The organism is Catellatospora sp. NPDC049111 (assembly GCF_040648615.1).
In the GTDB taxonomy this organism is placed as follows: Bacteria; Actinomycetota; Actinomycetes; order Mycobacteriales; family Micromonosporaceae; genus Catellatospora; species Catellatospora aurea.
In genome coordinates, this window is the sequence record NZ_JBEZEB010000001.1 from 226,194 (window position 1) to 339,642 (window position 113,449).

At 71.4% G+C, this 113,449-nt stretch carries 100 protein-coding genes and 1 tRNA gene (2 of these 101 only partly in view); 48 read left to right on the top strand and 53 right to left on the bottom strand.

The annotated features are described in order from the left end of the window. Positions 1 to 1,251 carry the 5' portion of a protein meaA gene (locus AB0B66_RS01035; RefSeq protein ID WP_360520854.1) on the bottom strand. Its footprint begins 741 nt before the window's first position, so 1,251 of the gene's 1,992 nt are visible here — the first part of the coding sequence; its start codon is at positions 1,249 to 1,251; its stop codon lies beyond the left edge, outside the window. A gap of 126 nt (positions 1,252 to 1,377) precedes the next feature. Between AB0B66_RS01035 and AB0B66_RS01040 the strand changes: the two genes are divergently transcribed. From AB0B66_RS01040 to AB0B66_RS01050, 3 genes are read left to right on the top strand one after another with little or no spacing between them, the layout of a single operon-like run. After that, on the top strand, positions 1,378 to 2,241 hold the full coding sequence (locus AB0B66_RS01040; protein WP_360520857.1) for an ABC transporter ATP-binding protein: 864 nt from the start codon (positions 1,378 to 1,380) through the stop codon (positions 2,239 to 2,241). Continuing rightward, positions 2,238 to 3,107 carry an ABC transporter permease gene (locus AB0B66_RS01045; RefSeq protein WP_360520860.1) on the top strand — a complete coding sequence of 290 codons (870 nt, stop codon included), beginning with the start codon at positions 2,238 to 2,240 and terminating at the stop codon, positions 3,105 to 3,107. The genes AB0B66_RS01040 and AB0B66_RS01045 overlap by 4 nt, the downstream gene beginning before the upstream one ends. Beyond that, positions 3,107 to 3,901, top strand: coding sequence for an alpha/beta hydrolase-fold protein (locus AB0B66_RS01050; RefSeq protein ID WP_360520863.1), 795 nt, complete (start codon positions 3,107 to 3,109; stop codon positions 3,899 to 3,901). The genes AB0B66_RS01045 and AB0B66_RS01050 overlap by 1 nt, the downstream gene beginning before the upstream one ends. 134 nt (positions 3,902 to 4,035) lie before the next feature. Here AB0B66_RS01050 and AB0B66_RS01055 read toward each other — a convergent pair whose 3' ends face one another. Then, positions 4,036 to 4,884: a 3-hydroxyacyl-CoA dehydrogenase family protein gene (locus AB0B66_RS01055; protein WP_360520866.1), complete on the bottom strand. Its 849-nt coding sequence runs from the start codon at positions 4,882 to 4,884 to the stop codon at positions 4,036 to 4,038. Between the two features lie 134 nt (positions 4,885 to 5,018). On the opposite strand from AB0B66_RS01055, the gene AB0B66_RS01060 reads away from it, so the two are divergent. Then, positions 5,019 to 5,339, top strand: a complete 321-nt coding sequence (locus AB0B66_RS01060; RefSeq protein ID WP_360520869.1) for a hypothetical protein — start codon at positions 5,019 to 5,021, stop codon at positions 5,337 to 5,339. A gap of 135 nt (positions 5,340 to 5,474) precedes the next feature. Here AB0B66_RS01060 and murA read toward each other — a convergent pair whose 3' ends face one another. Next, the gene (gene murA, locus AB0B66_RS01065; protein WP_360520872.1) at positions 5,475 to 6,764 is read right to left on the bottom strand and encodes a UDP-N-acetylglucosamine 1-carboxyvinyltransferase; all 1,290 of its coding nucleotides are present in this window, start codon (positions 6,762 to 6,764) and stop codon (positions 5,475 to 5,477) included. Between the two features lie 85 nt (positions 6,765 to 6,849). Here murA and AB0B66_RS01070 point away from each other — a divergent pair, with 85 nt between their 5' ends. The 4 genes from AB0B66_RS01070 to AB0B66_RS01085 all read left to right on the top strand — a co-directional run bounded on the left by AB0B66_RS01070 (position 6,850) and on the right by AB0B66_RS01085 (position 9,708). After that, positions 6,850 to 7,428: a cob(I)yrinic acid a,c-diamide adenosyltransferase gene (locus AB0B66_RS01070; RefSeq protein WP_360520875.1), complete on the top strand. Its 579-nt coding sequence runs from the start codon at positions 6,850 to 6,852 to the stop codon at positions 7,426 to 7,428. Next, complete coding sequence (locus AB0B66_RS01075) at positions 7,425 to 7,811, top strand: VOC family protein (RefSeq protein ID WP_360520878.1); 387 nt, start codon at positions 7,425 to 7,427, stop codon at positions 7,809 to 7,811. Before AB0B66_RS01070 ends, AB0B66_RS01075 begins: the two co-directional genes overlap by 4 nt. Before the next feature lie 48 nt (positions 7,812 to 7,859). After that, entirely contained in the window at positions 7,860 to 8,831 is a 972-nt protein-coding gene (locus AB0B66_RS01080; protein ID WP_360520881.1) for an ATP-binding cassette domain-containing protein, read from the top strand. An 82-nt stretch (positions 8,832 to 8,913) separates the two neighbouring features. Further along, entirely contained in the window at positions 8,914 to 9,708 is a 795-nt protein-coding gene (locus tag AB0B66_RS01085; protein ID WP_360520884.1) for an ABC transporter permease, read from the top strand. Between the two features lie 12 nt (positions 9,709 to 9,720). Here AB0B66_RS01085 and AB0B66_RS01090 read toward each other — a convergent pair whose 3' ends face one another. The 11 genes from AB0B66_RS01090 to AB0B66_RS01140 form a co-directional block, all read right to left on the bottom strand. Next, complete coding sequence (locus AB0B66_RS01090) at positions 9,721 to 10,143, bottom strand: DUF2550 domain-containing protein (protein WP_360520887.1); 423 nt, start codon at positions 10,141 to 10,143, stop codon at positions 9,721 to 9,723. A gap of 22 nt (positions 10,144 to 10,165) precedes the next feature. Further along, positions 10,166 to 10,450: a F0F1 ATP synthase subunit epsilon gene (locus tag AB0B66_RS01095; protein WP_360520890.1), complete on the bottom strand. Its 285-nt coding sequence runs from the start codon at positions 10,448 to 10,450 to the stop codon at positions 10,166 to 10,168. A gap of 98 nt (positions 10,451 to 10,548) precedes the next feature. Further along, positions 10,549 to 11,799: an LCP family protein gene (locus AB0B66_RS01100; RefSeq protein ID WP_360520893.1), complete on the bottom strand. Its 1,251-nt coding sequence runs from the start codon at positions 11,797 to 11,799 to the stop codon at positions 10,549 to 10,551. A 106-nt stretch (positions 11,800 to 11,905) separates the two neighbouring features. Beyond that, on the bottom strand, positions 11,906 to 13,339 hold the full coding sequence (atpD, locus tag AB0B66_RS01105) for a F0F1 ATP synthase subunit beta (protein WP_360520897.1): 1,434 nt from the start codon (positions 13,337 to 13,339) through the stop codon (positions 11,906 to 11,908). Then, positions 13,339 to 14,268 carry a F0F1 ATP synthase subunit gamma gene (locus AB0B66_RS01110; RefSeq protein WP_203696943.1) on the bottom strand — a complete coding sequence of 310 codons (930 nt, stop codon included), beginning with the start codon at positions 14,266 to 14,268 and terminating at the stop codon, positions 13,339 to 13,341. The genes atpD and AB0B66_RS01110 overlap by 1 nt, the downstream gene beginning before the upstream one ends. 2 nt (positions 14,269 to 14,270) lie before the next feature. Further along, a complete protein-coding gene (gene atpA / locus AB0B66_RS01115) occupies positions 14,271 to 15,905 on the bottom strand; it encodes a F0F1 ATP synthase subunit alpha (RefSeq protein WP_360520901.1) in 1,635 nt (544 codons plus the stop codon). A 118-nt stretch (positions 15,906 to 16,023) separates the two neighbouring features. Continuing rightward, entirely contained in the window at positions 16,024 to 16,839 is an 816-nt protein-coding gene (locus tag AB0B66_RS01120) for a F0F1 ATP synthase subunit delta (protein ID WP_360520904.1), read from the bottom strand. Next, a complete protein-coding gene (locus AB0B66_RS01125; protein WP_360520907.1) occupies positions 16,839 to 17,390 on the bottom strand; it encodes a F0F1 ATP synthase subunit B in 552 nt (183 codons plus the stop codon). Before AB0B66_RS01125 ends, AB0B66_RS01120 begins: the two co-directional genes overlap by 1 nt. Before the next feature lie 72 nt (positions 17,391 to 17,462). Beyond that, complete coding sequence (atpE, locus tag AB0B66_RS01130) at positions 17,463 to 17,666, bottom strand: ATP synthase F0 subunit C (RefSeq protein WP_203742652.1); 204 nt, start codon at positions 17,664 to 17,666, stop codon at positions 17,463 to 17,465. A gap of 137 nt (positions 17,667 to 17,803) precedes the next feature. Next, positions 17,804 to 18,604 carry a F0F1 ATP synthase subunit A gene (gene atpB, locus AB0B66_RS01135; protein ID WP_360520912.1) on the bottom strand — a complete coding sequence of 267 codons (801 nt, stop codon included), beginning with the start codon at positions 18,602 to 18,604 and terminating at the stop codon, positions 17,804 to 17,806. Between the two features lie 25 nt (positions 18,605 to 18,629). Next, entirely contained in the window at positions 18,630 to 18,845 is a 216-nt protein-coding gene (locus AB0B66_RS01140) for an AtpZ/AtpI family protein (protein ID WP_203696950.1), read from the bottom strand. A gap of 182 nt (positions 18,846 to 19,027) precedes the next feature. Between AB0B66_RS01140 and AB0B66_RS01145 the strand changes: the two genes are divergently transcribed. Next, a complete protein-coding gene (locus AB0B66_RS01145) occupies positions 19,028 to 19,486 on the top strand; it encodes a hypothetical protein (RefSeq protein WP_360520915.1) in 459 nt (152 codons plus the stop codon). A 97-nt stretch (positions 19,487 to 19,583) separates the two neighbouring features. Here the strand turns inward: AB0B66_RS01145 and AB0B66_RS01150 are convergent, their stop codons facing one another. The 4 genes from AB0B66_RS01150 to prmC form a co-directional block, all read right to left on the bottom strand. Further along, positions 19,584 to 19,988 carry a hypothetical protein gene (locus tag AB0B66_RS01150; protein ID WP_360520918.1) on the bottom strand — a complete coding sequence of 135 codons (405 nt, stop codon included), beginning with the start codon at positions 19,986 to 19,988 and terminating at the stop codon, positions 19,584 to 19,586. Between the two features lie 95 nt (positions 19,989 to 20,083). Next, positions 20,084 to 20,686: a phosphotyrosine protein phosphatase gene (locus AB0B66_RS01155; RefSeq protein ID WP_360520921.1), complete on the bottom strand. Its 603-nt coding sequence runs from the start codon at positions 20,684 to 20,686 to the stop codon at positions 20,084 to 20,086. Next, the gene (locus AB0B66_RS01160; protein ID WP_360520924.1) at positions 20,686 to 21,354 is read right to left on the bottom strand and encodes an L-threonylcarbamoyladenylate synthase; all 669 of its coding nucleotides are present in this window, start codon (positions 21,352 to 21,354) and stop codon (positions 20,686 to 20,688) included. The genes AB0B66_RS01155 and AB0B66_RS01160 overlap by 1 nt, the downstream gene beginning before the upstream one ends. A 169-nt stretch (positions 21,355 to 21,523) precedes the next feature. Beyond that, positions 21,524 to 22,336, bottom strand: a complete 813-nt coding sequence (gene prmC, locus AB0B66_RS01165) for a peptide chain release factor N(5)-glutamine methyltransferase (protein ID WP_360520927.1) — start codon at positions 22,334 to 22,336, stop codon at positions 21,524 to 21,526. 118 nt (positions 22,337 to 22,454) lie between these two features. Between prmC and AB0B66_RS01170 the strand changes: the two genes are divergently transcribed. The 3 genes from AB0B66_RS01170 to AB0B66_RS01180 are packed head-to-tail and all read left to right on the top strand — an operon-like array spanning position 22,455 to position 25,079. Beyond that, positions 22,455 to 23,453, top strand: a complete 999-nt coding sequence (locus tag AB0B66_RS01170) for an ATP-binding cassette domain-containing protein (RefSeq protein ID WP_360520931.1) — start codon at positions 22,455 to 22,457, stop codon at positions 23,451 to 23,453. Next, positions 23,450 to 24,289, top strand: a complete 840-nt coding sequence (locus tag AB0B66_RS01175) for an ABC-2 family transporter protein (protein WP_360520934.1) — start codon at positions 23,450 to 23,452, stop codon at positions 24,287 to 24,289. Before AB0B66_RS01170 ends, AB0B66_RS01175 begins: the two co-directional genes overlap by 4 nt. Position 24,290: 1 nt before the next feature. Further along, entirely contained in the window at positions 24,291 to 25,079 is a 789-nt protein-coding gene (locus AB0B66_RS01180) for an ABC-2 family transporter protein (protein ID WP_360520937.1), read from the top strand. A gap of 159 nt (positions 25,080 to 25,238) precedes the next feature. Here AB0B66_RS01180 and prfA read toward each other — a convergent pair whose 3' ends face one another. Both prfA and rpmE read right to left on the bottom strand, forming a co-directional pair. Further along, positions 25,239 to 26,327, bottom strand: a complete 1,089-nt coding sequence (gene prfA / locus AB0B66_RS01185; protein WP_360520941.1) for a peptide chain release factor 1 — start codon at positions 26,325 to 26,327, stop codon at positions 25,239 to 25,241. An 84-nt stretch (positions 26,328 to 26,411) separates the two neighbouring features. Beyond that, entirely contained in the window at positions 26,412 to 26,636 is a 225-nt protein-coding gene (rpmE, locus tag AB0B66_RS01190) for a 50S ribosomal protein L31 (protein ID WP_360520943.1), read from the bottom strand. A gap of 184 nt (positions 26,637 to 26,820) precedes the next feature. Here rpmE and AB0B66_RS01195 point away from each other — a divergent pair, with 184 nt between their 5' ends. The 3 genes from AB0B66_RS01195 (at position 26,821) to AB0B66_RS01205 (ending at position 29,490) form a co-directional block, all read left to right on the top strand. After that, entirely contained in the window at positions 26,821 to 27,912 is a 1,092-nt protein-coding gene (locus AB0B66_RS01195) for a 2'-5' RNA ligase (protein WP_360520946.1), read from the top strand. Further along, positions 27,909 to 28,814, top strand: a complete 906-nt coding sequence (locus AB0B66_RS01200) for an AAA family ATPase (protein WP_360520949.1) — start codon at positions 27,909 to 27,911, stop codon at positions 28,812 to 28,814. Before AB0B66_RS01195 ends, AB0B66_RS01200 begins: the two co-directional genes overlap by 4 nt. An 88-nt stretch (positions 28,815 to 28,902) precedes the next feature. Continuing rightward, a complete protein-coding gene (locus tag AB0B66_RS01205) occupies positions 28,903 to 29,490 on the top strand; it encodes a Uma2 family endonuclease (protein ID WP_360520952.1) in 588 nt (195 codons plus the stop codon). Between the two features lie 99 nt (positions 29,491 to 29,589). Here the strand turns inward: AB0B66_RS01205 and AB0B66_RS01210 are convergent, their stop codons facing one another. Continuing rightward, positions 29,590 to 32,925, bottom strand: coding sequence for a phosphodiester glycosidase family protein (locus AB0B66_RS01210; RefSeq protein ID WP_360520955.1), 3,336 nt, complete (start codon positions 32,923 to 32,925; stop codon positions 29,590 to 29,592). A 196-nt stretch (positions 32,926 to 33,121) separates the two neighbouring features. On the opposite strand from AB0B66_RS01210, the gene AB0B66_RS01215 reads away from it, so the two are divergent. Next, positions 33,122 to 33,412, top strand: a complete 291-nt coding sequence (locus AB0B66_RS01215) for an alpha/beta hydrolase (protein WP_360520958.1) — start codon at positions 33,122 to 33,124, stop codon at positions 33,410 to 33,412. A 62-nt stretch (positions 33,413 to 33,474) separates the two neighbouring features. Here AB0B66_RS01215 and rho read toward each other — a convergent pair whose 3' ends face one another. Continuing rightward, on the bottom strand, positions 33,475 to 35,400 hold the full coding sequence (gene rho, locus AB0B66_RS01220) for a transcription termination factor Rho (RefSeq protein WP_360520961.1): 1,926 nt from the start codon (positions 35,398 to 35,400) through the stop codon (positions 33,475 to 33,477). 384 nt (positions 35,401 to 35,784) lie between these two features. Continuing rightward, on the bottom strand, positions 35,785 to 36,696 hold the full coding sequence (gene thrB, locus AB0B66_RS01225; RefSeq protein WP_360520964.1) for a homoserine kinase: 912 nt from the start codon (positions 36,694 to 36,696) through the stop codon (positions 35,785 to 35,787). A gap of 67 nt (positions 36,697 to 36,763) precedes the next feature. Between thrB and AB0B66_RS01230 the strand changes: the two genes are divergently transcribed. Further along, positions 36,764 to 37,189: a hypothetical protein gene (locus AB0B66_RS01230; RefSeq protein WP_360520967.1), complete on the top strand. Its 426-nt coding sequence runs from the start codon at positions 36,764 to 36,766 to the stop codon at positions 37,187 to 37,189. A gap of 30 nt (positions 37,190 to 37,219) precedes the next feature. On the opposite strand, the gene AB0B66_RS01235 is transcribed toward AB0B66_RS01230, so the two are convergent. The 7 genes from AB0B66_RS01235 to argS form a co-directional block, all read right to left on the bottom strand. After that, the gene (locus AB0B66_RS01235; protein WP_360520970.1) at positions 37,220 to 37,432 is read right to left on the bottom strand and encodes a hypothetical protein; all 213 of its coding nucleotides are present in this window, start codon (positions 37,430 to 37,432) and stop codon (positions 37,220 to 37,222) included. 9 nt (positions 37,433 to 37,441) lie between these two features. After that, positions 37,442 to 38,305 (bottom strand): SPFH domain-containing protein, encoded by an 864-nt coding sequence (locus tag AB0B66_RS01240; protein WP_360520973.1) that lies wholly within the window; start codon positions 38,303 to 38,305, stop codon positions 37,442 to 37,444. Positions 38,306 to 38,471: 166 nt separating this feature from the next. Further along, positions 38,472 to 39,689, bottom strand: a complete 1,218-nt coding sequence (locus tag AB0B66_RS01245; RefSeq protein WP_360520976.1) for an MFS transporter — start codon at positions 39,687 to 39,689, stop codon at positions 38,472 to 38,474. A gap of 222 nt (positions 39,690 to 39,911) precedes the next feature. Continuing rightward, the gene (thrC, locus tag AB0B66_RS01250; RefSeq protein ID WP_360520979.1) at positions 39,912 to 40,961 is read right to left on the bottom strand and encodes a threonine synthase; all 1,050 of its coding nucleotides are present in this window, start codon (positions 40,959 to 40,961) and stop codon (positions 39,912 to 39,914) included. Between the two features lie 228 nt (positions 40,962 to 41,189). Continuing rightward, positions 41,190 to 42,476 (bottom strand): homoserine dehydrogenase, encoded by a 1,287-nt coding sequence (locus tag AB0B66_RS01255; RefSeq protein WP_360520982.1) that lies wholly within the window; start codon positions 42,474 to 42,476, stop codon positions 41,190 to 41,192. Between the two features lie 44 nt (positions 42,477 to 42,520). Beyond that, positions 42,521 to 43,906 (bottom strand): diaminopimelate decarboxylase, encoded by a 1,386-nt coding sequence (gene lysA / locus AB0B66_RS01260; protein ID WP_360520985.1) that lies wholly within the window; start codon positions 43,904 to 43,906, stop codon positions 42,521 to 42,523. Between the two features lie 6 nt (positions 43,907 to 43,912). Then, the gene (argS, locus tag AB0B66_RS01265) at positions 43,913 to 45,556 is read right to left on the bottom strand and encodes an arginine--tRNA ligase (RefSeq protein WP_360520988.1); all 1,644 of its coding nucleotides are present in this window, start codon (positions 45,554 to 45,556) and stop codon (positions 43,913 to 43,915) included. An 86-nt stretch (positions 45,557 to 45,642) separates the two neighbouring features. On the opposite strand from argS, the gene AB0B66_RS01270 reads away from it, so the two are divergent. Together AB0B66_RS01270 and AB0B66_RS01275 are read left to right on the top strand one after the other, a co-directional pair. Continuing rightward, a complete protein-coding gene (locus AB0B66_RS01270; protein ID WP_360520991.1) occupies positions 45,643 to 46,440 on the top strand; it encodes a DUF3105 domain-containing protein in 798 nt (265 codons plus the stop codon). 10 nt (positions 46,441 to 46,450) lie between these two features. Next, on the top strand, positions 46,451 to 47,080 hold the full coding sequence (locus AB0B66_RS01275; protein WP_360520994.1) for a DUF305 domain-containing protein: 630 nt from the start codon (positions 46,451 to 46,453) through the stop codon (positions 47,078 to 47,080). A gap of 66 nt (positions 47,081 to 47,146) precedes the next feature. Here AB0B66_RS01275 and AB0B66_RS01280 read toward each other — a convergent pair whose 3' ends face one another. Then, positions 47,147 to 47,905: an LPXTG cell wall anchor domain-containing protein gene (locus tag AB0B66_RS01280; protein ID WP_360520997.1), complete on the bottom strand. Its 759-nt coding sequence runs from the start codon at positions 47,903 to 47,905 to the stop codon at positions 47,147 to 47,149. A gap of 179 nt (positions 47,906 to 48,084) precedes the next feature. On the opposite strand from AB0B66_RS01280, the gene AB0B66_RS01285 reads away from it, so the two are divergent. The 4 genes from AB0B66_RS01285 to AB0B66_RS01300 all read left to right on the top strand — a co-directional run bounded on the left by AB0B66_RS01285 (position 48,085) and on the right by AB0B66_RS01300 (position 51,028). Continuing rightward, positions 48,085 to 48,159: transfer RNA gene (locus AB0B66_RS01285), tRNA-Arg, on the top strand. Between the two features lie 304 nt (positions 48,160 to 48,463). Then, positions 48,464 to 48,976 (top strand): SigE family RNA polymerase sigma factor, encoded by a 513-nt coding sequence (locus tag AB0B66_RS01290; RefSeq protein WP_360521000.1) that lies wholly within the window; start codon positions 48,464 to 48,466, stop codon positions 48,974 to 48,976. After that, entirely contained in the window at positions 48,973 to 50,319 is a 1,347-nt protein-coding gene (locus tag AB0B66_RS01295; RefSeq protein ID WP_360521003.1) for a hypothetical protein, read from the top strand. The genes AB0B66_RS01290 and AB0B66_RS01295 overlap by 4 nt, the downstream gene beginning before the upstream one ends. Before the next feature lie 286 nt (positions 50,320 to 50,605). Next, on the top strand, positions 50,606 to 51,028 hold the full coding sequence (locus tag AB0B66_RS01300; protein ID WP_360521006.1) for a VOC family protein: 423 nt from the start codon (positions 50,606 to 50,608) through the stop codon (positions 51,026 to 51,028). Between the two features lie 10 nt (positions 51,029 to 51,038). On the opposite strand, the gene AB0B66_RS01305 is transcribed toward AB0B66_RS01300, so the two are convergent. After that, the gene (locus tag AB0B66_RS01305) at positions 51,039 to 51,398 is read right to left on the bottom strand and encodes a hypothetical protein (RefSeq protein ID WP_360521009.1); all 360 of its coding nucleotides are present in this window, start codon (positions 51,396 to 51,398) and stop codon (positions 51,039 to 51,041) included. A gap of 94 nt (positions 51,399 to 51,492) precedes the next feature. Here AB0B66_RS01305 and AB0B66_RS01310 point away from each other — a divergent pair, with 94 nt between their 5' ends. After that, the gene (locus AB0B66_RS01310; RefSeq protein ID WP_360521012.1) at positions 51,493 to 52,503 is read left to right on the top strand and encodes a UDP-N-acetylmuramate dehydrogenase; all 1,011 of its coding nucleotides are present in this window, start codon (positions 51,493 to 51,495) and stop codon (positions 52,501 to 52,503) included. Positions 52,504 to 52,535: 32 nt separating this feature from the next. Here AB0B66_RS01310 and AB0B66_RS01315 read toward each other — a convergent pair whose 3' ends face one another. Together AB0B66_RS01315 and AB0B66_RS01320 are read right to left on the bottom strand one after the other, a co-directional pair. Continuing rightward, complete coding sequence (locus AB0B66_RS01315; protein ID WP_360521015.1) at positions 52,536 to 53,570, bottom strand: serine hydrolase domain-containing protein; 1,035 nt, start codon at positions 53,568 to 53,570, stop codon at positions 52,536 to 52,538. Position 53,571: 1 nt separating this feature from the next. Continuing rightward, positions 53,572 to 54,477, bottom strand: a complete 906-nt coding sequence (locus AB0B66_RS01320) for a fumarylacetoacetate hydrolase family protein (RefSeq protein ID WP_360521018.1) — start codon at positions 54,475 to 54,477, stop codon at positions 53,572 to 53,574. A 101-nt stretch (positions 54,478 to 54,578) separates the two neighbouring features. Between AB0B66_RS01320 and AB0B66_RS01325 the strand changes: the two genes are divergently transcribed. Both AB0B66_RS01325 and AB0B66_RS01330 read left to right on the top strand, forming a co-directional pair. Beyond that, positions 54,579 to 56,318 (top strand): IlvD/Edd family dehydratase, encoded by a 1,740-nt coding sequence (locus AB0B66_RS01325; protein WP_360521021.1) that lies wholly within the window; start codon positions 54,579 to 54,581, stop codon positions 56,316 to 56,318. A 156-nt stretch (positions 56,319 to 56,474) separates the two neighbouring features. Continuing rightward, positions 56,475 to 56,903 carry a DUF3592 domain-containing protein gene (locus AB0B66_RS01330; RefSeq protein WP_360521024.1) on the top strand — a complete coding sequence of 143 codons (429 nt, stop codon included), beginning with the start codon at positions 56,475 to 56,477 and terminating at the stop codon, positions 56,901 to 56,903. 110 nt (positions 56,904 to 57,013) lie between these two features. Here AB0B66_RS01330 and AB0B66_RS01335 read toward each other — a convergent pair whose 3' ends face one another. Beyond that, on the bottom strand, positions 57,014 to 61,207 hold the full coding sequence (locus AB0B66_RS01335) for a S8 family serine peptidase (protein ID WP_360521027.1): 4,194 nt from the start codon (positions 61,205 to 61,207) through the stop codon (positions 57,014 to 57,016). A 92-nt stretch (positions 61,208 to 61,299) separates the two neighbouring features. On the opposite strand from AB0B66_RS01335, the gene AB0B66_RS01340 reads away from it, so the two are divergent. Next, positions 61,300 to 62,247, top strand: coding sequence for a helix-turn-helix domain-containing protein (locus tag AB0B66_RS01340; RefSeq protein WP_360521030.1), 948 nt, complete (start codon positions 61,300 to 61,302; stop codon positions 62,245 to 62,247). 95 nt (positions 62,248 to 62,342) lie between these two features. Here AB0B66_RS01340 and AB0B66_RS01345 read toward each other — a convergent pair whose 3' ends face one another. Beyond that, entirely contained in the window at positions 62,343 to 63,236 is an 894-nt protein-coding gene (locus AB0B66_RS01345) for an NAD-dependent epimerase/dehydratase family protein (RefSeq protein ID WP_360521033.1), read from the bottom strand. Between the two features lie 187 nt (positions 63,237 to 63,423). On the opposite strand from AB0B66_RS01345, the gene AB0B66_RS01350 reads away from it, so the two are divergent. Then, entirely contained in the window at positions 63,424 to 64,614 is a 1,191-nt protein-coding gene (locus AB0B66_RS01350; protein WP_360521036.1) for an MFS transporter, read from the top strand. A gap of 135 nt (positions 64,615 to 64,749) precedes the next feature. Here AB0B66_RS01350 and AB0B66_RS01355 read toward each other — a convergent pair whose 3' ends face one another. Then, entirely contained in the window at positions 64,750 to 65,880 is a 1,131-nt protein-coding gene (locus tag AB0B66_RS01355; RefSeq protein WP_360521732.1) for a hypothetical protein, read from the bottom strand. A gap of 256 nt (positions 65,881 to 66,136) precedes the next feature. Here AB0B66_RS01355 and AB0B66_RS01360 point away from each other — a divergent pair, with 256 nt between their 5' ends. After that, positions 66,137 to 66,595, top strand: a complete 459-nt coding sequence (locus AB0B66_RS01360; protein WP_360521039.1) for a hypothetical protein — start codon at positions 66,137 to 66,139, stop codon at positions 66,593 to 66,595. A gap of 50 nt (positions 66,596 to 66,645) precedes the next feature. Here the strand turns inward: AB0B66_RS01360 and AB0B66_RS01365 are convergent, their stop codons facing one another. The 3 genes from AB0B66_RS01365 to AB0B66_RS01375 all read right to left on the bottom strand — a co-directional run bounded on the left by AB0B66_RS01365 (position 66,646) and on the right by AB0B66_RS01375 (position 70,802). Next, positions 66,646 to 67,917 (bottom strand): amidohydrolase/deacetylase family metallohydrolase, encoded by a 1,272-nt coding sequence (locus AB0B66_RS01365; RefSeq protein WP_360521042.1) that lies wholly within the window; start codon positions 67,915 to 67,917, stop codon positions 66,646 to 66,648. A 102-nt stretch (positions 67,918 to 68,019) separates the two neighbouring features. After that, positions 68,020 to 68,922 carry an HAD family hydrolase gene (locus tag AB0B66_RS01370; protein ID WP_360521045.1) on the bottom strand — a complete coding sequence of 301 codons (903 nt, stop codon included), beginning with the start codon at positions 68,920 to 68,922 and terminating at the stop codon, positions 68,020 to 68,022. Further along, on the bottom strand, positions 68,922 to 70,802 hold the full coding sequence (locus tag AB0B66_RS01375; protein ID WP_360521048.1) for a sulfatase-like hydrolase/transferase: 1,881 nt from the start codon (positions 70,800 to 70,802) through the stop codon (positions 68,922 to 68,924). The genes AB0B66_RS01370 and AB0B66_RS01375 overlap by 1 nt, the downstream gene beginning before the upstream one ends. A 111-nt stretch (positions 70,803 to 70,913) precedes the next feature. Here AB0B66_RS01375 and AB0B66_RS01380 point away from each other — a divergent pair, with 111 nt between their 5' ends. The 6 genes from AB0B66_RS01380 (at position 70,914) to AB0B66_RS01405 (ending at position 77,569) form a co-directional block, all read left to right on the top strand. Continuing rightward, positions 70,914 to 71,621, top strand: a complete 708-nt coding sequence (locus AB0B66_RS01380) for a hypothetical protein (RefSeq protein ID WP_360521051.1) — start codon at positions 70,914 to 70,916, stop codon at positions 71,619 to 71,621. A 163-nt stretch (positions 71,622 to 71,784) separates the two neighbouring features. Continuing rightward, a complete protein-coding gene (locus AB0B66_RS01385) occupies positions 71,785 to 72,549 on the top strand; it encodes a DUF308 domain-containing protein (RefSeq protein WP_360521054.1) in 765 nt (254 codons plus the stop codon). Positions 72,550 to 72,617: 68 nt separating this feature from the next. Further along, positions 72,618 to 73,529, top strand: a complete 912-nt coding sequence (locus tag AB0B66_RS01390) for a formylglycine-generating enzyme family protein (protein ID WP_360521735.1) — start codon at positions 72,618 to 72,620, stop codon at positions 73,527 to 73,529. A 206-nt stretch (positions 73,530 to 73,735) separates the two neighbouring features. After that, the gene (locus AB0B66_RS01395) at positions 73,736 to 74,977 is read left to right on the top strand and encodes a hypothetical protein (protein WP_360521057.1); all 1,242 of its coding nucleotides are present in this window, start codon (positions 73,736 to 73,738) and stop codon (positions 74,975 to 74,977) included. Positions 74,978 to 75,082: 105 nt separating this feature from the next. Next, on the top strand, positions 75,083 to 76,411 hold the full coding sequence (locus AB0B66_RS01400; protein ID WP_360521060.1) for an ATP-dependent 6-phosphofructokinase: 1,329 nt from the start codon (positions 75,083 to 75,085) through the stop codon (positions 76,409 to 76,411). 318 nt (positions 76,412 to 76,729) lie between these two features. Beyond that, positions 76,730 to 77,569 carry an SLATT domain-containing protein gene (locus AB0B66_RS01405; protein WP_360521063.1) on the top strand — a complete coding sequence of 280 codons (840 nt, stop codon included), beginning with the start codon at positions 76,730 to 76,732 and terminating at the stop codon, positions 77,567 to 77,569. A gap of 107 nt (positions 77,570 to 77,676) precedes the next feature. Here AB0B66_RS01405 and AB0B66_RS01410 read toward each other — a convergent pair whose 3' ends face one another. Then, a complete protein-coding gene (locus AB0B66_RS01410; protein WP_360521066.1) occupies positions 77,677 to 80,265 on the bottom strand; it encodes a glucosidase in 2,589 nt (862 codons plus the stop codon). Positions 80,266 to 80,450: 185 nt separating this feature from the next. Between AB0B66_RS01410 and AB0B66_RS01415 the strand changes: the two genes are divergently transcribed. The 10 genes from AB0B66_RS01415 to AB0B66_RS01460 all read left to right on the top strand — a co-directional run bounded on the left by AB0B66_RS01415 (position 80,451) and on the right by AB0B66_RS01460 (position 93,856). After that, entirely contained in the window at positions 80,451 to 82,412 is a 1,962-nt protein-coding gene (locus AB0B66_RS01415) for an amylo-alpha-1,6-glucosidase (RefSeq protein WP_360521068.1), read from the top strand. 146 nt (positions 82,413 to 82,558) lie between these two features. After that, positions 82,559 to 83,893, top strand: a complete 1,335-nt coding sequence (locus tag AB0B66_RS01420) for a glycosyltransferase family 4 protein (RefSeq protein ID WP_360521738.1) — start codon at positions 82,559 to 82,561, stop codon at positions 83,891 to 83,893. 110 nt (positions 83,894 to 84,003) lie between these two features. Then, positions 84,004 to 85,845 carry a 1,4-alpha-glucan branching protein GlgB gene (glgB, locus tag AB0B66_RS01425; protein WP_360521071.1) on the top strand — a complete coding sequence of 614 codons (1,842 nt, stop codon included), beginning with the start codon at positions 84,004 to 84,006 and terminating at the stop codon, positions 85,843 to 85,845. Positions 85,846 to 86,019: 174 nt separating this feature from the next. Then, on the top strand, positions 86,020 to 88,305 hold the full coding sequence (locus AB0B66_RS01430) for a sensor histidine kinase (RefSeq protein ID WP_360521074.1): 2,286 nt from the start codon (positions 86,020 to 86,022) through the stop codon (positions 88,303 to 88,305). Then, positions 88,302 to 88,706: a roadblock/LC7 domain-containing protein gene (locus tag AB0B66_RS01435; protein ID WP_203695464.1), complete on the top strand. Its 405-nt coding sequence runs from the start codon at positions 88,302 to 88,304 to the stop codon at positions 88,704 to 88,706. The genes AB0B66_RS01430 and AB0B66_RS01435 overlap by 4 nt, the downstream gene beginning before the upstream one ends. Continuing rightward, positions 88,696 to 89,088, top strand: a complete 393-nt coding sequence (locus AB0B66_RS01440; RefSeq protein WP_360521078.1) for a DUF742 domain-containing protein — start codon at positions 88,696 to 88,698, stop codon at positions 89,086 to 89,088. Before AB0B66_RS01435 ends, AB0B66_RS01440 begins: the two co-directional genes overlap by 11 nt. After that, positions 89,081 to 89,680, top strand: coding sequence for an ATP/GTP-binding protein (locus AB0B66_RS01445; RefSeq protein ID WP_360521080.1), 600 nt, complete (start codon positions 89,081 to 89,083; stop codon positions 89,678 to 89,680). Before AB0B66_RS01440 ends, AB0B66_RS01445 begins: the two co-directional genes overlap by 8 nt. A gap of 77 nt (positions 89,681 to 89,757) precedes the next feature. After that, complete coding sequence (locus AB0B66_RS01450; RefSeq protein ID WP_360521083.1) at positions 89,758 to 92,148, top strand: hypothetical protein; 2,391 nt, start codon at positions 89,758 to 89,760, stop codon at positions 92,146 to 92,148. Positions 92,149 to 92,157: 9 nt separating this feature from the next. Beyond that, positions 92,158 to 93,357 (top strand): YibE/F family protein, encoded by a 1,200-nt coding sequence (locus AB0B66_RS01455; protein ID WP_360521086.1) that lies wholly within the window; start codon positions 92,158 to 92,160, stop codon positions 93,355 to 93,357. Between the two features lie 85 nt (positions 93,358 to 93,442). Further along, positions 93,443 to 93,856 (top strand): hypothetical protein, encoded by a 414-nt coding sequence (locus AB0B66_RS01460; protein WP_360521089.1) that lies wholly within the window; start codon positions 93,443 to 93,445, stop codon positions 93,854 to 93,856. Between the two features lie 118 nt (positions 93,857 to 93,974). On the opposite strand, the gene AB0B66_RS01465 is transcribed toward AB0B66_RS01460, so the two are convergent. Together AB0B66_RS01465 and AB0B66_RS01470 are read right to left on the bottom strand one after the other, a co-directional pair. Next, complete coding sequence (locus AB0B66_RS01465; RefSeq protein WP_360521091.1) at positions 93,975 to 95,540, bottom strand: CocE/NonD family hydrolase; 1,566 nt, start codon at positions 95,538 to 95,540, stop codon at positions 93,975 to 93,977. 171 nt (positions 95,541 to 95,711) lie between these two features. Beyond that, positions 95,712 to 96,470: an SDR family oxidoreductase gene (locus AB0B66_RS01470; protein WP_360521094.1), complete on the bottom strand. Its 759-nt coding sequence runs from the start codon at positions 96,468 to 96,470 to the stop codon at positions 95,712 to 95,714. Between the two features lie 379 nt (positions 96,471 to 96,849). Here AB0B66_RS01470 and ddaH point away from each other — a divergent pair, with 379 nt between their 5' ends. Together ddaH and rocD are read left to right on the top strand one after the other, a co-directional pair. After that, positions 96,850 to 97,659: a dimethylargininase gene (gene ddaH, locus AB0B66_RS01475; RefSeq protein WP_360521097.1), complete on the top strand. Its 810-nt coding sequence runs from the start codon at positions 96,850 to 96,852 to the stop codon at positions 97,657 to 97,659. Next, on the top strand, positions 97,656 to 98,876 hold the full coding sequence (rocD, locus tag AB0B66_RS01480) for an ornithine--oxo-acid transaminase (protein WP_360521100.1): 1,221 nt from the start codon (positions 97,656 to 97,658) through the stop codon (positions 98,874 to 98,876). Before ddaH ends, rocD begins: the two co-directional genes overlap by 4 nt. A gap of 108 nt (positions 98,877 to 98,984) precedes the next feature. On the opposite strand, the gene AB0B66_RS01485 is transcribed toward rocD, so the two are convergent. From AB0B66_RS01485 to AB0B66_RS01510, 6 genes are all read right to left on the bottom strand, one after another. Then, positions 98,985 to 100,037, bottom strand: coding sequence for an FHA domain-containing protein (locus tag AB0B66_RS01485; RefSeq protein WP_360521103.1), 1,053 nt, complete (start codon positions 100,035 to 100,037; stop codon positions 98,985 to 98,987). Between the two features lie 69 nt (positions 100,038 to 100,106). Beyond that, positions 100,107 to 100,625, bottom strand: a complete 519-nt coding sequence (locus AB0B66_RS01490; RefSeq protein WP_360521106.1) for an SHOCT domain-containing protein — start codon at positions 100,623 to 100,625, stop codon at positions 100,107 to 100,109. 62 nt (positions 100,626 to 100,687) lie between these two features. Further along, the gene (locus tag AB0B66_RS01495) at positions 100,688 to 104,314 is read right to left on the bottom strand and encodes a hypothetical protein (RefSeq protein WP_360521109.1); all 3,627 of its coding nucleotides are present in this window, start codon (positions 104,312 to 104,314) and stop codon (positions 100,688 to 100,690) included. Between the two features lie 28 nt (positions 104,315 to 104,342). Continuing rightward, positions 104,343 to 105,926 (bottom strand): hypothetical protein, encoded by a 1,584-nt coding sequence (locus AB0B66_RS01500; RefSeq protein ID WP_360521112.1) that lies wholly within the window; start codon positions 105,924 to 105,926, stop codon positions 104,343 to 104,345. Continuing rightward, positions 105,926 to 106,297 carry an SHOCT domain-containing protein gene (locus AB0B66_RS01505; protein WP_360521115.1) on the bottom strand — a complete coding sequence of 124 codons (372 nt, stop codon included), beginning with the start codon at positions 106,295 to 106,297 and terminating at the stop codon, positions 105,926 to 105,928. Before AB0B66_RS01505 ends, AB0B66_RS01500 begins: the two co-directional genes overlap by 1 nt. Position 106,298: 1 nt before the next feature. Beyond that, positions 106,299 to 106,739: a DUF6325 family protein gene (locus AB0B66_RS01510; RefSeq protein WP_360521117.1), complete on the bottom strand. Its 441-nt coding sequence runs from the start codon at positions 106,737 to 106,739 to the stop codon at positions 106,299 to 106,301. 79 nt (positions 106,740 to 106,818) lie between these two features. Between AB0B66_RS01510 and AB0B66_RS01515 the strand changes: the two genes are divergently transcribed. Then, on the top strand, positions 106,819 to 107,424 hold the full coding sequence (locus AB0B66_RS01515) for a DUF308 domain-containing protein (protein ID WP_360521120.1): 606 nt from the start codon (positions 106,819 to 106,821) through the stop codon (positions 107,422 to 107,424). Positions 107,425 to 107,591: 167 nt separating this feature from the next. Here the strand turns inward: AB0B66_RS01515 and AB0B66_RS01520 are convergent, their stop codons facing one another. The 4 genes from AB0B66_RS01520 to AB0B66_RS01535 form a co-directional block, all read right to left on the bottom strand. Further along, positions 107,592 to 108,407 (bottom strand): patatin-like phospholipase family protein, encoded by an 816-nt coding sequence (locus tag AB0B66_RS01520; protein WP_360521123.1) that lies wholly within the window; start codon positions 108,405 to 108,407, stop codon positions 107,592 to 107,594. A 134-nt stretch (positions 108,408 to 108,541) separates the two neighbouring features. Beyond that, positions 108,542 to 111,136, bottom strand: coding sequence for a glycosyl hydrolase family 18 protein (locus AB0B66_RS01525; RefSeq protein ID WP_360521126.1), 2,595 nt, complete (start codon positions 111,134 to 111,136; stop codon positions 108,542 to 108,544). Between the two features lie 398 nt (positions 111,137 to 111,534). Next, positions 111,535 to 112,995 carry a HAMP domain-containing sensor histidine kinase gene (locus tag AB0B66_RS01530; RefSeq protein ID WP_360521128.1) on the bottom strand — a complete coding sequence of 487 codons (1,461 nt, stop codon included), beginning with the start codon at positions 112,993 to 112,995 and terminating at the stop codon, positions 111,535 to 111,537. Between the two features lie 8 nt (positions 112,996 to 113,003). After that, positions 113,004 to 113,449: the 3' portion of a response regulator transcription factor gene (locus AB0B66_RS01535; protein WP_360521131.1), read on the bottom strand. The gene runs 268 nt beyond the window's last position; 446 of the gene's 714 nt are visible here — the last part of the coding sequence; the start codon falls outside the window, past its right edge; the stop codon is at positions 113,004 to 113,006.

The following is a 113,449-nucleotide window of genomic DNA, read 5'->3' on the forward strand; positions in this document are numbered from 1 at the left end:
GGCGGCGGTCAGCGGCGACGGCTCGGTCTCGACGAATCGGTTGACGCCGACCACCACGTCCTCGCCCGACTCGACCCGCCCGCGACGGCGGGCCAGCGAGGCGACCAGCGCGCTCTTGAGGTGCCCGCTCTCCACGGCGACCACCGCGCCGCCGAGGTCCAGCACCTCGGCGAGCTGCTTGCGGGCCCCGTCGGCGATCTCGTCGACCAGCCCCTCGACGACGTGCGATCCGGCGAACAGGTCGGGATATTCGAGCAGGTCGGACTCGTACGCCAGGACCTGCTGCAGGCGCAGGGACCACTGCTGGTCCCAGGGGCGGGGCAGGCCGAGGGCCTCGTTCCAGGCGGGCAGCTGCACGGCGCGGGCGCGGGCGTCGCGGGACATGGTGACGCCGAGCATCTCCAGCACGATCCGGGCGACGTTGTTCTCCGGCTGCGACTCGGTCAGCCCCAGCGAGTTGACCTGTACGCCGTAGCGCAGGCGGCGCTGCTTGGGGTCGGTGACGCCGTACCGGTCGCGGGTGATCTCGTCCCAGAGCCGGCCGAACGCGCGCATCTTCGCCATCTCCTCGACGAAGCGCACGCCGGAGTTGACGAAGAACGAGATGCGCTGCACGACGTCGCCCATGCGTTCGGGCGCGACCTGGCCGCCGTCGCGCACCCGGTCGAGCACCGCGACGGCGGTGGCCAGCGCGAAGCCGACCTCCTGCACGGGTGTCGCACCGGCCTCCTGCAGGTGGTACGAGCAGATGTTGACCGGGTTCCAGGCCGGCGCGTTGGCCACGGTCCACGCGACGACGTCGGTGGTCAGGCGCAGCGACGGACCGGGCGGGAAGATGTACGTCCCGCGCGACAGGTACTCCTTGATGATGTCGTTCTGGGTCGTCCCGGCCAGCGCGGCCGGGTCGGCGCCCTGCTCCTGCGCGACCGTGACATACAGCGCGAGCAGCCACATCGCGGTGGCGTTGATCGTCATGCTGGTGTTCGCGGCGGCCAGGTCGATGCCGTCGAACAGGGCACGCGCGTCGCCGAGGTGCGCCACCGGCACGCCGACCCGGCCCACCTCGCCCGCGGCGAGCTCGTGGTCGGGGTCGTAGCCGGTCTGCGTGGGCAGGTCGAACGCTACCGACAGGCCGGTCTGGCCCTTGGCCAGGTTGCGCCGGAACAGCGCGTTGGTGGCCGCCGCGTTCGAGTGGCCGGCGTAGGTGCGCATGACCCAGGGACGGTCACGATCGGCGAGACGTGGCTCCATACGCCGATGCTAAGTGAACGTTCAGTAACTTGTGCCGGTGAAGAATCTCACTGGGGTACGTGGCGTCTCTCGCGCCCGGCCGAGCAGGGGCGGGCGTCGATGACACGCTGACGTATCGTGCCGGGTGTGACTCACGAAGAGCTGGCGATCAGCGTCTCCGGGCTGCGCAAGTCCTATGCGGACAACGTCGCGGTCGCGGGGGTCGACCTGGCCGTGCCGCGCGGCGAGGTGTTCGCGCTGCTGGGCCCCAACGGGGCGGGCAAGACCACCACCGTGGAGATCCTGGAGGGCTTCCGCACCCGGGACTCCGGCACGGTCTGCGTGCTCGGCACGGACCCCGCGAAGGCCGACCGCGACTGGCGTCGCCGGGTCGGCATCGTGCTGCAGGGCACCGGGGAGTTCGACGAGCTCAAGGTGCACGAGGTGGTGCGCCACTTCGCGCGCTTCTACCCGAACCCGGCCGACCCCGACGAGGTCATCGAGCGGGTCGGGCTGAGCGAGAAGGCGAACTCGCGCACGCACACCCTCTCCGGTGGCCAGAAGCGCCGCCTCGACGTGGCCCTGGGCATCGTCAACCAGCCCGAGGTGCTGTTCCTCGACGAGCCGACGACGGGCTTCGACCCGGCCGCGCGCCGCGAGTTCTGGGACCTGATCCGGGCGCTGTCGCACACCGGCACCACGATCCTGCTCACCACGCACTACCTGGACGAGGCCGAGGCGCTCGCCGACCGGGTCGGCGTGATCGCGCGCGGCACGATGATCGCCGTGTCGACCCCCGCCGAGCTGGGCGGGCGGCACCTGGCCACGGCCACCGTGAGCTGGCGCGACGACAACGGCACGCACACGGAGGAGACCGACCGGCCCACCGAGGTGGTGCAGCGGCTGGCCGCCTCGTTCGGCGGCGAGGTGCCGGAGCTGACCGTCACCCGGCCCACGCTGGAGGACGTCTACCTGAAGATGATCGGCGAGAACGGGCAGGAGCGAGCATGAGCGCGCAGAGCGCGGCGCAGGAGACGGCGCGGCCCGCCGCGCGGCAGGCCGGTGGCGGTGGCGGGCTGAGCCTGGCCCTGGCGCAGGGCGGGATCGAGTTCAAGCAGTTCGTGCGTACCCGGGAGTCCCTGGTCTTCACGCTGCTCTTCCCCGTCATGCTGATGCTGATCTTCGGGTCGATCTTCGGCAGCGTGGTCATCACCCCGCCCGGCGAGAACCCGGCGGTGACCCTGTCGCAGTACTTCGTCACCGGCATGATCGCCTCCGGCATCATGGCCACCGGTTTCCAGAACCTGGCGATCACGATCCCGATCGAGCGTGACCGGGGCGTGCTCAAGCGCTACCGCGGCACCCCCATGCCGAAGTGGGTGTTCTTCGCCGGCAAGATCCTGTGCGTGGCGGCGCTCGCCTTCATCAGCGTCGTCATGCTGCTGGCCGTCGCCGTCGCCTTCTACGACCTGCGGCTGCCCGACACCGGGCAGAAGTGGTTCACCTTCGGCTGGGTCAGCGTGCTCGGCCTGATCGCCTGCACGCTGTGCGGCATCGCGTTCTCTGGCGTCGCCAAGACCGGGCGGGCCGGACCGGCCGTGGTCACCCCGATCGCGCTGATCCTGCAGTTCACCTCGGGCGTGTTCTTCGAGTACGACGACCTGCCGCCGTGGATGCAGCAGTTCGCCGCACTGTTCCCGCTGAAGTGGATGTGCCAGGGACTGCGCAGCGTGTTCCTGCCCGATTCCTTCGCGAGCCAGGAGGTCGCCGGCTCGTACGAGCTGGGCAAGGTCGCCCTGGTGCTCGCGGCCTGGTGCGTCGGCGGGCTGGTCCTGTGCCTGGTCGGGTTCCGCTGGACGAGCAAGCGGGAGGGCTGATGCAGCGCCGCCGGGCGTTGCGGATCGCCGCGGGGGTGACCCTCGGCGCGGCGGCGCTCGGCGGCGTCGCGCTCTGGCCGGGCAGCCGTCCCGACGACGCGGAGACCGCCGCCAAACTGGTCCCGGACGTGCCGCTCGGCGACGAGCGCCTGGAGCAGCGCTCCTCGGCGGCGCGCGGCGCGACCGTCGACTTCTACACGGCGGTGCCCACGGGCCACGGCGACGGCCGCGGCCTGCCGGTGTGCCTCGTGCTGCACGGCGCGTCGGCGACGGCCGCGAGCTTCCCCGGCTTCGGCTTCGGGCGTTTCCTCAGCGACGCCGCCGCGCGCGGCGTGCCGCCGTTCGTGCTGGCCGGGGCGACCGGCGGACGACTGCGCTGGGAGCCGTCGGGGGCCGACGACCCGCAGCGGATGGCGTACGAGGAGATCCCGGCGTGGTGCGCCGAACGCGGCTTCGACACCACTCGCCTGGCCCTGTGGGGCTGGTCGATGGGCGGCTACGGCGCGCTGCGACTGGCCGAGTCGCACCCGGGAGCGTACCGCGCGGTGGCGGCGTTCTCCCCCGCCGTCGCGCCCGGGGACCGCGTCTTCGCGGGCGCTTCCGCCCTGGCCGGCACGCCCGTCGCGCTGTGGTGCGGCGAGCAGGACGGCTTCTACGAGGACGTGCGTGCCCTGGCCGCCACGATCCCGGCCGCCACCACGGCGTACGCCCCGGGCGCGCACACCCGCACCTACTGGAACTCCATCACCCCGGCCGCCTTCGACTTCCTCGGCCGCGCCCTGTCCGCAGCGTGACCTGCTCGCCGCCGACCCACCCCGCCTTGCATAGACGTTGGCCTATCACATCGACTCCGAGTGACGAAAAGTCGACGTGATAGGCCAACGTCTATGAGAGGCGGCACCGGCCGGCGGAGCCGAGGCGACGTCGGTCAGTATGTGTAGAAGCCCTTGCCGGACTTGCGGCCCAGTTCACCGGCGGTGACCATGCGCTGGAGCAGCTCCGGCGGGAAGAACTTCGGGTCGGCGGTGTCGGTGTAGATGTTGCGGGCGGCGTGCGCCAGGATGTCCACGCCGGTCAGGTCGGTGGTGGCCAGCGGGCCCATGGCATGGCCGAAGCCCAGCTTGCAGGCCGTGTCCAGGTCCTCGGGGGTGCACACGCCCGACTCGACGAGCTTGACCGCCTCCACGACCAGCGCCGCGATCAGGCGGGTGGTGACGAAGCCCGCGATGTCGCGGTTCACCACGATGCAGGTCTTGCCGATGCCCTCGGCGAACGCCCGCGCGGCGGCCAGCGTCTCGTCGCTGGTGCGGTGGCCCCGGACCAGCTCGCACAGCTTCATCATCGGCACCGGCGAGAAGAAGTGGGTGCCCACGACCATCTCGGGGCGCTGCGTGGCCGCCGCGATCTGGGTGATCGGGATGGCGGAGGTGTTGGTGCCGAGCACCGCGTCCGGCTTGCAGATGCGGTCCAGCGCCCGGAACACCTCCTGCTTGATCTCCAGCTTCTCGAAGACCGCCTCGATCACGATGTCGGCCTCGGCCGCGGCCTCTAGGTCCGTGGTGGTGGTGATACGCCCCAGCGCGTCCTGGGCGTCCTGTTCGGTGATGGTGCCCTTGGCCGCGAACCGCCCCAGCGAGGTGCGGATGCCGTCCAGACCACGCCCGGTGGCCGCGTCGTCGAGGTCGCGCAGCGTGACCTGCCATCCGGCCTGTGCCGCCACCTGGGCGATACCGGCGCCCATGAGTCCCGCCCCGATGACCGCGAGCTTGCCTGCCATTGCACTGCCTCCCACTGGGTGAACCGCTCGTCGTCGGCCGCCGGTGCAGCCGCCGACCGCAGTCGAGCCTAAACGATCGCTCAGGGGACCGGGAACGGCCTCGCGACCCCGCCGCCGGGGTGCAAACTGGGATCATGCCTGCTAGTGCCTACCTTGCCGGCCCGATGATCGCGATGCTGACGATCGCGGTCCTCGCCGTGGTCCTGCACCGCGGACTGCAGCGCGACGCCGAGACACCCGTGCCGCTCGCGCCGAGCCCCGCCCTCGACGACTACGGCCTGCTCGCCAGCGCCGCGGTGGTCCGTACCCTCGCCGACGCGACGCTCATCCGTGAGCACCTGCACAGCGTCGGCATCCGCGCCACACTCGCCACCGCACCCGACGGCCGCATCCGGGTGCTGGTCTTCGCCGACGAGGTGAGCCGCGCCCGCCGCGTGGTCGGCGAAACCCGCTAGACCCCGGTTGCCGTCAACGCCGCCGGCACCCGGTCCCACCACGCCGGGCCCGGACCGGCCGCCCAACTCTTGACGACTTGCGGCCTCAGGACTGTCCTGAGGCCGCAAGTGTTTAAGAGTTGCGGCGCGAAAGGATCAGAAGCCGTATTCGGGGTCGGCGGGGGTTTCGGCGCGTTCGACCTCGACGCCCAGGGCGCGGAGGTCGCGGGCGAAGTCGGGGTAGCCGCGGTCGATGTGGTGGACGGCGCGCACAGTGGTCACGCCGTCGCCGCAAAGGCCGGCGATGACCAGGCCGGCCCCGGCCCGGATGTCGCTGGCGGTGACCTCGGCGCTGGACAGCCGGTCCCGGCCGCGGACCATGGCGTGGTGGCCCTCGATGCGGATGTCCGCGCCGAGCCGCTTGAGCTCCTCGGCGAACATGAAGCGCCCGTCGAAGATGTTCTCCGTGATCAGCGAGACGCCGTCGGCCACCGCGGCCATGCCGATCGCCATCGGCAGCAGGTCGGTGGCGAAACCCGGGAAGGGCAGCGTGCGTACGTCCACCGCGCTGGGCCGGTCGGCGATGCGCACCCGGAACCAGTCGGGACCGTAGTCGACCGCGCCCCCCGCCTGCTGGATCTTGTCGAGGGCGATCTCCAGGCAGCGCGGGTCGATCCCGCGCACGGTGACGTCGCCACGGGTCATCGCGGCCCCGAAGGCCCAGGTGCCCGCCACGATGCGGTCGCCGATGGTGGCGTGCTCGACGGGCTGGAGCGCGCTGACGCCGTGCACGGTCAGCTCCGAGGTGCCCGCGCCCTCGATCCGTGCGCCCATCGCGGTCAGCATCCGGCAGATGTCGACGATCTCCGGCTCGCGCGCCACGTTGTCGATCACCGTGGTGCCGCGCGCCAGCACGGCCGCCATCAGCAGGTTCTCGGTCGCGCCGACGCTGGGGAAGTCCAGGCTGATCTTCGCCCCGTGCAGGCCGGACGGGGCCTCGGCGACGACGAAGCCGTGCTCGCCGCTGATGTCGGCGCCCATCTTCGCCAGGCCGGACACGTGCATGTCCAGCCCGCGCGAGCCGATCGCGTCGCCGCCCGGGTGCGCGACCCGGACCCTGCCGCAGCGCGCGAGCAGCGGCCCGAGCACGCAGATCGACGCGCGCAGCCGGCGCACCAGCTCGTAGTCGGCTTCGGGGTGCAGTTTGGCGGGCACGTCGATGCGCACTTGGTCGTCGGAGAAGACGACACCGGCGCCCAGCCGCCGCAGCACCTCGCCCATCAGCGCGATGTCGGTGATGCGCGGCACGTTGGTTATCACGCTCTCGCCCTCGGCGAGCAGCGCCGCCGCCATCAGCTTGAGCGCGCTGTTCTTCGCGCCGACCACGCCGACCTCGCCGGCCAGCCGTACGCCGCCCTTGACCCGGATCACATCCACGTCGGCCATCGTAGAAGCCAGGCCCCCCGTTCGGACGTCCGCCAGCAACGCGCCGACGGACTCACCACCGTCGGCCACCATTAGGCTCGCTGTCATGGCTGTTCACCTCACCCGCATCTACACCAGGACCGGCGACGCCGGCACCACTGCGCTCGGCAACGGCGAGCGTGTGGACAAGACCGATCCGCGCATCGCCGCGTACGCCGATGTGGACGAGTGCAACGCCGCGCTGGGAGTGGCACTCGCTCTGGGCAACCTAGCCGATGATGTGCGCGATGTGCTCACCCTCATCCAGAACGACCTGTTCGATGTGGGCGCCGACCTGTGCAACCCGATCACCCCCGATCCGAAGTACCCGCCGCTGCGCGTCACGCAGGACTACGTCACCCGCCTGGAGGGCTGGTGCGACGAGTTCAACGCGCGACTGGCCAAGCTGGATTCTTTTATCCTGCCAGGGGGTTCTCCGGGAGCGGCCCTGCTGCACGTCGCGCGGACCACCGCCCGGCGCGCGGAACGTTCCTCGTTCGCGCTGCTGAGCGTGGACGCGGAGCGCACCGGCCCGCTGCCCGCACAGTATCTCAACCGGCTCTCTGATCTGCTGTTCATCCTCGGAAGAGTCGCCAATTCCGACGGCGCGGCGGACGTGAAGTGGGTGCCCGGGGCCAACCGGTGAGCCTGCACCACGTCGAGGTGTGGGTGCCGGACCTGGCGGCGACCGAGCGCTCCTGGGGCTGGCTGCTGACCGAGCTGGGCTGGACCGAGCACCAGCGGTGGGCGGCCGGGGTCTCCTGGCGGCACGGCACGGCGTACGTCGTCTTCGAGTGCTCCCCGGACCTGGCCGGCGGGCGGCACGAGCGGCGCGCCCCCGGCCTGAACCACCTGGCGCTGCACGCGGGCTCCCCAGCCGACGTGGATCGGCTGGTCGCGGCGGCCGGTGAGCACGGCTGGCGGCTGCTGTTCGCCGACCGGCACCCGCACGCGGGCGGTCCGGACACCTACGCGGCGTACCTGGAGGACGAGCAGGGCTACGAGGTCGAACTGGTCGCGACCCGGTAAAAGGGCGGATCCGGCGCGCGGGGTCCACACCGTGACTACCGTGAGCCCATGGCCGCTGCGATCGTCGCGGAAGGTCTGGTCAAGCGGTACGGCTCGGCGACCGCGCTGGCCGGGCTGTCCTTGAGCGTGCCGGAGGGCACTGTGCTGGGCCTGCTCGGACCTGACCGGGCCGGCAAGACGACCGCGGTGCGCATCATGGCGACCCTGCTGCGCCCGGACGCCGGCCGGTGCCTCGTCAACGGCGTCGACGTGCTGACCCATCCGGCCTGGGCACGCCCGGACATCGGCGTGTGCGGGCAGCGGCCGGCCGTCGACGCCTTCCTCACCGGCTTCGAGAACCTGGAACAGCTCGGCAGGCTGCACCGGCTCGGCCGCCGCAGGGCCCGCGCGCGGGCCGAGGAGCTGCTGGAACGCTTCCACCTGAGCGAAGCCGCGCACCGGCGGGTGAGCTGCTATCCCGCCGGGATGCGCCGCCGCCTCGACCTGGCCTGCGCGCTGGTGGCCGCCCCCGCCGTGGTGCTGCTCGACGAGCCCACGGCGGGGCTGGACCAGCGCAGTCGGCTGGGCGTCTGGGACGTGATCAGCGAGCGGGTCCGCGACGGCACGACCCTGCTGCTGGCGACCAGGCAGCTGGAGGAGGCCGACGAACTCGCCGACGAAATCGTGGTGCTCGACCGCGGACACGTGCTCGCGCGGGGCACTCCGGAGCAGCTCACCCGGCAGATCGGCGGGGAACGGCTGCAGGTCGTGCTGGGCGACCGCGCAGAGACCCAGGTCGCCGAGGACATCCTGAACCGGGTCTGCGGTGGCCAGGCCGTGGTCTTCCTCGACCAGCACCTGGTGCAGGCCCCGGTCGTGTCCGGCGCGCAGGCCCTGGTCGAACTGGTGCGCCGGCTCGACGCGGCCGGCATCGAGCCGGTCGACATCGGCATCCACCGGGCCAGCCTCGACGACGTCTTCCGCAAACTCACCGGCCAGGCCGCCACCCCCACCCTGGCCGACGAAGAGGCCAGAACCTGAGCGAAGGAAGGGCACCTTCTACAACACATAGCGATGTGAAGGTGCCCTTCCTTACCAAGACCCGGGGCGGCGAGGAGATGACGTGAGCGAGTTCGCGGCGGTGGCGCAGGACGTGTGGGTGACGGCTCGGCGCGGGCTGGTACGCGGGCGGCGCGAGCCCCGGCTGCTCGTCCTGCCGCTGCTGCAGCCGGTGCTGTTCATGCTGCTGTTCGGGGTGTTGCTGGGCGGCGTGATCAGCGTGCCGGGTGTCGCGGGCTATCCGGATTTCCTGATCCCGGGCCTGATCGTGCAGGCCGTCGCGCTCACTGCCGGGATGGCCGCGGTCGACGTCGCGGGCGACGTGCGCCACGGCATGGTCGACCGGTTCCGGGCGCTGCCGACGCCGGGGGGTGCGGTGCTGTTCGGGCGTACCGTCTCGGACCTGCTCCGGATCGCGATGACGGCGGCGGTCGCCGCGGCGGCTGGGGTGATCGCGGGCTGGCGCGTCCACAGCGGCCCCGCTGCGGCCGCCGCGGGCTTCCTGCTTGTCCTGACCTTCGGGTACGCCGTCGCGTGGCTGTCCGTGCTCGTGGGGCTGTCCGCACGCACACCCCGCGCGGCGCGGGCCGTCATGCCGGCGTGCCTCGTCGCGCTGACGTTCGTGTCGAACGTGCTCGCGCCGCCGGACACCATGCCGCCGTGGCTGCGCCCGCTCGCCGAGGCGAACCCGGTCTCGGCCGTCGTCACGGCGCTGCGCGTGCTCTGGGGCGACGAACCCGCCGGCTCCGGCGCGACCGCGGCTTCGGCGTACCCCCCGGCCCTGGTCTGGATCTTCGCGGTGCTCGTGGCTTCGATCCCGCTCGCGCTGCGCCGCTACCGCCGCACGGCCGCGCCCTGACCCGGCCTTCGCCTACGTGGAGTAGGGGGCGGCGGCCTCGAGCCAGGAGAGGAAGCCGGTGACGGTGTGCAGGGGCATGGCGATCTCCACCTGGGCCCGCGAGTCGGCGCACTGCAGGACGACCCAGTCGGCGGGCACGAGCACCGACTCGTCCGCGCTGGGCGCACGCCGGGCGACGACCTTCAGGTCGCGCCGGGAGAGGGTGCGGCGGGGGCGCGGGGACAGGCTGAACATCCGATACCAGCGCAGGTCGTCGCCGCGGAACTGGGCGAAGCCGGGCGCCCAGCCGCGCCCTCCGGCCGTCTGGCGCAGCCGGAGGTACAGCTCGACGGTGCCGTGGCCGCGGGCGAACACCTCGCGGCGCACGAACAGGCCCGCCAGCAGGGCGAGCAGGACGACGAGGCCGATGGCGACTACTTCGAGCAGCGACCTCATCGTCGTGGGCGGCGCTGGTCGCTCAGTGGCGGGCGGCCGGAGTGACCGGGGCGACGGTCTCTGCCAGCACCGTCACGCCCTCGGTCGTGACGGACAGGAAGCCGCCGAAGACCTCGTAGGCCAGTTCCTCGCCGCCGGGGAGGATGATGCGCACCCCGCCCGGGTTCGCCAGCTGGCCGAGCAGCGGCGCGTGGCTGGGCAGCACGCCCAGCTCGCCCTCGGTGGTGCGGGCGATGACCATCTCGGCCTGCCCGGACCAGACCTTCTCCTCGACGGCGACGAGCTCGACCTGGAGCAGCTTGGCCACGATGACTCCTCAGGTGTGCAAGATTGGTGCAGCGAGTCTAACCGCCGGTGATCAGCGGCCCCCAGCAGGACCGGTCAGTGTGAGCTAACCGGCCACCATCACTTACCCAGCATTTCGGGATGGAAGGCCACGAAGTTCTCGACCGAGCCCGCCGCGACCGAGGCGAGGAACTGCCGGGAGTACATGTCCAGCTGCTCGCCCAGGTACTGGTACTTCATCTTGGGCTTGGACTTCTTCTTCTTGTCGTCCTTCTTGTCGCCGTCGTCGCCGTCGTCGCCGTCATCCCCGCCGTCGTCACCGTCGTCACCGCCCCCGTCGTCGCCCTCGTCGTCGCCCTTGCCCTTGTCGACGACGTAGCGGCCCACCCCGCCACCGGCCAGTTTCACCATGTGCACGGTGCTCGGGCGCAGATCCTGCAGCGCGAACGCCCAGTCGATCACGCCGTGCCCGCGGCCGCTGAAGGTGAGCGACGAACCGGCCGCCCGCAGCACGGTGTCCATCTGCAGCGGATCGCCCAGCACGTCGTCGCTGAACGCCTTGGCGATCATCGCGCGGACCAGCTGCTGCTGGTGCCGCTGGCGGGCGTAGTCGCCGCCGGTCACGTAACGCTGCCGGGCGTAGTCCAGCGCCTGCCAGCCCTTGAAGTGGCGCAAACCCGGCTCGTAGACCATCTGCTCGCCGACGTACCCGGTGCTGCTCGCGCCCCGGTCCCGGGGGTCGCCGTCGGGCTCCAGGTGGATCGAGGCGACCCGCTCGTCGACCATCATGTCGATGCCGCCCAGCGCGTCGATCACGTCCTTGAACCCGCTGAAGTCGATGATCGCCCCCGCGTCGAACCGCGCGATCCCGGTGTACTGGCTGACCGTCGCGGCCAGCAGTTCGAAGCCCTGGGCGTGGTTGGCACGCCGGTCGCCGGGCACCATCGAGCCGAAGTACATCGCGTGCGCGAGCTTGTCCGCGGGGTTGCCGCCGTAGCCGGACTTGGCGAACGGCGGGATGGCCACCAGCAGGTCCCGGGGCAACGAGAACAGGTAGCCCCGGTCGAGGCCGGCGGGGATGTGCATGACCAGGATCGAGTCGGCCCGCGGGATCCAGAACGGGTCGTTGTGCCGCGGGTCGATGCCCGCCAGCAGGATGTTGAGCGGCCCCTTGATGTCCTCGGGGCGCGGGGGCGCCTGCCGGCCCGGCGTCTGGTCGCCGAAGAGGTCCTCGCTGTGGATCGCGCTCTCGTAGCGCGCGAGCACACGGTCCACGGTGACCAGGGACGCACCGCTCAGCATCATCAGCGCCGTGCCCACGAGCACGCTCCAGCGGGCCCAGCGCGCCGCGGCACGCCACCGTTTCGCCACCATGATGTGGCTAACGAGGCAGATGCGGCCTTCGCTCCTACCGACCTGCCGCGACGCGAAGAGGCCCCTCCCCGAAGGGAGGAGCCTCTTTCGCGGAGAACCGACCTTACTTGGTCAGCTCGCGGTAGTTCTTCTCGAGGTCGTCGAGGCCGCCGCACATGAAGAAGGCCTGCTCCGGGACGTGGTCGTAGTCGCCCTGGGAGATCTTCTTGAACGCCTCCACGGTCTCCTTCACCGGCACGGTCGAACCCTCGACACCGGTGAACTGCTTGGCCGCGTAGGTGTTCTGCGACAGGAACCGCTCGATCCGGCGGGCCCGGGCCACGGTGACCTTGTCCTCCTCGGACAGCTCGTCCATACCGAGGATCGCGATGATGTCCTGCAGGTCGTTGTACTTCTGCAGGATCCGCTTCACCTCGGAGGCGACGGCGTAGTGCTCCGCGCCGACGTACTCCGGGGCCAGGATTCGCGAGGACGAGGCCAGCGGGTCCACGGCGGGGTAGATGCCCTTGTCGGACACCTTGCGCTCGAGGTTCGTGGTCGCGTCCAGGTGGGCGAAGGTGGTCGCCGGCGCCGGGTCGGTGTAGTCGTCCGCGGGCACGTAGATGGCCTGCAGCGAGGTGATGGCCTGGCCACGCACCGAGGTGATGCGCTCCTGGAGCTCACCCATCTCGTCGGCGAGGGTCGGCTGGTAACCCACGGCGCTCGGCATACGGCCGAGCAGGGTGGACACCTCGGAACCGGCCTGCGTGAAGCGGAAGATGTTGTCGATGAAGAGCAGCACCTCCTGCTTCTGCACGTCACGGAAGTACTCGGCCATGGTCAGCGCCGACAGCGCGACCCGCAGACGGGTGCCCGGGGGCTCGTCCATCTGACCGAAGACCAGCGCGGTGTCGCCGAGCACGTTGGCGTCGGCCATCTCGTGGATGAGGTCGTTGCCCTCACGGGTGCGCTCACCCACGCCCGCGAACACCGACGTACCACCGAAGTTACGGGCCACGCGGATGATCATCTCCTGGATGAGCACCGTCTTGCCCACGCCCGCGCCGCCGAACAGACCGATCTTGCCGCCCTTGACGTACGGGGCCAGCAGGTCGATCACCTTGACGCCGGTCTCCAGCATCTCGGTCTTCGGCTCCAGCTCGGAGAACGCCGGAGGCTTGCGGTGGATCGGCCAGCGCTCGGTGACCTCGAGCTTCTGCCCCTTCTCGAGGTTGAGGCAGTCACCGAGGACGTTGAACACCTTGCCCTTGGTCTCGTTGCCGACCGGCACGCTGATCGGCGAACCGGTGTCGCGCACCTCCGCACCGCGGACCATGCCGTCGGTGGGCTGCATCGAGATGGCCCGGACCACGTTGTCGCCGAGGTGGTTGGCCACCTCGAGGGTCAGCGTGCGGTCGCCCTCGCTCAGGGTCACCTCGACCTGGAGCGCGTTGAACAGAGCGGGCATCGCGTCGCGCGGGAACTCGACGTCGACGACCGGGCCGATGACCCGGACGACTCGACCGACGCCCGCCTTGGTGTCAGTAGCAGTGGTCATCATTCACTCCCCGCCGCCGCCAGCGCGTCCACGCCGCCGACGATCTCACTGATTTCCTGGGTGATCGCGGCCTGACGCGCGGAGTTCATCTCCCGCGTCAGCGACTTGATCATGGTTTCCGCATTGTCCGTCGCGCTCTTCATCGCCCGACGGCGGGAGGCCGACTCGCTGGCCGCCGAGTCCAGCAACGCCGCGTAGATCCGCGTGTTGATGTACTTCGGCAGCAGCGCGTCGAGCAGCTCCTCGGCGTTCGGCTCGAAGTCGTACGCCGGCAGCAGCTCGCCCTTGTTGCCCGCACGCTCTTCGACCTGCATCGGCGCGAAGATCTTCGTGCTGGCGTTCTGGGTCATGAGCGACTTGAACTCGGTGTAGACGATGTGCAGTTCGTCCACGCCCAGCACACCGTCGTCGCCCGCGCCGTCGAGGCTGTCGTCCGCGCCGTGCACGAACGCCTGGATCAGCGTCTCGCCGACCCGGCGTGCGTCCTCGAAGCGCGGCTGCTCGGAGAAGCCGCTCCAGCTTCCGGCGAGCTCGCGCCCGCGGAAGGTGTAGTAGCTGATCCCCTTGCGGCCGACGACGTACAGCGCGACCTGCTTGCCCTCGCTCTTCAGGCGAGCGATGAGCTGCTCGGCGAGCCGGATCGCGTTGGCGTTGTAACCGCCGCACAGGCCGCGGTCGCTCGTGACGAGCAGCACACCGGCCCGGTGCTCCGGGTCCCGCGGCACCAGCAGCGGGTGCTGGGCGTTGGTGTTGGACGCCAGCGCGGTCAGCACACCGGTGATCGCGTTCGCGTACGGCAAGGACGCGTCGACCCGAGCCTGCGCCTTGGCGATGCGGCTGGTCGCGACCAGCTCCATCGCCTTGGTGATCTTCTTCGTCGAGCGGGTCGCCTTGATCCGCCGACGAAGCACTCGTACCGAACCGGCCATGACTACTTCTTCTCGTCCACGATGCGGGTGACCGTCTCGGTGACCTCGGGACCCTCGAGCGCGGTGGCCTCAGCCTCGTTGATCACGATGTTGTCCTCGGCGGGCAGGAAGCCGGCCTTGAACGACGTGATCGCCTTGTCGAGGTTCGCCACGACGTCGTCGTCCCAGGTGCCCGAGGCGATGGTCTTCAGCACGTCGCTGTGCGAGGCACGCAGGTGCTGCAGGAACTCGCCCTCGAAGCGGCGCACGTCCTTGACCGGGATGTCGTCGAGCTTGCCCTCGGTGCCGGTCCAGACCGAGACGACCTGCTCCTCGATCGGGTACGGCGAGTAGTTCTGCTGCTTGAGCAGCTCGACCAGGCGAGAGCCCTTCTCCAGCTGGGCGCGCGAGGCACGGTCCAGGTCGGAGGCGAAGGCGGCGAACGCCTCCAGCTCACGGAACTGAGCCAGGTCCAGGCGCAGACGGCCGGAGACCTTGCGCATCGGCTTGCCCTGCGCCGAGCCACCGACCCGGGAGACCGAGGTGCCGACGTTGATGGCCGGACGCACACCCGAGTTGAACAGGTTCTCCTCGAGGAAGATCTGCCCGTCGGTGATGGAGATGACGTTGGTCGGGATGAACGCCGAGATGTCGCCGGCCTTCGTCTCGATGATCGGCAGACCGGTCATCGAACCCGCGCCCAGCTCGTCGGACAGCTTCGCGCAGCGCTCCAGCAGGCGGGAGTGCAGGTAGAAGACGTCACCCGGGTAGGCCTCACGGCCCGGCGGGCGGCGCAGCAGCAGCGACACGGCACGGTAGGCCTCGGCCTGCTTGCTCAGGTCGTCGAAGACGATCAGAACGTGCTTGCCGGCGTACATCCAGTGCTGGCCGATGGCCGAACCGGCGTACGGCGCCAGGTACTTGAAGCCGGCCGGGTCCGACGCCGGGGAGGCGACGATGGTGGTGTACTCCATCGCGCCCGCGGCCTCCAGCGTGCCCTTGACGGACGCGATGGTGGACGCCTTCTGGCCGATGGCGACGTAGATGCAGCGGACCTGCTTCTTCGGGTCGCCGGTCTTCCAGTTGGCGCGCTGGTTGATGATCGCGTCCAGCGCGACCGAGGTCTTGCCGGTCTTGCGGTCACCGATGATCAGCTGGCGCTGGCCGCGGCCGATCGGGGTCATCGCGTCGATGGCCTTGATGCCGGTCTCGAGCGACTCGTGCACGCTCTTGCGGACCATCACGTTCGGAGCCTGCAGCTCCAGCTCGCGGAAGCCCTCGTTGTCGATCTCGCCCAGTCCGTCGATGGCGGCACCCAGCGGGTTCACCACGCGGCCCAGGAACTTGTCGCCGACCGGCACGGAGAGCACGCGGCCGGTGCGCTTGACCGGCTGCCCCTCCTCGATGCCCTCGAAGGCACCCAGGACGACGACACCGATCTCGCGGACGTCCAGGTTCAGCGCGACACCCAGGGTGCCGTCTTCGAACTCCAGCAGCTCGTTGGCCATGGTGGAGGGGAGACCCTCGACCTTGGCGATGCCGTCACCGGCCTCGGTGACGACGCCGACCTCCTCGCGGGAGATCTCGGGCGCGTACGAGGAGACGAAACGCTCAAGCGCTCCACGGATCTCCTCGGACGAGATGGTCAGCTCGGCCATCCTCAGCTTCCTATCGGTGTCGTGACTGTCAAGTCAGGTTCGGTATCGGTTCAGGGGAACCCGGCGCCGGCGTGCCGCACCAGCGGCGCACCGGGTCGGACCGGGTTCCGGGCGCTCGCTAGGCGAACGCGTTGCGGACTGCGGCCAGCCGCCGTGCGATGGTGCCGTCGTAGAGGTCGCTGCCGACCTGCACGCTCAGCCCACCCAGCACCGCGGGGTCGACGGTTACCTTCACCGAGACCTGACGGCCGTAGATGGCGGACAGTGACGAGGCCAGCCGGGACTCCTCGGCCTCGGTCAGCGGCTGCGCGACCGTGACGTACGCGACCTGCGCCTCCCGGCGCTCGGCGGCCAGTTCGACCAGCCGGGTGATCGCGCCGCTGAACGTGCGGCCGCCGAAGCCCTGCACGGCCAGCTCGGCCAGGCTCACCGTCACCGGCTTCGCCTTGCCCCGCAGCAGCCCGCCGACCAGCTCGGCCCGTCGCGCCACCGGCACGATGGTCTCCCCGATCGTGGCGGCCAGCTGCTGGTCGCCGTCGACGATCTGCCCGAAGCGGAACAGCTCGTCCTCGACCTCGCTGAGGTCGCCGGCCAGCTCGGCCGAGGCCAGCAGCGCGTCCGCGCCCAGGCGCTCGGTGCCGTCCAGCAGCTCCGACGCGGCCGACCAGCGGCCCGACGCCAGCACCTTGATCAGGTCAACGGTACCCTCGCCGACCTTGCCCGCCAGCAGGGTCGCGGCCAGCTCGGCCCGCTCCTGCCCGGAACGGGACGGGTCCGACAGCGCGCGGCGCAGCCGCGGCTCCCGGCGCAGCAGGTCCGCGAAGCCGAGCAGCTCCTCGGCGATCACCGCGGTGGCGGCGGCACCCGCCGCCCGGGCGCTGGTCTCCAGCGCTGCCCGGGCCGCGGTGTACGACTCACGGCTTGCCGCCTGCATCAACGGGCTCCGGCGGTCTCGAGCTCGGCGAGCGCGCGCTCGACCGTGCCACGGCGACGGGCCTCGTCCTCCAGCGACTCGCCAACGATCTTGCCGGCCAGGCTGACCGCCAGCGTGCCCATCTCGGCACGCAGCTCGCGGACGATGCTCGCCCGCTCGCCGGCCAGCTGCTCGCGACCGGCCGCGATGATGCGGTCGGACTCCTCGCGAGCCTTGGCCAGCACGTCGGTGCGGATGCCCTCGGCGTCGGCACGGGCCTCGTCACGGATGCGCGCGGCCTCCGTGCGAGCCTCGGCCAGCTGCGCCTTGTACTGCGACAGCAGGGCCGCGGCCTCGGCCTGAGCCTTCTCCGCCTTGACGAGCCCGCCCTCGATGGCCTCGACGCGCTGCTGGAACATGCTCTCCATACGCGGGAACACGAACTTGGTCAGCACGAACAGCAGGACGCCGAAAGCGATGAGGCCGACGATCACCTCAGCCAGCGGCACGCCGAGCACGTTGTACTCACCGTGCTCCGCGGGCGCGCCAGGCGCCTCTTGTGCGATGTACATAGGTCACTCCCCTTCGGCGGTGACCGGTCGGCTAGGACCGGTCACCGGATCGTCTCGGCGCTCGGGACCCGACTAAAGGGCGAACGCGAGAACCAGGCCCAGCAGGGCCAGCGCCTCGACGACGGCGAAGCCCATGAACATGTAGGTGCGGGTCAGGCCGGCGCTCTCGGGCTGACGGGCGGTCGCCTGGATGTAGGCGGCGAAGACCAGACCCACGCCGATACCCGGGCCGAGGGCGGCGATGCCGTAGCCGATGACGTTAAGGCTGCCGGTCATGTTGGTTTCCTCCTGAGTTCGACGCGTGTCGGTCACGCGCACGTTTTTGGTTACAGGTATGAGCGATCTTCAGTTGTGGTTCGAAAGCCAGAGTGTGTCGCGCCGGTCCGGCGCGGGTGTCCCGATACGCCGGAGGCTCAGTGCTCTTCGGAGATCGAGCTCTGGAAGTAGGTCGCCGACAGCAGCGTGAAGACGTACGCCTGCAGGCTGAGGATGAACAGCTCGAACAGGGTCATCACGATCGCGAACGCCCAGCTGCCCAGCGCGGCCGGCTTCAGCAGCAGCGGACCCGCGTTCCACAGCGCCACACCGCCGAGGGTGAACACCAGCAGGATCATGTGACCCGCGAACATGTTCGCGAAGAGACGGACGGCCAGCGTGATCGGCCGCAGCACCAGGTTCGAGATGAACTCGATCGGGATCAGGATCGGCTGCACCGCGATCGGCACACCCGGCTGCACGCAGGCGTGCTTCAGGTAGCCGAAGAAGCCGTGCTTCTTGATGCCCAGGCCGATGTAGATGAGCCAGGTCAGCACTGCCAGCACGATCGGGAAGGCCAGGTGCGAGTTCGGGGAGATCTGCGCGAACGGCACGATGCTCCACAGGTTCGTCACGAAGACGAAGCAGAAGACGGTCGCCAGGTACGGCGCGAAGCGCACGCCCTGCGGACCGATGATGTCGGTGGCGATGTTGTTGCGCACGACGCCGTACACCGACTCGGCGAGCCACTGCTTCTTGCTCGGCACCAGCGTGGGGTTGCGGTACGTCACGAGGAAGAAGACGATGACGATGGCGACGGCGATCCAGACCAGCAGCGTCAGCTTCGTGAAGGCGTGCCCCCAGGGGCTGCCCTCGAGCGACGGGATGAGGGTCTTGTAGTCGAATACCTCCGGCCCGGGAGGGAACTCCGAGGCAAGGAAACCCGGCTGCGTAATCAACCTGTCCTCCGTCGATCGGGCACGGTCACCCGTCCAGTCTTTTCACGGTCAGATAGACCCCGGCGGCCGCGCCGCCGATCAAACCGATCAACAGCCCGACGTTGGGGAGTCCCAGCCACTTATCGATGAGCCACCCGACCCCTCCCCAGACCAGCATTCCGCCGAGGAGATACCCGATGGCCGCCCAACCCGCATCGGCGCCCTCTGCATGAGGGCGCTTCGGAGGCTGGTCATCGGCCATGACGGGGCGAACAATATCAGCCACCCCCTGCAGTGGCCGACGCACCCCCCGTACGCGAGCGATGTTCATCACCAGGTCGGCGCTGCGTCATCTTCCATCAGGATGAGATCGATGTTGATTTAACCGCGTCGAACCGCTGAGATGGAGACAACCCTTCCGTTCTCCCCCACGGCGGTGCGGCGATGCGCAAGCTCACGATACCTGTAGTTTTCGTGCTGCTCACAGCATTGAGCAGCGGTTGTGAGCCGCGCGGCAACGACGACACCGAGTCGACCAAGCCGGTGCACTGCACGGTCATCGTCGATGGCCCGAAGGCCGACGAGGATCGCGACAACTTCGCGGGCCGCGTCCGCTATCGATGCGCCACTCCCGGCGCCGAGAAGCTCACCTTGAAGATCAAAATCGAGCGCCGCGACGGTGACGCATGGCGCAGTGTGGCCTCCCGCACACACACCCTCAAGGGCAAGCAGACCTACGCCGCCGAGCTCAAATACCAGTCCAAGGACCTGAGCCTCAGCTGCCGCTCCGGCACCTTCCGCACCGTGGTCGACTGGTCCCGCACCTCCCGCAAGGACACCGAAGGTGACAACCTCACCTCGGGCGCCGTCAAAGACCCCTGCCGCCCACCCATCTTCGGCTAGCGCGCGGGCTCTCTCCGTTGATCATGAACTTAAGGGCGTGGTCGGCGGCGTGTCCCTACCCTGGCGCCGTGATCACAGGCCTGCCGGAGGTGCGCGGCTACCGCTCGGGCTCGTCGATGTACGGGATCTTGGCGTGCCAGAGCCACCAGCCGTGGCCGATGGTCCACGCGATCGCGGCGATGCCGATGCCGATCGCCATCGGCTTGAGGCCGCTCCAGCCCGACTTGGCGATCACGGCGAGCACGAGGAACAGCACGGTGAACTTGACGGCGTACATCAGCAGCCCGACCGACAGCACCATCTTCGGGTTGATCGAGTCCGCCCATGCGATCACGAAACTGGACAGCAGGTAACTGACCGCCACCAGGGCCACTCCCGCCAGCACCCCGACCGCGGCCGCCGCGCCGACGGCGAGGTACGCCACCAGCGGCGCCACCACCGCCACCACCGCGGTCACCCCGAGCATGAATGGCAGGAACTTCAACCGCTTACCGAGCATCACGCCGTCTTCTCTCGCTGATCACGGTGCCAGGGTAGCGACACGCCGCCGACCACGCCCTTAGGTTCATGATCAACCGAGCGAGGGGGTGGGGTGGGTCACGCTGGGGGTGGGAGGAGGACTGCCGTGAGGGGGTGGACGGTGGACTGGATCTCGTCGGCCACGCGGGCGAAGACCTGGTCGCCGCGGCCCCAGGGGTCGTCGAGGTCGTCCTTGGCCTGGGCGGGTTCGCCGTTGCGGGCGGCGGCGACGGCCGCGACCAGGGCGACGCCGCGGGTGTACACCGCGTCGGGCGTGCGGTCGGCGGCGGGCAGTCGGGTCAGGTCGACCGACGGCAGGAGGCGGCCGAACTCGCCGAGCACGAAGGTGCGGTCGGCGGCGTCGGGGCGCAGCGCGACGACGTAGTCGTACTGGTCGGCGGTGGCGGTGAGGATCAGGTCGGCCGACTCGATGTGCTCGGCGCGCAGCTTGCGGGCGCTGAAGTCGTCCGGCGAGCCGCCGCGCGAGCGCACCTGGCGGGCCGCGGGCGGGTTCATCTCCTCGCCTTCGTGCCAGCCGCCGGTGCCCGCCGAGTGGGAGAGCACCAGGTCGGCGCCGACCGGGCCGGCCTGCTCGGTGACCGCCAGCGCCAGCAGGCGCTCGGCCATCGGCGAGCGGCAGATGTTGCCCATGCACACGTGCAGGACCGTGAACGGCGCCATCACGACTCCTCCGGACCCTGGATGTCGGTGGCGACCTCGCGCAGCTGGTCGAGGCTGATCGCCCCGGCGCGCAGCACCCGCGGGCGCTCGCCGGTGACGTCCACGATGGTCGACGGCACCGGGTTGGGGCACTCCCCCGCCTCCAGGTACACGCTGACCTTGTAGCTGAGCTGGTCGCGGGCCTGCTCGGCGGTGAGCGCCGCGGGCTGGCTGCTGAGGTTCGCCGAGGAGACGGCCATCGGGCCGGTCTTTCGCAGCACCTCCAGGGCCACCGGGTGCAGCGGCATGCGTACGGCGACCGTGCCGCCGGTCTCGCCGAGGTCCCACTGCAGGCTCGGCGCCTGCTCGACGACGATCGTCAGCGCGCCCGGCCAGAAGGCCTCGACCAGGTCCCGGGCCACCGACGGCAGCCGCATGACGAGCCCGTCCAGCGTGTGCCGGGAGCCGACCAGCACCGGCGGCGGCATGTGCCGGCCCCGCCCCTTGGCGCTGAGCAGGTTGGTCACCGCCCAGGGCTTGAAGGCGTCGGCACCGATGCCGTACACCGTGTCGGTCGGCAGGACCACAAGGTCGCCACTGGATACGGCGTCGATCGCGGCCTGGATCCCGCGGTCCCGTTCGACGACGTTGCGGCAGTCGTAGAGCCTCACGAGGAGCCAGTCTGTCATGCGCTGTTCGCATCCGGCACACACGGCTCCCACCCACCGGACAGCCGATCCGCCCGCGACCCCAAGATCGGCGGACTTGCCCGGCACATGGGCGAATACAGCCTCAAGATACGCACAGGTGCCGGGCAAATCGGGCGATCTTGAGGGCCGTCGCGCCGGACGGGACGCGTTACCTGCGGGCGGTGGTGAAGCGGGGGCGGCCGGCGAGGTCGGGGTGGGTGGTGACGTCGTGCCAGGTCGTCAGGAGCAAGGCCATGGCGGGGGTATGGGTGTCGTCGTGCTCGATGCCGAGGCGGCCGCCGTCGCGGAGCACGTCCCAGGCCCGAGCGATGATCACCGGGATGAGGTCGAGGCCGTGCTCGCCGGAGAAGACCGCCTCGGCGGGGTCGTGGCCGACCTCCGGGGGCACCGCGACCGTGATCGGCACGTAGGGCGGGTTGCACAGGATCAGGTCGGCGGGCGCGGGCAGCGGCACGTCGCGGACGTCACCGGGCAGCACGCGCACCGACGTGTCCGCGGTGTTGCGGCGCAGCCACGGCAGGGCGTCGTCGCTGCGCTCGACCGCGTACACGGTCGCGTCGGGGCGGGCGTCGGCGACCGCGATCGCCAGCGCGCCCGAGCCGCTGCACAGGTCCAGGACCACCGGGTCGGCCATGCCGCGCAGGGCCTCGATCCCCCACCGGGCCAGCAGCTCGGTCTCGGGGCGCGGGATGAAGACGCCGGGACCGACCAGCAGCTCGCGGTCGAGGAACGGGGCGGTGCCGGTCAGGTGCTGCAGCGGCACACGCTCGGTGCGCCGGTGGACCAGCTCGTCGAGTGCCTCGGCCTGCACATCGGTGACGGAGTCGATCAGCAGCAGGCGTCCGCGGGTCACGCCGAGCACGTGCGCGGCGAGCAGCTCCGCCTCGACCCGGGGTGAGTCGATGCCGGCGGCGGCGAGCCGGACGGCGGCGGCGCGGAGCTGGGCAGAGAGCACTGGCACCCGATCAACCTAGCTGGCGCGGCGGCAGCGCCCGCGCCAGAGGCGGGTGGCTGCGGGGTCCGGACAGCCCGCGAGAAACCGGTTGACCCCTCGCACGGCACGCTGACATGGTCGGCGCATGTCGTTGGTGGAGGCCCGTGGCCTGACGAAGATCTTCCGTCGGCCGGAGAAGGATCCGGGTCTTCGCGGCTCGCTGAAACATCTGGTGCAGCGCAGGTTCAAGGAGTTCCGGGCGGTGGACGGCATCGACCTGTCCATCGAGGCGGGCGAGTCCGTGGCGTACGTCGGGCCCAACGGAGCGGGCAAGTCCACGACGATCAAGCTGCTCACCGGCATCCTGGTGCCGACGGCGGGCACGGTGCGGGTGGCCGAGGCCGAGCCGCACACCGACCGGATGGTCAACGCCCGCAACATCGGCGTGCTGTTCGGCCAGCGCACCCAGCTGTGGTGGGACCTGCCGGTCCGCGAGTCGCTGGCACTGCTGCGCGACATGTACGACCTCAGCCCCGCCTTCTACCGGCAGCGCCTGGAACGCCTCGACGACGTGCTCGGCCTGGCCGACCTGCTGCCCGTGGTGGCCCGCAAGCTGTCGCTGGGCCAGCGCATGCGCGCCGATCTGGCCGCGGCGCTGCTGCACCAGCCGAAGATCGTCTACCTGGACGAGCCGACCATCGGGCTGGACATCTCGGTCAAGGACCGGGTCCGGCAGTTCCTGCGGGAGCTGCGCCAGGACGGCACGACGCTCATGCTGACCACGCACGACCTGGGCGACATCGAGGACGTGTGCGAGCGGATCGTCATCATCGACGAGGGCCGCAAGATCTTCGACGGTCCCCTGGCGGAGATGAAGGACCGCTTCGCGCGGGTACGCCGGATGCACCTCCAGCTGGCCGAGCCGACCCCGGTCGAGAAGCTCGCCGAGCGCCTGCCCGACGTCGAGGTCGTCGCGGGTGACAGTCCCACCGAGGTCACGCTGACCTTCGACCGGTTCACCCATACCGCCGGGCAGCTCATCGCAGCCGTGCTGGAGATCGTCGAGGTCGGCGAGCTGCACCTGGACGAGCCGGCCATCGAGGACGTGGTGCGCAAGGTGTACGCCGGGGAGCTGCTGCGATGAGCGAGCACATCCTGGAACTCGGCGCCCGGCGCGCGCGACGGGGTGCGGGCGTCAAGCCTTATCTCGGGCTGCTGCGCATGTCGACGCGGCGCATCCTCACCTACCGGCTGAACTCGCTGATCCTGTGGATCGGCGGCGCGACGTTCCTGGCCGGCTCACTCGCGGTGTGGCACGCGCTGCTGTCCGAGGGCGCGATCGGCGGCTACGACTGGCACCAGATGAAGGCCTACCTGCTGGTGGGCTGGGCGACCGCGTCCATCGGCTCGGCGTACGGCGACTGGTGGATGGCCTCGCGGATCTTCGAGGGCCACGTGGCCACCGACCTGACCAAACCGCTGGACTACCAGTGGGCCCGGTTCAGCGAACACATGGGCGGCCTGGCCACGGAGTTCATCGCGATCGCCGTCGCGGCGACGGCCATCGTGGCCTTCACTGGCGACCTGATCGTGCCCGGCCCGGCGCAGGCGCTGCTGTTCGCGGTGAGCTTCCTGCTGGTCGCGCCGCTGAAGTTCACCATCGCGTACATCACGACGATGGCCTGCTTCTGGACGCAGAACTTCATGGGCGTCTCCTGGGCCAAGGACGCGATCGTCACCCTGTTCTCGGGCGCGCTGATCCCGCTGGCGCTGCTGCCGGCGTGGCTGGCCGGCCCGGCCTCGGTGCTGCCGTTCGCCAGCATCACCGCCACCCCCGCCGCGCTCTACCTGGGCCAGGCCACCGGCTGGGAGGCCCTGCGGCTGCTGGCCGTGCAGGCCGCCTGGGTGCTGGTGCTGTGGTGGGGAGCCCGGCTCATCTGGCGGCGCGCGCTGCGCGCCCTCACCGTCCACGGAGGCTGACGTGCGTCGCACGCTGCGGATCTACCGGCGCAGCCTCGGCGCGCACCTGCGCGCGGTGCTGGAGTACGAGGCCGACTTCTGGGTGCTCATCGTCGCCGGGCTGCTGTTCCAGGTGCTCAACCTGATCTTCCTGAGCGCCGTCTTCGCCCACGTGCCGGCCCTGAACGGCTGGTCGTACCCGGAGGCGGTGCTGCTCGCCGGAACGTACGGCCTCGTCAACGGCCTCGGCCCGCTCTTCTTCGAGGGCACCTGGCGGCTCGCCGGGAAGATCAACCACGGCGAGCTGGACTATCCCCTGGTCCGCCCCGCCCCGGTGCTCACCCAGGTGGTCAGCGCGGGCATCGGCCTGCACGGCATCGGCGACTTCATCGGCGGCGGCGCGATGATCGCCTGGGGCCTGGCCAACTCCGACATCGACTGGAGCGCCACCCGCGTCGCCGGCGGGCTGGTGCTCTTCGCCTCCAGCGCCGCCATCCTGCTGTCGCTGATCGTCGTGGGCAACGCGGCGTCGTTCTGGGTCGGCGGCAACCACCCCGTCTTCGCGATGACCCTGATCCGCACCGGCGACATGGCCAAGTACCCGCTCAGCATCTACGGCCTGGCGGTCCGCGCGACCTTCACCGTCCTGGTCCCGTACGCCTTCATCAGCTACTTCCCGGCGTCGTGGCTGCTCGGCAAGGAATCCGCCTGGATCGGCCTGCTCACCCCGCTGGTCGCACTGTACTGCGTCTTCCTGGCCCGCCTCGTCTTCCGCCTCGGCCTGCGCCGCTACGACTCCGCCGGCCACTGACCGCCCGTGCCGGCCGCCACCCCGCCCGGCAGTGAGCCGGGCGCGGCACGCACCAAGGTCGTTCGACTTGCCAGGCAACTGGGCGAAAGCGCGTTCAAGATACGCACACCTGCCCGGCGAGTCGGATGATCTCGCTGGCGGCCGGGGGCGCGGCAGGGGTCAGGCGCGGGAGAGTTCGGTTTCGCCGGCCAGGCGGGCGGCGCGGTCGGCGGTGGTGAGGGCCTCGAGGACGCCGTCCATGTCGCCGCCGATGGCGAGGTCCAGGTTGTACGCCGTGTAGCCGATGCGGTGGTCGGTGATGCGGTTCTGCGGGTAGTTGTAGGTGCGGATGCGCTCGGAGCGGTCGACGGTGCGGATCTGGGCCTTGCGGGCGTCGGCCGCGGCGGCGAGGGCCTGTTCCTCGGCGAGCTGGGCGAGTCTGGCGCGCAGCATGCGCATTGCCCGGTCCTTGTTCTGCAGCTGGGAGCGCTCGTTCTGGCAGGTCACGACCGTGCCGGTGGGGAGGTGGGTGATGCGGACGGCCGAGTCGGTGGTGTTGACGGACTGGCCGCCTGCGCCCTGGGAGCGGTAGACGTCGATCTTCAGGTCACTGGCGTCGATCTCGACCTCGGTCTCCTCGGCCTCGGGCATGACCAGGACGCCCGCGGCAGAGGTGTGGATGCGGCCCTGGGACTCGGTCGCGGGCACGCGCTGCACGCGGTGCACGCCGCCCTCCCACTTGAGGCGGGACCAGACGCCGTAGCCGCCGTCGGGCACGCCGCGGGTCTTGATGGCGACCGAGACGTCCTTGACGCCGCCCAGGTCGGAGTCCTGGGAGTCGAGGACCTCGGTGATCCAGCCGCGGCGCTCGGCGTAGCGCAGGTACATGCGCAGCAGGTCGCCCGCGAACAGCGCGGACTCCTCGCCGCCCTCACCGGACTTGATCTCCAAGATCACGTCCTTGGCGTCGTTGGGGTCCCGCGGGGCGAGCAGCTCGGCGAGCTTCTCCTCCAGCTCCGGCAGGCGCTGCTCCAGGCTGACCGCCTCCGCCGCGAAGTCGGGGTCGATCGAGGCCAGCTCGCGGGCGGCCTCCAGATCGGCGCGCAGCGACTCCAGCTCGTGCGCGGTCTTGTGGATCGGGGTCAGTTCGGCGAAGCGCCGCCCCACCTTGCGCGCCGCGGCCTGGTCGGCGTGGATCGACGGGTCCGCCAGCCGCGCCTCCAGCTCCGCGTACTCGGCCAGCAGCGCGGTGAGCCGTTCGTTACTCATGTCCGAATCCTCACTCGACAGCGGTATGACCTGCAACAGCACAACGCCCGCTCCGTGGGTACGGAGCGGGCGTCGTCACGACAGCTACTTGGCGTCCTTCTTCTGAACCTTGGCGTACTTGGCCTGGAACTTGGCCACCCGGCCCGCGGTGTCCAGCACGCGCTGCTTGCCCGTGTAGAACGGGTGGCAGGCGCTGCAGGTCTCAGCGTGGATCGAACCGCCCTTGGCGGTGCTGCGGGTGGTGAAGGTGTTGCCGCAGGAGCACGTGACGGTGGTCTCGTTGTACTGCGGGTGGATACCGGACTTCATAGCCTCGGTCCTTTCGTTTTCATGGGCGCTGGGTCGCTGTCATCACTGCCGGACGCCCGTCCGGACAGCTCGGGCGTGAACCAGTCCCGGTGGCCGACTGACCAGTATGCCATCCGCCCCGATCGCGATCTTCAGCGGCTAACTCGGCTGCGTTTCGCGAGCGATTCTCGTAGCGTCTCCGGCCATGTCCCCCACCACAACAACGACCCTCGCCGCTGTCTTCCCGCCCGACGCCCTGGACCGCGCCATGGCCGAGGGGCTCGTCCGCGCGCAGACCCATCCGGAGCTGCCGCTGACGATCTACAACTACACGGAGAAGTGCACGTACGCGAACGCGTGGGACGAGGTGACACTGGCGTGCCGCGGGTTGATCTGTGATGCCGCCGGGACGGTGCTGGCGCGGCCCCTGGTCAAGTTCTTCAACCACGGGCAGCCGGGCGCTGCCGTGATCGGCCTGGACGAGCCGGTGGTGGTGACCGACAAGGCCGACGGCTCGCTGGGCATCGTCTACCCCACCCCGGACGGCCCGGCCGTGGCCACCCGCGGCTCGTTCGCCTCGGACCAGGCCAGGCACGCCACGGGACTGCTGCGCGAGCGCTACCCGCGCTGGTCGCCGCCGGCGGGCCTGACCGTGCTCGTGGAGATCATCTACCCGGGCAACCGGATCGTGGTCGACTACGGCGGCCTCAACGACCTGGTGCTGCTCGGCGCGGTGGAGATCGCGACGGGGCGCTCGCTGCCGCCCGGCGCGGTGGCCGGCTGGCCGGGCCCGGTGGTGGAGACGTTCGCGTACCCGACGTTCGAGCAGGCGCTGGCCGCCCCGGCGCGGCCGGGCCGCGAGGGTCTGGTCGTGCACGCGCTCGCCACGGACGCCCGCGTGAAGATCAAGTACACGGAGTACGTGCACCTGCACCGCATCGTCACCGGGCTGAGTGCCCGCGGCGTGTGGGCGGCCCTGGGCGAGGGCGCGACGGTCGCCGAGATCGCCGAGCCGCTGCCCGACGAGTTCCACGGCTGGGTCACCGAGCTGGCCACCCGCCTCACCGCCGGCCTCGCCGAGCTGGAGAAGCAGGTCGAGCAGGCGCACGACGAGATCATGGAGGGGCTGCCCGAGGGCTGGGCCCGCAAGGACTACGCCATGGTCGCCGGGCGGCACCCGCTGCGCGGATACCTGTTCGCGCACCTGGACGGCAAGCCGTACCGCCGCCAGCTGTGGGAGGAGCTCAAGCCCGACGGCGACGAGCGACCGCACGGCCGTACCTTCGACGACGAGTGACCACGACAGGAGCCGACGCGATGCCCACCCTCACCATCACCCGCGGCCTGCCCGGCTCGGGCAAGACCACCTGGGCCAAGGAGCAGCCCGGCGTCCGGGTCAACCGCGACGACCTGCGCCGCATGCTGCACGGCGGCAACCTCGGCGAGGGCTGGGCCGAACGGCAGGTGACCGTGGCGCAGCGGGCCCAGGTCGAGGCGCTGCTGAAGGCGGGAGCGGACGTGATCTGCGACGACACGAACCTGCGCGCCAGGGTCGTCCGCGAGCTGGCCGAGCTGGCGATCGACTGCGGCGCGCAGGTGACCGTACGCGACTTCACCGACGTGCCGCTGGCCGTCTGCCTGGAGCGCGACGCGGCCCGGCCCGCGGCCGAGCGGGTCGGCCCCGAGGTCATCGAGGGCATGCACGAGCGTTACCTCACCGGCCGCCGCGAACCGCTGGTGCTGCCGCAGCGCGGCCCGCGCCTGGTCTACGAGCCGAAGCCCGGCCTGCCCCGGGCGGTGCTGGTGGACCTGGACGGCACGGTCGCGCTGATGGGCGACCGCAGCCCGTACGACCACACCCGTGTCCACCTCGACCTCCCGCACCAGCCGGTGATCGATGCCGTCCGCGCCCTGCACGCCGCGGGCCACACGATCGTCTACTGCTCCGGCCGCGTCGACGCCTGCCGTGACTCCACCGCCGCCTGGCTCGACAAGCACGTCGGCGTCCCGTACGCGGCCCTGCACATGCGCGAGACCGGGGACCCGCGCAAGGACTCCGTGGTCAAGCGCGAGATCTTCGACGAGCACATCCGCGACACCTGGTACGTCGTCGCCGTCCTCGACGACCGCAACCAGGTCGTCCGCATGTGGCGCGAACTGGGCCTCACCGTCTTCCAGGTCGCCGAGGGCGACTTCTGACCCGAAGGAAGGGCACCTTGCCATCGCTATTGGTAGTGGAAGGTGCCCTTCCTAACATGGATGGACAGACATAGGTCGAGAGGACGAGATGACCAGGCCGTCGCCGAAGGTCGCCCAGGACGGGGCGCACATCACGCTGCCGAGCGCGGTGACGGTAACCCCTGACGAGTACGACGCCCTGCCCCCGGATCCCCGGATCGAGCTCGTGGACGGAGTGCTGCACGTCATGACGCCTCCCACAGCCCGGCACCAGATCGTCATGATGAGGCTCGTCACCAGCCTGCTCCGCCGGTGCCCGGAGCACCTGACCGCGCTGCACGAGCAGGAGATCCGCATCGCCGACGACCACCGGCGCAATCCCGACGTGCTGGTGGTGCGCCAGGACGCGGTGAACCTCGACTGGTTCAGCTTCCCGCCCAAGGCCGTGCTGCTCGCCGTCGAGATCGTCAGCCCCGGCACGCAGACCGCCGACCGCAAGCACAAGCCCGCCGAGTACGCCGACGCCGGCATCCCCTGCTACTGGCGCATCGAGCCGCTGCCCGAGCTGGTCGTGCACACCTACCAGCTCGACGAGACCGACGTGTACGAGTCCACCGGCGTCTTCCATCCCGGCGACGTCATCACCGTCCCCCGCCTCGACTGGGCCACCATCCCCGTCACCGACCTCATCCCCTGACCGGCGCGGCCCCGCTCCCCTGTCGCAACTCTTGAAGACTTGCGGCCCCAGGAGCTTCCTGAGGCCGCAAGTCTTCAAGAGTTGCTGCTCGAGGGCGGGTCAGGGGACGGTGATCGTGGTGGTGGCGGTGACGGCGTTGACCGTCACGGTGAGGGTGGCGGTGCCCCGGCGCAGGGCGGTGAGCCGGCCGGTCGCCGGGTCGTACGCGGCGACCGCGTCACGCGGAGCCGTCCGCGCCGGGCCGATGTGGACCGTGCCCGCCCAGTCCGCCGAGACCGGGTAGGCCACCGGAACAGCCCGGCCGGCCTGGGTGACCACGGCCGACACCGGCCCGCTCGCGCCGACCGCGAGCGTCGCGGGCGCGGTCAGGTCGAGCGCGTCCACGTGCGGGCGGATCTCGGCGTGGAACCAGTCCGCCACTCCGGCCTGCGGGAACAGCCGAGGCACCAGCCACTCCAGCGGGCTGACCGGGTCGACGCCGACCATGGTCCAACCGGTGAAGCCGCCGTCGGCGGGCGAGGTGGACGGCGCCTTGCCCGAGTTCCCGTTGATCAGGTACGCCACCCCGTCGACCTCGCTGGCCGCGAACGTGCCGACGTGGCTGTTCACCATGGCCGCGCCCTTGCCCGAGGACCACTGGAAGTCGGCCAGCCAGCGTTCCACGGTGGCCACCTCCTTCGCCTCGGCCAGCTCACTGGCCTGGACCGGCGTGGGATCCCGGGGTGGATGGTGGAAGAACACCGCGACCGAGCCGATCGCCGGGTCGTCGGCCGCCTCGTCCAGCGCCTGGCGCAGCATCAGCACCTGGTCGAACCCGCCGCCGCGCAACGTGCCCTTGGCCGAGTCGAGCATGATCAGCCGGGTGCCCCGGTGGTCGACGACGCGGTGGGTCTCGCCGAACACGGCCCGCCAGTTGTCCAGGTTGCCCGGTCCCATGATCTCGTGGTTGCCGGGCACGTAGTAGTACGGCAGCGCGCCGCCGAGTTCCTCGTCGAGGATCTGCTTGGCCAGCGCGATGTCGGCGGGCGCCGCCTCGTCCACGAAGTCGCCGTTGATGACGAGGAAGTCCGGCGCGGCGGCCTTGATCTCGCGCAGCGTGCGGCGGGCGTTGCGGACCAGGTCGCTGTCCGGGTTGCGGGCCACGAACTGGGCGTCGGACATGACCGCGAAGCGCCACGGCTCGTCGGCCGCCGCGCCGTCGCGGATCACGAAATCCCGCTGGTACGCCGGGTCGGCCGGGACGTCGATGGTGGCCGGGAGCTTGACGGCGAGGTCGTCGATGACGATCGCGTTGGTGTAGGAGGCCTCCGGTTTGATCTCCGCGGGGTAGAACCAGCGGAACTTGAGCGGGTGCTGCAGCCCGGCCGGGACCGGAAACTCGATCTTCTGCCAGCCGGTGCCGGTGAGGTACGGCCCGCTGAACGCGGGGACGAGCGCGCCGGTGGCGTCGTACACCTGCAGCCGCGCCCACTCGCCCCGCCCGGCCTCCGGGTTGACCCACATGCTGACCGCGAGCGGCTGCCCCGGCAGTTCGATGAGCGCCGGCGGGGTCGCGTACGAGGTGCGGGTGCCGGTGGACTGGGTGAAGTCGTACGACATGCGCAGGCCCAGCCCGTCGTGGCCCGGCACGGCGGAGACCGCGCAGGTCGCCCGTGCGGTGGTGCACTTCCACGCGGCGGCGTCGTCGAAGTTCGCGACGACCACCTCGCGCGAGCCGACGGTGACGCCGACCCGTGTCGTCTTGCCGTCGACGGTCAGCTCGACCACGGTGCCGCCGTCGGCCTTGCCGGTGACCCGGAAGCCGCCTGCCCCGTCCGGGGCGATGTCCACGACTGACGTGTCGTAGCCGAGCCGGACCTCGTCGGCCTCGATCGGCGCGCTCAGCGCGTCCCGGTCGAAGCCCAGCACGCCGAAGCTCCCGGTGCTGCCCGTCCCGGCCAGCGACAGCCGCCCGGTGGTCGGACTGATCCGCTCCAGCCGGTTCAGCACGGTCATGGTGAGCTGCCCGGACGCCGATCCGCGGTACGCGGTGACGGTCGCCTCGCCCGGCAGCAGCCCGCGGAAGGAGCCGTCGACGACGCGGCCGGACAGCGCGGGGAACACCTTCCAGGACGGGGTGCCCGCCGCGGGGCCGTAGGTCTCGTCGTACCCGGCCGCGGTCAGCCGCCGGGAGTGCCCGGGGAAGACCCGGTCCGGCCGTCCCCCGCGTACGTCGTTGAGCGTCGGCGCGGTCATCGGGGCCGTCGCGGTCTCGACCCAGTAGCCGCTCAACCGTCCGGTGCCGACCGGCGACAGCACCGCGAGGCCGTTGGGCGTGGGCCGCTCGCTGCCGTCCGACGGCGCGTTCTCGATCTGCGGCGCGGCCGTGCCGGGCTCGCGGGCCAGCAGCGTCGACGAGCCGCCGCCGTCCAGGTTCAGGGCGTCGTGCGCGCCCAGGCGCTGCATCATCACCGCTAGGTCGCGCAGGGTCAGGCCGTGGCTGTCGGCCTGCCGGCCGTCCACGGTGAGCAGGTACATCTTCGTGCCGGTGGCGTCGAAGCCGACCGCGCTACGCGGGTTGTCGCTGTCCACGACCGCCCCGTCGGCAAGCTGCCCGCCGCGCACCAGCCACGCGTTGCCGCCGATGGCCGTGGTCAGCTCGCCGCCGTCGGAGCTGCGCGGGCGGTAGGCGACCGCGACCCGGGTGCCCGGGGTCAGCGCCGCCAGCGCGTCCGCGCCCGCCTCGCGACCGAGCAGCACCTGGGTGCCCTCGGCGATCGCCCCGCTGCCCGGTGTCGCCGAGACGGACTCGACCGCCCCGTCTCGCAGCACGACCTCGGTGACCCGGCCCGCCCCGGTCACCGGCCGGGTCCGGCTGAAGTCGCCCCACAGGCCGGTGTACACCCCGATCGCGTTCGCACCAAGGACGTGCGTGTTGAAGCCACTCAGCGCGAGCGCAGCGCCGCCGTCGGGGGTGGCCGTGCCCTCGAAGTACACCTCGACCAGGCGGCCCACGTCACCGGCGGTGAAGCCGACGGCCTTGTGGTGACCGGCGATCGGGGCCTGGATCAGCTCGCCGCCCTGGATGCCGACGCCCTGCGCCGCGCCGGAGTTGTTGATGTCGAAGAAGTCGCCGTTGACCGCGCCGACGACCCGCTTGTCGTCGCGGGCGGCCAGCTGCTGCGACAGCGGCTGGGTTGCCGCGACCGCGCCCGGGAACACGTAGTCGACGGTGGCGCTGCCGGACAGGTCCACGGTGAGCGCGTCGGCGCGCAGGAAACCGCGGGCGTCGTACCGGTCGAACGAGGTCAGGGTGACGCCGGGCGCGACGGGCCGGGTGCTGGTCGGGGTGTCCACGTAGTCGGGTCCGACCACGACGCCGCCGTCCTGCCCCGATCCCGCCGGGGTGGGCAGCGCGGCCGCCGCAGGCTGTGACAGGGCCGTTCCGGCGGTCACGGTGAGCGTGGTCAGGGCTATGAGCAGGGGATGTATCCGCCTTCGCGAAGGCACGGTTCCTCCCGGGGGTGTGGGGTGCTGCCGCCAGTGCAGTCCCCTCCGGAGAGGCGCGCGCGGCAGTGCGGATGCCTGAAGGAAAACTTCAGACAAACAATAGATCCCGAAAGGTAATTGCACATCCCCCGATCTCGGGCCGTTGTCCGATCCGGGCACGAGCGCCGACGAGGGCCTGGTCATGGCGGTGACGCAGAAGGCACCCCTGGCCTCCACGTTCGGCGGCACGGTCACCGCCCCGGCCTGGCGGGCCAAACCCACCTGGTACCCGGTCTCCACCCAGGACCGCATGATCAACCCGGACAACCAGCGCCGCATGGCCGAGCGCATTGGCACCCGGCGCACCATCGAGCTGGACGCGGGCCACGCCTCGCCGGCCTCACAGCCCGGCCCGGTCACCGACCTGATCGTCGAGGCGGCCGAGGCGGGCTGAGCCCGTACACACGAAAGGGCCGGCACCTCGCGGTGCCGGCCCTTGCCGTCTGTTCGCTCAGGTCACTCGCCGGGAGTGGTCTTCGCGATCTGCATCAGGAACTCGATGTTGGTCCGGGTCTGCTTGAGCTTGTCGAGCAGCAGGTCCAGGGCCGCCTGCGAGTCCAGCGAGTGCAGGACCTTGCGGAGCTTGTGCACGATGACCAGCTCCTCCGGCGCCAGCAGGATCTCCTCCTTGCGGGTGCCGGACGGGTCGATGTCGATGGCCGGGAAGATGCGCTTGTCGGCGATCTTCCGGTCGAGCTTGAGCTCGGCGTTACCCGTGCCCTTGAACTCCTCGAAGATGACCGTGTCCATCATGGAGCCCGTCTCCACCAGCGCCGTGGCGAGGATGGTGAGCGAGCCGCCGTTCTCGATGTTGCGGGCGGCGCCGAGGAAGCGCTTGGGCGGGTACAGCGCGGTCGAGTCGATACCACCGGACAGGATGCGGCCGGAGGCCGGCGCGGCCAGGTTGTAGGCCCGGCCCAGACGCGTGATCGAGTCCAGCAGCACCACCACGTCGTGACCCAGCTCGACCAGGCGCTTGGCCCGCTCGATCGCCAGCTCGGCGACGGTGGTGTGGTCCTGCGGCGGCCGGTCGAACGTCGAGGCGATGACCTCGCCCTTGACCGAGCGCTGCATGTCGGTGACCTCTTCAGGCCGCTCGTCGACCAGCACGACCATCAGGTGGCACTCGGGGTTGTTGTTCGTGATCGCGTTCGCCAGCGCCTGCAGGACCATGGTCTTGCCGGCCTTGGGCGGGGACACGATCAGCGCACGCTGGCCCTTGCCGATCGGCATGACCAGGTCGATGACCCGGGTGGTGAGGATGTGCGGCTCGGTCTCCAGGCGCAGGCGCTCCTGCGGGTACAGCGGAGTGAGCTTGTAGAACTCGCCACGGCGGCGGGCCTCCTCGGGCTCCATGCCGTTGACGGTGTCCAGGCGCACCAGCGGGTTGTACTTGTCCCGCCGCTGCTCGCCGTCGCGGCTGGCCTTGACGGCGCCGGTGATGGCGTCGCCGCGGCGCAGGCCGTACTTCTTCACCTGCGACATCGACACGTAGACGTCGTTGGGGCCGGAGAGGTAGCCGGTGGTGCGCACGAAGGCGTAGTTGTCCAGCACGTCCACGATGCCGGCGACCGGCACGAGCACGTCGTCCTCACCCACGTGCGGCTCGCCGCCGCCGCCACCGGCCGCGCCGACGGTCTCGCCGCGCTCGCGGCCACGTCGGCGGTCGCGGAACCGGCTGCGCCGGCCACGACGGCCGTCGCCGTCCTCGTCACCGTCGAAGCCACCCCGGTCCGGACCGCGGTCATTGCCACGGTCGCCACCCCGGTCGGCGGCACGCTCGCCGCGCTCCTGGCGGTCGCCGCGCTCGGCACGCTCCCCGCGCTCGGGCCGGTCACCGCGCTCAGGACGCTCGCCCCGCTCGGCGCGCTCGCCGCGGTCGGCGTTGCGCTCTCCGCGCTCGGCCCGGTCGCCTCGCTCGGCACGGTCGCCCCGGTCGCCTCGCTCAGCGCGCTCGCGGCGGGACTCGCGACGGTTCTCGCGGCCCTCCGCCGGCGCCTCCGCCTCACCACGGGGCTCCGGAGCGTTGCGGCGGCTACGGCGCTCGCCCCGCGGCTCGGTGCCCTCTGCTGCTGTCGGCGCGGACTCGCCCGCCGCCTCGCGGACCTCGGCCCGCACCTCCTCACGAGCCGGTGCGGCGGCCGCGGCGACGTCAGCACGGGGGCGCGGTGCGCCACCGCCCTGGCTGGCCGTGATCGCGGCGATCAGCTCGCCCTTGCGCATGCGTGCGGTGCCCGTGATACCCAACCCCGCTGCCATGGTCTGCAACTCGGGCAGCAGCTTCGCGGAGAGACCGCTGCCGGCGGAGCGGCGGCGCCGGCCGGTGGAGGCGTCGTCAGCGACGTGGGAGACATCCGACGTCATGTCGGTGGTGTCGCTCAATGGATTCCTTCCCTCGATTGGCCGGGGCAGCCCGGGTCTTCTTACGACAGTTGGCGGCCGGGCGGCCTCGGAAACCCGTGGTGCTCGTCCAGAGCGCTACGGGAGTTTTCGCGCAGTCACGACGGCGTTCCGCCGCCGTCCATATTCGACGGCGTGGACACGCCTGGAGCGTGCGATCAGTCTGCGGCAGGCATAGGACTGGGGGTGGACGGCCGTCTGGCTAACGTGTCCGTCTGAACCGAGCTCCGGTAACGCCGCCCCGCAAGATCGGGCGCTTCGCGGCTGTGCTGCCCTAGAGCGTAATCAACGACTGAGACCAGCGGCAACACCGGGCTACTCGGCGTGTCTGAAATGCTGCAAAAGACAGGTGATACGCCCCGGTTTCTAACCAGGGATCCTACCCGCCGATACACGGGCGCCACCAGCGAACACCGCGAGAGTGTGTGCCAACCAACTGCCGCCCGCCTCGAAACCGGACGGCACGGGCGAAAGCGCCAGGACACTCGGCCCGGCCCCGCTGACCACGGCGGCCACACCGGCTTCCCGCAGCTGTGCAACCAGGGCGGCGGTCTCCGGCATTCCCGCGGCCCGGTAGCCCTGGTGGAGGCGGTCCTCGGTGGCCGGGAAGAGCAGGCTCGGGGCGCTGGTCAGGGCGTGGGTCAGCAGGGCCGCCCGGCCCGCGTTGAAGGCGGCGTCGGCGTGCGGCACGGTGGCGGGCAGCGCGGCCCGCGCGTGGGCGGTCAGGCCGCGTACGGCGGGCACGAACACCGTCGGCCGGATCTCCGCGGCCACCGGCAGCGCCACGGCCCGCGCCCCGCCCGCCTCGGTCCAGGCGATGGTGAAGCCGCCGAGCAGGCATGGGGCGATGTTGTCCGGGTGCCCCTCGATCCGGCCCGCGATGCGCACCTCGTCGGCCCGGGTCAGCCTGCTCCCGGCCAGCGCGTTGGCCAGGGTCACCCCGGCCGTGATCGCGGCGCTGGACGAGCCCATGCCGCGCGCCTGCGGAATCCGGTTGTAGCAGCTCAGCCCCAGGCCCACCGGCTGGGCGCCCAGTTCGGCGAACGTCTCCCGCATGGCGCGTACGACCAGGTGGGTCTCGTCGGCCGGTAGCTCGCCCGCGCCCTCGCCGGTGACCTCGACGGTGGTCTTGCCGTCCTCGGCCACCCAGGCGGTGACCTCGTCGCAGAGGTCCAGCGCCAGGCCCAGGGCGTCGAAGCCCGGTCCGAGGTTGGCGCTGGTGGCGGGCGCGTGGACGGTGTACGCCCCGGGCGCGAAGGAGATCGTCACGGTCGTCATGGTAGGGCCGGGCACGGGCCGCCCGGCCGATCCGGTGGCCCGGCCGCCCACTCCTCGGGAGCCGGGCATGGCAGGCGCTCGATACGGTGTCGGGGTCGCCCACCCCTCGGGAGAGTTCGTGGAATCGTTCGACCTGTCGCTGCTCGGCATCATCCTGCCCCAGCTCGTCGGTGTACTGCTGATGATCGCCGGCCTGATCGCGGCGCTGGCCCAACGCGCCCGCCTCGGCTCGCTGGCCACTGCTCTCACCGTCGCGGCCACCGGCCTGGGCGCGGTGACCTTCGTGATCAGCACCTGGTGGCAGGCCTTCGGGATCCGCTCGGTGATCGAGGGCGGCGGCGAAGGCCGCTACACCCTGATCAGCGTGGTCGCCCTCATCCTGTGGCTGATGCACCTGGTCTGGACCGGTCTGCTGATCGGCGCGGTGTTCGCCGGGCGGCGTCGGCCGCCGGCGGTCGAGAACGCCGTCCTGACACCTGGATCGCCGTTGTAGCGACACCGTCCGCCATGGACGGTCAGCGGTTCAGTCGTCAGGTTCCTCGTCGGTGGCTGAACCACCGTCGTCGGACGTGGCCCCGGTGGGGCGGTCGACCGGCCGCCCCACCGATTTCAGCGCGGTCCGCAGGGCGTACTCGATCTGCGCGTTGACGCTGCGCAGATCGTCGGCCGCCCAACGGGCGATCGCGTCGTACACCGCGGGATCAAGCCGCAGCAGCAGTTTCTTGCGTTCAGGCACGCGATGTCCTCAGTAGAGGGTGCCCGCGTTGACGACCGGCTGCGCGTTGCGGTCACCGCAGAGCACCACCAGCAGGTTCGACACCATCTGCGCCTTGCGCTCCTCGTCCAGTTCGACCACCCCCTGCTCGCTCAGCTGCTCGAGCGCGCTGGAGACCATGCCGACCGCGCCCTCCACGATGGTGGACCGCGCCGCGACGATGGCCTGCGCCTGCTGGCGGGCCAGCATCGCCTGCGCGATCTCCGCAGCATAGGCGAGATGGGTGATCCGCGACTCGACCACCTCGACGCCGGCCAGGGTGACCCGCTCGCGCAGTTCGGCGGTGAGCTCGTCGCTGACCGAGGCGCTGTCGCGCAGGCTGGCCCGGCCGCTGGCGTGTGCCTCGTACGGGTAGCTGGTGGCCAGGTGCCGCACCGCGGTCTCCGCCTGCACCTCGACGAAGTGCGCGAAGTCGTCCACCGCGAACTTGGCGGCGTAGGTGTCCACGACCCGCCACACCACGACGGCGGCGATCTCCACCGGGTTGCCGTCGGCGTCGGAGACCTTCAGCCGGTTGGACTCGAAGTTGCGCACCCGCTTCGAGATCTTCGCCTTCTCGGTCAGCGGCCAGGTCCAGTGGAAGCCGGGCTCGCCGATCGTGCCGACGTACTTGCCGAAGAACTGGATGACCCGGGCGTCGTTGGGGCTGATCACGATGAACCCGGTCGCGATCAGCACGAGCAGCAGAGTGCCCACCACGACGGCCACGCCGATGGCTGCGTCGGTGCCCGGCACGCCCACGTTCGCGGCGATGACGGCGACCATGGCGGCTGCCACCAGCAGCGCCACGAGAACCATGATGAACCCGGAGATCCGGAACGCCTTACGCTGCATGGCGACTCCTCATATCGAAGTGATATCACCAAGCTAGCAGGACGTGTCAAGCCACTTCGCTTCCCCTCAAGATCGCCCGATTTGCCTGGCACCCGTGCGTATCTTGACCCCGCTTTCGCCCACTTGCCTGGCAAGTCGAGCGATCAACGGTGAGCGGCGGCAGGCGTCAGTCGGCGAGTGCCGGCACCGGGGCCTGGGTGGGGATGCGGCGGGTGACCAGGAACCAGCCGACCGCGTACGACAGCGTGGTGACGCCGCAGCAGGCGACCAGCACCCGCCAGTCCACCGTGTCCACGAACGCGCCCACGACCAGCTGGGAAGCGGTCACCGCGAGCATGGCGATCATCGTGTCCGTGGCGTTGACCCGGCCGCGCAGCTCGTCGGGCACCTCCTGCGCGATGGCGTAGTTCGACATCACCCAGTTGCCGCCGCCGGCCGCGTGCGCCAGGAAGATGCCGGCCAGCACCAGCGGGAACCAGCCCGCCGCGGCCACGCCGACGTACACCAGGCCGTAGGTGGACATGGACAGCGCCAGCGCCGGGAACAGCCAGTGCGGCCGGGCCAGCGCCGCGCGGAACAGGAACGGGCCGACCACGCTGCCCAGGCCGCGCACCGCGAACATCAGGCCCAGCCCGCGCGCGCCGACCCCGAAGGTCGCCGCGATCAGCGGGAACGTGGCCAGCAGGCCGTTGCCGGTGCCCACCGCCGACTTCACGGTGACCAGCGCCAGCAGCCGCGGCTCGCGGCGCAGGTAACCCAGCGCCTCGCGGATCGCCGCGAACGCCGGGCGGGACACCGTCGGCAGCAGGCCCTGGGTCGGCCGCTTGATCCGCGAGGTCAGCAGCGCCGAGGTCAGCAGGCTGACCGCGACCAGGCCGAAGCAGGCGTACGGGGACAACCACTCGGTGACCAGGCCGCCCAGCGACGAGGCGACCACGGTCATGGTGCCCCAGGCGGTGCCGTTGACGGCCATCGCCGGGCCCATGTCGGCGGGGTCCACCAGGTTCGGCACCGAGGCGTTGGCGGCCGGGGTGTAGAAGGCCTTCGCCGCGGCGAGCGCGCCCAGCGCGACGAGGGCGATCGGGCCCGCCCCGGGGCCGCGCACCAGGAACAGGCCGCCGACGGCGACGAGCGCGGAGAGGTTCGAGGCGATCAGGATGTGCTTGCGGTTGAACCGGTCGGCGATGGTGCCCGCGTACGGCAGCAGCAGCGCGACGGTGCCGGTCTCCACGGCCAGCGCCAGGCCGCCCCAGAGTCCCTGCCCGGTCTCCCGGTTGAGCAGCACCAGCAGCGGCACCATGACGAACCAGTCCGCCCCGAAGACGATGACCTCGGCGAGGAACAGGCGGCGGAAGTCGGCGCTACGCGTAAGGACCCTGAGCACGTAGGCACCGTACACCTGAGAGCGATCTCACGGACGCCGGGCACGCTGTGACGTGCACCCCGATCCGCATGCCGCGAACCCGGCTCAGCCTGGCCGCCGCCCGCCCGGCTTTTCACAGACGTTGGCCTATCTCATCGAAAATGCGGGCTCCGCAGTCGATGTGATAGGCCAACGTCGATGACAGGACGGGGCGCGCCGCGAACACGGGTGCCCCTGGTCAGGTCAGGCCAGGCCGAGTTCGCGGGCGGCGGCGAGCGGGTCGTTGCCGATGGTGGTCGGGGCGGGCGCGGTGGAGATGGCCCACTCCGGGTCCTTGAGCCCGTGCCCGGTCACCGTGCACACGATGCGCGAGCCGTGCGGCACCTTGCCGGCCGCGGACGCCTGCAGCAGGCCCGCGACACTGGCCGCCGAACCCAGCTCGACGAAGACGCCGACCTCGCGGGCGAGCAGCCGGTATGCCGACAGGATCTCCCGGTCGGTGACCGCGTCGATGAGGCCGGCCGACGCGTCGCGCGCGTCCAGGGCCTTGGTCCACGAGGCCGGGTTGCCGATCCGGATCGCGGTGGCGATCGTCGACGGGTTGGCCACGACCGCCCCGTTGACGATCGGGGCGGAGCCGGCCGCCTGGAAGCCGTACATCTTCGGGGCCTTCGTGGCGTTGCCCGCCGCGACGTCCTCGTTGTAGCCCATCCAGTACGCGCTGATGTTGCCGGCGTTGCCGACCGGCAGGCAGTGGATGTCCGGCGCGTCGCCGAGCGCCTCGACGATCTCGAACGCGGCGGTCTTCTGCCCGTGCAGCCGGTCGATGTTCACCGAGTTGACCAGCGCCACCGGGTAGTCCTGGGACAGCTTGCCCGCCATCGCGAGGCAGTCGTCGAAGTTGCCGCTGACCTGCAGCAGCTTCGCACCGTGCACGAGCGCCTGGGCGAGCTTGCCCAGCGCGATCTTGCCCTGCGGCACGAGCACGGCGCAGGTGATGCCGGCGCGGGCGGCGTACGCGGCGGCGCTGGCGGAGGTGTTGCCGGTCGAGGCGCAGATGATCGCCTTCGCACCGTGCTCGACGGCGGTCGAGACGGCGACCGTCATGCCCCGGTCCTTGAAGGAGCCGGTCGGGTTCGCGCCCTCGACCTTCAGGTAGACGTCACACCCGGTGCGGTCGGACAGCACCGGCGCGGGCACCAGCGGCGTGTTGCCCTCGTGCAGCGTGATCACGGGCGTCTTGTCCGTCACCGGCAGCCGGTCCCGGTACTGCTCGATCAACCCACGCCACATGCTGGCCTCCTTACCGAGTGTCATCGAGTACCTTGCCGTCTCTCCGCCGACACCACCACTCAGGTTCCACCCTCCGGGACGTCGGCCCACGGGCACCCCACCCCACCGCGCGGCCTCCGCCACCCGGCCGCGCCAACCTAAAGGTCGATCACGGCCCCAGGGTGGTGACACGCCGTCGAACACGTCCACAAGTTCATGATCGACGGCGCGCGGACTACGGTGGGCGGGTTAGAACTCGACCCGGAGGACGGAGGCTACGGCGCGGACGAAGTCGAGGGTGCGGAGTTCGGCGACCGTCGCAGCCAGCGCGCTGTCGGGGGCGGAGTGGGTGACGATGACCAGGATGGCCTCGTCGCCGCGGCCGGACTGGTTGACCGTGGCGATGGAGACGTCGTGGCGGGCGAAGACGCCGGCCACCGCGGCGAGGACGCCGGCGCGGTCGGCGACGTCGAGGGAGACGTGGTAGCGGGTGCGGACCTCGCCCATCGGGTGGACCGGAAGGTCGGCGTAGGCGGACTCGCTGGCGGCGCGCACCCCGGCCAGGCGGTTGCGGCCCACGGCGACCAGGTCGCCGAGCACGGCGCTCGCGGTCGGGGCGCCGCCCGCGCCGCGGCCGTAGAACATCAGCTGCCCGGCGGCCTCGGCCTCGACGAACACGGCGTTGAACGCCTCGCCGACCCCGGCCAGCGGGTGGGTGCGCGGGATCATCGCCGGGTGCACGCGCACGCTGACGCCGCCGTCGGCGGTGCGGCCCGCGATGCACAGCAGCTTGATCGTGCAGCCCATCGCCTTGGCGCTGGCCACGTCGGCCGCGCTGACCTCGGTGATGCCCTCGCGGTACACGTCGGCGGCCTTCACCCGGGTGTGGAAGGCGAGGCCGGCCAGGATCGCGGCCTTCGCCGCGGCGTCGAAGCCCTCGACGTCGGCGGTCGGGTCGGCCTCGGCGTAGCCCAGCGCGGTCGCCTCTTCGAGGGCCTCGGAGAAGCCCGCGCCGGTGGCGTCCATCGCGGAGAGGATGAAGTTCGTGGTGCCGTTGACGATGCCGGTGACCTGGGTGATGCGGTCGCCGTGCAGGGACTCGCGCAGCGGGCGCAGCAGCGGGATCGCCCCCGCCACCGACGCCTCGTAGTACAGGTCCGCGCCGCCCTCGGCGGCGGCGTCGTGCAGGCTGCCGCCGTCCTCGGCGAGCAGCGCCTTGTTGCCGGTGATCACGGACTTGCCCGCGCGCAGCGCCTCGACCAGCCAGGTGCGGGCGGGCTCGATGCCGCCCACCACCTCGATGACCACGTCCACGTCGTCGCGCTTGACCAGGCCGAGGGCGTCCGTGGTGAACAGGTCGGGGCTGACCGGCAGCTCGCCCCGGTCCCGGCCCGCTCTGCGTACGGCGATGCCGACCAGCTCGACGGGTGCGCCGATACGCGCCGTCAGGTCGTCGGCCTGCTCGTGCAGCAGGCGTACGACCTCCGAGCCGACGGCGCCGCATCCCAGCAACGCCACCTTGACCGAGTCAGCCACTTCGTCTCCCGTAACGCTCAACCTGGCAGGGGCGAGATCGCGCCCTACCCCACGTCCAACGCCAGGAGATCGTCCTCGGTCTCCCTGCGCACGATCACCCGCGCCTGCCCGTCCCGCACCGCCACGACAGGCGGCCGCGGCACGTGGTTGTAATTGCTGGCCATGCTCCGGCAGTAGGCGCCCGTGCCGGGCACCGCGATAAGATCTCCGGGCCGGACGTCGGCAGGCAGGAATTCATCCTTCACCACCACGTCCCCAGCCTCACAATGTTTTCCCACCACGCGGGCAAGAATCGGCTCCGCCTGTGACGCACGTGACGCCAGCGTCGCCGAGTACGACGCGTCGTACAGCGCGGTGCGGATGTTGTCGCTCATGCCGCCGTCCACGCTCACATACGTGCGCAGGCCGTCGAGCGGCTTGACGGTGCCGACCTCGTACAGCGTGAAGGTGGACGGGCCGACGATCGCCCGGCCCGGCTCCACGGACAGGTGCGGCTGGGCCAACTCCAGGCCGCGGCACTCGTCCGCCACGATCTTGAACATCCGCTCGGCCAGGTCGGCGGCCGGCGACGGCGTGTCCTGGCTGGTGTACGCGATGCCGAAGCCGCCGCCCAGGTCCAGCTCGGGCAGCTCCGCGCCGAGTTCGGTGCGGATGCGCTCCTGCAGGGTCAGGATGCGCCGGGCGCTGACCTCGAAACCCGACGTGTCGAAGATCTGCGAGCCGATGTGCGAGTGCAGGCCGCGCAGCTCCAGCGTGTCCTGCTCCAGGATCAGCCGGGCCGCCTCGAACGCCTTGCCGCCCGCCAGCGAGAAGCCGAACTTCTGGTCCTCGTGCGCGGTCGCGATGAACTCGTGGGTGTGCGCCTCCACACCGACGGTCACCCGGATCATGACGCGGGGGCGGACCCCGCGCTCGCGGGCGATCGCCGACAGGCGCTCGATCTCGTCGAACGAGTCGACCACGATGCGGCCCACCCCGTTCTCGACGGCGCGGGTCAGCTCGCGTACCGACTTGTTGTTGCCGTGCAGCGCGATGCGCGCCGGGTCCATGCCCGCGGCCAGCGCGGTGCGCAGCTCGCCGCCGCTGCACACGTCGAGGTTCATCTCCTCCTCGACCAGGATGCGCACGATCGCCCGGCACAGGAACGCCTTGCCCGCGTAGTACACGTCCGCGCCCGCGAAGCCCTGCTTGAAGTCGCGGCAGCGGGCCCGGAAGTCCTCCTCGTCCAGCACGTACGCCGGCGTCCCGAACTCCTGCGCCAGGGAGGTCACGTCCCGGCCGCCGACCCGCAGCACACCCGCGTCGTCCTTGGTCGCGGTCCGCGGCCACAGCGGCGTCATCAGCTCGTTCACATCAGCGGGCGTACGCAGCCAGGAAGGTCCCTGGTGCCCGAAGTCTCCGTGCAGGGCACCGGCCTCATGTGCGCGCAAGGTCGTTCACATCCGTTCAGGGGCGGTCACGCCGAGCAGGCCGAGGCCGTTGGCGATGACGGTGCGAGTGGCGTCGTTGAGCCAGAGCCGGGCGACGTTGACGGGCTCGATCGGTGCGTCCCCCATGGGCAGCACCCGGCAGTTGTCGTAGAAGCGGTGGAAGTCGCCCGCCAGCGACTCCAGGTAGCGGGCCACCCGGTGCGGTTCTCGCAGTTCGGCGGCGCCGGAAATCACGCCCGGGTAATCGCCGAGCGCCTTGAGCAGCTCCAGCTCCTTCGGATGCGACAGCAGCGACGCGTCGAACTCGGCATGGTCGCGGGACAGGCCCAGGTCCGCGGCCATGCGGGCGATGCTGGCCGTGCGCGCGGCGACGTACTGCACGTAGTAGACCGGGTTCTCGTTGCCGGCCCGCGTCCACAGGTCCACGTCGATGTCGATCGGGGAGTCGCTGCTGTAACGGGCCAGGGCGTACCGGGAGGCGTCCACGCCGATCGCCTCGACCAGGTCCTCCATGGTGACCACGGTGCCCGCGCGCTTGCTCATGCGCAGCGGCTGGCCGTCGCGGACCAGGCTCACCAGCTGCCCGATGAGGATCTCCAGGTTGACGTCCGGGTCGTCGCCGAAGCACGCCGCCATGGCGCGCATCCGGCCCACGTAACCGTGGTGGTCCGCGCCCAGCATGATGACGACCTTCTCCGCGCCGCGCTCCCGCTTGTCCAGGTAGTAGGCGCAGTCGGCGGCGAAGTAGGTCCAGTCGCCGTCGCTCTTGCGCAGCACCCGGTCCTTGTCGTCGCCGAAGTCGGTGGTGCGCAGCCAGGTCGCGCCGTCGGCCTCGAACAGGTGCCCCTGCGCCCGCAGCCGCTCCAGGGCCAGGTCCAGCTCACCCTTGGTGTGCAGGTCCTTCTCGTTGAAGTACACGTCGAAGTGCGTGCCGAACTCGGCCAGCGACGACTTGATCTGCGCGAACATCAGCTCGACGCCCTCGACCCGGAACGTCTCCAGGTCGTCCGCGCCGGGGTGCTTGGCCTTGACCGCCTCGGCGATCTCGGCGATGTACGCGCCGCCGTAGCCGTCCTCCGGCGTCGCCTCACCGCGGGCCGCGGCCCGCAGCGACTTGGCGAACCGGTCGATCTGCGACCCGGCGTCGTTGAAGTAGTACTCGGTGGTGACGTCCGCGCCCGCCGCCTTGAGCAGCCGCGCGAGCGCGTCGCCGACCGCGGCCCAGCGCACCCCGCCCAGGTGGATCGGGCCGGTCGGGTTCGCCGACACGAACTCCAGGTTCAGCCTCACCCCGGCCAGCGCCGTGCCGTGCCCGTACGCCGCGCCCTCGGTGACGACCAGGCGGGCCAGCTCCCCCGCCGCCGCCGCGTCCACCCGGATGTTGAGGAAGCCCGGCCCGGCGATCTCCACAGCAGCGATCCCTGTGAATTTGCTGAGTTCCGCGGCCAGGGCCGAGGCGAGGTCGCGCGGGTTCGCGCCGACCTTCTTGGCGACCTGAAGAGCCAGGTTGGTGGCGTAATCTCCGTGCTCCGGGTTGCGCGGACGCTCCACCGTCGCCGCCGCCGGCAGGGCCGCCAGGTCGAGGCCGCGGGCCGTGAAGACGGCTTTTGCGGCGGTCAGGACAGCATCGGCGATATTCGCGGGAGTCACCCGGCCATGCTAACCGGGTAGACTTCGGCCCTCTGCGTCCCACCGCACGGCGGGCGCGCCCACCCCTCGATGTGACGGACACCACGATGAGCATCAGCACGCAAGGCGGCGAGCAGCACCGCCCCAATGTTGTGAAGGTCGGCGGCAAGCCCGCGGCCGGCGCCAAGCCCGCCACCGGCGGCGGTGCCAAGACCCCGCCTAAGGGCGTCAAGGGCGGCCCCAAGAAGCCGATCACGCCTGTCAAGGTCAACCAGGGCCGCAACTGGGGTCCCATCGCCATGTTCGCCGCCGTCGGCCTGATCGCGGTCGGCATCATCGGCTGGGGCGCCTGGGCGGCGTTCCGGCCGGGCGGCGCGGGCTACGACTGGGAGACGCGCGCCAACGCCATCGACGGCATCACGCACGTGACGACGGAGCTCAAGAGCAACCACACGTACAACCCGGAGAAGTACGACCAGAACCCGCCGGTCGGCGGCACCCACAGCTACGTGTGGCAGCAGTGCATGGGCGACGTCTACGAGGCCCCGATCCCGAACGAGCACGCGGTGCACAGCCTGGAGCACGGCGCCGTCTGGATCACGTACCGCAAGGACCTGCCCGCCGATCAGGTGGCCGCGCTGGCCGCCAAGGTCGAGGGCAAGGAGATGATGCTGATGAGCCCGGTCGAGAACCTGGACAAGCCCATCTCCCTGCAGGCCTGGTCCTACCAGCTCAAGGTCGACAACGCGAGCGACTCCCGGATCGACGACTTCATCGGCGCGCTGCGCGTCAACGCGACCCAGGAGCCGGGTGCGACGTGCCAGGGCGGCAACACCGCCACCGGCGACAAGCCGCTGAACGAGCAGCAGGTCGCCGCGCTCACCCAGCAGCAGCAACAGGGCTGACAGGAGCGACATGACGGACGTGGGGAACAGCCCTCGGTTCAGCACGCGAGGGCTGGCCCTCTCCGTGGCGCTCGCGGTGCTGGTCGGGCTCGCCATCGGTTTCGGCGTGACCCGGCTGGCCGCACCTGCCACGCCGGCCGACGACTCGGCCGCCGCCGGCTTCGCGCGCGACATGTCGTCGCACCATGCCCAGGCCGTGGCCATGGCCATGATCGCCGCGAAGAAGGGCAACGCGCACGAGGTGCGCGTCCTCGGCGAGGACATCGCGCTCACCCAGCAGGCCCAGATCGGCATCATGGGCCAGTGGCTGCGCGACTGGAGCCTGAACATCAACTCCGACGCCAAGCCCATGGCCTGGATGCCCGACGGCGACAAGTCGCTGACCAACGGCAACCTGATGCCCGGCATGGCCACCTCGCAGGAGATGACCGCGCTGGAGAACGCCACCGGCAAGGACGTCGACCGCCTGTTCCTGGAGATGATGATCAAGCATCACCTGGGCGGCGTGCACATGGTCGACGCCGTGCTGACCCAGACCGATGATCCCGACGTGCTCTGGCTCGCCAAGGGCATGAAGGCCCGCCAGCAGCTGGAGATCTCCGAGATGCAGAAACTGCAGACCACGCTCGCCAAGCGCTGATCGGACACGCAGAGCAAGGGCCCCGCCGGAACTCCGGCGGGGCCCTTCTCATTCATCGCTGCGCGCTCAGACCTCGGTCGGCAGGTCCCGGCGGCGACGCACCAGGAAGATCGTGCCCGCCCCGCCGACGACCAGGGCCAGGCCCACCGAAGCGAAGACGGTCACGGCAGCGCCGGTCACCGGCAGGCCTGGCTCCGACGGCGACGGCGAGTCACCCGGGACGTCCGGCGTGCCGCTCGTGCCCGGAGACTCGGACGAGTCCGGGGTCGGCGTGCCGGGCGTCGGCGTCCCCGGTGCCGGCGTGCCGCTCGGCGACTCCGACGGGAACGGCGACGGGGTGTTGCCGCCCTCCCCCGCGCAGGTGTGCGTGACCACGATCCGGTCCACGTTCTTGCCGCCGACGCTCTTGCCCTCGGCGTCCAGCACGGTCCAGCCGGCCGGCACGACCACCCAGGCCAGGTGCTTGTTGGTGGCGTTGGCGAAGCCGTGCGGGTACGCGTCGGCGTCGCCGTTCTTGATGTAGGTGGTCACCGGGCCACCGGGGGTGTCGAACTTCGCCCACATGCCGATCGCGGTGTCGAACTCGTCCGGCGCGATGTTGAACACCCAGCCGTCCTTGTCCGCGGCGGCCAGGTTGCCGATCTCCGTACAGCCGCGGGTGAAGATCTTCGCCTCGGTGTTGTGGTGCGCGTGGTGCAGCACCGCGTCGTAGGGAGCCGTCGGCGCGTTGTGCGCCTGCGCGGGCAGGGCGAACAACGTGGCGAGCCCAGCGCCCACGGCCGCCAGCGAGACGGTGGCCAGCGGCGCCAGCAGACGCTTGTTCATGGGTCCTCCGGAGGGTGGAAGTGGTGCAACGCCACATCGTGACCGGGGGTGAAGAGGGCTCGGATCGGATTAACCGGCTGTGGGCTGATGATCGACACGACACGCCATCGGCCGAACGGAGGACCCGGATACCGATTCGATGCCACGAAGGGGACCTGCTACTCTTTGTCGGTCACTGAGCCCCCGTAGCTCAGGGGATAGAGCACCGCCCTCCGGAGGCGGGGGCGCAGGTTCGAATCCTGCCGGGGGCACCACGATCTACCAGCACGAAGAAGCCGCTGACCTGGGGAAACCAGATCAGCGGCTTCAAGCGTCTGTACGACTGTGTCCGGTGAAATCCGGCCCTCTACGGCTGCCCGCGCCAAATGCGAGCCAAAGTTTCCCGGCCTCCCAGATGCCCAGTGCCCTTCCATTCGTTGCCTCATCACGTCCTCTCCCCCGTCCAAGCACTTCCGGCGGCCTTGGCTGACCGGCTTTTCAACAAGCACCCGAGCCGCCCCTCCAACGGTCGCCTTCTGCGCGTGTATGAGATGTGCCAGTGATGTTGATGTGCCAGTGATGACAGCCGGTCCTGCGGATTCGTTCCGGGAATACGTGCACGCGCGCCTGGGGACGCTTGTGCGTGCGGCGTTCCTGCTGACCGGCGACTCGTATCTGGCGGAGGACCTGGTTCAGCAGACGCTGGCCAAGGTTGCCTCCCGCTGGGAACAGATCGTCGCGGACGGGAACCCGGACGCCTACGTGCGGCGCGTCCTGTACCACCAGCATGTCTCCTGGTGGAGAAGGTGGCGACGGGAGCCGCTGCCGGTCGCCGCCGTGCCGGAGGTCGCCGGGGCGGACCCCCACGGGCCGACGACGACGGCGATCGCCGTTCGCCAGGCGCTGGCCAAGCTGGCCCCCAAACAGCGGGCCGTGCTGGTGCTGCGCTACTTCGAGGACTTGACCGAAGCGCAGACGGCACAGGTCCTGGGTGTGTCGACGGGCACCGTGAAGAGCCAGGCTCGTGATGCGCTGGCCCGTCTACGTGCCGTCGCCCCCGAACTGGCTGACCTGCAGGAGGTGTCGAAATGACTACAACGCTGCATCGAGTTCTGGTTGATCTCGCCGGCGAGGCGCCCAGCGTGCGCATGCCGGAGGACCTGTGGCGGCGCGGACGTCGCCTCCGCTGGCGGCGCCGGGCCGCAGGGATTCTTGCCTGCCTGCTGGTGAGTATGACCGCGATGTGGCTGCCGTCGCCGAATGCGACCGGGTCGCAGTTCGCAGGTACTGACGACCGTACGCTGCCGGCCTGGGCCGCCCAGCCCTACCTGTGGCAGCAGACGTTCAGCGAGGATCCGAACGGGCCGGCGAAGCTTGTGTTCGAGACAGGGCACAGTCTCGATCTGGATTCGTCGCTGGTGGTCGTGGGCCGGGACGACTCCTTCCGGCTGGTCTACCTCGACCCCGGCGAGTTGATGGGCAGTTTGTCGCCAGACGGCCGCTACCTCCTGGGCGACAACCTTGTCGACCTGGTCACCGGGCAGTCCCGCAAGCTCAGTCCTGCCGTCTCGTCACATTGGCCAGCCGTGTGGTCGCCCGACAGCCAAAGCGCCGTCGCCGTTATCGGGCAGGACGACGTAGTGCCAACCACCGGCCCGAACGGTGAGCGGATCAACGATTCGACGCGCTTGGACAACATCGTCATCGTCAGCGTGCCGGACGGCAGTCTACGGGTCGTCCACGTGGCTGAGGCAGACGTCTTCCGGGCGGCGTTCTCGCCTGACGGCACCCGGGTGGCCATCACCGTCGGCCGCGACGCGCAAAGTAAGGAGTTGCTCATCCTGGACGTTGCGACTGGCGCCGTGCAACGTGCGGTGCCGCTCGGCGAGCGGCAGCAGATCGCGGGCAGCGCCGCCTGGTCGCCGGATGGCAACCAACTGATCCTCACATTCATCGAGGAATGCCTTACGTCGCCGTCCTGCGACGGGCCAACCCCTGACCGGCCGGCCCGGCAGCGGTTCCACCTGCAACATCTCGATGTCGACACCGGAACGGTCACGGACGAGGCGGTCCGTGGCCGGCAAGATCGACCGAACCTCATCGCGTGGCGGCAAGGCGCTCCGGTCCTGTCGGTTACCAACGACGCGGACAACTCATGCGCCATCGTGCGTGTCCCGGCCGACCAGAGCCCCGAGACTCTGCCACTGCGGGCGGCTGGGTACGGGTGCCCGAGCTACCCCCGCAATGCACTGGAGCAGTGGACCCTCGATGGCCCACAGCTGACGCCGTCGCCATGGCAAGCGCAGAACTGGGCCTACGTCGTGCTGGGGCTCATCGTACTGACCAGCGCGGCGCTCGTTGTGAAGCTGGGCCGGCGGTGGAGACAGCGGTCGATGACACAACGTTCCAGGGTCGCCCCTGAGCCTCCGCGATAGTGCGCCTGGCGCCGGACCAGATCATGGACCAACTTGTCGCCCGATACGGCATGGGCCATGCAGTCAAGACCCTGCGTAGCGCCCGATGACTCTTTTGTTATCCAATCGGCAGGTCAGCCGCTGTAGCCAGCCGACCCAATGGGAGCAGTTTTGGGATGTATCCGGCCGGGGGCAGCAGCACAAAGAAGCCGCAGACCTGCGAAAGCAGATCGGCGGCTTCAGCCGTCTGTACGGCTACTCAGAACGGCACATCCCGGACCCGACCGTCGTCGGTAACGTGAGCTGCATGGACATCAAGGTCTCCCACTGCTTCCTCATCGTCGACGACCACGACAAAGCCCTCGGCTTCTACCGTGACGTGCTCGGGTTCGAGGTGCGCACCGATGTCAGCTACGAAGGCATGCGCTGGGTGAGCGTGGTGCCGCCGAGCCAGCCCGATCTTGAGATCACCATCGAGACCCCCGAGTCCCATCCGGGTGCCTCCGCCGAGGACAAACAGAATCAGTACGACCTGCTCGCCAAGGGTCTGCTGCGCGGGCTCATCCTGACCACCGACGACGTCGACGCCGCCTTCGAGCACATCCGCGCCTCGGGCGCCGAGGTGCTCCAGGAGCCCGCCGACCAGGCGTACGGCGTACGCGACTGCGCGTTCCGCGACCCGGCCGGCAACATGATCCGGTTGAACCAGCCCAGAACACCCCGGGCCTGACGGCGCGGCGTCAGTCCTGCCGTTTGTCGTCCGCGGCGGCGTTCCCGGCGGCGTCGTCCCGGTACTGCGGCCTGACCTGGGACGCGCCATCGGCTTCGGCCCGCTCACGTGCCCTGGCAGCGCCCTCGGCCGGGCCGCCCGCGTGCCGCCACACCTCGTGCTCCCGGAGGATCCACCCGAAGGCCCCGGCCGCGCACATCACCACGAACAGCGCGAACGAGATGATGACGAGCCAGTTCAGCGCGGGCGCCAGGTACGCGCCGTCCCGGTCGAGGTTGCCCAGGATGACAAGGCCGAGAATGCCCGTGAGCAGCGCGATCAGCGCGAGGACGGTGAGGCGCCCGGTCTGCGTCGGGTGAAGTGGGGTCATGGACTCCAGATGATGTCACCCACGTCAAGGTTGCGGTGGCCCGTCCGGTGACCGGCCGGAGGGCGTACGCCGCTCGATCGGTAGGCTCCTGCCCGTGACCATCACGTTTGCTGACCTGACCACGATGCGGGTCGGTGGCCCGGTAGCGCGGCTGGAAGTCGCCCGCAGCACGCCGCACGCGATCGAACTGCTCCGCGACACGGACGGGACCGACGAGCCACTGCTCGTGATGGGCGGCGGCTCGAACCTGGTCGTCGGCGACGTCGGTTGGGACGGCATGGTCCTCAAGATGGAGTCGGCCGAGTTCGACATCGACGGCGAGCTGGTCACCGCCGCCGCCGGGGTCGAGTGGGACTACCTCGTCCGCACCGTGCTGGCCGAAGGGCTGGCCGGGGTCGAGGCGCTGTCCGGCATCCCCGGCTCGGTCGGCGGCACGCCCGTGCAGAACGTCGGCGCGTACGGCACGCTGACCTCGGACGTGCTGGAGTCGGTCACTGTGTACGACCGTACGACGGGCGATGTCGAGGTCTGGACGCCGGAACGGTGCGGTTTCGGCAGCCACCGGCAGTCGGTGTTCAAGCACAGCGACCGCTGGATCGTGCTGGACGTGACGTTCCGGCTGCGCCGCGGGCAGTCCGCGCCGATCACGTTCCCGGCGGTCGCCGAGCGGCTGGGCGTGCAGGTCGGTGGCACCGCCGACCCGGCCGACGTACGCGAAGCCGTCCTGGCTCAGCGCCGCCAGCGCAAGATGGTCCTGGACGCCGCCGACCACGACACCTGGAGTGTCGGGTCCTTCTTCCTCAACCCGGTGCTCGCCGAGGTGCCCGACCGGGCTCGCGAATGCCCCAGCCAGCCGGACGCCATGGGCACCAAGCTGCACGCCGCGTGGCTCATCCAGCACGCCGGATTCGGCCAGGGCTACGGAACCGAGTGGGGCAACGGCACCGTCTCGCTGTCGACCCGGCACACCCTCGCGCTGACCAACCGAGGCGGCGCGACCACGGCTGACGTGCTGAAGTTCGCCGCGCACATCCGCGACGGCGTGGAGGCCATGTTCGACGTCGCCCTGACCCCCGAATGCCACCTGGTCAACTGCTCCTTCTGAGCCCGGCTCGAAGGAAGGGCACCTTCACATCGCTATGCGTTGTGCAAGGTGCCCTTCCTTTCGGTGGCGACGGTTTCGAGCAGGTCGGCGCACCATTGCCGGAACGGCTCCGGATTGTCGCGTGAGGGATGGACTCGGTTGCTGAGGACCACGACTCCGTAGCCGCGCGCGGGCTCCAGCCAGATCCGGTTGCCGACGAAGCCTGAGCAGCCGAAGGAGCCCTCGCCCGGGGCGGGTCCGCCGATCCCCCGGGTCGGTGGCAGCCACCAGCCGAGGCCGAACCGCTCGTCCGCGGCGTTGCGCGCCCGGCAGCGGGTCGCGGCGCGGTGCAGGTGCGCGGGCAGCACCGTCCCGGCCAGCCAGGCCCGCGCCGCGGCGGTGACCAGGGCGAGGGTGCCGAAAGCGCCGGCCTGGCCGGCGATTCCGCCCATGGCGTACGCGTTCTCGTCGTGCACCTCGCCGACGACGACCCTGGCGCGCCAGCCGCACCGTTCGGTGGCGACCGCCGGCCCGGGCACCGGCCCGAACCGCAGGCCGCTGCGCTGCTGCGCGAGTTCGGCCAGGCTCAGCCCGGTGTGGTCCTGCACCGCCTCGCCGAGCAGGAGGAACCCGAGATCGCTGTACTCCGCCCCGCTGCCGGGTTCCCGCACGAGCGGGGTCGCCACGGCCTGCGCGACGATCTCGTCCCGGGTGGCCGCCGTACGGAAGAACTGCCGGACGGCGGGCAGGCCCGCCTGGTGCGAGAGCAGTTGGCCGACTGTCGCCCGGCCGACCGGAAACGGGCGCGCGGGCGGCCACACGTCGGCGAGCGGGCTGTCGAGGTCCAGGTGCGCCAGCACTTCCGGCAGCGTCACCAGCGTCTTGGTCACGCTGGCGAGGTCCCACCAGTCGTGCGGGCCGACCGGCCTGCCCGTGGTGAGGTCGGCCGTGCCCGTCACCGCGCTGAAGCAGGTCTCGGCGCGGTCGAAGACGCTGACCGCCACCGCGGGCATCGGCGCGGCGGCCATCAGCCGGCGGATCCCGTCGTGCAGCGTGTCCTGATCGGCCTGCGGGCTCGGCTCGGTCACGTCAGGCCTGTACCGTCTCGTCCGTCGCGGGCAGTCCGCGCCGGACCGGGTTGGCCAGTGTGCCGATCGCGCCGACGGTGATGTGCACGGTGTCGCCGTCGCGCAGGCTGAACGGCGCGGGCGGCACCAGGCAGGTGCCGGTCGACAGGACCACGCCGTCCGGGTGCACGTCGCCGCGCATCAGGTAGCCGACCAGGTCGTCGAGCCGCCGGTGCAGCTGCGAGGTGCCGGCCGTGCCCCGCCAGGCGGTGCCGCCGCCGCGCGTGATCTCCAGTCCGATGTCCAGGTCGTACGGGTCGGCCACGGCCCAGACCGGCGTGATCCACGGCCCGAGCGCGCACGCTCCGAAGTAGATCTTCGCCTGGGGCAGGTAGAGCGGGTTCTCGCCCTCGATGGTGCGCGAGGACACGTCGTTGCAGACCGTGTAACCGACGATCTCGCCGAACCGGTTGACCACCAAGGCCAGCTCGGGCTCGGGCACATCCACTTCGGAGTCGGTGCGGACCCCGATGGCTTCACCGGGGCCGCGCACCCGCCACGCCGCCGACTTGAAGAACAGCTCGGGGCGGGCCGCATCGTAGACGAGCTGGTAGACGTCGGCGGCTCGCTCGCTCTCCTCGATCCGGGCCTCGCGGGACACGCGGTAGGTGACGCCGCTGGCCCATACCTCCGTGGTGCCGTCGACGGGCGCGAGCAGGCGCACCTGCGCCAGCGGCAGCGCTGGGCCGGTCGCGGGCCGGGTCAGCAGGTCGCGCAGTTCGGCCAGCGGCAGCCGCCACAACTGTGCCAGCGAGGCGACGCCGGGCAGCTCGGTGACCTCGCCGTCGGTGTGCAGCCCGACGCGGACCTCCGGCGCACCGGCCGCCTGGTATCTGACGATGTGCGCCGCGGGGTGTGGTGCCGACATGCCAGCAGACCCTAGTGTGCCGGTAGACGGAATCCCAGCGCGGCCGCCGCGGCACCGGTCCGGCCGATCGCCGCGCGTCCGCGCACGTGCCGGAGGTGGACATGGACGCGCAGGACCCGCCGACGCGGCGCAGCCGGCACTGGTTCGGGGCCGAGGGGCGGTCCGGCATGGTCTACCGGTCGTGGATGCGCAACCAGGGCCACGGACCCGAGGTCTTCGACGGCCGGCCCGTGATCGGCATCGCCTCCACCTGGTCGGAGCTGGCGCCGTGCAACGCCCACCTGGACCGGGTGGCCGAGTCGGTCAAGCGCGGCGTCTGGCAGGCCGGTGGCTTCCCGCTGGTCTTCCCGGTGATGGCGACCGGCGAGACGCTGATGCGCCCCACCGCGATGCTGTACCGCAACCTGGTCGCGATGGTCGGCGAGGAGCTGATCCGGGCCAACCCGCTCGACGGGGTGGTGCTGCTGTCCGGCTGCGACAAGACCACCCCGGGCCTGCTGATGGCCGCGGCCAGCGTGGACCTGCCGGCCGTCATGGTCACCGGCGGCCCGATGCTGAACGGCAAGTACCAGGGCGGCGACGTCGGGTCGGGCACGCACGTCTGGAAGTTCGAGGCCGAGGTCAAGGCGGGCCGGATGACGGTCGACGAGTGCCACGTCGCCGAGGGATGCATGGCCCGCTCCAACGGCCACTGCATGACGATGGGCACCGCCTCGACCATGGCCTGCCTGGCCGAGGCCCTGGGCATGCAGCTGCCCGGCTCGGCGAGCTGGCCCGCGGTCGACTCCCGCCGGTACGAGACGGCCCAGGCCGCCGGGCGGCGCATCGTCGCGATGGTGGCGGAGGACCTGCGGCCCAGCGCCGTGCTGACCCGGGCCGCCTTCGAGAACGCGATCCGGGCCAACGCGGCGATCGGCGGCTCCACCAACGCGGTGCTGCACCTGCTCGCGCTCGCCGGGCGGGTCGGGGTCGAGCTGGGCCTCGACGACTTCGACCGGCTGATCCGGCAGGTGCCGACCCTGGTCGACCTGATGCCGTCGGGGCGCTTCCTGATGGAGGACTTCTGCTACGCGGGCGGGCTGCCGGTGGTGCTGCGGCGGTTGGCCGAGGCCGGGCTGCTGCACGGCGACGCGGTCACCGTCACCGGCCGCGGGATCGGCGCGGAGGTAGCCGACGCGAGCTGCTGGAACGACGAGGTGATCCGTCCCTGGGACAAGCCGTTGCAGGCCGCGGGCAGCGGCACCGCTGTGCTGACCGGCAACCTGTGCCCGCGCGGCGCGGTGCTGAAGCAGTCGGCGGCCTCGCCGCACCTGCTGGCGCACGAGGGCCGGGCCGTGGTCTTCGACTCCCCCGAGGACTACCACGCCGTCTGCGACGACGAGGACTTCGACGTGGCGGCCGACGACGTGATCGTGGTCCGGGGCGCGGGGCCGAAGGGATACCCGGGCATGCCCGAGGTGGCCAACGTGCCGATCCCGACCCGGCTGCTGCGCCAGGGCGTGACCGACATGGTACGGATCAGCGACGGCCGGATGAGCGGCACCGGCTTCGGCACCGTGGTCCTGCACGTGTCCCCGGAGGCGGCCGTCGGCGGCCCGCTCGCCCTGGTCCGCAGCGGCGACCGGATCCGCCTCGACGTGCCCGCGCGCACCCTCGACCTGCTGGTCACGGACGAGGAACTGGCGGAGCGGGCCGCGAACTGGACCGAGCACACCGCCGCCGCGGACCGCTCGGGTTACCGCTGGCTCTACCGCGCGCACGTGCAGCAGGCCGACCTGGGCGCCGACTTCGACTTCCTCACCGGTTGCCGCGGCTCCGAGGTCCCCCGCGACTCCCACTGACGCCCAGCCCGCAGTCCGACGCCCGCCGGGGTCCGACCGCGGTCCGTACGCGCAGCTCTTACGGACTCGCGGCCTCAGAACTGTCGTGAGGCCGCGAGTCGGCAAGAGTTGACGACAGGTGCTTAGAATGATCGTTTCCCGCCCCTGGAGACGCTCGTGACCTGGACTTTCCGCCGCATGATGGAGGTTCTCGGCGCCGCGGCGCTGCTGGGGCTCTCGGCGTTCGCCGTGTACTGGCTCGGCGCGCAGGAGCGTGGGCGGATCGTCGAGCAGGGGCAGTCGGTGTCCGCGACGGTGGTCGCCACACACGACAGCCGCTGGGCCGACTCGTCGGACGTCGCCTATCGCCTGAACGGCGCGACCCACCGCGCCAGGCTGTACGGCACCTGGCACGGCACGCTGGAGGCCGGCACGCGGATCACCGTGTTCCGCGATCCGGCCGACCCGGTCCGGCTGGCCACGGCCGACGGCTACGCGACCGACGAGAGCACGCTGTGGCCGCTGCCGATGGCGGCCGTCGCGGGAGTGCTGGCCCTGGCCGCCGTGCTCAGCCGGTACGCCGCCCGGCGCCGCGACAGCCGCTGAGCCCGGCCCGAGACCCGGAAGCAACGCTCCCACCTGCCCCGACACGACGTGGATGTTAAGAAGGGCACCTTCTACATCGCGGAGCGATGTGAAGGTGCCCTTCCTTTCTCCTAGAGGGGGAGGCGGTGGATGCCGCCGCGGAGGGTGCCGGCGAACAGCCAGTGACCGTCCGGGCTCACCGCGAGGGTGGTGACATCCAGGTTCTGCAGGCCGGACGAGATGTTGTGCCAGGTGCGGCCGCCGTCGACGCTGCGGAGCACACCCCGGCCGCCCTTGGCCAGGCCGTACGCGGACCACGTGGTGGTGGCCGCGTAGAGGGTGTCGCCCTTGGCGGCGAAGTCGGACACCATCAGGTCCAGTGAACCGGTGTCGGCGGTGCGGAAGGTTCGGCCGCCGTCGGTGCTGGTCCGGATGGCCGGGCCGCCGACGACGAGCCGCTTGCCGTCCACCCGCAGCGCCGTGACCTGGCCGTCGGCGACCTTGGTCAGGGTGGTGCCGCCGTCGTCGGAGCGGTAGAGGCCGCTGTTCATGCCCAGCCACAGCCGCTTCGCGTTCGCCGGGTCACCGGCCAGCGCGTTGACCCGCTCGTCCAGGTACAGGTTCTTCCAGGTGCGGCCGCCGTCGAGGGTGACGGTGAGGCCCTGGCCGGACAGCCGCTCGAAACCGGCGTACACCCGGTTCGGGTCGGCGGGGTGGATCAGCAGCGAGGTCGGCTTCTCGGTGCCGGTGTGCACCTCGGACCAGGTGCGGCCGCCGTCGTCGCTGCGGCCGAACATGAACTGGTCGCCCCAGGCGGCCCGGCGGATCTTCCAGACCGTGTTCGCGTCGGCCGGGGACACGGCGACGAACTCCGCGCCCGCGCCGATCCAGCCTTCGCCCTCGGCAACGCCCCAGTCCGGGCCCGCCGCGGGCGACGCCGTGCGGTAGAGGCCGTTCTCGGTGCCGGCGAGCAGGTCGCCGCCGACCACCGCGAGGTCGTACACGGTGGTGCCCTGCACGCCGAGCCGGCGGTAGCCGTCCGGTCCGGTCGCGTAGAGGCCGGCCGAGGTGGCCGTGGTGGCCGTGCCGTCGGCCCATCGGTCGTAGTCGGTGACGAGTGCGTCGTGCGCCGGCAGCGCGACCGTGTCCCAGGTGCGGCCGTGGTCGCGGCCGACCAGGCCCTCGCCGGACAGGGTGGCGACGTACAGGTCGCCGCCCGAGGCGCGCATCGTGTGCAGCCCGAACTCGCGGCGCAACAGCGTGGACCAGTTCTTGCCGCCGTCGTGCGAGCCGACCACGCCCTCGCTCCACACCACCGCGGCGACCACGCCGTCGTCGGCGGTCAGCGAGGCGACGAACTTCGAGGCGCTGTCGTACACCCGCACGGCCGCGGCGGGCGTGCCGGAGACGACGCCGGACAGCTTCCACACGCCGTCGAAGTCGGCGAGGTAGAGGTCGTCGCCGCCGATCGCCGCGTGCTGGATCTCGCCGGGCAGCCCGGACTGCTGCGCCGTCCAGGTGTCGCCGCCGTCCACGCTGGTCCACAGCGCGCCGGAGATGACCGCCGCGAGTACGCGGGTCTGCGCGTCAGCGACCAGCTCGTCGACCCAGCCCGCCGGGGTGGGCAGCGTCTGCCAGGTGCGGCCCTTGTCGGTGGTGCGCAGGATCTTCCCGCCGGTCTGCGGGTCGTTGACCGCGTACCACCAGCGCGCGGCGTTCTTCGCGTCGAGCACGGCCGTGCCGACGCCCGCGTTACCGGCGACCGGGAGCCGGTTGAGCTGGCTCCAGCTCGCGCCGTGGTCGGTGGTGAGCCAGGGGCCCGCCTTGTAGTCGGTGCTCATGACGCCGACCGAGCCGTCGGCCGGGGTGAGGGCGAGCTGCCCGCCGGTGCCGTACGGCCCGACCGGCTGCCACCTGTTGCGCCGCACGTCCTCGGGCAGCACCTCGAAGCCGCTCGACCCGACCAGGCGCTGCCCGGAGGCGGCGGTGGCCCGCACGCTCACCCGGTACGCGCCCGCCTGCTCACCGGTGAGGTCGGCGGTGTAGACGTTGTCGTACCGGTGCGTGGCGGTCACGGTGAACGACCCGCCGCGCGGCCGGTCGACGGTGACGACGGGCGCGGCGGCCAGCCCGGCCGGCGCGCCGATCCACACGGTGCTGTGGCCGTCGCTGGGGTCGGGCGTCGCAGCCACGATCAGCGGCCGCACCACCAGCAGGTACGGCACCCGGGCGACGCGGCCCGCACCGCCGTCGGCGGTGATCACGCCGGACAGCTCGGTGTCCCCGGTGGGCCGCTTGGCGCGCAGCGTGACGGTGACCTTCGCGGTTCGTCCGGCCGGGACGGTCACCCGGTCCGGCTTGACGGTGACCGCCTTGCTGTCGGCGCGCAGGCGCACGGTCATCGCGCGGCTGCCGGAGTTGCGCAGGGTGACGGTCCTGCTGCCGCCCACGGTCGAGCCGCCCAGGTCGGCGAGTCCGAACGAGATGGACGCCGGGTCGGCGGTGAGCACGGCGCGCGCGGCCGCGGCCACGTCGAGCCGGCCCGCGCCGTACGCGGTCGGCGGGCCGCTCACCGGCTTGGCCGTGCCCGTCAGCGCGGCCAGCACCTGCGCGGGCTCCTGGTCCGGGTGCAGCTGGCGCAGCAGTGCCGCCGCGCCCGCGACGTGCGGGGCGGCCATCGAGGTGCCGGACATCAGGTACTGCCCCGGCCCGAACAGCGCGGTCGGCACCGTCGAGCGGATGCCGACACCCGGCGCGACCAGGTCGGGCTTGAGGCCGAAGCGCAGCGACGGGCCGCGCGAGGAGAACGCGGCGATCCGGTCGGTGACGTCCTCGCCCTTCAGCGTCACGTCGACCGGCCCGGCGGCCAGCCGCGCGGTCAGCTCCGCGTGCTGGGTGCCGTCCATGCCGAGCACGACGAGGCGGTCCATCCGGTACAGGTCGCCGGAGGCCTGGATACCCGGCAGGTTCTTGGGCAGGCCCTTGACCGAGGTGGACGGCGCGACCGGCACGGAGCCGTCGGCGGCGGCCACCACGGGACCGGAGTCGTCCTGGCCCGAGATCACCGCGAGCGCCCCGCGGCGCTCCAGCTCCTTGGCCAGGTCGAGCTCCCACTGGGTCAGGTAGTCGAGCACGGGCGCGGCGAACCCGGTGATCCGCACGACCTTGCCGCGCAGGTCGCCGACCGCGGCCAGCTCCTCCGGGCTGCCGTAGCCCGCGTCGACCAGCCGGCCGGTGACCGGCTTGGCGGCCGGGTTCGCCGACAGGACCCCGCGGTACGTCTGCAGTCGCGCCCCGCCGACGTACGCGGTGGGCAGCACCATGTTGCTGGTGGACGCGCCCACGGCGATGACGCCGTCGGCGACGGCCGGGGTGCCGACCGTGTCGCGGCCCGGCCCGCTGTTGCCCGCCGCGGCCACCACCACGACACCGGCCCGGGTCGCCGCGGTCGCGGCCAGCCCCAGCGGGTCGAGGCCGTCGCCGTAACCGCCGAGGCTCATGTTGATGACGTCGGCGCGGTGCGGGTTCGCCGGGTCGGCGGCCGCCTCGATGCTCGCGACGATGTCGGAGGTGTAACCCTCGCCCCACTCGTTCATCGCCTTGTACGCCAGCAGGTTCGCCTCCGGCGCGACACCGGTGATGCCGCCCGGCGTGGCCGCCTTGCCCGCGATGATGCCCGCGACATGGGTGCCGTGGCCGTTGTCGTCCATCGGATCGGCGTCGCCGTTCACGAAGTCGTACCCGCCGACGACCTTGAAGCCTTCGCCGAGCCCGCCACCGAGGTCGGGGTGGCTGTAGTCGACGCCGCTGTCGATGACGGCGACGGTCACCCCGCGGCCCTTGACCTGCGTGCCGGTGGCGTCCTGGCGCTGCCAGACCGCGGTCGCGCCGATCAGCGGCACGCTCACGTCGGTGTACGCGCGCACCGGCTGGTCCGGCACGACCGCGAGCACGCCGGGCAGCGCGGACAGCCGCGCCACCTCGTCCGCCGGGACGGTGGCGGCGACCGCGTTGACCAGCAGGCCCAGCGGGCGCTCGCGGGTCAGCCGCAGGCCCTTGCCGCGTGCTCCGTCGAGGAAGGCGCGCTGGCGGTCCTGCACCGCCTTGCGCGCGCCGGTGACCTGGGCGGCGCCCGCGGCGTCACGCAGCGCGCCGGCCGGGGCGGACGCCACCGCCGCGTCCCCGGCCAGCAGCACGATGACGCGCCGCTGGGGCGCTGGGGTGGCCGCGTCGGCCGGGGACCATGCCGAGAGCGTCCCGGCTACGACCACGGCTGAGAGCCCGGCCGCCAACCTGCTCGCCAGTGAGTGAGGGGGGAGTTTCATAGCTAAGCGGTCTACTGGCCCTCGGCCGACCGGCGCAATGATCTCCGCTGGCCCGTTGCTGCCGGTGGCACGTTTGGGCCAAGATCTGGGCCATGCCCTCCGACCTCACCCCCGCCGGTGTCGACCCCTTCGACGAGGCCGTCTACCGCGCCATCCTCGTCCGCAGAACCGCCGCCCCGGCCGAACTCGCCGAGGAACTCGGCTGCTCCGTCGACCGGGCGGCCCGCGCCCTGGACCGGCTGCGCGAGCACGGGCTCGTCGGGCGGCTGGCCGGTGCCCGCCGCCGGTATGCCGCGATCGAGCCGCAGGCCGGGGTGTCCGCGCTGGTTCGGGCCCGCTCCGCGGAACTGGACCAGGTGCAGGCCGCCGCCGCGCAGCTGTCGTTGCTGTTCGCCGCGGCGCACTCGGGCACCGGCGAGGAGATCGAGATCGTGACCGGCAGCGAGGCGCTGGGCCGGTGGTTCGTGCAGATCCAGCAGGAGGCCCGCGAGGAGGTCATCACCCTGGACCGGCCGCCGTACGCGCTGACCACGTCGAACCCGATCGAGCAGACCGGCATCGCACGGGGCGTGACGTACCGGGCCGTCTACGCGCCCGAAGCATTGGAGTGGCCCGGTGTCTTCGACGACATCCGCGAGCTGATCAGCCACGGCGAGCAGGCGCGGGTGCTGCCCGGACTGCGCATCAAGCTGGCCATCGCGGACCGGCGCATCGCGCTGATGCCGCTGTCGCTGGACCTGTCCGACGTGCGGGCCGCCGTGATCCGGCCGTCGACGCTGCTCGACGGTCTGATCGACTACTGGGAGCTGTGCTGGCGCGCGGCCGTGCCGCTGCTCGCCCCGGTCGAGGACCCGGTGTCCGAGGAGGACCGGGCACTCCTGAACCTGCTGGTCAGCGGCTTGAAGGACGAGGCGGTCGCCCGCCAGCTGGACTGGTCGGTGCGCACCATGCGCCGCCGTATGAGCCGCCTCTACGAGCTGCTCGGCGCGGCGAACCGCTTCCAGGCCGGCGCGATCGCCGCCCGCCGCGGCTGGATCTGACCCGCCTCGCCGTTTCGGCAAAGGCTCCGTGCGGTTTCGGGGAAACTGGCCCTGCCGGGGGCCGGAACTGCAGTTTCCCCGAAACCGCAGTCAGGTCACGGGCGCGGGTTGTTCCGCACGAACTCGGCGATGTACGCGTCCAGCGCCACCTTCGGCTCCCAGCCCAGATCGCGGACCTTCGTATTGTCGGCGCGGCCGTGGGTGCGCTCGCCGCGCTTGGCCGGGATCATCACGTGCTCGGTGCCGAACATCTTCGCGACCTCGACCAGCTCCCACTCCCGGCCGTTGCCGAGCAGGTAGCCGTCGCCCTTGCCGCCCTCGGCCGAGACCAGGATGCCGGAGATGATGTCCGAGATGTGGGTGAAGTCACGGGTCTGGGTGCCCGGGGACACCACGGTCAGCGGCTCGCCGGCCAGGTACTGCCGCTCGAAGATGCCGAGCACGGTCGCGTAGGTGCCCGCGCTGATCTGGCCCGGCCCGTAGGCGTTGTAGAAGTACGTGATCACGTAGTCGAGGCCGTACCACTCGCCGTAGTTCTTGATCAGCTCGACGTTCTTGGCCTTGGTCCAGGCGTACGGGTTGAGGTGCTCGTCCTTGCCCTCGTTGCCGAACTTCGAGCTGGACGCCGAGTAGACCAGGCGCGCGCCGTGCTGGGCGGCGAAGCGGATGACCTCCTTGGTGCCGTGGGTGTTGTACTCCCAGGTGCGGTCGAACTCGTCGAACGACTGCACGATCCGGGCGTACTCCCCCAGGTGGAACACCATCTTCGGGGACTCGTAGCCGTGCTCGGCCCAGATCTTGAAGATGTCCACCGTCGAGCCGTCGAGGTACGTCACCCGCTCGTCGACGATCTCGTTGTCGTGGCGGCCGGTGAAGTAGTTGTCGACGGACACGATCCGCGCGGTCGGACGGGTGTCCAGCAGCGCCCGGATGAGGTGTGTTCCCACGAAGCCGGCACCACCGGTGACCAGCAGCGTCTCGTTCGACATGATTCTCGGCTCCCGCAGTTCTCGACCGGCACTAGTCAGCTCCCGGCCGGCCACGAGCGTGCCCGCCGCTCGAACCCAGGGCCTGGCCAGGGCACTGCGCAGCATACAGGCTCGGGCGCGGGCACGACCGGGCTGCGGGCGGCATACATTCATGATGTTCGCACCCGCCCCCTCGGAGACGGACCCCATGACCTCGTCACCGCTCGACCGTGTCCCGCTGCGCCGGGCCCGGGTCGCCGTCTGCCTGCTCTTCGGACTCTACGGCGTGATCCTCGGCACCTGGACCGCCCGCATCCCGGCGATCAAGCAGGGCCTGCGGCTGACCGACGGCGCGCTCAGCCTGGGCCTGCTGGCCTTCGCGGCGGGCGCGATCATCGGCATGCAGGCGGCGGGCCGGCTGGTCGACCGGTACGGCACCGGCCGGCTGCTGCTGCCCGTCGTGCTCGCCGATGGCGTGCTGCTGGTCTCCCCCGCGTTCGCGCCGAACCTGGCGGTCCTGGCCGGCTGCCTGCTGGCCTTCGGCACCGCGCACGGGCTGCTCAACATCACCATGAACACGGCCGCCGTCGAGGTGCAGCGGGCCTGGCAGGCCCCGATCATGTCCTCGTTCCACGCCGTGTACAGCGTCGGCGGCTTCCTCGGGGCGGCGGTGGGCGGGCTGTGCGCGTACGCGGGGCTCGGCGCGTCGACCACGTTCCTGCTCGTCGCCGCCGTGGTCGCGGGCACCGGCCTGGTGGCCGCCCGCTGGCGGCTCGCCCCGCAGGCCGTCCCGGCGGCGGAGACCGGGCCGGGCGGGGGCGGGCTGCCGGGCGTGACGTTCCTCGGGGTGCTGGTGTTCTGCTGCCTGGTCGGCGAGGGCGCGGCGGCCGACTGGAGCAGCGTCTACCTGCGCGACAGCCTCGGCAGCACGGCGGGCTTCGCCGCGGCCGCGTACGCCGCTTTCTCGATCATGATGATGGCCGGCCGCCTCGTCGGCGACCGCCTCACCGCCCGGCTCGGCGCGGTGCGCCTGGTCCGCTACAGCGGCCTGCTCGCCGCCACGGGTCTCGGCACCGCCCTGCTGATCGGCCACCCGCTCGCCGGGGTCGCCGGTTTCGGCCTGCTCGGCGCGGGCCTGGCCTGCATCGCCCCGCAGGTCTTCTCCGCCGCCGGCACCCAGGACCCGGCCCGCGCCGGCCAGGCCATCGCCCGCGTCGCGAGCCTCGGCTTCCTCGGCTTCGTCGTCGGCCCCCTGGTGATCGGCGCGCTGGCAGAGCTGGTGGGGCTGCCTTCGGCGCTGGCCGTGCCGGCCGTGCTGGCGCTGTTCGTCGCGGCGGCGGCCACGGCGCTACGTCCCGGCGCGGCGGCCCCGATCGCACCCCGGTCCGCGACCACCTGACCCGCTTTCGCAAGCCCCGGCGCCAGTCGTCCGCACTCGCCGCTCACTCCCCCGCGCCGCTCCCCGCAGCTCGCGGCACCGGACCGTTAACAAGGTGCCCTTCCACTACGCAGGCCGATGGGAAGGTGCCCTTCCTTATCGGCGGAGGGTGGAGGACTTGACGGTGGGGTTGCGGGCGCCGAGGAAGAAGATGCCGGGCAAGCCCTGGGTCTCGAAGCCGTCGCTGGGGTTGCGCTGGAGGGTGGACGACTCGATGGTCATGGTGCCGGTGCGGTCGTTGCTGACGAAGAAGACCGCGCCGCCGCCCTCCTCGGCGTGGTTGTCGGTGACGATCGAGCCGGCGATGCGGACCGTGAACAGGTTGCCGTCGGTGTAGATCGCCCCGCCGCTGCCGCCGCCGGGTTTGCCCGCGCGGGCCGGGTTCGCGCCGCTGCCGATCGCGCTGTTGTGGGTGAGCACGCTGTTGAGCACCACCCAGGAGACGCCGATGCTGCTCAGCGCGCCGCCGTTGGAGCAGCGGCCGCCCAGGCCCTTGCCGCCGCCGAAGGTGCTGTTGACGATGTACACCGGCAGGCCCTTGGACTGGCTCAGCACCCGGATCGCCGCCCCGCCGAGGTCCGGCCCGGTGCTGTCGCAGCGGTTGCGGATGAAGCGCGAGTTGACCACCTTGAGCCGTCCGCCGCGGACGAAGATCGCGCCGCCGCCCCCGCCCTCCGTCGTCTCGCCGGTCGAGTTGCCGTCGGCGAAGGTCAGGTTCTGCACCGTGAGCTGGGGGTGGTCCTGGTCCTGGCAGTGCGAGGTGGTCCAGCCCTGGGCCTTGTCGCAGGTGTTCATGTAGAGGATGCGCCGCTTGCCGCCGCCGCTGAGGGTGATCTTCCCGCCTCCGTCGAGCACGATCTTCGGGCCGTTCGCGTTCTTGACCTTGGCGGTGGCGGCCATGGTGATGGTCAGCGGGTCCGGCCCGCAGTCGAAGGTGATGACGCCGCCCGCCGCGACCGCCGCGACGACCGCCTTCGAGGTGCAGCTCGCCGGGGTGCCGTCACCGATCACCCGGGTCGGCCGCGAGGTGTCCACGGCCTTCGCCTCGGCCGGCACGGAAGCCCGGCCCTTGGGATTGCCCACCACCACCGTGGCGGGCGCGGGCGACGAGGGCGCGGCGCTCGGAGCCGCCGACGACGGCGCGGCACTGGCCCCGGCCGCCACCCACTCGCCCTGCGGCTGCTGCGGAGCAGCCTCCGAACCGCAACCCGCCGGCAGCAGCGCGATCAACGCACCGGCAACAACCGCAACACAGGAACGCCAACGCACCGCAGGAGCCTAAGCCCTCACCCCGCATCCGGCACGCCGTGCCGACCGGCCACCGGCGATGCGCTAACGGGCAAAGAGCCTCATATCGTACGCAATAGCGGCCGTCCCATTGTCTTGTTCGCGGAGTTCGCCCGGGTCTGCGGAACGCGGGCGGACAATGGTCATCTTGGGTCGGCTCTCCCAGCCGGGCCCGCGGCCCCGATTGGAGGACGTCATGCGACGCCTCTCACGTGCAGCCTGCATCCTCTCCACCACGATCCTCGCCGCGCTCGGATTCAGCGCCGTGCCGGCCGCGGCGGAACCCACGCCGCAGGTCTGCACCAAGACCGCCAAGACCGTCGAGGACGGCCTCAGCCAGTTCGCGCGGGAGCTGACCAAGGTCACGCAGGCCGCCGACTCCGGCAACACGGCCGCCGCCGACCAGTCCGTCAAGGCTGCCGGCAGTGAGCTGGTCGACCTCGCCGCCAACCTGCGCACCGACGCGTCCACGGCGGACGCCGCCGACGTCAAGACCACGCTGGGCCAGCTCGCCGACGAGTTCGAAGCCCAGGGCAAGAGCCTCACCGACCTGAACTCGCTGCAGAAGCTCGACGTCACCCGCATCGACGCCCTCTCCGACCAGATGATCGCCATCTGCGGCGCCGCCTCCGGCACCCCGGCCACGCCCCGCTGACCAGCACTGGATCCAGCAGAGTTGTGGTCGCTGGGGCGACCACAACTCTGCTAGATCTGCCCAGGCTGTGAGTCGCGCGGGAACTGTTCGGCCAGGCCGTCGGGGGTGACCAGGGGTGTGGTGAGCAGGTCGCGGATCGTGCGGTCGCGGCGGGCGAGCGCGTCGCGCTGGGCGGCGGTGAGCGGGATCCACGGCGGCGGCGGGCCGGGCAGACTCGGTGGGAGCAGCCGCCCGGCCACGTACGTCGCCTCGTTGCGCAGCCGCATCGGCGCGCTCCGGAGCTGGCCGTGCACGTCGGCGAGCGGGAAGCGGCCCTGCTCCACGGCGAACACCGCCAGGTCGGCGGGCGCGCCGACGGCGAGCGTGCCGGCGCCCGCGGGCAGCCCCAGGGCGCGGGCGGGCGCACACGTCGCCGCCGCGACGACCTGTTTGAGTGGCAGGCCCACCGCGAGCAGCTTGGCCATCGTGGTCGGCAGGTCGAAGGCCGGGCCGTGCAGCGAGCGCGCGTGCAGGTCGGTGGAGACGACGTGCGGCGGCATGTCCGCGGCGAGCTGGGCTTCCAGCACGTCGTACGCGAAGCCGCCCGAGCCGTGTCCGATGTCGAACAGCACGCCGGCGTCGTACGCGCGGCGCAGCGCCTGGTCCGGGCCGCCCCGGCCCAGGGCGATGCCACTGGCGCAGTGGGTCACGATGTCGCCCGCACCGAGCAGCGGCAGCAGTTCGGCGACAGTGGGCGGCGCGACTCCTACGTGCACCATGACGGGCAGTTCACAGGCCCGGGCGACGGTGATCGCCCGGCGCAGCGGCGCCAGCCCGTTCGCCCCGACGGTGTTGGCGTCGATGCGGGCCTTGACGCCGTACACCAGGTCGCGGTTGGCCGTGATGGTGGTGATGGCGAGGTCGGTGTCGCAGGCGGTGAGGTCGCGGGATTCGCCGGTGAGCCCGGTCAGGCCGACCGCCGAGATGTTGAGCAGCACGGGGACCCGCACCCGGTAGCCGCGGATCGCGGCGCGCAGCGCGCCAAGGCCGTACGCCCCGGCGGAGCCCGCGTCGACCCAGGTGGTGACGCCGGAGCACCAGGCGGCCGGGCCGGGGTCGATGCCCCAGTAGGTCGCGCCGGGGAACACGTGCGTGTGCAGGTCGACCAGGCCCGGCGTGACCAGGCGTCCGGTCACGTCGACGACCTCGCGGGCGGCCGCGCGGGGCAGGTCCGCGCCGACCGCGGCGATCCGCCCGGCGGCCACCGCCACGTCGGCCGCGCCGTCGCGGCCGCCGTCCGGATCGATCACCCGTCCGCCCGCCAGTAGCAGGTCGTAGGCCATGCCAGCGCTCCTCCGGTTGGGAAGGGCACCTTCTACAACGCGAAGCGTTGTGAAGGTGCCCTTCCTTGCTCTGTCGGTGCTGGTGGGTGAGTTTAGTGCGGGTCAGAGCGGGAAGACGGTCGACCAGTCGTCGCGCATGGACACCACCGTCCAGCCCAGACGGTTGGCCGTGGTCGTGATCGGTTCGGTGTCGGCGAAGGTCACCGCGGCCGAGGCGTACGCGTACTCGCGCTCGGCGTCGTCGTGGTCGATGAGCACGGCCAGGCTGGGCATGCCGGTGGCGCGGGCGTACTCCAGCATCTCCCTGTCGCCCGCGCTGTTGCCGGCCGCGAAGATCGGGCGGCGGCCCAGCTGGGTCTGGATGTGCTCGACCTTCGCCCAGCCCTCGTTGACCTCCCCCTGCGCCTGCGCGGTGCGCACCAGCGCGGGCCCGTCGCCGTGCTGCTCGTGGTGGTACTCGACCAGCGTGCCGACCACGTCGTCGGGGCGCACGCCGTAGAGCTCCCGGCTGATCGCTCGCACGAACTCGGTGCCGCCGCCGGTGACGATGAAGACGTCGAAGTCGTGCTGGCGCAGCACGTCCAGCAGTTCCAGCATCGGCTGGTAGACCAGCTTCGGGTAGGGCACGCCCCGGTCCGGGTGCTTCTCGGTCGCCATGAAGTCGCGCACCCGGGCGGTGAACTCGTCCGGCGTCCAGCCCGCGCACAGCTCCAGCAGTGCCATGGCGATGCGCTGCAGGCCAAGCTCGCCGAGCGCCGCGTGGTCGCTGTCGAGCAGCGCCCGGTACTCGGCGCGCTCGCCGAGGCCGGGGTCGTGCTCGACGGCGTCGTGCAGCGTGCGCACGAGGAAGCTGTACTGGATGTAGTCCGGTTTCTCGCACCACAGCGTGCCGTCGTTGTCGAGCACGGCCACCCGCTGCTCCGGGGGCAGCGCGAGCGACTCGTCCAGGAACGACGTGATCGCGTCGCGGGCGGGGCCCGGCCGCCAGGAGGGCAGGAACGCCATCAGTGACTCCCGATCCCTTCCGTCATCTTCTTCACCACCTGGTCGATGGTGAAACTCGCCGCCTCCTGCCGTGGAGGGAACTCCCGGAACGTGGCCAGAAAGTCGCCGGCCAGCTTCTGCGCGGCGAGCACCAGGTACGCCCGGTCGAGCAGCCAGTCGTAGTAGCTGTTGGAGGTGACGTCCGCGCGCTCGAACGGGTCGGTGCGCAGGTTGTAGATCTTCGGCACCCGCAGCACCGTGAAGGGCTCGGCCCAGACCCGCAGCGTGCCAGGGGCCCGCTGCTCCATGAAGACCAGCTTCCAGTTGTCGAAGCGGATCGCGGTCAGGTCGCCGTCGTCGGAGAAGTAGAAGAAGCCCTCGCGCGGGCTGTGCGGCTCGTCGTCGGTGAGGAACGGCAGCAGGTTGAAGCCGTCCAGGTGCACCTTGAACGTCTTGCCCGCGGCCTCGTGCCCGGCCTTGAGCTCCTCGACGATGTCGGGATCGCCCGCGGCGGCCAGCAGCGTCGGCAGCAGGTCCAGGTGGCTGACGATCTCGTTGGAGACCCAGCCGTCGGGGATGCGGCCGGGCCAGCGCAGCATCGCCGGCACCCGGTAGGCGCCCTCCCAGTTGGAGTTCTTCTCGTTGCGGAACGGTGTCATACCCGCGTCGGGCCACGTGTTCATGTGCGGGCCGTTGTCCGTGCTGTACATGACGATGGTGTCGTCGGCGATGCCGAGCTGGTCGAGCAGGTTGAGCAGCTCGCCGACGATCCGGTCGTGGTCGACCATCACGTCGTGGTAGTCGGACTGCCACGGCCCGGCCCACCCCTTGATCTCCGGGCGCGGGTGCGTCTTGAAGTGCATGTGCGTGGTGTTGAACCAGACGAAGAAGGGCGTGTCCGCGGCGGCCTGCCGACCGATGAAGTCGGAGGCGTGCTCGAACACCTCGTCGTCGATGAGCTCCATGCGTTTGCGGGTCAGCGGGCCGGTGTCCTCGATCTTCTGGCCGCCGCCGGGCAGCGCCCAGCTGTGCAGCACCCCGCGCGGGCCGAAGTTCTTGCGGAAATCGGGGAAGCGCCGCGGGTCCGGGTAGTCCTCTTGCTCCGGTTCCTCCTCGGCGTTGAGGTGATAGAGGTTGCCGAAGAACTCGTCGAAGCCGTGCGCCGTCGGCAGGAACTCGTCCCGGTCGCCCAGGTGGTTCTTGCCGAAGTGGCCGGTGGCGTACCCGTGCGGTTTGAGCAGCTCGGCGATGGTCGGATCGGCTGCCTGCAGGCCCAGGTCCGCGCCGGGCATGCCGACCTTCGACAGGCCGGTGCGGAACACCGCCTGGCCGGTCAGGAACGCGGCCCGCCCGGCGGTGCAGCTCTGCTCGCCGTAGTAGTCGGTGAAGCGCACGCCCTCGTCGGCGATCCGGTCGATGTTGGGGGTCCGGTAGCCCATCAGCCCGTCGCTGTAGCAGCTCAGGTTGGTGATGCCGATGTCGTCGCCCCAGATGACCAGGATGTTGGGCTTGCGTCCCGCGCCTGCGCCGGCCGCCGCGGACCGTGGCGCGGACTTGCGCGCCGGGCCGCGGTCTGCCGCGGTGCGGGTGGTCGCGCGCGAGGGCGGTGCCTTCTTGGCGGGTACGGGTGCCACGGCCTTCTTACCCGGCCCCGCCTTGCGAGCGGCCGGGCCGCCGGACGACGGGCCCGCGGCCGCGGTCGTCCCGCGCGCCCGTTTCGCCGGTGCGGCCTTCGCCGTCGGCACCGCCTTCGCCGTGGTGGCGGACTTGCGTGCGGGCGCTTTCGTGGCGGCCTTCTGCACCGGGGTGGCCTGCTTCGCCGTCGTCGTCTTCGCGGTCGCCCGCTTCGCCGCCGCCTTCTTCGCGGGGACCTTCTTCGCCGTCGGCTGCGTACGCGGCATGTCGCCTCCCAGAGACACGGATACCGCGGTCCAGTATTCCGGAGATGCGAACCATATTTCCGTTATCGACGGAATGCGTTGATACCGTCGGATGCAGACGATGGAGGTCCCATGGGCGTGCTGGCCGCGGCCGGGTGGGCGACGCTCGCAGCGTTCTCCCTGGTCATCGGGGCGTGGTTGGCGTACCGGCCGACCCCGGTGCCCCCGTCGCGGGTCGGCATGGTGATGGGCTTCGGTTCCGGCGCGATGCTCGCGGCGATCGCGTACGAGCTGGTGCCCACCGGGTTCCACCAGGACGTGCTGCTGTTCTCCGCGTTCGGCCTGGGCGCGGTCGTCTTCTTCGTGGCCGACGCGGTCGTCGCGGGCCGCCGCAGCATGGGCGCGGCCTCGGCCGAGCGGTCCCTGGTGATCGGCGCGCTGCTGGACGGCGTGCCGGAGTCGCTGGTGCTGGGCGTCGGCGTGGCCATGGGCGGCGAGGTCGCGGTGGCCTTCCTGGTCGCGGTGTTCGTGTCCAACCTGCCCGAGGCCCTCGGCGCGACCGCCGCCATGCGCGCCCACGGTCACACCAAGGCCCAGGCGTACCGAGTCTGGTGGACCATCGTGGCGGCGTCGGCGCTCGCCGCGTCGCTCGGCTACCTGGCGTACCGGGTGGTGCCGCGGGCCGACGGCGGTTACGTCGAGGCGTTCGCGGCCGGGGCGGTGTTGACCATGCTGGCCGACTCGATGATCCCGGAGGCCTACCGGCAGGGCGGTAAGGCGACCGGCCTGCTGGCGGTGCTCGGCTTCGCGGTGGCCGGCGCGCTGTCGGCCCTGGACTAGCCGAATGTCGGCGCAGAATTACTGAATCACCTCATATCAGAATGAGACGGTGCATAGTCTGCAACCGGATGGCTCTTACTTCCGGCGGTACGCATGAGCAGGCGTTGCGAGCACTTCTGACGCGGTCGGCTCCAACGGCCGTCGAACGCAGTGAGGAGAAGGCATGAGCACCGCATCGCCCAGCAGCCCCGGCACGGGTAAGCCGGGCCAGGCCGCCGCGGCCGGCGCCCACGCGGCGAAGGAGGGCGTGGCCACCGGCACCGCAGCGGCCGCCACCGGGACCAGGCCCGGTCCCGTCCCACCGGGCACGACGGCGACCGGCGACATGTTCAGCGGTGCCACACCGCTGCCCGCGTCCCGCGTGCCGTGGTGGCTGTTCCTCGTCACCGGCGTCTGCTGGATCATCGTCAGCTGGTTCGTGCTGGCCTTCAACCAGTCGCCGGTACGCAGCATCGGCGTCGTCGCCACCCTGGCCGGCATCGTCGTGCTGGTCGCCGGCATCTTCGAGCTGTTCCAGGCGTTCACCGCGCCCGGCTGGCGCTGGCTGCACGCCATCCTCGGCGTGCTGTTCCTGATCACCGGCTTCATCTGCTGGATCAACCCCGGCGGCACGGTGTTCTGGCTCGCCGCGTTCATCGGCTGGTACCTGCTGTTCAAGGGCGCCGCCGACATCGTGCTGGCCTTCCTCACCAAGAAGGAGCACGACGGCTGGTGGCTCGGCCTGGTCGTCGGCATCATCGAGATCCTGCTCGGCTTCTGGGCCGCGGGAAGGTTCACCCGCTCGTTCTTCCTGCTCATCGTGTTCGTCGGCGCGATCTGCCTGGCCCGCGGCATCACCGACTTCATCATGGCGTTCCGGATGCGCGACCTGAAGCACAAGGCCGAGCAGGGCCTGGTCGGCCCCGGCGGCACGGCGGTCACCGCGTGACGGAACCGATCACCCTGACCCGGCCCGGCCGGGACGGCGACGCCCCGGGCCCGCCGCCCCGGCCGGGCATGGTGTGGCTGCCCGGTGGCACGTTCCGGATGGGCTCCGACGCGCACTACCCGGAGGAGGCCCCCGCCCACCAGGCCCGGGTCGGCGGTTTCTGGATCGACCGGCACCAGGTCACCAACCGGCGGTTCGCCGAGTTCGTCCGGCAGACCGGCCACGTCACGGTCGCCGAGACCGCCCCCGACCCGGCCGACTACCCGGGAGCCGACCCGTCGCTGCTGGTCCCCGCGTCCGTCGTGTTCGTCCGGCCGCCCCGGCGGGTGGGCCTGCGCGACGTGCGGCGCTGGTGGCAGCTGATGCCCGGCGCGGACTGGCGGCACCCGTACGGCCCCGGTTCGGGCCTACACGGCCTCGACGACCATCCGGTCGTGCACGTGGCCTGGGCCGACGTCGCCGCGTACGCGGCCTGGGCGGGCGGCGACCTGCCGACCGAGGCCGAGTGGGAGTACGCCGCGTCCGGCGGCGCGCGCGAGCCGACCGAGTTCGCCTGGGGCGACGAGCTGACCCCGGGCGGCGAACACCTGGCCAACCTGTGGCAGGGCGAGTTCCCGGTGCTCAACCTGGCCGCCGACGGCTACGAGACGACCTCGCCCGTCGGCTCCTTCCCGCCGAACGCCTTCGGGCTGTCCGACATGATCGGCAACGTGTGGGAGTGGACGTCCGACTGGTACGGCCTCCACGACCCCGCCAGGCAGCAGGCCTGCTGCGCCCCGGCGCGCCCGCGCGGCAACGCCGAGCAGGCCAGCTACGACCCGGCCACGCCCGAGGTCCGCATCCCGCGCCGGGTGAGCAAGGGCGGCTCGTTCCTCTGCGCGCCCAACTACTGCCGCCGCTACCGCCCCGCCGCCCGCATGCCCCAGGCCGTCGACACCTCGACCTGCCACCTCGGCTTCCGCCTGGTGAACCGCCCCTGACCCGCCGTGACCGCGCCGGGCAGCGTCGCCGTGGCCGTCGCCGTCACCGTCGCCCGCCATGATCGCCCGACTTGCCTGGCACCTGTGGGTATTCGACCTCAAGATACGCACATCTGCCGGGCAAATCGGATGACCTTGGGTGACGGCGGCCGCCGGGCGGGGACCCGGGCTGCGGGCGGGGACGGGGTCCGGGGAGGATTCTGTCCATGTCCTCAGTGCCCGCCGCCGTCCTCACCCCCGAGGCACCGGCGACGGCTCCCGGGGGCACGCCGAGGTGGCGCGACCGAGGACTGGCGCTGCTGCCGCCGGTGCTGGCATACCTGGTCGGCCACCTGGTGTACACGGTGGCCGGGGCACTGGTGGCCGAGCCGTTCCTGCCGATCACCGGCCGGGTCCGCGCCGACTCCGGGCTCTACGTCAAGATCGCCGAGCAGGGGTACGAGCTGTTCCTGTGCGACAGCGATCCGGTCCTGGCCCCGCAGTTCGCGCCCGGCGCGTGGTGCGGCACCGCGGGCTGGTTCCCGCTCTACCCCGGTCTCATCCGGTTGCTGACATCGACCGGCCTCGGCGCGTACCCGGCCGCGCTGATCATCACCGAGGTCAGCCTGCTGGTCTCGTTCGTGCTGCTGTGGCGGTTGCTGCGGGACACACGCCGGCCGGTCGCCGTGGCTGTGCTCGCCCTGGCGACGCTGCTGCCGGCCGGTGTCTACCTGCACGCCGTGTTCCCGATGGCGCTGGCCGGAGCACTGTTGCTGGGCTGCGTCACGCTCGTGGCGGCCCGCCGGTGGGTCCTGGCGGGAGTGGCGGGCGCGCTGGTCGCCGCGGCATACCCGATGGGGGTCGCGGTCGCCGCGATCGGCTTCGGCGCGGTGGTGACCCTGATCGGCCGCCGCGAGCTGCGATCGTGGGCGGCGCTGCGGGCCGGGCTGGCCGTGGTGGGCCTGCCGTTGGCCGGGCTGGGCGCGGTGTTCGGCCTGCACCACCTGACGCTCGGGCACTGGAACGCGTACCTGCTGATCCAGGATCATTACGGCAACGGCGTGCACAACCCGCTGCACTCGCTGGCCAAGCTGGCGATCGAGCCATCCGTGATCGTCATCGCCGAGCCGCGGCAGGACCTGCTCTGGGTGCTGCACACGTTCACCGACGCCGAGTTGTGGTGGGCGCTGGTGCTGGCGCTGCTGGCCGTCGCCGCCGCGGTGATCGCGTCGGGCCGCGGGCGGCTGCGGCCGTACGACGCCGGGCTCGCGCTGTACGCGGTGGCGATGTTCGTCGGCCCGCTGATCGCCGGACCCGGGGTGTCGCAGTACCGGTCGCATACGCTGCTGCTGCCCGCGCTGCTGGTGCTGCGGCACCTGCCCGCCCGCCTGCTGTGGCCGTACGCCGCCGTCGCGGGTCTGATCGCGCTGCCGATGGGCATGCTCTTCTCGACCTGGCTGCTTTTCTGAGCGATGATCCACCTGCCGGTACGCGGCGGCGCAGCCGCGCACCTGGCGAAACATTGTCTCGATAGGCTGCTCGCCCCCGCTGCGGCAGCTGCTTGGAGGACGGCGATGGCTCCGGAGTCCGTTGACCTGACCGTGCGCACGCTCGGCGACTGCCGCATCGAATCACCGCTGGCACCGCTGCTGGCCTCGACCGAGAGCACCGAGCATTACGTCGACGAGAACGACCGGGTGCTGTTCGACGACACCGTGAACATGGTCGCCGCGCGCAAGGCGAAGCTGGACGCGCTGCCCGGCTTCGAACCCGGCGGACCCCGCCGCAAGATCTTCTTCCAGCCGTCGAAGACCCGCGTCGGCATCGTCACCTGCGGCGGCCTGTGCCCCGGGCTCAACGACGTCATCCGCGGCCTGGTGCTGGAGCTGACCTCGCACTACGGCGTCACGAAGATCTACGGCTTCCAGAACGGCTACCAGGGCTTCATCGCCAAGTACGGCCACCCGCCGATCGACCTCGACGCCGAGGCGGTCAGCGGCGTCAACGAGTACGGCGGCACCATCCTGGGCACCTCCCGGGGCAGCCAGGACCCGTACGAGATCGTGGACTGCCTGGAGTCGATGAGCATCAACGTGCTGTTCGTCATCGGCGGCGACGGCTCCATGCGCGGCGCGCTGACCATCGCCGACGTGGTCAAGGAGCGCGGCCTGAAGATCGCCGTGATCGGCGTGCCGAAGACCATCGACAACGACATCCCGTACATCGACCAGAGCTTCGGCTTCCAGACCGCGTTCTCCAAGGCCACCGAGTCGCTGCGCAGCGCCCACGTCGAGGCCCGCGCGGTGCCCAACGGCGTCGGCCTGGTGCAGGTCATGGGCCGCCACTCCGGCTTCATCGCCTGTTACGCGGCGCTGGCCAACAACGACGCCGACTACGTGCTCATCCCCGAGGTGCCGTTCCAGCTCGACGGCGACGACGGCTTCCTGGCCCACCTGCGCCGCCGGGTCGCCCAGCGCGGGCACGCGGTGGTCGTCGCCGCCGAGGGCGCGGGGCAGGAGTACCTGGAGTCCGACGAGCCTGGCCAGGTCGACAAGTCCGGCAACCGCAAACTCAAGGACATCGGCCTCTACCTGCGCAGGCGTATCGCCGACGACTTCGCCGCGCACGGCATGGAGACCAGCCTCAAGTACATCGACCCCAGCTACGCCATCCGCAGCGTGCCCGCCAACCCGTACGACAGCGTCTACTGCATCCGCCTCGCCCACGCCGCTGTGCACGCCGCGATGGCCGGCCGCACCGCGATGGTCGTCGGCCGCTGGCGCGGCCGCTTCGTCCACGTCCCGATAGCGCTGGCCATCAGCAAGCGCAACCAGGTCGACCCGGCTGGCGACCTCTGGATGTCCGTCCTCGAAACCACCGGCCAACCCCGCCGCTTCGCCTGACCCCAAGGAAGGGCACCTTCTTATCGGAATACGAGGTAGAAGGTGCCCTTCTTCACCAGGGGCAGCAGTCAAGCTGCGCCTTCTTGTGACGCATCCGTCAAGGTCTATTTCGCAACACGGACAGCTTGCATCGCCGCCTGGCGGAACCCCACCCGAGTGGTGAGCGGACACAACTGCCATGGCATTCGATCGATATCCCGCACAAATCGAACCCGGCCAGGCCTGGTGCCCAGGATGCGTCGTACCACTGCGGTTCAATGTGCGCACTGGACAGCGCCTTGCATGACTCATGGCTACACCCCCGCCCGGAGGCCCCTGTTGACCCAGCAACTCAGCCCAGTTGCCGCGCCACTGACACAACTCTTCGAGCTCACCATGCAGATGCGTCGCATGGAGACCACACTCAGGCAAGCGCGAACAATCCGACGCGTGGGTCGGGCCGCAGCGACAGTCGGCCCCGCCTTGCTGCTGGGCTCGATTATCTCCGGGATGCTGAGCCGGGGCATCATCGACATCGGCGGATGGGTGATACTCGGCGTACTGACCTCCCTTGCCACAATTGCCGTGGGCGCGACTTACATCCACGCCGACTTCTTCAACAAGCCGATTCTGGATATCGACACCGTCGAAGTGGCCGAGCTCAAGCTTGGCGCGATCCAGGAGCAACGTCGTCGGCAGTTGGCGTTGATGGGCCTGGACGTCAACTATCGCCGGACGATTTACCGCGAGCAGCTCCAAAGCGATATCGAGGGATTCCGGAAAGGAAGTCGCCGCTATCGGCGCGTACACAACATCATGCAGTCGATCATCATCGTATTCTCGCTGGTGAACAGTACAGTCACCGGAATAGCGCTCGACGGCAGCCATTGGCAGTGGCCCGCGGTAGGCGGAAGCTTCGCAGTAGGACTCTCGGCCGGCTTTATGGGTTACTTCAAGTATCGGGAGCGAGGCTTCTATCTACAGCAGACGGCGGACGCCATTCAATATGAGCTCGATTCGGCAGAGCTCGGCATCTTCCGTTATGCGAACCAAGATGGCCCCGATATCATGTTGCTCCTGGTCGAAGAGGTGGAGCGATTGAAGGCGGAGCAGCGAAAACGCGAGCAGAGCCTCGACCAGCCCTCCGACGGTCGACGCGATCAATCAGGCGCCGCTTGACCGCGGACACAATGAACCGCCCAGCCGGTTCGCCACTGCACTTTCAAGGAAACTGCGTGATTCGACAGCCCGAATACTGCAGTTTCCTTGAAAGTGCAGGCCAAGCGCTAGCGCCCGGGGCGGTTGCGGGTGAGGATCAGGTCGAGGACGAGGGCGGTCCAGCCGCACTGGTGGGTCGCGCCGAGGCCCATGCCGTTGTCGCCGTGGAAGAACTCCGGGAACGTCAGGTGGGCCGTCCAGTCCGGGTGGTCACCGAGCATCGGGTGTTTCGGCAGGTACGGCCGGTTGCCGTCCTTGTCGGGCAGCCACAGCGCGATGAGCCGGTCGGACAGGTCGTCGGCGATCTGGTCGAGCGTCAGCTTCTGCCCCGACCGGGTCGGATACTCCACCAGCAGGTCGTCGTGGAAGAACCGGGCGTAGTGCCGAATGCCCTCGATGAGCAGGTAGTTCGTCGGGAACCAGATCGGCCCGCGCCAGTTGGAGTTGCCGCCGAACAGCCCGTTCGTCGACTCGGCCGGCTCGTACCCCACCGTGTAGTCGTGCCCGCCGAGCCGGATCGTGTACGGCTTGTCCAGATGAGCGCGCGACAGCGTACGCAGCCCGTAGTCCGACAGGAACTCCTCGGTGTCCAGCATCCGGCTCAGTATCCGCCGCAGCTGCTCCGGCCCCACCACCGCGAGCAGCCGCTGCTGCTGACCCCCGTCGGAGATCCGCCGCGCCCCGACGACCTCGGTGAACTCCGGCCGGTTGGTCAGGAACCAGCGCAGCCGCGCCGCGATCTCCGGCAGCCGGACCAGCGTCACCGAGCTGAGCGTCGTCGTCGCGCACAGCGGCAGCAGGCCGACCACCGAGCGGACCTTCAGCGGCACCTCCCGCCCGTCGGTGCGCCGCAGCAGGTCGTAGAAGAACCCGTCCTCGTCGTCCCACAGCCCCTGGTGCGAGGCCGCGTTGGCGATGTACGCGAAGTGCTCCAGGAACTTGGTCGCTATGTCGGTCCACACCCGGTCGTGGGTGGCCAGGACCAGTGAGATCTCCAGCAGGTTGAGGGCGTACATCGCCATCCAGGCGGTGCCGTCGGACTGCTCCAGCACGCCGGGCACGGGCAGCGACGCCGAGCGGTCGAACGGGCCGACGTTGTCCAGGCCCAGGAAGCCGCCCTCGAACAGGTTGTTGCCGCCGGTGTCCTTGCGGTTGACCCACCAGGTGAAGTTGAGCAGTAGCTTGTGCATGGCCCGGGCCAGGAACGCGTAGTCGCGCCCGCCATCGATCTCGAACACGCGCAGCGCCGCCCAGGCGTGCACGGGCGGGTTGACGTCGCCGAACGCCCACTCGTACGCCGGGATCTGCCCGTTGGGGTGCAGGTACCAGTCGCGCAGCAGGAGCAGGATCTGCTCCTTGGCGAAGTGCGGGTCGACGCGGGCCAGCGCGACGCAGTGGAAGGCCAGGTCCCAGGCGGCGTACCAGGGGTACTCCCAAGGGTCCGGCATGGAGATGACGTCGAAGCTGGTCATGTGCCGCCAGGCGCTGTTGCGCCCGAACCGGCGGCCCTCCGGCGGCGCGGGCGAGGCCGGGTCGCCGTCCAGCCAGCGCGCGACGTCGTAGTGGTAGAACTGCTTGCCCCACATCAGCCCGGCGACGGCCTCGCGCACCACCTGCGCCTGCGCGGGCGGGGTGCCCGGCGGGACCAGCCAGGCGAAGTACTGGTCGGCCTCGGCTTTGCGGGCGGCCATGACATGGTCGAACTCCGCGCCCAGCGAGGGCGCCGGGCGCGCCTTGCCACCCGGCGCGGCGATCTGCGTCAACCGCAGCCTGAGCTGTGCCGTCTCGCCCGGCGGCACGGTCAGCACGTAGTGCAGCGCGGCCTTGGTGCCGGTGCGCCGCGGGTTGACCGTCGGCAGCCCGTGCACCACGTGGTCGGCGATGCCGTCCTTCGGATAGTCGGGCGTCTCCTCGTATCCCCACAGCCGCGCCGCGTTGGTCTCGTTGTCGCAGGCCAGCGGCTCGGGAGCGCCGTCGCCCTGCAGCGTCAGCCGGCCCAGGATGCGGTGCTGGGCGCGCAACTCGCCGCCGCCGTCGACGTGCTCCGCGACGATCTCCGGTTTGTCGTCCCGGCCCGGCAGGCCCCACGACCAGGTGTTACGGAACCACAGGGTGGGCAGCACGTGCAGGGTCGCCGGATCCGCGCCCCGATTGGTCGCCGAGACGAGCATGCACAGGTCCGTCGGGCTCGCCTTGGCGTAGTCGACGGTGACGACCCAGTAACGGTCGTCGGCGAACACCCCGGTGTCGGCCAGCTCATACTCCGGCTCGGAGCGGTCCAGCTGCCGGTTGACCGCGACCAGTTCCGAGTACGGGAACTCGCGCTGCGGGTAGTGGTAGCGCCACGACATCCACGAGTGCGTCGGCGTGGAGTCGGTGTACCACCAGTACTCCTTGGCGTCCTCGCCGTGGTTGCCCTCGTTGCCGGTCAGCCCGAAGATGCGCTCCTTGAGGATCGGGTCGGCCCCGTTCCACAGGCCGAGGCCGAAGCAGAACGTCTGCCGCTCGTCGCAGATGCCGGCCAGCCCGTCCTCGTTCCACCGGAACGCCCGCGAGCGGGCGTGGTCGTGCGGGAAGTACTCCCAGGCCGTGCCGTGCTCGCTGTAGTCCTCGCGCACGGTGCCCCAGGCCCGCTCGGAGAGGTAGGGCCCCCACATCCGCCAAGGCTCGGCCCCGGCATCCGCATCGGCCAACCGTCTACGTTCGGCATCCGTCACGCCTGTTCCCCGCTCTGCTCGCCCACCCCGTGATTGTCTCCTGCGTCTGTTACGGGTCTGCGTAACTTTGGCGGAGTCGCGCGATCACCATCCCGATTGCCCCGGTTTTTTGACAGAGTTGCTGCATGCGATTCGGTACCCAGGTATGTGGTGAGCCGGCCCTCGGCGCGGCGCGGGAGTGGTTGGTGGCCGACGGGCGCGGCGGCTACGCGATGGGCACGGTGAGCGGGCTGCGCACCCGCCGCTACCACGGGCTGCTGGTGGTCGCCGGGGACACGCCGGCGTCGCGGCACGTCGGCCTCGCCGCCCTGGATCCGGTGGTACGCCTGCCCGGGGGCCGAGTCGTGCGGCTGGGCGCCCACGAGTGGGCCGACGGCACCCTCGCCCCACGCGGAGACCTGCTACTGGAAGAGTTCGCCCTGGTGGACGGGCTGCCCCGGTGGCGCTGGCGGATCGGTGCGACCGTTCTGGAACGCACCCTCGCGATGCGCCACGGCTCGTCCTGCGTGGCCGTGGTCGACCGGCTGATCGGTGGCGGCCCGGTCGAGCTGTCGCTGGAGGCCCTGTGCACCTGGCGCGACCAGCACGGCGAGCGCCGCGCGGGTGACCTGCCGGTGCGGGAGGTCGCGGGCGGTGCGGTCGTCGCCGACGCGTACCGCCTGCGGGGACACCTGGCGAGCGGAGGCCGGGCCGCGACGGCTGCCGCCGGGCCGCCCGACACCCGGCCGTGGGAGCAGCGGCAAGCCGACGCGGCCTGGGCCGCGGACGGCACCTGGCTGCTGAGCGTGCACCACCGTATGGAGGCTGCCCGCGGTTATGTCGCGAACGAGGACCTGCTGCTGGCGGGCCGGTTCACCGCGACGCTGGCCGAGCCGGGCGACGCGCTGGAGATCACCGCGTGGGCCGGTGACCTCGCCGTCGAGCCGCCGCCCGCTGCGGCGATCGTGGCCGCCGAACGCGACCGCCGGCGCGTCCTGACCGCGGGCGCGGTCGACGCGACCGCGGAACTGACGCTGGCCGCGGACGCGTTCGTGGTCACCACGGCGAACGGACCGGACGTCGTGGCGGGTTACCCGTGGTTCGGCGCGTGGTCCCGGGACACCATGACCTCCTACGAAGGGCTGTTCCTGGTCACCGGACGCGCCGCGCTGGGCCGCGAGCTGCTGCGGGCGTACGCGGCGACGCTGTCGGAGGGCATGCTGGCCAACACGGCCGACGGCGGCGCGGTCGGGCACAACACCGCCGACGCGACGCTGTGGTTCCTGCACGCGATCGACCGGCACGTGCGCGCGACCGACGACGACGATCTCGCCGCGGAGCTGGTGCCCGCGCTGGACGAGGTGCTGGCGGCGCACCTGCGCGGCACCCGGTACGGCATCAAGGTCGACGAGAGCGACGGGCTGCTCGTGCAGGGCGCCGACGGCGAGGCGCTGACCTGGATGGACGCCCGCGTCGACGGAATGGGCGTGACCCAGCGGTCGGGCAAGGCCGTCGACATCAACGCGCTGTGGTGCAACGGGCTGGCGGCGCTGGCCGCGCTGCGCGAGCGCGCCGGGCGGCACAGCGACGACGTGCGGCGGCGGCACGCGGTGACGGAGGCGGCGTTCCGGCGGCGTTTCCCCGCGCCGGCCGGGCACCTCTACGACGTGATCGACCCGGACGACGCCGCGCTGCGGCCGAACCAGCTGCTGGCCTGGTCGCTGCCGTACGCCCCGATGGAGCCGGACCCGGTGGCGCTGCGCCGGATCACCGACGCCCTGCTCACCCCCCTCGGGCCGCGCAGCCTGGACCCGGCCGACCCGGCATACCGGCCGCGGCACGGCGGCTCGCTGCGTGAGCGCGATCTCGCGTACCACCAGGGCACGGTGTGGCCGTGGCTGATCGGGCCGCTGGCCGACGCGCGGCGCAAGGCCGGGCTGCCGACCCGAGAGGTGCTGACGGGCCTGCTGGCGCACCTGGGTGACTTCGGTCTCGGTTCGGTCAGCGAGACCGCCGACGGGGACGCGCCGCACGGGGCGACGGGCTGCCCGTTCCAGGCGTGGAGCGTGGCCGAGACGTTGCGTGCTCACCTCACATCTACTGAGTAGTAGCAGAGCGTAACAGACACGAAACACAAGGTCCCCAGCTCGAAATTGGTATCAGTCAGACTTTGTACAACCCCAATGGCGTACGGCACCGAGTGTCCGGTGCCTAGTTCCGTATGCCCGGGAGTCTGCGAGGGGGCCGCATGACCATGAACCTTCCCGTTCCATCGGGTCCGTCGACGGCAGCGAAGCCGCTCCGGATCATGATGCTTTCCTGGGAATACCCGCCGGTTGTGGTCGGCGGCCTCGGTCGGCACGTGCACGCGCTGGCCAATTCGCTGGTGCTGGCGGGGCACCACGTCACCGTGGTCACCCGGCACGCGCCCGGTGCCCCGCTGGAGGAGTACGCACCTCCGCCCGCGCCGGGCTTCCAGGGTGTGCGCGTCGTGCGCGCGCCGGAGGACCCGCCGCTGTTCCCGCTGGCCACCCCGACGCTGCTGGCCTGGACGATGGCGTTCAACCACACGCTCACCCGGGCGGCGCTGCGGGCCGCCGAGTCCGACGACTACGACGTGATCCACGGCCACGACTGGCTGGTCACGCACACCGCGGTCACTCTGGCCGAGCACCTCGGCAAGCCGCTGGTCGCCACCATCCACGCCACCGAGGCCGGCCGGCACCAGGGGTGGCTGCCCGAGGACCTGAACAAGAGCATCCACTCCGTCGAGTGGTGGCTCGGCCACCGCGCCTGCCGGGTGCTGGTCTGCTCGGAGTACATGCGCTGGGAGGTCACCCGGCTGCTCAACCTGCCCATCAGCAAGGTCGACGTCATCCCCAACGGCGTCGACGGCCGGGTCTGGAAGGCCCCCGCGCAGGCGGTGCGCGAGGCGCGCTCGCGGTTCGCCGGGGACGGCCCACTGGTCGGCTTCGCCGGGCGGCTGGTGTACGAGAAGGGCGTGCAGCACCTGGTCGGCGCCGTGCCGCAGCTCGCCGACGAGCACCCGGGCCTGCGGGTGGTCATCGCGGGCGACGGCCCCTACCGGGAGCAGCTGGTCGAGGCCACGCACGAACTGAAGATCGAGAAGCAGGTCAGCTTCATCGGCTTCCTGTCCGAGCGCGAGCTGCCCGCCGTGCTCGCGGCGACCGACGCCACCGTGGTGCCGTCCCTCTACGAGCCGTTCGGCATGGTCGCCCTGGAGGCGGCCGCGGCCGGCGCACCGCTGGCCGTCGCCGACACCGGCGGCCTGGCCGAGATCGTCGAGCCCGGCGTGACCGGCATGACCTTCCCGCACAGCAACCCCGAGGCGCTGGCCGGCGCCGTGGGCACGCTGCTCGCCGAGCCGGTCAAGGCCAAGCAGATCGCCAAGCGCGCGCTGACCATGGTGTCCAAGCGGTACGGCTGGCAGACCATCGCGGCCAGCACCGTGCAGACCTACCGCGGCGCCATCGCGCAGGAACCCGCGTTCCAGGTCGAGCGCCTGGCCGAGCAGGCCGGCGGTGAGCGTCCCCAGATCATCGTCCCTGACGGAAACCTCCTCCGATGAGCGAGCAGAGCCCCACCCCTACCGCAAGCGAAGCGATGACCAGCGCAGACGGTACGGATACCACTTCGGCTCGTTGGTCAACGGGGCAACCGGAACGGCGAGGAGAAGCGATGAACCTGATCGGCGATCTTGATCTTTACCTCATCGGCGAGGGTAGGCACGAGCGGCTCTGGAAGGTGCTCGGGGCCAACCCGGAGCCCGACGGCCAGGGCTGGCGCTTCGCGGTGTGGGCGCCCAACGCCCGCGAGGTGCAGGTCATCGGCGACTTCTCGGGCTGGTGGCCGGGCGACGGCATCACGATGAGCCCGCAGGGCGGCAGCGGTGTCTGGGCGGCGACCGTGCCGGACGCCGTGGCCGGCCAGCGCTACCGCTACCGGGTGCACGGCGCGGACGGCCGCTGGACCTACCGCGCCGACCCGCTGGCCGTCGCGGCGCAGTGCCCGCCGGAGAACGCCTCGGTGCTGTTCTCCTCCGACTACACCTGGAACGACGAGTCCTGGATCACCGGGCGGGCCAAGCGCGCCGACCACCACGCCCGGCCGATGTCCACCTACGAGGTGCACCTGGGCTCGTGGCGGCCGGGTCTGTCCTACAAGGAGCTGGCCGACGAGCTGGTCGCGTACGTCACCGACCTGGGCTTCACCCACGTGGAGTTCCTGCCGGTGATGGAGCACCCGTACGGCGGCTCGTGGGGCTACCAGATCACCGGGTTCTACGCGCCGACCGCCCGCTTCGGCGACCCGGACCAGTTCCGCCACCTCGTGGACCGGCTGCACCAGGCCGGCATCGGGGTGCTGCTGGACTGGGTGCCCGCCCACTTCCCCCGGGACGAGTGGGCCCTGGCCCGCTTCGATGGCACCCCGCTCTACGAGCACGAGGACCCGCAGCGCGGCGAGCACCCAGACTGGGGCACGCTGGTCTTCAACTACGGCCGGCGCGAGGTGCGCAACTTCCTCATCGCCAACGCCCGCTACTGGTGCGAGGAGTTCCACGTCGACGGTCTGCGCGTGGACGCCGTCGCGTCGATGCTCTACCTCGACTACTCGCGCCAGGCCGGGCAGTGGACGCCCAACGTGTTCGGCGGCAACACCTACCTGGAGGCGGTCGACTTCCTCCAGGAGCTCAACACCGCCGTGTACGCCGACCAGCCCGGCATCCTCACCATCGCCGAGGAGTCGACGGCGTGGCCGGGCGTCTCCCGCCCGGTCGACTTCGGCGGCCTGGGCTTCGGCATGAAGTGGAACATGGGCTGGATGCACGACACGCTGGAGTACCTGAAGAAGGACCCGGCGCACCGCAGCTACCACCACGCACAGCTGACCTGGCCGAGCTGCTACGCCTTCGACGAGCAGTGGGTGCTGCCGCTCAGCCACGACGAGGTGGTGCACGGCAAGCGCTCGCTGCTGGGCAAGCTGCCCGGCGACCGCTGGCAGCGGCTGGCGGGCCTGCGCGGGCTGCTCGGCTACATGTACGCCTTCCCCGGCAAGAAGCTGCTGTTCATGGGCGCGGAACTGGCGAGTGAGTCGGAGTGGAGCGAGCAGTTCGGGCTGGACTGGGCGCACGCCGACTACCACGGTGATGTGCGCGGCCTGGTGCGCGACCTGAACCGGATCTACCGGGACAGCGCCGCGCTCTGGGCCCGCGACACCGAGCCGGGCGGGTTCAGCTGGATCGACCCGCACGACTCGGGCAGCAACACGGTCTCCTTCGTCCGCCACGGCAAGACCTCGAAGAAGCTGCTCGCCTGCGTGGCCAACTTCTCGGGCATCCCGCTGCACGACCACCGGATCAAGCTGCCGCGCACGGGGGCGTGGCTGGAGGTGCTCAACACCGACGCCGAGGTCTACGGCGGCTCCGGGGTCGGCAACATGGGCCGCATCCGCACCGACGCCGAGGGCAACGCCTCCGTCGCGGTCGGACCGTACGGCGCGGTCTGGTTCGCTCCGGCATAAAACGATCTACGTCAGCGCATGACCGGCACCGGCATCGGTGCCGGTCATCGTGTTTTCAGCGTCCTACCTGGTGAACTGGCGACACCCGAAAGATGTGCCGGGGCCGTGAGATCAGTAGTATTTCCACGTTTCCCTCGCGTGGTCCCGCCCCCCGGTGCGCTTATGAGGTCGTTTATGCCCCGCCGCTTCTTCTCCCAGCAGAGCTGGTCGATCAGGTCACGGGTGATGCTGCTCCTGCTGGCCCCGCTGGTGCCGCTGATGGGCATGTGGCTGTTCAGCACGACCGTCACGGTCGGCCCGGCGGCGAACCTGCTCGACGTCAAGTCCGGCGTGGACATGTTCGGCACGCCCGCCTACGAACTCGTCAGCGAACTGCAGGCCGAACGAGCCCTGTCCATGCGCTTCCTCAGCGGCGGCCCGGGCGTGGCGACCGAGTTGGACACCCAGCGGGCCGAGACCGACCTGGCGCTGGCCGCGTTCCGCCGGCTCACCGGAAGCGACGACGCCGAGTCGGCGGCGAGCGACCTCACCCGGCAGCACCTGGCCGCGGTCGGCAAGGCGCTGGAGGAGCTGCCGCTGGGCCGGGCCGTGGTGGACACCCGGCAGTACGACCGGGTGCAGATCATGCGGCTGTACAGCGGGATCATCGACAAGACCTTCGGCCTGTACGGCTCGGTCTCCGGTCTCGACGACCACGAGCTGAACCGGCAGGCGGGCACGGTCATCGCGCTCACCGAGGCGCGCGAACTCTACGCCCGCGAGAACGCGCTGATCAGCGCCGCCATCGCGGGCGGCGGCATGTCCGCGGCGGAGCGCTCCGAGGCGGTGTCGTTGATCGGCCTGCAGCGCCGCGCACACGACACGGCGACGCGCTACCTGCACCCCGACGACGCGGTCCACTACACGGCCATCCTGGACAGCGCGGCCTACCTGCGGATGCGGGCCGTCGAGGACCGGCTCGCCGACCTCGGCCGCCCGGCTCCCGCGATCGACGCCAAGCAGTGGACCGCCGACTACGCCACCGTCGACGGCAAGCTGTACGAGCTGGAGTCGGCCACCGCATCGCGCACCATCGACGCGACCATGCCCGCGGCCACCGCGATCCTGGTCCGGCTCGGCCTGGCCGGCGGGGTCGGCCTGATCGCCATCGTGGTGCTGGCACTGGTCTCGTTCCGGGTGGCGCGCTCGATCATCCGCCGCATCAACAACCTGCGCGCGCAGGCCCTGCACGTCGCCGAGCACAGCCTGCCCGACGTGGTGGCGCGGCTGCGCGCGGGCACGGACGTGGACGTGGACGCCGAGGTGCCGCCGCCGGGTGCGGTCGACGACGAGCTCAACGAGCTGGAGAACGCGTTCGCCCAGGTGCAGCGCACCGCTGTGGCGTCGGCCGTGCAGGAGGCGACCCTGCGCAACGGCCTCAACCAGGTCTTCCTCAACATCGGGCGGCGCAGCCAGGTGCTGCTGCACCGCCAGCTCGCCCTACTGGACGCGATGGAGCGGCGGACCACCGACCCCCAGGACCTCGAAGACCTGTACCGCGTCGACCATCTCGGCGCGCGGATGCGCCGCCACGCCGAGGACCTGGTGATCCTGGCCGGGGCCAAGCCCGGCCGGGGCTGGCGGCACCCGGTGCCGCTGCACGACGTGATGCGCTCGGCGGTGTCCGAGGTGGAGGAGTTCACCCGGATCACGGTGGTGCCGCCGCAGGAGCTGGCGCTGCGCGGCCGGGCCGTCAGCGACGTCATCCACCTGCTGGCCGAGCTGCTGGAGAACGCCACCGCCTACTCCCCTCGCGACACCCACGTCACGGTCGCCGGGCAGCTGCTGCCCAACGGCTACGCGGTGGAGATCGAGGACCGCGGCGTCGGCATGCCCACGTCCGCCGTGGAGGAGGCCAACCAGCGCCTGGCCGACCCGCCCGACTTCGATCCGGCGCACAGCTCCCGGCTGGGCCTGTTCGTGGTGGCGAAGCTGGCCGCCCGGCACGGCATCAAGGTCACCCTGCGCCCCTCCCCGTACGGCGGCCTCACCGCGGTGGTGCTGCTGCCGCGCGACCTGGTCGTCGACGGCGACACGAGCACCTCGCCGCCGGCTGCGCCGCCCGCCCTGGCCACCCCGATCGCGGCGCTGACCGCGGGCTCACCGACAGCGCCGGCCGCCGCGCCGGCGCCCGCCGACCTGCTCGAAGGCGGCCCCACGACCGAGGCCGAACTGCCGGTGCGCGCACCGCAGACCCACCTCGCCGCGCCCCTGCGCGAGGAACCGGTGATCGTGCTCGACGAGCCGGGCGGCACCGGGCCCGCCTCGCCGGTGCGCCCCGCCGAGCGCACCCGCAGCATCCTGACCTCCCTGCTCGCGGGCGCGCACCGGGGCCGGTCCGCGGCAGCGGTGAGCACCGTCCCCGCCCCTCCCGCTGACACCCCGGCAGCGGCCGAACCGCCTGAGGAGTCGACATCATGAGCAATCCCGCGGGCCTCGACTGGCTGCTCGACGACTTCGTGGACCGCATACCCGCGGCGCTGCGGGCCGTCGTGTTCTCCGTGGACGGGCTGCTGCTCGGCGCGTCCCGCGACCTGTCCCAGGCCGACGCCGATCACATGGCCGCGATCGCGGCCGGTTTCGCCAGCCTGTCGCGCAGCGCCGGCCGGCACTTCAAGGCCGGCCCGGTGCGCCAGGCCGTGATCGAGATGGAGGAGGCCGTCCTGCTCGTCACCGACGCCGGCCAGGGCAGCTGCTTCGCGGTGCTGAGCGACGCCGAATCCGACATCGGCATGGTGGCGTACGAGATGGCGATGGTCGTCGAGCGCATCGGCCACAGCCTCGGCACGCAGCCGCGGCCCACCTCCACCCATGCGCGCTGACGACGAAGACGATGCGCACGAGTGGCTCGATGCCGAAGCCGGGCCGCTGGTGCGGTCGTACGCGGTCACCGGCGGCCGGGCACGCCCCGGAGCGAGCACGTTCGACCTGCTCACCTATGTCGTGGCGACACCGGCCGGGCAACGCCGCCACGCCGTCCGCCTGCAACCCGAGCACCGGGCGGTCCTCGCCCTCGCTCAGGAACCCATCTCGGTCGCCGAGCTGTCCTCCCGTGCCGGGTTTGCCCTCGGCGTGGTCCGGGTACTCCTCGCAGACCTATTCGACGAGGGCGCCGTCACCCGTATGGCACCCGCAGTGGCCCCCGGCCACATTCCGGACGACCACATCCTCCAGGCGGTGATCCTTGGCCTCCGTCATGCGTGACGAGCGTGCCCGGTCCATTCCCACGGCGATCAAAATACTGGTCGCCGGGGGCTTCGGCGCGGGCAAGACGACAATGGTGGGCAACGTCAGCGAGATCCTGCCCCTGCACACCGAGGAGGTGCTCACCTCAGCGAGCACCGACTCCGACGACCTGTCCGGGGTGGAGGGCAAGCGCACCACCACGGTCACCATGGACTTCGGCCGGATCACCATCGGCGACAGCGCAGTGCTCTACCTGTTCGGCACACCGGGCCAGGACCGGTTCTGGTTCCTGTGGGACGAGCTGGCGATCGGCGCGCTGGGTGCGGTCGTGCTGGCCGACACCCGGCGGCTGGCGGACAGCTTCCCGTCCATCGACTACTTCGAGCGCCGGGGCATCCCGTTCGTCGTCGCGGTGAACTGCTTCCACGGCCACCAGCCGTTCGGTGTGGACGCGGTGCGCGGGGCGCTGTCGCTCGACCCGGACGTGCCTGTGGTGATGTGCGACGTGCGAGACCGCCGCTCGGGGCGGGAGGTGCTGGTGACCCTGATCGAGCACGTACGCGCGATCACGCTCGGCCCCGCGCACACCGCCGTGGCCGGCACGAGCTGACCTGTCGCGCCGTGCCGACTTTTCGGAGGACGTCTCAGCCATAGGCGTGACACGCGTGTCGCCGGTACGCTGCGCCGGTGCCGAACGCCGACCGCCTCGCCAGCCGGAGCCTGCCGGCCATCCTGCGCGACGCCGCCGACCTCGCCCTGAGGCAGTGGCGCGGCCTGCTGGTGGTGGCCGCGGCCACGCTCGTGCCGGCGCTGCTGGCACGACAGGTCATCGGCTTGTTCGCGCTCAACACCAACGCCACGGTGGTAAACGGGACGTTCACCCCGGCGCCCGCGGCGGCCGCCGGCGGGGCGGGACTGGTCGCGCTCGGGCTCGGCTGGGTCGTGGCGCTGGTCGCGGGCATCGCGGTGGCGTCCGGCGGCCTGCGCGGCATCCCGGTCGATCCGCGTGCCGCCCTGCTGCTGGCCCTGCGCCGGCTGCCCGCGCTGGTGCCCGCCCTGCTGCTGATCGCCGTCGCCGCGGTCGGGCTGCAGGTCCTGACCCTGGTCGCGGTCGCCTTCTTCGACATCGCCCTGCCGCAGGACGTGGCCACCGCGGCCGTCTTCGGCCTTTTCGTGCTGACGCTGGTCGTGCTGGCCAGCCGGTTGCTGTCGGTGCCCGCGATCGTGCTGGGTGACGGCACGGTCTCCTGGCTGCTGCACGCCCACGCGCTCGCCGCGGGCCGGATGCTGACGACCGGCGGCGCGCTGGCGACCGGCGTGGTGGTGGCCCCGGCGCTGGTGGGCATGGGAGCGGCCGCGCTGACGCAGGCGCAACCGGCGTTCGCCCTGCTGTTCGCCGCGCTGGCCGGGGTCATCGTGCCCGCCGTCCAGGCCGCCGTCCTGGTCACCGTCTACCTGCAGCGCCGCCCGGCGGGCAGCCGCGGCGCCGAGGCCGACCTCGACCGCGTCGACCGGACGCTGTCGGCATTGTCCCCCGCGACCGCGCCCTCCCCCACGCCGGCGGACCCGGCCCGCGCCGGAGTCGACCCGGCTGACGGCACGGCGCTCTCGGCGGAGCCGTCCCGCACCGCCCCCGCTTCGGCCGACGGTGCGAAGGCATCGGCGGCCCACGCCCTGACCGACCCCACCAAGCCGAGCCGCACCGCTGCAGTGCGGGCCACCGGCCCACGGCACGGCGCGGTGGCGCGCCCGGGACGCTTCGCCCTGCCCGCTCCGCCGCTCGCCGCACTTCGCCGGTCCACCGCCGTGCTCCGCCGGGCCCACGCCGCGCTCGGCCGGCCCTGGACCGGCCGGCCCGCGCTGGTCGCGGCGATGGCTTCGCTGCTGCTGCCGGCGCTGCTGGGCCTGGGCTTCGCGGCGACCGACCCGTGGGACAGCCCGCACGCGAGCCGGCACAGCGTCTCGTGGAGCGGCGAGGTGCTGGCCACGGCCTGGCCGGCGGGCCGCCACCCGGTCGTCGTCACCGACTACGGCCCGCACTGGTGCCTCGACGACGGGTGCCACTCCGTGCGATCGCGCAGCTCCGAACCGCTGATGCTGGGCGCGCCGATGCCCGCGACCGCGATCACCGCCGACGGCGACGTGGTCTCGGCGGGAATCCGCGGCCGGGAGAGCCAGGCGGTCAAGACCGACGGCGACGACGCGGTGCAGATGCAGCGCTGCACCGCGCCCTGGGGTCCGGCCACCGCCCGGCCGAAGCCGGGCAGCTGCGAGGACGGCATCACCCGCTGGCACAGCGGCGGCGACGAGGGCCAGGCACACCTGGCCGTGGCGGCCGGGCCCGCCGGTTCGGTCGTGGTCGCCACGGCCCGTCCGCTCCGGGTGCGCAGCGGAGCCCGGCCGAAAGTCCAGCTGGCGGTCACCCGGTGCAACACGGTGCACTGCAACCGTCGCTCGTTGGACGTGCTCGGCACGGTCGAGGTCGAGCTGAGCGCCTGGCTGCCCGAGGGCATGGTGGCCGCGCCCGCGTACGCCCCGCTGCTGCAGCTCATCCTCGACGCGTCGGACCGGCCGACGGTGCTGCTTCGCGATCCCGCCGGACGCCGGGCCTGGCTCGCGACCTGCCCGACGGCCGCCTGCGACACCGCCAAAATCACCGAGATCGGCGCTCCGGAACGCGCCGCCGACCAGGCCGTGCTGCTGCCGGGCAGCACACCGCGGCTGGTCGCGGGCGGCGACGCGGTCACCTTCCACGCGCCGGTGGCGATCGGCGCGGGCGGCCCCGGCCTGTACGTGCTGGGCACGGAGTCCGATCTGGCCGCCCCGGTGCCGCTGGCCCCAGCCGAGTACGGCACCGGCCGGCTGGTGCTCTGGCACTGCCCGCCCGGCTCGGCCGACCGGGCCCGCCGGGTGGCGCTGCCGCTGCTGACCGGCGACCTGTTCCACGTCGCGCTGGTGACCAGCGGAGACGGCAAGGTGCTGGTGACGTACTCCGACAGTGGCCGGCGGTACGCCGTGCTGGTGACCGGGCCGCCCAACCCGGGCAAAGGCCCCTACTGCGCGGGGTTCGACGGCTAGGTTCGGCTCATGGGGGCCGGACACAGTCACGAGCCTGGTGAGACGCTGCCACCTGCCCCGCCCGACCTGCGCCGCATCGTCACGATGATCATCGTGCCGCTGATCGTGGCGACCCTGATCGGGCTGATCGTGCTGTGGCCCCGCGGGTCGAGCCCGCAGCAGGCCTCGGACACCACACAGCGGCTGCACGGCGAGATCGTGTCGGCGACGCCCGCCTGCCCGCGCGAGGTCCCGGCCCAGCCCGGCGGCGACTGCGGCACCGCCCAGGTGCGTATCGGCGAGGAAGTCGTCGACGCCGTGGTGCCGACCGGGCCGAGCGCGCCCGTGGTCGGCGTCGGCGACGACGTCGTGCTGATCGCCTCGGTCGACGCCGAGGGCGGGCAGCGATACGCAGTGGTCGACCACGACCGGTGGGGCTGGCTGCTGGCGCTGGTCGCGCTGTTCGCGGCCGCGGTGATCGCGTTCGCCCGCTGGCGCGGGGTGGCGAGCCTGGTCGGCCTCGTCGTGAGCTTCGCGGTGCTGCTGGTCTTCATCCTGCCCGCGATCGTGCGCGGGGAGCCGCCGCTGGCGGTGGCGATCGTCGGCTCGGCCGCGATCATGTTCGCGGTGATCTACCTGACGCACGGGGTCAGTGTGGGCACCTCCATGGCGCTGCTCGGCACGCTCGCCGCGCTGGTGCTGACCGGGCTGCTCGGCCTGCTCACCACGAACCTGCTGCACCTGACCGGATCGGGCAGCGACGAGGCCGCGATCCTCGCCAACGTGCTGGCCGGGGTGGACCTGCGCGGGCTGCTGCTGGCCGGCATCATCATCGGCACGCTGGGCGTGCTGGACGACGTCGCGATCACCCAGACGGCCCTCGTCGGCGAGCTGTCGCTGGCCGACCCGACGCTGAGCGCGCGGCAGCTGTACCGGTCGGCGATCAGGGTGGGCCGGTCCCACGTCGCCTCCGTGGTCAACACCATCATCCTGGCGTACGCCGGCGCGTCGCTGCCGCTGATGCTGCTGCTGGTCACGGCGGGCACGGGCACCCGCGACGTGCTCTCCACACAGGTGATGGCGGCCGAGATCGTCCGCGGCGTGGTCGGCACGATCGGTCTCATCGCCGCTGTTCCGATCACGACCGCGCTGGCCGCCTGGGCGGTCGCCCGTTCACACCGGCACCGGGCCGACCAGCCCCACCGCCATCCCGAACCGGACGCCGCCTGAGCTGTTTCCGGCGTTCGCCCTGATCAGGGAAGCATTCGGCGTTAACGTGAAGGTGCTTCGTCCGTTTCGCACGAAGGTGGGTGCTATGTCGACCGTGGCGAAAGCGACCGAGCGCATCGGCTCGGGCTGGCTGTCCTTCGCCGGCCTGCTCATTCTGCTCCTGGGGGTGTTCAACGTGGTGGAGGGCATCTTCGCGATCGCCAACGACCGGTATGCCGCGTATGCCACATCCACCCAGGGTGAGCTGTACGTGTTCAACCTGCACACCTGGGGCTGGCTGCACGTCCTGCTCGGCGCGGTGCTGATCGCCGTCGGCGCGGGCATCTGGTCCGGCAAGGAGTGGGCCCGTGGCGCGGGCATCGGCCTGGCCGGCGCGACCGCCCTGCTCCAGATGCTCTACCTGCCGGTGTACCCGTTCTGGTCCCTCATCAACATCGGCCTCTGCATCCTGGTCATCTACGCCCTCGTCGTCCCGCCCCGCGGCAGCACCGCCGACTGACCAGCCCACCGACCCGCCCCGAAGGCGCAACTCTTAAAGAGTCGCGCCTTCCGGGCAGTCCCTAGGCCGCGACTCTTTAAGAGTTGCGGCAGGTGGGCGGCGGCGGGAGGGTGGTGGGTCAGCGGATGGGGAGGTCGAGCCAGGACTGGCCGGAGAAGAGGACGGAGCCGAGCCAGCCGTTCTCGTCCAGGTAGAGGCCGTCGTGGCCGTCGATCACCAGGGCGAGGCGGTGGCCGGCGGGCAGGTCCCAGCTGGTCGCGGGTAGCGGGATGTCGGCGGTGCGGGCGGTGTTCGCGGTGGCGTTGAGCCACGACACCGGGGCGTGGGTGATCAGCTTTCCGGTGCCGAGCGCGTCGACGTCGTAGAGGTACGCCACGATGGTGCCGCTGCGTTCGGTGGGGGTGATGCGGGCGTGCACGGTGGCGCTGCCGCGGATGCGTACCGTGGTGCCGGCCGCGTCGCCGATCCAGACCCCGGCGTTGTCCCGGTCCACCGCGGGCAGCCAGGCCGTCGGCGGGATGCCGGTCAGCGCCTGGAGTCCGTTGGACAGCAGCACCAGGCCGCCGGTGGCGATCGTGTCGTCGTTGAACCAGGTGCGCCGGGACCAGCCGGTGGTGGCCGTGCCGCCGAGCTTGCCGGTGCCGGTGAGCCAGTTGACCTCGCCGAGGCCGTACCGGCTGGTCGTGGTGCTGGTCGCGGCCCAGTTCGGGTAGGACTCGACCGGACCGCCGGTCAGCGAGCGCAGCACCACCGGCGGCTCGGTGTCGATGCCGTTGGCGATGCCGGACAGGTGCCGGTCGAACCAGCGCCGCACCGACGTCCACACGTGGTTGTCCAGGCCGATGAGCCCGGTCAACTCGGGGATGGCGTGGTCGCCGGGGGCGAACTCCAGCCGCTTCGGACCGGCCAGCGCGCCGTAGAAGCCGATCAGCTGGTTCGGCGGGAAGATGCTGTCGCCGTACCCGTTGGCCAGCAGCACCGCCGGGCGGTTGGCGTTGATGCCGGCCAGGTACGTGCCCGCCGACCGGAGCCGGGCGAACTCCTTGACCCCGGCGATGTTCCGGTTGGCGTAGAAGTCGTCGATGATCGCGTCGAACTCGTCGCTGGTGTCGCCGAGCAGCGCCGCCGAGCCGACCAGCAGCGCCGAGGACTGCAGCCGCCGGGTGTCCCCGCCGTACAGCGAGGCGACCAGGTCGCTCCAGCCGGACAGCGCCGCCACGGCCCGCACCCGGCTGTCGTGGCCGGATGCGATCAGGCTGATGCCGGCGCCGTACGAGACCCCGGCCATGCCGATGCGGGCCGGGTCGGCGGTGGTGTTCGCGACGAGCCAGTCGAGCACCCGAGACACGTCGGCGATGTCCTTCGGGCCGGCGGTGTCGATCTCGCCGCCCGAGGCCCACCAGCCGCGTGGGGTGTACGACAGGACCGTGTAACCGCCCTGGGCCAGCGCGTTCGCCTGAGCGATGTACTCCAGGTCGTTGAGCGACCAGCTTGCCGGGAAGACGACGGCCGGGTGGCGGCCCGGGGTGGTGGGCTCGATGACGTTGGCCTTGAGCACGGTCCCGTCGGGGACGGTGATGTCGATGAAGCGGAAGCCGGTGGTCGGGGCGGCGGCTTGGGCGGGAGCGGCCCAGGTGACGAGCGCCAGCACGACCACCGTCAGGAGGGAGGGGAGCTTCCTCACGGCGGACCTCACGGGGGTGTCGGCCTTGCTTCGAAAAAGTTACCGAGAGGTAACCATGCCGTGAGCTAGATCACAATACCCGTGGGTAGCTTTTAATGGACGATGGCCTATCTCATCGAATTCGATCTACGAATAGTCGATGAGATAGGCCATCGTCTACATAAAACAGGGTCAGCCGCGCGGGCCGCCCGCGACGTAGATGACCTGGCCGGTGACGAAGCCGGCGCCCTCGCTCACCAGGTACGAGATGGCGTGGGCGACGTCGGCGGGCGTGCCGACGCGGCGCACCGGGGTCTCCGCCGCGCGCGCGGCCTGGAACGCCTCGAAGTCGACGCCGACGCGCGCCGCGGTGGCGGCGGTCATCTCGGTGACGATGAAGCCCGGCGCGACCGCGTTCGCGGTGATGCCGAACTGACCCAGCTCGATGGCGAGGGTCTTGGTGAAGCCCTGCAGTCCAGCCTTGGCGGCGGCGTAGTTGGCCTGGCCCCGGTTGCCGAGCGCCGAGGTGCTGGACAGCGACACGATGCGGCCGTAATTCTGCTCGACCATGTGCTTCTGCACGGCCCGGCTGCACAGGAACGCCCCGCGCAGGTGCACCGACATGACGGTGTCCCAGTCGCTGTCGCTCATCTTGAACAGCAGGTTGTCGCGCAGCACACCCGCGTTGTTGACCAGCACGGACGGCGCGCCCAGGGTGGCGGCGACGTGCGCGACCGCGGTGTCCACGGCGGCGGAGTCGGACACGTCCGCGCCGACCGCGATGGCCCGGCCGCCGTCCGCGGTGATCGCGGCGACGGTGTCCGCGCAGTTGTCCTCGGTCAGGTCTACGGCGGCGACGGCGAACCCGTCGGCGGCCAGCCGCCGGGCGGTGGCCGCGCCGATGCCCCGGGCCGCACCGGTGACGATCGCTACTCTCTGGCTGTCAGTCATGCGCCGCACTTTAACGACAGTTCAGCGCCCCACGGAACCGCCCCGCACCACCGGGCGCGCCGCCCCCGCACCGCCCCGCCCCAAGCCGCCCGCCGCCCCGCGCCGCCCAAGGGCATCCGACTTGCCGGGCACCTGTGCGTATCTTGACCGCGCTTTCGCCCACCTGCCTGGCAAGTCGAACGATCATGGTGCGCCTTCGCGCCGCGCCGAAGCGAGCTACGGTCGGCGGGAGCGAGCGCTCGGCCCGGCGGCCGGAAAGCGCCTGCCGGGGTTGACGCAACGGATCGTTGGTCGCCAGGGTGAACTACGCAAGAAACCAAGGTCATAAGCATGAGCGAATGATGGTTATGCTGCGATCTTCCCCTCTAGCGTTAGGGCCATGCAGAAGCGCTTTCTGATGTGCCGGCCCACCCACTTCGCCGTCACCTACAAGATCAACCCCTGGATGGACCCGGCCGCGCCGTACGACACCACCCTGGCGATCAGCCAGTGGGAGAGCCTCAAGGCCACGTACGAGAACCTGGGACATCAGATCGAGCTCATCGACCCCATCCCCGGCCTGCCCGACATGGTCTTCGCCGCCAACGGCGGCACGGTGATCGACGGCCGGATGTTCACCGCGCAGTTCCGGCACGCCGAGCGCGCCGATGAGGGCCCCGCCTACCGCGACTGGGCCGAGCGCGCCGGGTACGAGGTGCACGACGCCAAGCACGTCAACGAGGGCGAGGGAGACATCCTGCTGGCCGGGGAGTACGTGCTGGCGGGCACCGGTTTCCGCACCGCGCACGCCTCGCACGCCGAGGTCCAGGAGATCTTCGGCCGCCCCGTGATCACCCTGCAGCTGGTGGACCCGCGCTTCTACCACCTCGACACCGCGCTCGCCGTGCTGTCGACCGGTGCCGACGGCAAGCCGGCCAACATCGCGTACCTGCCGGAGGCGTTCTCGCCCGGCAGCCAGAATGTGCTGCGTCAGCTGTTCCCGAACGCCGTCATCGCTAACATCGAGGATGCGGAGGTGCTGGGACTCAACGCGGTCAGCGACGGCGAGAACGTCGTGCTGCCGGTCCAGGCCACCCACCTCGCGGAGGAGTTGCGCAAGGCCGGCTACGAGCCGATCGGAGTCGACGTCTCCGAGCTGCGACTGGCGGGTGGTGGCCCCAAGTGCTGCACCCTGGAGCTGCGGTCATGAACTCGATCGTCGACAGCCGTACGCCGTCCGCGGTGGACGCGGCGGAGCGGTACACGGCGCACAACTACCATCCGCTGCCCGTCGTGATCACCGAGGCCGACGGCTGCTGGGTCACCGACGTGGACGGACGGCGCTACCTGGACTTCCTGTCCGGATACTCGGCGCTGAACTTCGGCCACCGGCACCCGGCGCTGATCGCCGCCGCGCACGCCCAGCTGGACCGGCTCACGCTGACCAGCCGCGCGTTCATCCACGACCAGTTCGCCGAGTTCTGCCAGCGGCTGGCCGCGCTGACCGGCCAGGACCTGGTGCTGCCGATGAACACCGGCGCGGAGGCCGTGGAGACCGCGATCAAGGTGGCCCGCAAGTGGGGCTACCAGGTCAAGGGTGTTCCGGACGGTCAGGCGAAGATCATCGTAGCGGCGGACAACTTCCACGGCCGCACGACGACGATCATCAGTTTCTCCACCGACGAGGACGCGCGGGCCGACTTCGGGCCGTACACCCCGGGCTTCGAGATCGTCGCGTACGGCGACCTGGAGGCGCTGGCCGAGGCGATCGACGACTACACCGTCGCCGTGCTGCTGGAGCCGATCCAGGGCGAGGCCGGCGTGCTGGTCCCGCCGGACGGCTACCTGTCCGGCGTACGCGCCCTGTGCAGCAGCCGCAACGTGCTGTTCCTGGCCGACGAGATCCAGAGCGGCCTGGCCCGCACCGGTCGTACGTTCGCCGTGGACCACGAGGACGTCAAGCCGGACATGCACATCATGGGCAAGGCGCTGGGCGGCGGCATTGTGCCCGTCTCCGCCGTCGCCGCCAGCCGCGAGGTGCTCGGCGTCCTCAAGCCCGGCCAGCACGGCTCGACCTTCGGCGGCAACCCGCTGTCCTGCGCGGTCGGCATCGAGGTCATCAAGCTGCTGGAGACCGGCGAGTACCAGCAGCGCTCGGCGCAGCTCGGCGCGATGATGCACGAGCAGCTGCGGGCGCTCATCGGCCGGGGCGTCACCGCGGTGCGCGGTCGCGGCCTGTGGGCCGGTGTCGACATCGACCCGGGCGTGATGACCGGACGCCAGGCGTCCGAGAAGCTGATGGGCCGCGGCATGCTCGCCAAGGACACCCACGGCACCACGATCCGCCTGGCCCCGCCCCTGGTCATCGAGGAAGACGAGATCACCTGGGCGGTACGCCAGCTCGCCGAAGTCATCGGCGCCGCCTGACCCGCCGCGCACCGGCAAGCGAAAGGCGCTCCCTGCCTGGCAGGGAGCGCCTTTGCGTTAAGAAGGTGCCCTTCCTCTACGCATGGCGTTAAGAAGGTGCCCTTCCTTTCAGTAGCCGGGGCGGAAGGTCATGGTGGGGGCGTCGGACATGACGGAGGAGGAGTCGAGGGGGCGGGTGGTGGCGAGGGCGCCGATGCGGCCGATCTCGACGCCGGGGAAGAGTTCGACGATGTCGGAGACCCCGAGCTGGCGGCTCGCGCCACGGCTGAGCTGGAGTTCGCCGTCGGCGGCGCCGCCGAGGCGGACCAGGGTGCCGTTCATGCTGAGGTCGGTGACGGAGATGCCCTGCGGGCTCAGCGACACCGAGACGTGGGCGCGGCTGACCTTGGCGCGGGCGTCCTCGCTGAGCCACGGGCCGAGCTGTACGCCGACCTGGCCCTGACCGCCGTCGGGGGCGCGGCCGACCACGACCGGGCCGGCGGCGGTGACCACGAAGCGGGTCCGGATCACGCCGTCGACGCGCACCGCGAGCACCTGCTGCGGCGGGCGCGGGCCGTTGTCGCCCAGCGGCGCGTCGTGCCGGGGGCAGATCGGCTGGCCGTTGCGCAGCCGCGGCACGGGCTGGCCGCTGCCGCGGCGGGCCGGGCCGAAGTTGGCGCAGTCCGGGTCCGGGCAGTGCCACCAGCGGGCGGTGAGCTGGCGACCGACCGGCGACGGACCGGTCGGCACGGGACCGCGCGGCTGTAGCACGACGCCGCCCGCGCCGGGCAGCGGCGACCAGACGGCGGGCAGCACGCGCGAGACGATCGGCAGGCCGGTGAGCTCGGAGACCTCGACGACACGGGCGGCCGCGCCGACCACGACCTCGACGATGCCGTCGTCGCCCCAGCGGCGCATGACCATGCGCTCGTTGGAGGTCAGGTCCTGGTTGGAGAGCAGGGACTTGTCGACGACGCAGTATGCCGAGACGTGCTCCTCGCCGACCTGGCGGGCGAGCCCGTCGACCACCATGCCGAGCCGGACCAGGTTGGCGGGGCGGCCGCCGTCCAGGTCGGCGCAATAGATCAATTCAGCCACGTCGAGCACCCCGGCGGCGAGAGCCGGGTCGGTGCCCAGCCGCCGCTCGATCGCATCCAGCACATGACTGACCTCGAACCTCATAGTCCAAGACCCTAGGTTCGGTGCGCGACCTGCCGCAACCCGCAAACGTCCAGCGTCACAGCCTGCCGTCTATGCGCCGAAGCCCCGGGGCCGGCGCGGCGGCTCGCTGCCGCCCGCGGCCGGGGGCGGCGCGGCGGGTCCGCTCGGCTCGCCGGTGCTCGGGACTGCCGGCGAGCCGGCGGTGCCGCCGGGCGACGTGTCGCGCGTCTGGGCGGCGTCGTGGGCGCGGGCGGAGTCGAGCACGCGGGACTTCTCCTCGGCGAACTCCGCGTCGGTCAGTTTGCCCCGGTCGTGCAGGTCGGCCAGCAGTTTGAGCTGCTGTGCCGAGTCGCTCGGCGAGTACTTCTCGACGAACTCGCGGCTTGCCTGGTCCATCGCCCGGCGTTCCTGGGCGGTGGCCCCGGGCTGCCGGAAGATCAGGTAGATCAGGGTGCCGAGGAACGGCAGCAGGATGACGACCACGATCCACAACGCCTTGAGCCAACCGGAGAGGTCGTCGCGGCGGAAGATGTCCACGATCGCGAAGGCCCAGATCAGCAGCAGCGGAATGAAGATCAGCAACAGCCAGAAGACGTCCCAGAAGTCCATCTTCCCCCCTAATGTGGCACTCTCCCCCATTCTTGCGGGCAGAGTGCCTCAGCGGGAGGTGGTTACCGCATCCGGCCGATGGCGCCCCGCAACCTGGCCACGTCCCGGCGGCTGCGCTCGTAGGTGATGGCCAGCGCCAGCAGCACCGCCCCGCCGACCGCGATCGGCACCCACGTCGGCAGCAGCCGCGACACCAGCAGCAGTTCGTGCAGCGCCAGCACCAGCAGCGTGCCGCCGCCCAGCAGCACAGGGGCCTGCAGGCGGCGCACCGAGCCGAAGACCGTGATCGCGAGCGCGCCGAGCCCGAGCAGCAGCCGCCGCAGCGGTGTGCCCGACTCCTCGGTCAGCGCCCCGGCCAGGCTGGGCAGCAGTGCCGCGGCCAGCGCCGGACCGGCGAACAGCCAGCTGGACAGGTCCGGCCGGGCCCGCGCCGCGTACCAGCCGACGGCGAGCGCGAGCAGCGCCACCGGCAGGGTGTACGCCTCCAGCAGCCCCACACCCTGCGCGGCGAGGATCACGCACCAGGCGACGCCCTCCGCCACGGCGGCCGCGGCGGCACGCGGCACCCGCTGCCCCCGCGGCGCGGCCAACACGGTCAGTCCGACCGCGACCCCCCACACCGCCAGCACCAGAGCGATCGACCGGGCGTATCCGTGGCACAGTGTCAGCGCCACGAGCGCCGCCGAGTGAGCCGCCGCCTCCGCCGCGGCCCGCTGCTCCCGGGCGAACGGCGCGTACGCCAGACCCAGGATGATCGCCGCGACGCCGAGCACCAGGTAGGCGACGAACTCGAAGCTCAGCTCGGCCGCCTCGCCGATGGCGATCGCCAGCAGCACCTTCGCCGCGGCCCCGGTCAGCCAGCCCGCGGTGCGCACCGGCCGGGTCCGTCCGCCCACCGCGATGACGGCCAGCACCACGGTCACCAGGGCGAGCGCGGCGACCGTCGACCACTTCTCGGCCAGCGAGCCTGCCAGACCGGCCCCGGTCAGCAGCAGCCCGAACAGCCCGCCCGCCAGCGTCAGCGCGCCGTACGCCCGCAGCCCGGCCAGCACCAGCAGCGCCGCGCCGAGCACCAGCTGCACGGCGCTGATCGCCGGCCAGGGCACCTGCGCGGCGGCCAGTGCCGCGAGCCCGGCGACCCCGGCGACGACGCCGCCGGCCGCCGCCATCAGGCGCGTCCCGCCCCGGCGGAACCACAGCGCGACGGCAGGCGCGAGCAGCAGCAGCGCGACCGCGTACGACCAGGGGAGCCGGTCGCTCGGGTAGGCGGTCAGGCCCGTGCCGACCGGGTCGCCCGCCCAGATCCGGAACAGCCAGCTCCACGGCGCAATGAAGATCAGGTAGAGCGCCTCGGCGCACATCAGCAGCGTGAGCGCCAGCACGACCTGCGCGGGCAGCTCCGCCCGCGCCCAGCGGGACTGCACCGCGACCAGCGCGAGGGCCAACGTGCACAGCGCGGCGTAGACCGCCGCGGAGTCGCTCGCGGGCTGGCCGCCCGGCAGCGCCCACAAGGCCCCCGCCAGACCCCCGACCACGGCGTAGTCCCGCAACCGGGCGGGCGACAGGTACACCCACAGCGGCGACAGCAGGGCGGCGGCCAGCAGCGCGCGGCGCGACCACGGATCGTCCACCCCGGCCGCGGCCACCATGCTGTGCGTCATCGGCGGCAGCAGCGCCAGCGCCACCGCGCCGCTCACCCCACCCAGCACGCGTACGCCGTGCAGTGCGCTCGCGGTGCTCACCGTGCCAGTCCCGGCCACGCTCCTCGTACCGCTCTCGGGCACCAGGGCGCTGCGCCAGCCGACCGCCGCCGCGGCCAGCCCCAGCACCACCACGCCGCCCAGCGCCCACGCCGACAGCACCCGGCTGCCCGCGCCGACGAGCATGGCGTGTCCGGCGAGCAGCCCGGCCACCACGCCCCAGAGCACGACGTGGCGGCGCAGCAGCAGGGCGAGGGCCAGGGCCACGGCGACCGCGACCAGGTCGCAGGCGAGGGCCGACCACGGCGTCAGCGCCGGGTGCCCCGGCACCGTCAGCGGGAGCAGCAGCACCGCCCCTGCGGCGACCCAGGCCCGCACCGGCTCCGGCACGGGCGGCCCGGTCAGCAGCCAGGCCGCGGCGGCCACCAGGGCCAGGCTCACCGGCAACTGCCAGCCGTACGAGCCGTCGAACGGCGCGGGATCGGCGGCCCACCACGGCGTCGCGTCCAGCACGGACTGCCAGCCCTCGCCCAGCGCCCAGCCGATGGCGCACAGCGCGGGCACGCTCAGCGCGAGCGCCGCGCCGCCGATCATCCCGGCGCGGACCGCGGGCCACCGGGTCGACAGCACGCCGCCGAGCACCGTCACCAGCACCGCCACCAGCGCGGCCGCGCCCGCCATCACCAGCAGCCAGTAGTGCTGCCACTGCACCAGCGCCGGCCGCACCAGCGCCGCGGCGAGCGCCGCCGTGACCACCGCACCGGCCGCGGGCAGGGCGCACGCCGCGGCGCTGCCGGCGCCTGCCAGCCCGAGCCCCGCCGCCAGCACCCCGGCTGCCGCGAGCAGCACCAGCGAACCGGTGACCGCGGTGTCCGGATCGGCCCCCAGCAGCCATGCGATCAGCGACAGCAGGCCGCCGATCCCGAGCATCGCCAGGTACGCCAGCAGCGCCAGCACCCGCAGCCCGGTCCGGCCCGGCAGCTCCACCGCCACCCGCGCCGAAGCCGCGACCGGCGGCACGGCCGGACCGGCCGCGGGAAGGTCCTGCCCGGACTGCCTGGGCACGGACGCCGGCGCCGACGGCTCGTCCGGGGCGGCCTCCGGCGCACGGGCGGCGGGCCGCAGCGCCCCGTAGAGCAGGAGGTCGCCGAGCGCGACCGCGGTGAACACCGCCGACCAGCCGGCCACGTCGGCCGAGGACTCCAGGAAGAACAGCGGGAGCGCGGGCTGCGCCGCCAGCAGCGCGCCGAACCGGGTCGCGCTCGTCCCGACGACCCGGGCGTAACCGTAGCCGAGCAGGGCGGTGAAGGTGGCCACCGCTCCGGCGTAGAAGCCGCGGTCCCAGTGGTCGGCGACACCGCCGAGGTTGACGTACCAGATGGCGTAGCCGTCGAGCACCACCAGCAGCAGCCCCAGCGCGGCGAACGTCTCCGCGGTCGCGGTCAGCGCACGGCGGCGCACCAGCGGCGGCACGGCCAGCACGCCGACGGTGAGCACGCCGAGGATGAGCGCCCGGCCGACCACGTCGAACGTCGCCCAGGCCACGGCGGTGAACACGATCGCGGCGATGCCGAGCAGCAGCCCGCCCAGGATGAACAGCAGGTTCTGCACGGTGCGCGGCGAGGACTCCGGCCCGCGGCCCGGCACGGCGGCGGCGACCGGCGGGACGGTCCCCGGCGGAGTGCTGGCGGTGGTGGGCGGCAGCGTGAGCAGGGTGGGCTGGTGCACCGACTGCTCCCGGGCCACCGCGACCCGGACCTTCGTGGCGTACGCCTCACGGTCGCGGCGCAGTTGCGAGAGTCGGCCCGACAGTGACTCGTACGCGCTGCGAGCCTGCTCCACCTGCGGCGCGAGCACGGCGATCTGCGCGTCGTAGGCCAGCACCGCCGCGGCGTCCGGGTCCGGCGCGCGGCCGCAACCCGGGCAGGGCCCGTCCAGCGTGGCAGCGGCTCTGCAGCGAGGGCAGGGGTACGACGCGTGCTCGGTCATGCCGGTCAGCATGCCGTAGTCGCGCCAATCAGGGATCGACCGCTCGGTCGGTGGGGTCTGTCGGTGACCTGTCCGAAGCCGACGGCGGACCGGCCGGGCCGGCTCCGCGCTGCTTGTCGGGCTCTTCCGGCGCGGAGTCCGGTTCATCGCCCTCGGCTTTGGCGGCCTGCTCGGTGGGCAGCGGCTCCGACAGCTCCCACGGGGTCGACTCGTCCGCGAGATCCCGCTCGGCGGCCTCGGCGACGGTCGCGGGTTCGGCGGCGGTCTCAGGTTCGGCGGCGGCGAGGTCGGTGCCGACCGGTGGGCCCGCGGGCAGCGGCTCCAGGACCGTGGCCGGCATGCGGCGGCCCATGGTCAGCACCAGCGTGACCAGACCGGCGAGGACGAACGCCCACACCGCCGTCGCGATCGACGGCCGGGCGAGCAGCCACCACCCGGCCAGCACGCCGAGCACGATCGCGAACCAGCGGAAGTGACGGCGTACGAACGCGCCGGTCCGCACCGCCCACGGCTCCCGCGCCAGTGGCCGCACAGCCCGGTCGACGACGGCGTTCACGCCCCGGCGCAGCAGCACCGCGGGCCGTGACGGGCCCGCCAGCAGCGCCCACAGCACCCCGAGCAGCGCCGCCACCAGCACCGTGACCAGGGCGGTGAGCAGGAACCGGAGCACCGTGTCGTACACGTCCAGCGTCACCGTGCGGTCCAGGCCGCGCTCGGTCGCCCGCTGTGCCACCTTGTCGCGCGCCATCTGGTTGGCGATCAAGCCCACGACCAGCATCAGCGCGCTGAGCGTCAGACCGAGGATCAGCCCGCGCCGCCGGTTCGGGGCGGCCCACACGGCGAGGCCGAGCAGCACCAGCGCCAGCGGCGGCAGCCAGTTCGCGCTGACGTCGAGCAGGCGCACGTAGCGCTGGATCTCGGGCAGCTGATCCACCTGCGCGACCGTGTACGGGATGGACATGTCGGGGATGCGGGCCGCGAGGCCGAAGCCGCGGGCCACCAGCTCCTGCCGGGCGGCGGCCAGCACCGGCCCCAGGTCCACCACCACGTCGGTGCCGGAGCTGTGCAGCATCGGCGTGCCCCGGCCGGTGAGCAGGCCCTCGAGGTTCTGGTGGGCGATGCGGTTGACCTGGTTCCACACCACGGGGAAGCGGGGTGAGGTGACCAGCTCGCCGACCACCTTGTGGATCTGGCCCTGCAGCCAGTTGGTGACCGCGGGCAGCACCAGCTGGATGACCGCCTCCACGCGCGGCAGGTCGACCGCGGCGGCCAGGTCACTGGCGAGTTTCTCCAGCGGCAGCCGCGCCATGATCTCGTCGGTGACCCGGTCGGTGACCGCCGCCTGCACCTGCGGGTCGGTGGCCAGCGGCGCGACGGTCTCCACATACCGGTCGGTGTCGAGCAGCTCGGCTCGGGCGAAGCGGGCCGTCACCGAGGCCAGCACCAGCACCGCCGACAGCAGCGCCAGCACGAACGCCCCGGCCCAGCGCAGCGTGCGCGCGGTGCCGCCGGGCCGCCGGGCCACGGGCGCGGCGGGTTCGGGTGCCTCGTGGACGGCACCGGCGAGCCGCCGCTCCCACGCGGACGGCGCCGGGTCCTCGGGCTCCGTCATCAGGTGCCCAGCAGCTTCGCCTTGGCGGCGGTGAACTCCGCGTCGGTCAGCACGCCCGCAGCCCTGAGGTCCGCAAGCTGCCTGAGCTGCGACATGAGGTCCACGCCAGGCGCTTGTCCGAGAGGCTGTGCCTGCGGCTCGCCCCGCTCTGCTTGCCGTTCGGCCTGAACCTGATCGTCAAGCTGCAGCTGCTGGTCGTGCACAGCCTGCTGAGCGGCCCGGACCTCGGCGGCTTCCGCCTGCCTGCGCTCGGACCAGCGGTGCACCGCGCCCGCCGTGGCGGTCGCCGTGCCCGCCACGACGGCGGTGCGCGCCACCGAGCCGAGCAGGCCCGGACCGCGCCGGGTCCCCACGGGACGTCGGAGCAGCATGTCAGCCTCCCACCGGTGCCGGGTGCACCACCGCTTCGACCGCGTCGGCCACCGGGGCGGGGATGCGTTCGGCGAGCACGATCTCGCCGCCGGCCTCCGCGACCACGGCGCGTACGCCGGCCAGCCACCGGTGCTCGAAGAGCAGGACCAGCGCCTGCGCGCCGGGCGTGATCGCCTCGGCCAGGTCCTGCACGTCCCGCTCCGAGATGAGCCCGTCGACCGCCTGGATCGCGGGGTCGATCGCCTCGAAGTCCTCGTCACCCTGGTAATCCCGCAGCTCGTGCGAGGTGACCGCACCGTCGGCGGCCCGGTCGACGACCACCATGTCGATGATGCGGACGATCTCCTGGTCTACCAGGCGATGCAGCTCGGGCGCGATGCGGCGCCCGGGGATGCGGCCGGCGAACTCGACGACCACGAACTCGAGCGGACCCCTCTTCATCACTGCCCCCTTCATCTCAGACTGAGGCTACTCATCCGAAAAGGGAGAAATCACGGATATTGCGAGTTATCTTCGCACCATGATTGATCCGTACGGAGATGCCGAACTAGAGGCCAGCGCCCTGCGTTCGTTCAAACGCATGTCGATCATCGGCGGCCTGATCTCCATCGCCGCGGGTCTGGCGCTCACCTTCTGGCCCGAGAAGACGATCGTGCTGATCGCGGCGCTGATCGGCGTCTGGCTCGTCGTCGTCGGGATCTTCCGGATCGCCGAGGGCCTGACCGCCAAGGGAGTCAGCGGCGGCCACCGCGCCCTGATCGCCGTGATGGGCGTGCTCTACATCGTCGTCGGCATCATCTGCCTGCGGCACCTCGCCGACTCGATCAAGGTGCTCGCCGTGGTGCTGGGCCTGGTCTGGATCGTCGGCGGCGTGGCCGAGGTGGTCACCGGCTTCGCCCGCACCCACGGCACCTGGCCGAAGATCGGCACCGTGCTGATGGGACTGCTCAGCATCGCCGCCGGCCTGATCCTGTTCTTCTGGCCCGGCATCACGCTCACCGTGCTGGTCTGGATCACCGGCTTCTGGCTCATCGCCCTCGGCATCATCCAGCTGATCCTCGGCTTCACCTCCGGCCGCGCCGCCAAACGCGCCGCCCGCTCCAACTCCGTCCCCGGCGTCGCCTGACCCCACCCGACCCCACCCCGCGTCGCGGGGGCGCGCCGCGGCGCGGCACCGCTCAAGATCGCTCGACTTGCCAGGCACTTGGGCGAATGCGCGTTCAAGATACGCACGATGCCCGGCAAGTCGGATGATCTCGCGCCGCGCCCACGCCGGGCCGCGCGGGCGGCGGGTCAGTGGCCGACGGCGGTGAGGTAGTCGCGGGAGGCGGCGTAGGCGGCGCTGACACGGCGGCCCACGGCGGCGGCGTCGCGGTACGCCCAGGGGCTCTCGTCGGCGCCGGCCCCACCCGGGAGGACGTGTACCCGTACGCCCTCGGGAACCGCGGCCAGCTCGCGCGTGAAGCGGACCCGGCGGGCGATCTCCATGGCGACGTTGGTCGCCTCCCACGGCCGCTGCGGCGGCTGCAACGGCCGCTCCAGCCGTCCGACCTGGAGCATGAACACCTCGTCCGCGCCCAGCTCCACGGCGTGGTTGATCGGGTACGCCACCAGGTTGCCGTCGAGGTAGTGCTCGCCGCCGATCTCCACCGGGGGCAGCACCCCGGGCAGGGCGGCCGCGGCCAGCACCGCGTCCACGACCCGGCCGGTGCTGAACCAGTGCGCCTCGGCGCGCTCCACGTTCGCCGCGCACAGGTGCAGCGGCACGCGCATGTCCTCGAAGGTGACCCCGGCCCGCATCGAGCGCTCCAGCACCCGCTGCAGCGGGGCGGGCGAGTGCAGGTGCGCCCGGGTGGCCAGGCGGCGCAGCTGGCGCGGCACCGAGTCGCCGTACACCTCGCTGATCTCGGGGGTGGCCCACAGCCGGACCAGCTTGTCGGTGACCTCGGGTTCGGGGTCCGCGGCGACCAGCGCGGCGTTGATCGCGCCGATGGACAGGCCCACCACCAGGTCGGGGCGGATGCCGGCGCGGAACAGCGCGCGCAGCATGCCGACCTCGACGGCGCCCAGCACGCCACCGCCGCCGAGCACGAACGCGGTAGTCCCCACGCCGCCATCATGCCCGATGCCGGCCCCGTCCGAGCTGTCAGACCTGCTCAGACGGTGACCGGCAGCACATTTTCACGGGATGAGGGCCGGCCCGGCGCGCCGGTTGGAAGGGGCGGCGCGCCGGGCCGGACCGGTTACAGGGCCAGCCAGAGCGCGCCGACGTTCGGCGGCTCCCAGCCGGTGATGGAGGTGTGCGCCTGGCGGCACTGGTACGACCGGCCGCCGTAGGTGACCCGCGCGCCGACCGCGTACGCGGTGTTCGGCGCCCACGCCGGGTAGGCCCCGGGCGAGGTGGACGGGCTGGCGCTCGGCGAAGCGCTGGGCGACACGCTCGGCGAGGCCGACGGGCTGGTCGACGGCGACGCGCTGGGCGAGGCCGACGGCGAGGCGCTGCCGCCCGTGCACGGGCCGAGGTCGACCCAGACCGACGCGACGCCGGGGGTCTCGCCCTGCGTCCACCACTGGGCACGGTAGGCGCGGCCGTTGTACGACACCCGGTTGCCGCCGGTGTAGATCTGCGTCGGGCTCCACACCGGGTCGGTGCAGGTGCCGGGCGGGGTGCTCGGCGACGCGGACGCGCTCGGCTGAACCGAGCCCGAGGGCGACACCGTCGGGGCGACACCGCCCCGGCTGCGGTTGACCGCCAGGTTGTAGGTCTGCCCGCCGAAGGTGAGCGTGTAGTTCGAGGGCGAGGCGATCGGCAGCACGTAGTTGAGCGTCAGCTCGATCGACGCGCCCGGGGCCACCGTCTGCCAGCTCGGCAGGGTCAGCTTCACGTGGTGGAAGTCGCCCTTGAGGCCGCCGACGTTGTTGCCGGTGTGGCCCGGGGTGACCGCCATCGTCCAGCCGGACTGCTGGCTCATGTTGCCCGGGGCGGAGGTGCCGTAGTCGAAGTCGAGCACCGCCCCGCCGGGGATGGTGGTGGTCGTGTTGTTGACCAGCTTCAGCTTCGGGTTGATCGGGTAGTTCGAGTCGCCCAGGGCGAACCCGCCGAGCTGCACGTCCACGTTGATGGTCTGGGCGGGCAGCGCCGTGTTCGACCGGCTCGCGCCGTATGCCGAGGCGGTGGCGAACTTCGCGGCGATGGTGTTGGTGAGCGTGTTGCCCATCCGGTACTCACCGGCCGCCGAGTCGTACGCGTAGTCGCCGGCCAGCTCCCAGATCATGATGCCGCCGATGCCCTTGTTCACCACGTAGTCGGCCTTCGCCCCGATGGACTGCTCGTCCTCGGTGGACAGGAAGACCTTCTTCTGCGCGTTCCACAGCCACGGCGCGACCAGCGTCGAGGAGTAGTTGCGCACGTAGGTGCCGGTCAGGGTGTCGGCCGGGTCGGTCGCGGGGGTGAGGCCGTACGCCGCCCGGTAGGAGCCCGCGATCCCGTTCTCCAGGTTCTTGGCGTGCCACATCGGGTTGGAGCCGGCCGGCTCCTCGTTGCCCGCGGTGTCCAGGTCGTGCCACAGGTTGTCGATGCCGATCGCGCCGTTGCCGCACGGGCTCTGCGTGCCGATCGGGCAGTTCGCGGTCTTGGCCGCGGTGCCCCACAGGCCGTTGGTGCCGCCGGTGACGTTCTGGTGGCCACGGGTGTAGTACGGCACCCCGATGTTGATGCGCCCGCTCTGCACCGCACCGCGGTAGTAGTGGTAGGCCCAGTCGGTGTTCAGCGAGCCGATGCCGGCGTAGGCGTTGTACACGCCGCCCGCGGTCAGCTCGTTGTCCTGGCCGTCGTCGTACAGGGCGGCGTTCGGGCCGACGTACTGGTTCCACGCGCCGTGCAGGTCGTACGACATGATGTTGATGTAGTCGAGGTACTGCGTGGCCTGGTAGGACTCCATGCCGCGCAGCAGCCAGCCGGAGGCCGGGGCGGCGACGGTGACCATGTAGTACTTGCCGTCGGACGCGGCGGCCGTGTCGAGCTTCTCCCGCAGCGCCTTCATCAGGATCTGGTACGACGCGTTCAGGCCGGCCCGGCGCGCGTTCGACTGGCCGAAGTCCAGCGGGTGACCGGCATCCTTGTTGGACGTCGGGTACTCGTAGTCGATGTCCACGCCGTCGAAGCCGTACGTGCGCAGGAACGTCACCACGGAATCGGCGAAGGTGTTGATGCCGACCGTGTTGATCGAACCGTCGGCGTTGGTGGTCATCCGGTAGAAGCCGCCGGAGTCGATCCGCGCGCCGCTGCCGTCGAAGTACGCGCCGGTCTCGGCCCAGCCGCCGACGCTGACCAGCGTCTTGACGTCCGGGTACTGCTTCTTGAACTTGTTGAGCAGGTTGAAGTGCCCGGTGTACGGCAACGCCGGGTCCATCTCCGCGCCGGCCACGCCGGGCCAGGTCATGTTGGTGGAGGCGTTGTTGGCCTCGGCCGGGTTCCCGATCGAGATCTTGTTGGTGCCGTCCACGTGCGCGAACGCGTAGTTGATGTGCGTGATCTTCGTCCACGGGATCTGGTTGGCCAGGTACGCCGGGGCGCCGTTCTTGCCGGTGCGCCAGTTGGTGAAGTAGCCGATGATGCGGCGCGGGTGGCCCGCCCCCATCGACTCGCGGCCGTTGGTGTCGTAGACGTCGCAGTAGGGCACGGTCACGCCGGGCGTCTGATACAGACCATCCGGCCGGCAGGCGGTGTGGTCGACGGCCGCGCCACCGGCGGTGCCCGACACCGCGATGGCGACAGCGGTCCCGACCAGCGCCGTCGCCGTGGCGACGAAGATGTTGAGGAGCGGTTTGCGTTGCACGATCACCCTCCTGGGGCGAGGCAGCTATGAGGAAACCGTTAGTTAAGTTTGCTAAAAGTTAATCCGGTGACCTCGGCCACACAAGAGGTGACTGCCGATCTTTAACCCGCGCTTAAGGTTCCCCACCCACCCGAGTTGATCATAAACCTATGACACGGCTCGGCGGCGTGTCGCGGCCCCAACTTCATGATCATCTTGTGTTGCGTGAAGAACGCCTGGCGATGATCGCTGTTTGTGGCCAGAAAGTGGGCTCGGACCGCACTTTCTGGCCACAAACCGCGATCATCGCCGCAGGCCCCCGCCACTCGCCGTTAAGAAGGGCACCTTCCTCTACGCAGAGCGATAAGAAGGTGCCCTTCCTTCGCACCGAGGCGGAGGCGGAGGCGGAGGCGGAGGGGTCAGGACGCCCAGAGGGGGAGGGTGATGCGGAAGGTGGCGCCGCCGCCGGGGGTCGGGCGGTGGCAGACCTCGCCGCCGTGGGCGGCGATCAGGGCGGCCACGATGGACAGGCCAAGGCCGGAACCGGCCGCGGGCGAGCGCTCGTGGTCGCGGGCGCGGGCCGGGTCGGCGCGGTAGAAGCGTTCGAAGACCCGTTCGGCGTGGGCCGGGGACAGGCCGGGACCACGGTCGATGACCTGGAGCACGGCCCGGTCGTCCTCGACGCCGACCCGCACCGTCACCGGCGTGCCCGCCGGGGTGTGGGTGAGGGCGTTGCCGAGCAGGTTGGTGACGACCTGGCGGAGCCGGTCCTCGTCGCCGAGGACGACGGGCGGCTCGCCGTCGAGCAGTTCCAGCCGCAGCGGCCGGTCCAGCTCGCGAAGCTGCGCGGACTCGATGGCGTCGGCGGCGATGGGCACCAGGTCGACGGGTTCGCTGCGCAGCGGTCGCTGCTCGTCGAGCCGGGCGAGCATGAGCAGATCCTCGACGAGCAGGCCCATCCGGGTCGCCTCGGTCTCGATCCGGGCCAGCAGCGCCGAGACCTCGGCCGGGTCCGTGACCACGCCCTGGCGGTGCAGCTCGGCCAGGCCGCGGATGCCCGTGAGCGGGGTACGCAGCTCGTGCGAGGCGTCCGCGACGAAGCGGCGCAGCCGTGCCTCGGACTCGGTGCGTTCAGCGAACGAGCCCTCGATCTGGGCCAGCATCGTGTTGAGGGTGCGCGAGAGCCGTCCCATCTCGGTGCGCGGGGCAACCTGTTCGGGCACCCGGCGGGACAGGTCGCCGCCCGCGATGATCTCCTCTGCGGTCTGCTCGACCTCGGTCAGCGGCCGCAGACCCATCCGGATCACCCATACGCCGAGCGCGGTGGCCAGGCCGAGCACCGCGAGCGTCACCGCGATCTCGATCGCCCCGAGCCGGGCCATCGTCTTGGCCACCCCGGTGAGGTCGTAGGCGATGACGACGCTGCCCGTGCCGTCGAGCCGCTCCCCCACCAGCACCTGGTAGCCGGGGTGCCGGTGGTAGGAGACCTCGTTGGGCACGAAGAACGGCTTGCCGGCCAGCCGCCGCACCGACTCGATGTCCAGGCGCGGCAGGGCGGGCCCGCCGCGCTGGTCGCGGCCGTACTGCGCCTGGACGCCGCCGTCGTTGTCCCGCAGCTCCAGGACGTACGCGTCGAAGAAGGACCTGCCGTCGGCCTTGTCCTTGGTGAACTTGTCGACCTCGTCCTGCGTGAACTCGCTCCGGTCACGTGCGGTGAGGTCGTGCATCGCGAGGTCGAGCTGGTCGTCGATCTGCTGGATCATGTACATGCGCAGCAGCGACACGCTGGCCATGTCGGCGACGACGAAGCCGGCGCAGACCAGCGCGAGCACCCCGGCCAGCAACCGGGCTCGCAGTGACCAGCGCTTCGGCCCGCGCATCAGCCGCCTCACGATCTCGGCAGCCGCAGGGAGTAGCCGAACCCGCGCAGGGTGTGGATGAGCGGCGGGTCGACCGTGTCGACCTTGCGGCGCAGCAGGGAGATGTAGGACTCGACGATGCGGGCGTCGCCGCCGAAGTCGTACCGCCAGACGTGGTCGAGGATCTGCGCCTTGCTGACCACCCGGTCGGAGTTGACCAGCAGGTAGTGCAGCAGCTTGAACTCGGTCGGGCTGAGCCGCACGAGCTTGCCGGCCCGGCGCACGTCGTGGGTCTCCTCGTCGAGTTCGAGGTCGGCGAAACGCAGTGTGGTGTCGTCGGTGGGCGCGGCCGCGCCGGTGTAGGTGCGGCGCAGCACGGCGCGGATCCGGGCGACGACCTCCTCCAGGCTGAACGGCTTGGTGACGTAGTCGTCGCCGCCGACGGTCAACCCGGTGATCTTGTCTTGTACGCCGT

Excerpts from the sequence above, each read along its gene's own strand:
- AB0B66_RS01045 (WP_360520860.1), top strand. The coding sequence starts at position 2,238 with ATGAGCGCGCAGAGCGCGGCGCAGGAGACGGCGCGGCCCGCCGCGCGG.
- AB0B66_RS01050 (WP_360520863.1), top strand. The coding sequence starts at position 3,107 with ATGCAGCGCCGCCGGGCGTTGCGGATCGCCGCGGGGGTGACCCTCGGC.
- AB0B66_RS01055 (WP_360520866.1), bottom strand. The coding sequence starts at position 4,884 with ATGGCAGGCAAGCTCGCGGTCATCGGGGCGGGACTCATGGGCGCCGGT.
- AB0B66_RS01060 (WP_360520869.1), top strand. The coding sequence starts at position 5,019 with ATGCCTGCTAGTGCCTACCTTGCCGGCCCGATGATCGCGATGCTGACG.
- murA (WP_360520872.1), bottom strand. The coding sequence starts at position 6,764 with ATGGCCGACGTGGATGTGATCCGGGTCAAGGGCGGCGTACGGCTGGCC.
- AB0B66_RS01070 (WP_360520875.1), top strand. The coding sequence starts at position 6,850 with ATGGCTGTTCACCTCACCCGCATCTACACCAGGACCGGCGACGCCGGC.
- AB0B66_RS01080 (WP_360520881.1), top strand. The coding sequence starts at position 7,860 with ATGGCCGCTGCGATCGTCGCGGAAGGTCTGGTCAAGCGGTACGGCTCG.
- AB0B66_RS01090 (WP_360520887.1), bottom strand. The coding sequence starts at position 10,143 with ATGAGGTCGCTGCTCGAAGTAGTCGCCATCGGCCTCGTCGTCCTGCTC.
- atpD (WP_360520897.1), bottom strand. The coding sequence starts at position 13,339 with ATGACCACTGCTACTGACACCAAGGCGGGCGTCGGTCGAGTCGTCCGG.
- AB0B66_RS01110 (WP_203696943.1), bottom strand. The coding sequence starts at position 14,268 with ATGGCCGGTTCGGTACGAGTGCTTCGTCGGCGGATCAAGGCGACCCGC.
- atpA (WP_360520901.1), bottom strand. The coding sequence starts at position 15,905 with ATGGCCGAGCTGACCATCTCGTCCGAGGAGATCCGTGGAGCGCTTGAG.
- AB0B66_RS01120 (WP_360520904.1), bottom strand. The coding sequence starts at position 16,839 with ATGCAGGCGGCAAGCCGTGAGTCGTACACCGCGGCCCGGGCAGCGCTG.
- AB0B66_RS01125 (WP_360520907.1), bottom strand. The coding sequence starts at position 17,390 with ATGTACATCGCACAAGAGGCGCCTGGCGCGCCCGCGGAGCACGGTGAG.
- atpE (WP_203742652.1), bottom strand. The coding sequence starts at position 17,666 with ATGACCGGCAGCCTTAACGTCATCGGCTACGGCATCGCCGCCCTCGGC.
- AB0B66_RS01140 (WP_203696950.1), bottom strand. The coding sequence starts at position 18,845 with ATGGCCGATGACCAGCCTCCGAAGCGCCCTCATGCAGAGGGCGCCGAT.
- AB0B66_RS01145 (WP_360520915.1), top strand. The coding sequence starts at position 19,028 with ATGCGCAAGCTCACGATACCTGTAGTTTTCGTGCTGCTCACAGCATTG.
- AB0B66_RS01155 (WP_360520921.1), bottom strand. The coding sequence starts at position 20,686 with ATGGCGCCGTTCACGGTCCTGCACGTGTGCATGGGCAACATCTGCCGC.
- AB0B66_RS01160 (WP_360520924.1), bottom strand. The coding sequence starts at position 21,354 with ATGACAGACTGGCTCCTCGTGAGGCTCTACGACTGCCGCAACGTCGTC.
- AB0B66_RS01170 (WP_360520931.1), top strand. The coding sequence starts at position 22,455 with ATGTCGTTGGTGGAGGCCCGTGGCCTGACGAAGATCTTCCGTCGGCCG.
- AB0B66_RS01175 (WP_360520934.1), top strand. The coding sequence starts at position 23,450 with ATGAGCGAGCACATCCTGGAACTCGGCGCCCGGCGCGCGCGACGGGGT.
- prfA (WP_360520941.1), bottom strand. The coding sequence starts at position 26,327 with ATGAGTAACGAACGGCTCACCGCGCTGCTGGCCGAGTACGCGGAGCTG.
- rpmE (WP_360520943.1), bottom strand. The coding sequence starts at position 26,636 with ATGAAGTCCGGTATCCACCCGCAGTACAACGAGACCACCGTCACGTGC.
- AB0B66_RS01195 (WP_360520946.1), top strand. The coding sequence starts at position 26,821 with ATGTCCCCCACCACAACAACGACCCTCGCCGCTGTCTTCCCGCCCGAC.
- AB0B66_RS01205 (WP_360520952.1), top strand. The coding sequence starts at position 28,903 with ATGACCAGGCCGTCGCCGAAGGTCGCCCAGGACGGGGCGCACATCACG.
- thrB (WP_360520964.1), bottom strand. The coding sequence starts at position 36,696 with ATGACGACCGTGACGATCTCCTTCGCGCCCGGGGCGTACACCGTCCAC.
- AB0B66_RS01230 (WP_360520967.1), top strand. The coding sequence starts at position 36,764 with ATGGCAGGCGCTCGATACGGTGTCGGGGTCGCCCACCCCTCGGGAGAG.
- AB0B66_RS01240 (WP_360520973.1), bottom strand. The coding sequence starts at position 38,305 with ATGCAGCGTAAGGCGTTCCGGATCTCCGGGTTCATCATGGTTCTCGTG.
- thrC (WP_360520979.1), bottom strand. The coding sequence starts at position 40,961 with ATGTGGCGTGGGTTGATCGAGCAGTACCGGGACCGGCTGCCGGTGACG.
- AB0B66_RS01270 (WP_360520991.1), top strand. The coding sequence starts at position 45,643 with ATGAGCATCAGCACGCAAGGCGGCGAGCAGCACCGCCCCAATGTTGTG.
- AB0B66_RS01275 (WP_360520994.1), top strand. The coding sequence starts at position 46,451 with ATGACGGACGTGGGGAACAGCCCTCGGTTCAGCACGCGAGGGCTGGCC.
- AB0B66_RS01280 (WP_360520997.1), bottom strand. The coding sequence starts at position 47,905 with ATGAACAAGCGTCTGCTGGCGCCGCTGGCCACCGTCTCGCTGGCGGCC.
- AB0B66_RS01290 (WP_360521000.1), top strand. The coding sequence starts at position 48,464 with ATGACAGCCGGTCCTGCGGATTCGTTCCGGGAATACGTGCACGCGCGC.
- AB0B66_RS01295 (WP_360521003.1), top strand. The coding sequence starts at position 48,973 with ATGACTACAACGCTGCATCGAGTTCTGGTTGATCTCGCCGGCGAGGCG.
- AB0B66_RS01300 (WP_360521006.1), top strand. The coding sequence starts at position 50,606 with ATGGACATCAAGGTCTCCCACTGCTTCCTCATCGTCGACGACCACGAC.
- AB0B66_RS01305 (WP_360521009.1), bottom strand. The coding sequence starts at position 51,398 with ATGACCCCACTTCACCCGACGCAGACCGGGCGCCTCACCGTCCTCGCG.
- AB0B66_RS01320 (WP_360521018.1), bottom strand. The coding sequence starts at position 54,477 with ATGTCGGCACCACACCCCGCGGCGCACATCGTCAGATACCAGGCGGCC.
- AB0B66_RS01325 (WP_360521021.1), top strand. The coding sequence starts at position 54,579 with ATGGACGCGCAGGACCCGCCGACGCGGCGCAGCCGGCACTGGTTCGGG.
- AB0B66_RS01335 (WP_360521027.1), bottom strand. The coding sequence starts at position 61,207 with ATGAAACTCCCCCCTCACTCACTGGCGAGCAGGTTGGCGGCCGGGCTC.
- AB0B66_RS01340 (WP_360521030.1), top strand. The coding sequence starts at position 61,300 with ATGCCCTCCGACCTCACCCCCGCCGGTGTCGACCCCTTCGACGAGGCC.
- AB0B66_RS01345 (WP_360521033.1), bottom strand. The coding sequence starts at position 63,236 with ATGTCGAACGAGACGCTGCTGGTCACCGGTGGTGCCGGCTTCGTGGGA.
- AB0B66_RS01350 (WP_360521036.1), top strand. The coding sequence starts at position 63,424 with ATGACCTCGTCACCGCTCGACCGTGTCCCGCTGCGCCGGGCCCGGGTC.
- AB0B66_RS01360 (WP_360521039.1), top strand. The coding sequence starts at position 66,137 with ATGCGACGCCTCTCACGTGCAGCCTGCATCCTCTCCACCACGATCCTC.
- AB0B66_RS01365 (WP_360521042.1), bottom strand. The coding sequence starts at position 67,917 with ATGGCCTACGACCTGCTACTGGCGGGCGGACGGGTGATCGATCCGGAC.
- AB0B66_RS01370 (WP_360521045.1), bottom strand. The coding sequence starts at position 68,922 with ATGGCGTTCCTGCCCTCCTGGCGGCCGGGCCCCGCCCGCGACGCGATC.
- AB0B66_RS01375 (WP_360521048.1), bottom strand. The coding sequence starts at position 70,802 with ATGCCGCGTACGCAGCCGACGGCGAAGAAGGTCCCCGCGAAGAAGGCG.
- AB0B66_RS01380 (WP_360521051.1), top strand. The coding sequence starts at position 70,914 with ATGGGCGTGCTGGCCGCGGCCGGGTGGGCGACGCTCGCAGCGTTCTCC.
- AB0B66_RS01385 (WP_360521054.1), top strand. The coding sequence starts at position 71,785 with ATGAGCACCGCATCGCCCAGCAGCCCCGGCACGGGTAAGCCGGGCCAG.
- AB0B66_RS01390 (WP_360521735.1), top strand. The coding sequence starts at position 72,618 with ATGGTGTGGCTGCCCGGTGGCACGTTCCGGATGGGCTCCGACGCGCAC.
- AB0B66_RS01395 (WP_360521057.1), top strand. The coding sequence starts at position 73,736 with ATGTCCTCAGTGCCCGCCGCCGTCCTCACCCCCGAGGCACCGGCGACG.
- AB0B66_RS01400 (WP_360521060.1), top strand. The coding sequence starts at position 75,083 with ATGGCTCCGGAGTCCGTTGACCTGACCGTGCGCACGCTCGGCGACTGC.
- AB0B66_RS01410 (WP_360521066.1), bottom strand. The coding sequence starts at position 80,265 with ATGTGGGGGCCCTACCTCTCCGAGCGGGCCTGGGGCACCGTGCGCGAG.
- AB0B66_RS01415 (WP_360521068.1), top strand. The coding sequence starts at position 80,451 with ATGCGATTCGGTACCCAGGTATGTGGTGAGCCGGCCCTCGGCGCGGCG.
- AB0B66_RS01420 (WP_360521738.1), top strand. The coding sequence starts at position 82,559 with ATGAACCTTCCCGTTCCATCGGGTCCGTCGACGGCAGCGAAGCCGCTC.
- glgB (WP_360521071.1), top strand. The coding sequence starts at position 84,004 with ATGAACCTGATCGGCGATCTTGATCTTTACCTCATCGGCGAGGGTAGG.
- AB0B66_RS01430 (WP_360521074.1), top strand. The coding sequence starts at position 86,020 with ATGCCCCGCCGCTTCTTCTCCCAGCAGAGCTGGTCGATCAGGTCACGG.
- AB0B66_RS01435 (WP_203695464.1), top strand. The coding sequence starts at position 88,302 with ATGAGCAATCCCGCGGGCCTCGACTGGCTGCTCGACGACTTCGTGGAC.
- AB0B66_RS01440 (WP_360521078.1), top strand. The coding sequence starts at position 88,696 with ATGCGCGCTGACGACGAAGACGATGCGCACGAGTGGCTCGATGCCGAA.
- AB0B66_RS01445 (WP_360521080.1), top strand. The coding sequence starts at position 89,081 with ATGCGTGACGAGCGTGCCCGGTCCATTCCCACGGCGATCAAAATACTG.
- AB0B66_RS01455 (WP_360521086.1), top strand. The coding sequence starts at position 92,158 with ATGGGGGCCGGACACAGTCACGAGCCTGGTGAGACGCTGCCACCTGCC.
- AB0B66_RS01460 (WP_360521089.1), top strand. The coding sequence starts at position 93,443 with ATGTCGACCGTGGCGAAAGCGACCGAGCGCATCGGCTCGGGCTGGCTG.
- AB0B66_RS01470 (WP_360521094.1), bottom strand. The coding sequence starts at position 96,470 with ATGACTGACAGCCAGAGAGTAGCGATCGTCACCGGTGCGGCCCGGGGC.
- ddaH (WP_360521097.1), top strand. The coding sequence starts at position 96,850 with ATGCAGAAGCGCTTTCTGATGTGCCGGCCCACCCACTTCGCCGTCACC.
- rocD (WP_360521100.1), top strand. The coding sequence starts at position 97,656 with ATGAACTCGATCGTCGACAGCCGTACGCCGTCCGCGGTGGACGCGGCG.
- AB0B66_RS01485 (WP_360521103.1), bottom strand. The coding sequence starts at position 100,037 with ATGAGGTTCGAGGTCAGTCATGTGCTGGATGCGATCGAGCGGCGGCTG.
- AB0B66_RS01490 (WP_360521106.1), bottom strand. The coding sequence starts at position 100,625 with ATGGACTTCTGGGACGTCTTCTGGCTGTTGCTGATCTTCATTCCGCTG.
- AB0B66_RS01495 (WP_360521109.1), bottom strand. The coding sequence starts at position 104,314 with ATGACCGAGCACGCGTCGTACCCCTGCCCTCGCTGCAGAGCCGCTGCC.
- AB0B66_RS01500 (WP_360521112.1), bottom strand. The coding sequence starts at position 105,926 with ATGACGGAGCCCGAGGACCCGGCGCCGTCCGCGTGGGAGCGGCGGCTC.
- AB0B66_RS01505 (WP_360521115.1), bottom strand. The coding sequence starts at position 106,297 with ATGCTGCTCCGACGTCCCGTGGGGACCCGGCGCGGTCCGGGCCTGCTC.
- AB0B66_RS01510 (WP_360521117.1), bottom strand. The coding sequence starts at position 106,739 with ATGAAGAGGGGTCCGCTCGAGTTCGTGGTCGTCGAGTTCGCCGGCCGC.
- AB0B66_RS01515 (WP_360521120.1), top strand. The coding sequence starts at position 106,819 with ATGATTGATCCGTACGGAGATGCCGAACTAGAGGCCAGCGCCCTGCGT.
- AB0B66_RS01530 (WP_360521128.1), bottom strand. The coding sequence starts at position 112,995 with ATGCGCGGGCCGAAGCGCTGGTCACTGCGAGCCCGGTTGCTGGCCGGG.